Genomic DNA, 115,343 nt, shown 5'->3' on the forward strand with positions numbered 1-115,343 from the left:
GGCGAAGTTGGCCGTACACTTTGCGAAGAACTACCCCGGTTACCGACATTGCTGTGTGATTGACACGGATGAGAAGCGGATGAAAGCATTGGCTCTCACGGATGTCGGAGATGTGTGGGGGATTGGCCGACGGATTGGCGCCCGCCTCTCACGTCAAGGGGTTGTGTCAGCTCTTGATTTCATCTCCCGACCGGTTGATTGGATCAAGAATCAGCTCAACGTGACGGCTGAGCGGACATGGCGTGAACTCCGTGGCGAAGATTGCATCCCTGACGAGGAGATGGCTCCCAAGAAGAGTATCACTCGCAGCCGAAGTTTCGCTACAATGGTGAGCGACCTCCCTACTCTACGCACCCACATAGCCAATTTCGCTGCCAAGTGCGCAGAGCGACTCCGCCGACAGAATTCTGTTGCATCAATCGTCGGAGTGTTCATCGTGACAAACCGCAACCGTGAGGACCTCCCGCAATACGGCCAAATGATAGACTATCACCTGGCTAATCCATCCTCTTCGACGATAGATATTGTCGAAGGCGCGACAACGGCTCTTGACCATATATTCCGCGAAGGCTATGCCTATAAGAAAGCGGGTGTGATATTGATGGGAATCTCCAGAGGAGAAGGTTTGCAACATGATCTTTTCGAATATGACCCGGAGAAGGCGGAGCGCCGTCGCAGACTTGACGAGACATTGGACAGAATCAACCGCGTCAGGGGAAATGCTACCGTCACACTCGGTGCGCAGATATATGGAGGGGCCTCTCCCTGTAAATCATCAGCCGACATCATGCGCCACGAACACCGCTCATCCTGCCCTACTACCCGTTGGGGTGACATCATATCCCTGCATTAATTTGACCGGACTCAATTGCAGCCAAGAGGAAGATTGCTGCGATTGATAAATATTTTGTACTTTTGCATCATGATTTATCCTGAAAGAATAGAAGAAAAGATAGGTTTCAGCGGTGTGCGTTCGGAGATTGCTGCGCGCTGCCATTGCGAAGGTTCCCGCACACGCTGCGAGGAGATGGCTTTCATGTCTGATTTCAAAGCCATTCGCACAGCCCTGACTGCTGTCAATGAGATGGTGTCGGCAAACCATAGCGACGAAACCGTCCCGCTCGAAGGTGTCAACGACATCGACCGTAATCTCGCTGTCATAAAGATTCCGGGTACTTTCCTTGAAATCAAGGATCTCATAAAAGTCAGGAGGATGCTTGACTGTTTTTGTGCCGTTGCCCTGTTTTTCCAACGTCATAAGACAGACGGACGCACCCCCTACCCTGTGCTTTCCGATATTGCCGAAGAGCTTTCATATATTCCACCGTCACTTGGCATGTTGATTGACCACGCCATTGATTCCACGTCCGGACTGGTCAAGGACAATGCATCATCGGCATTGGCCGAAATCCGTTCGCGTCTTCGTGGCATGTCGGGCCGTGTCAACTCTATCCTGCGCCGTGTCCTCAGCTCCGCCATCTCGCAAGGGTGGCTTGAACCCGACACCACTCCCGCAGTGCGCGACGGCCGTCTCGTCATTCCAGTTCCACCGATGAACAAGAGGAAGATACAAGGTATCGTACATGACGAATCTGCTTCCGGAAAGACCCTTTTCATCGAACCTGCTGAGGTGGTCGAGGCCAACAACCTGACGCGCGAACTCCAACTCGAAGAGCATCGCGAAATCATCCGTATCCTCACTTCCATCGCTGACCAACTGCGTCCACATATCCAGGAAATGCTTGCGGGCGCGTCAATCATCTATCACCTTGATTTTATAAACGCCAAAGCCAATTATGCGGATGCCGTAGGGGGCACAATGCCCAATCTCCATGAGAATGAAGAAATGGAATGGTACCACGCCTGTCATCCGGTACTCAAACTCTCTCTCGAACGCCACAACCGTGAGATCGTCCCCATTGACATCCGTCTTGACTCCGGTCAACGTATCCTTGTGATTTCCGGTCCGAATGCAGGCGGTAAATCAGTATGCCTGAAGACTGTCGGGACGCTGCAATACATGCTTCAATGTGGCATCCTCCCATCAGTCTACGACAATTCTCACTTCGGAGTGTTCAAGGACATGTTTGTGGACATAGGTGATGACCAATCCTTTGAGGATGACCTCTCGACCTACAGCAGTCATCTACGGAGCATGAAATTCATGCTTCAGCGCGGCCGCAAAGGCTCACTCTTCCTTATTGATGAGATGGGGTCCGGTACGGAACCGCAGATTGGCGGTGCATTGGCGCGGGCGATTCTCGAACAGATGAATGCCAAAGAGATGTGGGGAATCGTGACCACCCACTATCAGATTCTGAAACAATTCGCGGAAGATACTCCCGGTCTCATCAACGGTTCCATGCTCTATGACCGTCATCTGATGCAACCGATGTTCAAGCTTTCACTCGGAAATCCGGGCTCTTCGTTTGCGGTTGAGATTGCCCGTAAAATAGGTCTTCCGGCTGAAATCATCTCGGCGGCGGAAGAGATAGTCGGCAAGGAATACATGAATCTCGACAATTATCTTCTCGACATCACCCGCGACAAGCGTTATTGGGAAAACAAGCGTACAGCCATCCGTCAGAAAGAGAAAAAACTTGAACAGATGCTTGCGCAGTATTCCGAAGATGCCGAACAGTTGCGGAGCAAACGACGCGACATCATTGAGGAGGCCCGTGCGGAAGCCCGGAAGATTCTTGATTCGTCCAATGCGGCCATCGAGCGAACCATTGCCGACATCAAGCAAGCCAACGCCGAGCGCGAACGCACCCTCGAAGCCCGCCGGAAACTGAAAGAAGAGCGTCTGGCCTTGGAGAAGGATGCAAGAAACCACCGTGACAACAATGCGATTCTCTCGAAAGCTCCTAAAAAGAAAAAGAACAAGGCAACTGTCGCTACCGTCGCTGCAGAGCAGACGAAGCCGGTCATTGCTCCCGGTGTAAATGTGAAACTTGACGGAGCCGGGACAGTCGGAACCGTTCTTGAAGTGTCAGGTAAGAATGCCATTGTCGCTTTCGGAAATCTTAAGACCACGGTGAAGACTGACCGTCTGAGTGTCACGAACGCACAACCGAAATCAGGAGCGAAATCCACCGTTTCCATGCAGACCATCGATTCCGGCTATGAACGTCAACTGAATTTCAAGCAGGAGATAGACCTGCGCGGAATGAGAGCTGATGAGGCGATACAGGCTGTCACTTATTTCATCGACGATGCCATCCGCTTCAGCATAGCCCGTGTGAGAATTCTCCACGGAACCGGAACCGGAGCGTTGCGGCAGGCTGTCCGTCAGCTCCTGTCAACCACTCCCGGAATCGAGTCGTTCCATGATGAGGATGTCAGATTCGGAGGGGCTGGAATCACAGTCGTAAACTTGAAATAGACTTTTTAAACTTGAAATAGACCTTTAAAGTGCAACCGTTCTTCTATCCGGATTCAACCGAGGATGAGAGCGGTTGCACTTCACATATAGTGCTATATAGGACATTTTATGTAATTTTTTACGACCTAACTAATCATACTCCCGAATTTTTGACTAAATTTGTGGAATGAATTATCCAAGGCTGCAATGCTGTCCGAGGACCTAACCAGCGGTAAAATGATTACTACTATTGACAACTACGATCTTTCTTCACGCAACACATTCGCAATGAAGGTCAAATGCGGAGCTTTTATGGAATACACGAAAGCTGACGACATCCCTTTTCTGCTTTCGACAATCCGTAAGGATGTCGAAAAATTTCATATCGGAGCCGGCAGCAACCTGCTTTTCACCCGCGATTTTCCGGGGGTGGTGCTGCACAGCGCCATAAAAGGATTCGAAATTATATGTGAGAATCCGCAAGAAGTGATCGTAAGGGTCGGTTCAGGCGAGACTATGGACGATTTCATCCGATGGGCTTGCGACCGTGAGCTTTGGGGAATTGAAAACCTCTCAGGTATTCCCGGTGAGGTTGGCGCGTCCGCTGTCCAGAATGTCGGAGCATACGGTACGGAAGCTTGCGATGCCATTGTCGCTGTCCATGCTTTTGATGAAGTGGAGCGTGAATTTGTCACATTCTCGAAAGAGGATTGCAGATATGCTTACCGCGATTCCATCTTCAAGAAATCAGATGCAAAGAAGCGCTATATAATCCATGCCGTCGACTATGCCCTGACTCCTCTTCACTCTCCCAATCTTTCTTATCCCGCGCTTAAAAAAGCGTTTGAAGGCAAAGATGTCGACTCATTGCGCCCCAATGACATCCGGGCAGCCGTAATCGCTACCCGCGACTCGAAACTGCCGAATCCGGCTGTCACTCCGAGTGCCGGAAGTTTCTTTAAAAATCCTGTGATTTCAGAAGAGCACTTCAAAGAAATCTGCGAAAAAGAGGGGTCGGATACCGCCGTACCGCACTACAAGGTTGACTCCGGTTATAAGATTCCTGCCGCATGGCTCATCGACAAATGCGGATGGAAAGGATACAAGGAAGGAAACGTTGCGGTCTGGCATCTGCAACCGCTCGTGATAGTCAATCCTGACCGTCAGGCCCTCCCGGAAGAAGTCATCGGCCTTGAAAAGAAAATAATACAGTCTGTCAACGACCGTTTTAACATAACTCTCACGCCGGAGGTTGAACACATTTGACCTCAAAAGCATTTAAATTGCATAAACACGTTTCAACTCACCATTTATTCACACTCCCGACATGAGCACTTATATTATTGAAGGCGGCCATAGGCTGAGCGGAAGCATCAGTCCTCAAGGGGCCAAAAACGAAGCGCTTGAAGTAATCTGCGCAACTCTTCTCACTTCCGAGCCGGTCACCATCCACAATGTGCCCAACATTCTGGATGTGGTCAATCTTATAAATCTGCTTAAAGCCATGCGCGTCAAGGTCGATAAGCTCAGCGATGACACTTATCGCTTCCAGGCTGACGATCTTGATGAGGACTATATATCGAGCGCCGATTTCGTGTCGCGTTGCGCCTCACTCAGAGGCTCGGTCCTTGTGGTCGGACCGCTTCTCGCCCGTCTCGGTCAAGCCTATTTTGCCAAACCCGGTGGCGACAAGATTGGGCGTCGTCGTGTGGACACCCATATCACAGGCCTTTCAAAACTTGGCGCGATGATTGCCTACAATGAAGAGCGTCAGGCATACTACCTTGTGACCGTAGACGGTCTGAAGGGGTGCTACATGCTTCTCGACGAAGCATCGGTGACAGGAACAGCGAATATCATCATGGCTGCGACTCTTGCCGAAGGCACTACCACCATATATAACGCAGCTTGTGAACCTTACGTCCAGCAACTGTGCAAGATGCTTGTCGGAATGGGCGCATCAATCGAGGGAATAGGGTCAAACCTTATCCGTATCAACGGAGTGGAAAGGCTCTCCGGTGCCGACCATACAATATTACCCGACATGATTGAAGTCGGCAGCTTCATCGGCATGGCAGCCATCACCAACAGTGAACTCACCATCAAGGATGTCAGCTATGACAACCTCGGCATAATCCCCGACTCTTTCCGCCGTCTCGGCATCAACCTCGAACGCCGAGGCGACGACATTTATATCCCTGCACAGGAACACTACGAAATCGAAACAAATCTCGATGGCTCAATCCCGACAATTGCCGACGCTCCCTGGCCCGGTCTCACACCCGACCTCCTTTCGGTCATGCTCGTGACGGCAACCCAATGTAAGGGAAGTGTGCTCATCCATCAGAAGATGTTTGAAAGCCGACTTTTCTTCGTTGACCGCCTTATCGACATGGGTGCCCAGATCATGCTCTGTGATCCGCACCGTGCAGTTGTCATCGGCCTTGACCACAAAGTTCCGCTCCGCGCCAACAAGATGCACTCCCCCGACATCCGTGCCGGTATCGCCATGCTGATCGCGGCCATGAGTGCGAAGGGTGTTTCGACCATTGATAACATTGATCAGATTGACCGTGGCTATCAGGACATCGACACCCGACTGAACTCCATCGGAGCATGTATCTACCGTCGTGACTAAAGAATCGGAATCGGAGCGGCGCGGTTCCGTCAATTCCGCGCCACTCCCTCCCGCTCATCTCTCTTGCAACTTACAGAATGGAAAAAACGTCACTGCCCTCCGACGAGAGGGTACAAATAATAAATCTCGTTCGCAAACTTTTGGCTGAAAGTTCGGATGTGGCGAAACCATCCGATTTTTCAACTGTAAAACGTGCGGTCATCAAAGCATACGGGGATGGCCATCCGGTGGCTGACCGTCATGGCTTGAACAAAGTTGTCCATACCCTCGAAACAGCTATCGCGCTTTGCGATATGGTCTCCCCTGACCGAAATATGATTATAGCGACACTGCTCTACGGCCTTTGCGTCGATGAAGTTTTGTCGCTTGAACGTGTGCGCTCGGATTGGGATGAAGATATTGAGCGTATGGTCAACGGCCTCATGAAGGTCTCCACCCTTTACGGTAAACAAGGTGTGGTGAAGACCGACAATTTCCGTCGTCTGCTCATGACTTTCGCCGAGGACATCCGTGTCATAATAATAATGATTGTAGAGCGTCTGACCCTTATGCGCGCAATCAATCATCACCCCGACGAAAAGTTTGTTACTGACACTGCTTTCGAGGCAAATTATCTCTATGCGCCCCTCGCCCACCGTCTCGGTCTATACAAGATAAAGAGCGAGCTGGAGGACATGTCACTGAAATACACTTCGCGAGAGACATATACCAAAATCGCACGGGAGCTCAACGAGACAAAAGTGGCACGCGATGCCTATATCGCCGATTTCATTGCTCCTCTTAAGGAGAAACTGGATCAGACAGGATTAAAATATGAAATCAAGGGACGCACGAAGTCCATATATTCCATCTGGAACAAGCTGCGCAAACAGCATGTGGAGCTTTCCGGAATCTACGACCTTTTTGCCATCCGTGTAATCCTCGACGTACCTCTCGAACGCGAAAAAGCCGATTGCTGGAATGTCTATTCAATCGTTGCCGACATGTACACTCCCAATCCCGCCCGAATGAAGGATTGGCTGTCTATTCCAAAAAGCAACGGCTACGAATCGCTTCACACAACAGTGAAAGGGCCCGATAACAAATGGGTGGAAGTGCAGATTCGCACCAAGCGCATGGACCTTGTGGCGGAGAAAGGTCTTGCCGCCCACTGGAAATACAAAGGTATCAAGAGCGAAGGGGATCTCGACACATGGATGAACAATATCCGTGACATTCTCGAAACTGCCGAAGGCCCAATGGAGCTGATGAAGAATTTCAAGATGGATCTCTACGACAAGGAGGTCTTTGTCTTCACTCCCCGTGGCGATCTCTATCGTCTGCCTCTCGGAGCGACCGTTCTTGATTTCGCCTTCAACATCCATTCGAAACTTGGCTGCACCTGTGTCGGCGGAAAGGTCAACGGCCGCAATCGCAAGCTAAACTACAAGCTTCATTCAGGCGATACGGTCGAGATTACCACAGCACCGGGTCAGGTCCCCAAGCAGGATTGGCTCTCCTTCGTTGTGACCTCAAAAGCGCGCAATAAAATCCGTCAGACCATCAACGAACGAGCCAACCGTTCGGCTGAACTCGGTAAGGAACTCCTCCACCGCCGTTGCAAGAACCGCAAAGTGGAATTGGAGGAGGCGACCCTTATGCGCACCATTAAAAAGATGGGCTATAAGACCGTTACCGACTTCTACAAGGCAATCGGCGATGAGATTATAGATGTCAATGATGTCATCACGCAATATGAGCTTATCGAGAATGCCGACAAGCGTGCGGAGACCGAACGCCGGAGTGCCGAAGAGTTCGAGCTGCTCGAGAGCCATGAGCGCACGGGCGGTGCATCTGACGATATTCTGATAATCGGCGATAACATCAAAGGTATCAACTACCGTCTCTCAAAATGCTGCAATCCGATTTTCGGTGATGACGTGTTCGGCTTCGTTTCCGCTGAAGGCGTTATCAAAATCCATCGTCTGGATTGCCCGAACGCTTCGCATATCCGCTACAAATATCCCTATCGTGTCATACGCACCCGCTGGTCAGGAAAAGTCGGCAGCCGCTTCGCTGCCACTCTGAGGATTGTCGGTAACGATGACATTGAAATTGTCACAAATATAACCTCTATTATCAATAAGGAGAAAGATGTCACCCTGCGCAATATATCCATTGATTCGTCAGACGGCATATTCTCCGGATTCATTGTCGTTGGCATAAGCGACACGGCCTCTCTCAACAACCTTATCAAAAAAATCAAAACCGTAAAAGGCGTAAAAGATGTCGAACGTAGTAACTGAACATAAAATCAAACTGTCGGCCCTCACCGGACTGGCACTGCTCGCTGTGTCGTGTAGCGGTAACGGTGACACAGAAAAAGCCACCGCGCTGCTCGATGAGGCGCGTCAGGCTTACGAAGCCGGAAACTTCGCAAACTCCCTTTCCCTTACCGACTCTATCAAGAATGCCTATCCCAAGGAAATCGACGTGCGTCGCGAAGCCCTTCACCTCGCGACCAAGGCGACCGAAGGATTGACACTCCAGAAACTCGAACAGGCCGATTCGCTTTCAGCCGTCCTTGCCGTGCGCGGCGATTCCCTTCAACGTCTGATTAAATTCGTCAAAAATCCGATTGAAGGTTATTACACTGCTGCGACTGCCGACCCTGCGAAATTTTTCAGCACGACAGGGCTGCAGGCTCGTGTAAGCCCCGACGGTAATTTCTACCTCATGTCATCGCTGAAAGCCAAAAGCGTGAAAAGTACTTCTATTGCTGTCAGCGCCGGAGGCGAAGAGGCCCGCACCTCGACCGTTGCTCACGACGGCGAACGCAACGACCGCTCGATGGGAGGAGAAGTGATTACCTTCATCGGCGCCGAGTGCGACAGTGTCGGCCACTTCATCAGCAATCATAGTTCAGAACCCATCACGCTGACATTCGTAGGAAACTCGACATATTCCATGCCTCTCCCCGAAAAGCAAGCCCAAGAGATTGCGCTACTTTACGACTATGCCACAACTCTGCGTCGCTTCAAGGTTGCAAGCCTTGAAAAAGAGCGGTTGAGTCGTGCTGTAGATATTGCGCGCAGTCAGGCGGCCCGCACTTTCGTGGAGAAGGATTCGATATAATTCTTTACACAAATTCTACAAAACTCAACACAGACACATGACTGAAGAAAAGAAACCCGGCAAATTTGCCTCATGGATTGACCGCACCAAGACGCGTGCGCTCACCTTATGGAACTACTATTCCGAAGGCGTTTGGGAAGACAATCGTGACACCGCGAAAGTCAATATTGTCAAGACCCTCAATCTGACCGTACGCTCTTTCATGAGCAGTGATCTTCAGTCTGCCGCCTGTGCCCTGACCTACCGCACTCTCCTTGCAATCGTCCCTGCGTTGGCACTCCTCTTCGCTATCGGACGAGGCTTCGGATTTCAGAACCTCCTGCAGTCGCAACTCTATCAGTATTTCCCTTCGCAACACAAGGCGTTGGAAATGGCGTTCTCTTTCGTGGATTCCTGTCTCGCACAGGCCTCCGAGGGAATATTTGTAGGTGTCGGTATTGTTTTCTTGCTTTGGACATTGATTTCGCTCCTCGATTCAGTTGAGACATCATTCAACAACATCTGGGGGGTGACAGTCGACCGTCCTTTCGCACGTAAAGTGACCGATTATCTTGCCATCTGCATTATTCTCCCGGTTCTGATGATATGCTCCGGAGGTCTGAGGATTTTCATGTCCACGACAATCCAGAAACTCCTCCCCTTTGACTTTATCGGGCCGGTTGTCGGTGATATTCTCGACCTTGTTTCAATCCTCTTCGGCTGCCTTTTCTTTGCCGGAGCATACGCGCTGATTCCAAACACCAAGGTCAAACTGAAAAATGCGCTCATAACGGGTGGAATTGCCGGCATCGCTTTCCAGATTCTCCAATGGCTCTTTGTTTCAGGACAGATTTATGTGTCGAAATACAATGCCATCTACGGTAGCTTCTCCTTCCTGCCCTTGATGTTGATATGGATGCAGTTCTCATGGCTCATCACCCTTGCCGGAGCATTGATATGCCATTCCTCACAGGATATTTTCCTCTTTTCCTTCGAGCGCCAGACCAACAATATCTCCGGTGCTTACCGCCGCAAGGTTTGTCTTGCTGTGCTGACGGTCATAATCAAACGCTTCAAGGATGAAGAGCCACCGTTGAATATCGCGATGCTTTCATCGCGCTTTGCCATTCCTCCAAGGCTGACCGGAATAGTGGTCAATTTCCTTCTTGATTGCAAGCTTATTGTCAAGATAATGGGCAAAGACGAGACTGAACCGGATTTTGACGCACCTTTAATTCCTGCGACAAGTCCTGACCATTACAGCCTCGGACATGTGCTGGAAGTGCTTTCCAATCACGGAGAATCATCATTCCTACCGACATTCGATGCGGAATTCAAACCGCTCCTCGACCTCTGTGACAAACTCGACATCGACTTCCGCCGTCAGGCATCATCTGTGCTTTTGGGCGAAATAAATCTCCCTCTCGTAAAAGATTGACGATTCAGGAACGAAAAACAGTTCCCAAATCCGCCAATATGTGTAACTTTGCAACAGATTTCCATACAACGAATCACTAACCGTTTATTTTTATCATGAAAGAAGTCATCTCAACCACCGCCGCTCCCGGCGCAATCGGTCCCTACAGCCAGGCTATCAAGGTCGGCAACATGCTCTATTGCTCAGGTCAGATTCCCGTAGACCCCGCAACAGGTACAGTCCCCGAAGGTATCAAGGCCCAGACTGCACAGTCTCTTGCAAATGTAAAGGCTATCCTTGCTGCTGCAGGTGCAAGCATTGAAAATGTTGTCAAGACTACAGTATTCCTTGCCGACATGAGCCTCTTTGCCGACATGAACGAGGTTTACGCCCAGAACTTCACAGAGCCCTTCCCCGCCCGTTCAGCCGTGGCTGTACGCGAGCTTCCCAAACAGGTGCTCGTGGAGATTGAAGTTATCGCGATTCTCGGCTAAGAGTCCGGCCCGATAGGGTTAATACTCAAATTTCTCACCACTCCCATTCCACCACGGAATCGGGAGTGCTTTTTTTTATGTCGACAAGGCGTTGGTTGGACGACCCGCGGAAAAGGAGATGGATATCGCGTTTAGCTTCGACAAAGGGGCCGTCGACAAGCACGTCTACATATTCCAGAAGTTCTTTCATCAAGGGATTCTCCATGACATTCTCATAGCGGAAGCCAGTATAACACCAGATGCTCTTCCCTATCCTTTTCACCTCCCGTGCGAGGGGAAGAATATCGCCGACGCTGTAGAGCGGATCGCCCCCGGTGAATGTCACGTCAAAATCATTTTCAATCACCACATCCATCACCTCCTCAACCGTCATATCACGGCCTGAACTGAAATCCCACGACTGAGGATTGTGACAACCGGGACACTCATGGGCGCATCCGGCAAAGTATATGGCTGTACGAAGTCCGGGGCCGTCAACCGACGTCCCCGGAACTATATCGAGAATTCTCATCTTGCTCAGATAAATGTATTGTGTTTACTTATGCACGATGCGGTCCTTAAGTTCGGCAAGCTTGGCATTGTTCCAGCGGTCAGTTGTGCCGACAAGGTAACCGGTGATGCGCTGCAGGCAGTCGATATTGTGGCTGTGGCAATGCGGACACTCCTCGAGGTGTTCCTGCGCATCCTCATATCCGCAGTCCATACAACGGTTGCGGTTGTGGTTCACGGAGCAGTAGCCGATGTTATGCTTATCCATGAGGTCGACAATGTCGGAGATTGCCTTGGGGTTGTGGGTTGCATCACCGTCAATTTCCACATAGAAGATGTGTCCGCCACCGGTCAGGGGATGATACGGAGCTTCAACCTTCGCCTTGTGGCAGGGTGAGCAGTGATAGTAGACCGGAACATGGTTGGAGTTGGTGTAGTAAATCTTATCTGTGATACCCGGAATCACACCGAATGTCTTGCGGTCACGCGAAGTGAATTTACCCGACAGACCTTCGGCGGGAGTGGCGAGGATGGAGAAATTGTGCTGATACTTCTCGCTGTATTCATTGACGCGGTCACGCATGTGGCCGACGATTTTCAGTCCGAGTGCCTGCGCCTCCTCACTTTCACCGTGATGCTTGCCGACAAGAGCGATGAGACATTCTGCAAGACCGATGAAACCGATGCCGAGCGTACCCTGATTGATTACACTCTCGATAGTGTCGTTGGGGCCAAGTTTCTCAGCGCCTGTCCACAGGCGCGACATCAGAAGGGGGAACTGCTTCACCATCGCTGTCTTCTGGAAGTCGAAGCGATCGCAAAGCTGACGTGCGGTGATGTCAAGCACCTCGTCAAGTTTGGTGAAGAATTTGGCGATACGGGCCTCCTTGTCCTGAATGTTCATGCACTCGATTGCAAGGCGCACGATGTTCATTGTCGAGAAACTGATGTTGCCACGACCGATGGATGTCTTTTCACCGAAACGGTTCTCAAACACTCGTGTGCGGCATCCCATTGTTGCCACCTCATAGTTATAGCGCAGAGGATCGTTGGCATCCCATTTCTCATGCTGATTGAATGTGGCATCGAGGTTCACGAAGTTGGGGAAGAAGCGGCGTGCAGTCACCTTGCAAGCCAACTGATAGAGGTCATAGTTGCGGTCCTCGGGCAGATAGCTTACGCCACGCTTCTTTTTCCAAATCTGGATGGGGAAAATTGCAGTGGCACCGTTGCCCACACCCTCGTAGGTGGAGTTGAGGAGTTCGCGGATTATGCAACGACCTTCGGCAGAAGTGTCGGTACCGTAGTTGATGGAACTGAACACAACCTGATTGCCACCGCGGGAGTGGATAGTGTTCATGTTGTGGATGAAAGCCTCCATAGCCTGATGCACACGGCTCACCGTCTGGTTGATGGCGTGATGTTTCCAGCGTTCTTCGCCTTTCAGACCGTCAAGGGGTTTCTTGACATAGTCCTCAATCTCTATATTATAAAGGTATGAAAAGTCTTCACCGTTCAAATCTTCAAGTTTCTTTACCTCCTCAATATACGACGAACGCACGAAAGGCGCGAGGTAGAAGTCGAAGGCAGGGATTGCCTGACCACCGTGCATTTCGTTTTGTGCGGTTTCAAGTGAGATGCAGCCGATGATGCTTGCCGTCTCGATTCGCTTTGCAGGGCGCGATTCGCCGTGACCTGCGATAAAGCCGTATTTCAAAATTCTATCCAAGGGATGCTGGACGCATGTGAGGCTCTTCGTGGGATAATAATCCTTGTCGTGGATGTGGAGATAGCCGTTCTGGACAGCCTCGCGGGCCTCTTCCGAGAGCAGATAGTCATCGACGAAGGGCTTTGTGGTCTCGCTGGCAAACTTCATCATCATACCTGCGGGCGAATCGGTGTTCATGTTCGCGTTCTCGCGGGTGATGTCATTGCTTTTGGCCTCGATGATTTCAAGGAACATGTCGCGGGTTTTCGCACGACGTGCAATCGAGCGCTGGTCGCGGTAAGCGATGTAGCGTTTGGCCACTTCCTTGCGGGGTGAGTTCATGAGTTCGAGTTCCACATGATCCTGAATCTCCTCGACACTCATCTGTTCACGTCCGGCCATGCCTATGCGATCGGTAATACGCGCAATGAGGGCTTCATCCTCTCCCATCTCGGTTGTGAGCATGGCTTTGCGGATGGCTGCCTTAATCTTTTCTTCATTGTAGCCGACGATTCTGCCGTCGCGTTTTACCACAGTCAGTATCATTTTTCTTGGGTAGTTTTGAGGGGTTGTATTGAATATGAATTGATTACGATTTTCTTTGCTTTTCGGTGCCTCTTTTCGAGTGCGAAAGCGTCGGCAAAGTTACATAGATTAAAACAATAATCCAACACTTTTGTTGAATTATTTTATCAATACGATTTACTTTTTGGAAAACTTTTGGAGATTCAAAATTTCATAATAAGTTGAGATTAAGCACTATAACATTTCGTTTTGGATAACTTTGGAATGTTTATAACTTTTTCAAGCTATCAAAACCGAACAACTGAGTAAGTGAATCAACACAACACTTCGGTCGATTTTCCTTTGCCACCAAGCTAAAATCTTGACTGAAAAGATTTTCTCCTTTCGCTCCATTTATCAGGCATACAGTTTCCCATCCAAGCCTGTTTCCGGGTAGAAAATCTTTCATTGGATTGTCACCCACATACATATACCTTTCCCCCTCGCCACACAGCTCCATCACCCGTTCAAACGACCATCCGGAAATCTTATCGCAACCCATCTCCTCTGAAATAAAAATCAATTCTTCCTCCATGAATCGCTCCAATCCGAGCGCACGGATTTTATGGCGCTGCGTCAGACTCCGTCCATCCGTGATAAGCCCCAACCGATGCCCTCGATTTTTCAGCGAGGCCAATGTGTAGAGCGATTGCCACGGCAGACGGATGTCGGGGAAATGATTCCTGTAGATTGGTAGCAGTTCCCCGATGGGCAGTCCGGTCGAATCGAAAGCCTCGCGTGGAGAAGGCGCAGCCAACATCGGTCCGAGAAGCTCCCGGCCATGTTTGCGCGCTATCTCCCGGTAGGCCGACCTGACAAACTCCATTTCTGCATAGAGTGTGTCGTCAAGGTCAAAAATGACTGTCATGTTTTTCCTAAGCGGAAAAAATCAGGCGAAATAATAGTCAACACAAGCGCGGGCTTCCTTGTGAGGCCCTACGATCGAAGCGGCTGCCACATGGGCAGGATGCTTGGCATAGATTTCAACATCCTTCATTTCCGGTACTACTGCGGTCAGGACCACGTCCCAATCTTCCGAGGGATTCTCATTAAGCCCAACTTCCATTGACTGGAGCACATCAATGACGGCGGGAAGTTCCATCAAGGCGCGTTTGAAACGTTCAGCCACTTCACGGCGCTCCTCCGCGCTTCCCTTTAATTTAAAGCATACGATATGTTTAACCATTGTTCTTGTTGATTTATGATGTTTTGATTGGTTTTCTGACTCCAAAATTAGCATTTTTATTTCTAATCCCACCCTGTTTTCCTTAAAATTCATCACCAGTTATAGGTCAGATTCTACATTTGACTCTACAACAGATTCGGCAAGTAAAAAATCGCAAAAACACCACGGTTCTTTCAATTATTCTGTTTAACTTTGCAATTGATAGCCACCGGGCTATCACGACATTTCGGAAAAATAAGAAGCGTTATGCTTATCTTGTGACTTGGGAACGTAGGAAATTTTCAAAACGATGCAAGAGATAGCATAGTGGTTCTCACGCTCATAGCGTGGGCTGCTATTGTTACATCTGCATCAAAGGTTTCCTACGACCATCAAGTCAAGACGTGGCATAGTTGGCTCACGTTTCTTTATAAGAACTAAAACGCCTTTGAGTCAGAGGAAAGGGAATTGCTATGAAAAGAATCTTCGTCTCAACTATGCTCACTGTATTACCTTGCAATCAGTAATCGAGCAATATCCTGACAATAAAAACATCAGTGTAAGTGGAGAGGCCAATTCCATTAAAATCGGGTCTCGTTTATGAATGAATCTAACTTCCAAGTCAACATTATCTAACTCCTAAATCAATATTATTATGAACAAGCTAAGTATAGTTATCATAGCTTTCATCAGCCTGTTGACGGTATCATGCTCTGACCATGACGACCCCAAACTGGCTCCTATCGATACGACTAAAGTCAAGATAACAGCCAATGTCTCCGAAACCCCGACCGGCCAATGGATGAATGTCACGGAAGAAATGACCATCCGCGTTTCGAATCTCGAGATGTCCGCTCCTAAAGGTGTCGTGCTGAGGAGCGTTTCATTGATTGCAAGCAGTGGCAACGTGAGGTATAGCATAGATGATAAGCCATACTCCGGTGAACCCCTCGAGTTTAAAATACCGCTTACAAATATGAGAGGTCGTCTCAATTTCACCCTCAAAGGCAACCTTATTCAGAAAAACAGTCGTGACGCTGAAATAATCATTGCCGACAACATCCAGAAAATAGTTTTTTCACAGCAACCAAAGTTTGAATGTGAAGGATGGCTGTATGTATCTGTAAAAAGCAAATCCACAACGGGAGAGGAATACAATCAAACATTTGAAGTCCGATCAAATGAAAATCTTGACATCCCCGTCCCGGCCGACAAACTCTATTGGACCCCGTCAAGCGGCACTGCCTCTGAGATTGAAATATCATTAGGCAGCGGAGGTACGGCCTGGAGCTCCAACACCACATTTGACTGCAAGATAACAAAATCGGCCATAGGTCATTCTTCGGGTGACGAATCCACATTAAAATTGACCATACCGAATAAGCCCGGCTCACTTAATGCACAGAAACTTCAATTATACGTCATCGCCTCATATTTCGGCGCATGGGAAAACGTCACCATAGACCCATATAATCTGACAAACGTTTTCAGCATCATTGAAGCCGAATAAGCATTCGCCAATGAAGCAGCCGCGCGGTCATAAGCGGCGATGGAACTATTTTCTTAGAAAAGATTTACCATGCCGGAGATGGCAACAGGCAAGCTGCGAAGCAGCGGTACGCTAATAGCCCCTCATCGAGCGGAAACGCAATGAAGCCCGCAGGGCGAAATTGCGTTCCGCGAAGGTGTGTGGGTTACCGTTAGTTACGCAGCAACGGGCATCGAAGATGTCCGACAATATCATCCCGCATAGACAAACATTGCCCCGTTCCATTATTTGAAATGGATAAATACGGCATTTCCAATCGGAGGGCACCATGATTACCCCAACATTCCTCCTCCCAACCAAATCCCGACATCAACAAATATTTTAACCGTCAACTGACAATAAATTTTAACAACGCAACGTTAGTCTGATATAAGGTAAGCAAGCTGTATCGCAAAATCATCTCTAACGGTTCGCCTATGACAAAAAATTCTACTCCTGACTCCATTCTCTCACCCTCCGCCGTAGCCTCATCGAAGCAAGGCCCTGCGAAAGCCACTCTTGCCAAAATCCGGCAATTCGCGAGAGCCTACACTTTCGTCCCCGTCAAAATCGGCGCTCTTGGCGGCATCATGGCCAATTAATTTCCGCAAAGCCATGCCTCCTCTCCCCGCCTCTTGAATCTTCCCGTTTCTTTCATTTTCCTCACCCCAACCCACACATCTGCCTCATGACTGTGTCGCTGATTCTCGCTATTGTCCTTGTGGCTATAGTGATCATTGCTCTTTACGCCCTGCGCAGCGCCTTCTCGCGCACTGAATCCCTCAACAAAGAAAATCTCCGTCTCAGCATGGAAGCTGAAAAAGCCCGTGCTGAAGCTCAAGGCACAATATCCGCCCTCAACGCATCACTCGCGGAAAGCCGACGGAATTGCGAGGAACTCACTGCCCGTCTGACCGCTACCTCCGACCATCTGTCAGCCGTCCGTGAGGAAAACTCGGCACTCTCGACACGCATCGAATTTCTCACCGGTGAAATCAAACGCCATGAAAGCGATCAGGCAAAACAGGAACAATTGCGACGCGAACAGGAGGCTCTTCTTGAAAGCCGCTTCAAAAATCTTGCCAACGACATCCTTCGTCAGAATACAGCCGACCTGAAAACCCAAAACGAGGAGCGCCTGCGCGAAATCCTCGCTCCGTTGCGCACCAACATCGACGATTTCCGAAAGACAGTAGCCGATACTTATAATAATGAAGCGCGCGAACGCTTCTCCCTCTCCGAACGCATCAAGGAACTCGTTGATCTCAACCAGTCAATTTCCCGTCAGGCCCGCGAACTCTCCGAGGCCCTCCGTGGCGACAGCAAGGTTCAAGGCGACTGGGGCGAAATGGTCCTCGAATCAATTCTTGAAAAATCCGGATTGCAAAAAGGTGTCGAATACATCACTCAGGTAACCACCGACATCGACGGCAACGCCCTGCGCAACGAGGACGGGACTTTGCTGCGTCCCGACGTTGTCGTGAAATACCCCGATGGCCGTTTCGTTGTCATTGACTCCAAAGTTTCGTTGACGGCATTTGTCGACTATGCCAACGCTGATAATGACGAGCTGCGCGACGGTGCCGCAATCCGCCATGTCCGTTCCGTCAAGAAGCACATCGACGAGCTCGCACGCAAACGCTATCAGGAATATGTCGGCGATGCCAAACTCGATTTCGTCATGATGTTCATCCCTAACGAACCGGCCTACATCGCGGCCATGCGTCTTGACCCGGGACTTTGGCAGGAAGCCTACGACCGTCAGGTGCTCATCGTTTCCCCGACCCACCTCGTTTCAGGCCTCAAACTCATTGCTCAGCTCTGGAGCCGCGACCGCCATACAAAAAATGCCATCACTATCGCTGAAGAAGCCGGAAAGATGTATGATAAGTTCGCGGATTTCACAAAGGACATGGAGAGGATTGAAAAGGCGCTCGGCACCACCCGCAAAGCCTACGACGATGCCATGACAAAACTCACTGCCGGAACAGGCAATCTCATGACCCGCGCGCTTAATCTTCAGAAACTTGGAGTGAAAGCGTCCAAACAACTCGCAGCCTCAATCCTGAAAGAAACCGAGGCCACAGCAAAAGAGGACAAGAAGACCGAGGATGACACCCCCAAGCTTCAGGAATAAAATATGATTCTTGGGCGGGACGTATGCCACGCTTTTTGTATTAAAATACTTTCAGATTTGACTCAAATCAATCCGTTCGCGTGGCCCTTTCAGATATTCGGTCGGGGTCATGCCTGTGACGGACTTGAACTGCCGTGACAGATGGGCTGCACTCGAATAGTCAACCATGTCGGCAATTTCCGATAGCGTATACTCATTATGCTGCAAAAGCTCCTTCACGCGTTCCACTTTTTGTGCGATATGATATTTTTCAAGAGTCCGCCCCTCCTTCTGTGAAAACACACGGCTCACCGTATCGTAGCTGACATTCAGATGTCGGCTCAGACATTCGGAAAGATTATGGTTGTGACCCTCTTCGCGGATATGACGGATGACGAGCAATTTCGCCTTTTCAACCAACCTTGATTCAGGATCGGTAAGCAGTTCCAGACCTATCTCTTTGAGCGCCCGACCTATCTTTTCAATTTCTTCGGCCGAGAGTTCTTCAGCAATGGTCGCCTTGCCGAGAGTCACTTCCGTATCTGAATAACCCATATCCCGGAGAAGCCGCTCGGCAGCTTCCTTGCAGTGGTGACACACCATATTTTTAATAAACAGTTCTGTCATAGTCACACGAAGTGTTATTTGGATTGGTATATTATTTCAAGTACTTCACGGCTCGTCCTGTCCACCGCGAAATTGCGCGAGGTGCGGAGATTTATCACCCACAGCACCTGACCGTTGCGAGTCAGCAATCTGACCGATCTTTTCTGCTGCAACGAATATTTTGCATCCGAGAGCAAATCGCTGACGAGTTTGCTCCCCTTCATCCCGAAAGGCTCCAGCCGGTCACCTTTGCGCCAGGATCTCAGTTCAAACTCAGGCTCTCCGTCAAGCACACGGCTGTCAAGATAAAGCGCATGAGGATTCAACCGTCGCTCCTTGCGCATAAGTTCGAATTCATCAAGGTTCAAGCGTCGTGCTGAAAACGGAGCGGAAAACAGATTGACTTTCTCGCAGAAATCATCATCTCCCGCATCATCCATAGGTATCAGTTTCCCGCGGTCGAGAAGATAGGTGATGGCCGTAGTTCTGAATGTCCGGCCCGAGACGGGACAGGCACCATTGTCGTTGATAGTGGCAAGGATATTGTCGACTTGTGTCATGTTCATGCCGACCTTAGAGAGCAGTTCAAAAAGAACCATCCTCGAATTTTTCTCCGTGGTCACAAGGCGACTGAGATTAATCGACCCGTCAGCATCCATGTACTTGCTGCGGAGCTCATCTGTATAGTCTGTATAGAGGGCATAATTGTCGCGGAGATGCGAGATGCTTGCCGCAATGGTTTCTGCGGCACCCGGAAAGATCTTCTCCAGTTCGGGTATGACAATATTTCGCAGACGGTTGCGCTTGTAGTCATTGGAGAGATTGCTTGAATCGGTCACGAATTTCACACCCTGACTGTCGAGATAGTCAATAATTTCAGCTTTTGTGGAGTCAAGGAGTGGACGGATAGTATTGACATTCCGTGGCATCATAGCCTTCAGTCCTGCAAGACCGCTGCCTCGGAGAAGATTGAGGAAGAATGTCTCCACATTGTCCTCCCTGTGATGTCCCACGGCAAGGACATGCCCTACCCCTTCACGGAGCAAGCTGTCCCACCAATCGTAGCGCAATCTACGGCAAGCCATCTCGACAGATTCGCCCGTCAATTCCCGGCTTTGTGCCACATCGAAATCCTGCATGATGAACTCAATGCCGAGTCCGGCGCAGAGGTCACGGCAGAAACGTTCGTCACGCATACTCTCCTCTCCACGCAGATGGAAATTGCAATGCGCGGCCACGCAATCATAGCCCAGTTCGCGCAACACAAGCAGCAGGGCCACGGAATCTGCTCCGCCGCTGAGACCGACAACAATCCTGTCCGTCTTCCCGACAAGATGATTGCCCTCAATGAAATCCCTTACCTTTTTACCGAAGAGGCTTGTCATGTCACGCGCGATTAATTAGATTGATGATTAGTAGGGTCGCTTCTGTGTGCGCTGATACGCCACAAAAAAATCTGCAAACGAAGCGGGAAAGTCGTTGACCATGTCCGATTCGTCTGCAAATTTAGAAAAAATAATTAATTTACGCCCCTGCTTATTGTATTATTTACACCTTGACGGCATTATTATGAATATAATTAACCTTTATTATTATAGACATAATTAACTTCATTATTTACAAGCGTTCGATTTCGTCAGCTCTCACGGTCTTTCCCTTGTAACTTTTGGGCGTTGTTTTGAACCGGTAGCGAACCGAGAACGAAATATACGATGAAGCACCCTTGACATTCTTTGTAAAGCATACATCATCCGTATCAGTAATGTATTTTTGTCGCCAACTGTTGAAAATATCGTTTGCCGCCAACGTAAACGTCCAATTGTCGATACTCTTACTTAATGTAAGAGCTGCTTGCCATGTTGGGCGACAATACTGAACTTCCACATTTCCCGACCCGAAAAGATTGAACGAAAGGTAGGCCTGAATCTTATATGGAAGGTCAAAACGGTTTCTGAGCGACAGACGGTAGAGAGGAGTGGTGTAGCTTCTTTGTGGTTCTCCATATTTTAAATCCTGAAGATACAGGATGCCTTGAAGCGTTGGATGCCAGAATTTGACATCAAGACTCTGCACGGCCACAAACTGTAGGTAATTGTAAGCAGGAAGATTGGCAAACGTGCATACATTGCTTGCAATGGTGGCATTATGGTGATATATAAGCCCGATTTTGTGCAATGCCCTCGATGCACTCGCCTGAAAGATGAACTTCCTGTAGGATATGTTCAGACCGAGGTCATGAATGAGCACCGCGCGCAGTTCCGGATTGCCGGCTTCCCAAAGCGTGGGAGTGACGTAGCTGTAGTTCCTGTCAAGAGTAGTGTATGAAGGACGATAGATATTCTGACGGTAATACAACGATGCTGTCACTGCATCCATGAAAGTGACACCGATATTGGGCAACAGATTCCGATAGTTTCGCGACAGTTCTGGATTATGGACATGATTGCGGTCATAATTTATGTCAACAGCCTCATATCTTACGCCACCATAAATCTTCCATTTCGAGGTGACGTTGTAGTCAACCGACGCGAAGACGGAAAACAGATTTTGTCTGACATCATCAGTCGCTGGATGCAACACGCCGCCGTCGTCATGGTTGGTTTCACTCATAAAGCGCTGTTTGCTGACGGTATTGGTGAAATCTGCACCGGCACTCACCTCTAAACCTGAAATAGTTTTCGTCAATTCAACTTTACCTGCGGCAATACGGCTGTATGTCCGGTTTCGGTTCGCAATCATTCTCTCCGCTTCGGTTTCATTAGTGATGGATGTCGAAACGGAGCTGCCGTTGACATAATCGCCGTCAATCCGCAGATGCAGCTTGTAGGGTAATTCGAAATCACCGTAAAGGTTGATGTAGTGGCGATAGTCTCTTGACGACAATTGGGTTTCGGAACTGATATTTTCAGGGATGAGCATGTCGGTACGGGTATCGGCATCGCTGAAAAAGCGGCCTGAAGGTTGACGGCTGAATGTGTATTTCAACCCGAAGGAGTTATTCCCATGTTCATAGCTCATTCCACCGTCAAGGACAAAGGACCGGGTCCTGTTTTTGACATGGGCGTATGTATCCGAAAAGTATTCAATATCCCCTGCCGACAGTTGCTCATTGTAGAACCGCTTCTGCTTGAATCGGCTTTCGTCGGCTTTTACATCTGCAAAAACCGTTATACCCGATTCCAATGTCCATCCACCGTTCACCGCTAAATTTTCCGACATGGCTTCCGAAGCCGACACATTTGCCTGAACCCCTCCAAACATCCCTGCCAGCCTGTCCTTTGTACGGATAAGGATTACAGCCGTTACCTCCGAACCATATCTGGCAGGAGGATTGGTGATGATTTCCACAGATGCCAATTCTTGGGACGTGAGCATAGAAAGTTCGTCACGGTTCTGCATACGACGCCCGTTTATGTAAATGATTGGATTCCCCTTCCCTATGACCGATATTTCTCCGGAAGCATCGTCGATGAGCGGCATTTGCTTTATGGCATCGACCGCACTGCCTATCTCTGAGAGAGGATTCCCTGCCATCGTGATTTTTATACCCCGTGAGGTTGATTTCACATATTTGCGCTGCGCATTGACAATGACTTCTCCCAAAGTCTGCACTTCGGGAATGGAATCAGCCGTTACGTCGCCCGAAGCCGCTACGGGCAGGCAGAGTTGAAAAAACAAGGATAATGATAGGATTGCTGAATGTTTCATTTTTGCTCGATTTTGTGATTGACGGAGCAAAATTAGGGACAACTCATTGCAGCATAACGGACAAAGGCGTGACAACTTTCCCGTGTCACGCCTTTGTCACAAATATCCTGCCATGTTTCAGGTGTGGAATATCCCTTCAAACATTCCTTGTGGCATTTTCTGCTTTATTCTGCTCTTGCGTCGCCGGAGAGCTTCATCACTCGCCGCCATAGCCGCTGACAGACATTCCTTGGAAAGTCCGACAAACGAAAAGATGCAGTAGAGGGCATCGTCGGAAGTCAGTGACGGATACATTGATTTGAGCAAAGCACAGATGTCGGCGAACTGTCCGACAACAGTATCGGTGACGGTTTTCAACTCACGGCGGTCGATGTCGTCTGCATTGCGTTCGAGATTGAGTTTTTGAAGCAATCTGTATTCCGGTTGCGCCATCAGGAATTCACGGTTGAGACGAAGTTTTTCAAGCACAGCTCCCTCTTTTTCATCACTTCCATCCTCCTCTTGTTCATCATTTTCCGAAAGCTCGGAAATCCGGAGATTAAGTTGAGATATTTTCTTTACCAATGCGAGCTGATTTTCCTTATGGCGACGACTGCGCTGAATGAACACGATTATGACAAACAGAAACACGACAAGTCCGACACCCACCACTATAATCAATCTGCGCAGTTCCCTCTCCTTTAGCAGACGCATCGAGAAATCATGCTCGACCCTGTCAACGTTTTCCGATGACGCAAGCTTCTGTATGGAATCCTGACAAAGCGAAAGACTGTCGCTGTAGGCCAGCGCCTCCTCATATCTCCCCGCATTGCGGGCGCATACATTCAGCAACGAGTATCGATAGACTTTTCCGTCAATCGAGAGCGGCGAGTGGCTCAAAGTATTCAGTATCCTTATGGCACCCTCATAATCCCCTTCCGCATTCATGAGTTGGGCACCTATCATTTTGAAATCAATGTCTATGTCATCGTTCCTTTCGGCTACAGGCGAAACACTGTCGAGAATCAACCGGGCGCCTTCATACTCGCCTCGCAGAATCGCGATTTTCCCTAAAAATAGACGTGAGCGGTTTTCAAGCAATTCATTTCCCGCACTACGGCTCAAATCCCTGCATTCCGACAGGATTTCATAGACCGAGTCCACATTGTTGACCGTCAGGGCATAATTCCACAGGCTTGTTTCAAGGCCATTCGCCTCACCCGGATTGCGGAATCCGTCAAGAGCCATCTTCATATACTCCTTAGCAACCCCTCTTTTATATGCATTGTAGTATATCAACCCGAAACAGTTCTGGATGCGGGCTTCAAGTTCTGCAGGGGCATCCGCGTCAAGCATATTACGAGTATCGAACGCCAGTTCGAGCGCACCTTCATAGTCCTTCGCCTCGACAAGACTGTTGATGCGGGCTATATTTGCCTCAACAATCTCGTCGTCAGACCTCCGGCATCCGGTAAGCATAATGCACATTGCCAAAACCGGCACGATTGTCCGCATCCATCCGGTGACTTTTCTCCTTATATTATACATTTATTATAATTGGTCTATAATCTATCGTTTATCCGTCAAATCAATCCATGATTCAACCATGCAAAGATAATGCTTTTCGTCGCAATCCAAGCCACGAATCGTACTCATCACGCATGATTGAGAAATAAATTTTCCTTATAAGCAAAGATGAATGTCGGATTTTGCTTACTTTTGCAAAACTTAGTCAATTAGTATAGTCAATTAGTAAGAGCAATGGCAAAATTCAAGTTAAAGGAAATTGCGAGACCGGCCGGATGGATTGCTTTGGGTGTCGCTGTCATTTTTCTTCTCGGAGGAAGCAGAGCATTGTATGACGACACTTTGATTGACTGGTGGAAACCGGTCAGCGCTTGTGCGCTTCTTGCCGTAATTTCATCATTGGCGATGTCACACCGTTGGAAGAAATTCACATGTTCCGACTTCGCACCCATCAACTTCACTCTCCATGCGATTGTCAGTTTCACCGTACTTATTTTTGCGTTCTTTAGTGTCAATTATTTCTTTGCCGACGACAAAGACCTGCACACGGAGAACGTGACCGTTGAGCACCGCTATCGCGAGACCCGGTACCACACAAAGCGAGTCGGGCGCCGCACCGTCGGACGTGGGACTCCATATTATGTCTATTCGATTGAAGTACGCTTCTCCAACGGCAGACTGAAAACACTTCCTGTCTCAAAGAAACGCCACGACCGCCTCCGCACCAACACAACCATCCCCCTCGAAGTAGAAACCGGGTATCTGGGCATCCCGGTTATAAAAAGTAATTATTACAGTCAGAAAAAAGAAAAATAAAGAATACGCTTAACCATGCAAATTGAGACTCCACGATTGATTTTGCGTCCGTGGCGCGAAGAGGATGCTGAGACTCTTTATAAATACGCCGGTGACCCGAGAGTAGGCACTCCTGCCGGATGGCCTCCTCACAAGTCCGTTGAAGAGAGCCGCGAGATTATCCGGACTGTGTTTTCAGCCCCCGAAGTCTATGCGGTTGTGCTGAAAGAGACGCAAGAACCGGTTGGCTGTTGCGGAATCATTCCCGGAGGTGTCCATTCGTCCCGTATTCAGGCCGACGAAGGGGAACTCGGCTACTGGATTGCCGTGCCATATTGGGGACAGGGACTGATACCCGAGGCCGTCAATGCTCTCATTAATCATGGATTCAAAGATTTGGGATTGCGCGCATTATGGATAGGGCATTACGATGATAATGCCAAATCACACCGTGTGGCTGAAAAATGCGGATTCACATACAGCCATACAGAATCCGATTCCGAAAGCGGCAAAAAAGAACATTTCATGATATTGCGCAACAATGAGGAACGATAGCGATTTCCGCCTCATGGCTGCCCCCTTGCAGGGCTTTACCGAATCCCCGTTCCGCCATTTCCATGCTGAAATTTATGGAACCGGCGCAATGAATGTCACTTACTTCTCCCCTTTCCTGCGACTTGAAAAAGGAGATGTGAGACCTCGAGATATTCGTGAGATAAGCATTCCGCTTAACGGCAACCATCAGCTTATCCCTCAAATCATTTTCAAGAACCCGGAAGAATTTACCCTGCTTGTAGATAAAATCAAATTTGCCGGTCATACATCCATTGACCTTAACATGGGTTGCCCCTTTGTCCCGCAAGTGCGCAAAGGCCGAGGTGCCGGTATGCTGTCACATCCGGACGTAATCGAGGAAATCGGAAATCTCATGACTGAAATGCCGGATATTACCTTCTCACTCAAGATGCGTCTCGGAACAAACTCACCAAAAGAATGGCAGCCGCTGGTCGACATCATCAACCGTATGCCCCTCGAACATGTGACAATCCATCCTCGGACGGCTTCGCAGCAATACGGAGGGGAACTCCACACAGACGAATTCAGCAAATTTTCAAACGCCCTTATCCACCCGGTCATTTTCAACGGCGACATCACAACTCCATCAATGATTGACAGCCTCCGTGAACGCCATCCGTCAATAAAAGGAATCATGGCAGGGCGCGGACTCCTCATGCGCCCCTCGCTGTTCAACGAATGGACGGAAAACAGGGAATGGTCCCGGGAAGAGCGCAGCGAAAAACTTCTTCAGCTCCACAATGCCATCTTCAATCACTACCGTTCGACTCTCACAGGGGGAGATGCGCAAGTCCTGTCTAAAATCAAACCTATGTGGGAATACTTCGGAGCCGACTTTGACCGCAAACCGGTCAAAAAAATCCTCAAAGCGAATTCCCTCACAAACTATACCACAGCGATTTCTTCGCTGACAAGATGATGACAATCCGGTGACAAAATGCCATTATAAAGAAAATTCGGCCTCATAAACAACTAATTTAAGTGATTAAGTGGCAGGAAAGGTCTAAATAATTGCTTGAAGGAAGCAATTAATAAGTAAATTTTGAGTAATTTTGCACAAATTTACTACTTAGCGATGAAAAACCTCATATTACGAAGCATAACAGGAATCATCTATGTCGGTCTGATTTGCGCCTCTGTCCTTTTGGGCGGCTGGCCTTTCATTGTATTTTTCGGCATCATTGCAATCCTTGCTCTTGAAGAATTCTATCATCTCACCAACGCATCAACCGGTGGAGAGAACATCACCACGCTCATCATCGATGTTGCAGGTGGCCTGATTCTGTGCGTCGGGCTCGGAAGCGTCAACACAGGCGTATTGTCGCCATTCACGATGGCCGTACTCGGCGGGACATTCTTCACAGTCTATCTCCTCTACCTGATTGTGCGACTTGTTCTCCAACTCTACAATCAGGAAGCATCTCCGCTGACTAATCTCGCGTATTCCTACATGGGTCAGATGTATATCGCACTCCCGATCGGCTTGATGTCGATGTACTACACCCTCCCCAACGGTATGCACCTCCTGCTTGCCATGTTCATCATGATATGGCTCAACGACACGGGTGCATTCTGCGTAGGCTCGATGATAGGCAAACACAAACTGTTCCCCCGAATCTCTCCCAACAAATCATGGGAAGGCTTCTTCGGTGGAGTTGTGTTCGCAATCGCATCGGCCTTCGTGTTCAAATACGGATTCCCCCAATATTTCGACAATATCTCGATAGGAGGACTTTGCGGCCTCGGTGTCGTAGTCTCAGCCTTTGCCACATGGGGCGACCTTGTTGAATCGCTCATCAAACGCACGCTCGGTGTAAAGGATTCAGGAACACTCCTTCCCGGTCACGGTGGTATCCTCGACCGTATCGACTCCTTGCTCCTCGTGGTTCCCGCCTCGCTCCTCTATCTCACCGCCCTTCGCCTTTATTTCTAATTTGTTTCCATCATACTTACATTTTTAAGCTTTTACACTAAATGAAAAAAATCTTATGCTTCGCCTTTGCCGGAGCCGGGTTGCTTGCGGCCTGTAGCCCGGGCAAAGACACTCTGGCAACCGCCGACACGAACGACGACGTAATCCTCCACGCCTGGTCATGGTCATTCGACACCATCGCTGCCAACATGAAGGACATCGCCGAAGCCGGCTATGCCTACGTCCAGACCTCACCTGCCAACACCTGCTTTGTAGGAGAGAACGGCGGCATGGCCCTTTTCTCCCAACCCGGTGACTCCGTAGCCGGAAAATGGTACTATTACTATCAGCCTACAGACTGGAAAATCGGCAACTATCTCCTCGGAAACCGTGACCAGTTCAAGGCAATGATGGACAGCGCCGCAAAATACAACGTGAAAGTAATCGTCGATGTGCTTCCAAACCACACCGCTATAGACCATACAGCCGTCCTACCCTCGCTTGACGAAGCAGTCGGTGGTCATGACAAGCTCTATCATGCCAACGGTTTCACTCCCATCAAGGATTACAATGACCGTTACGAATGTACGACCGGCGAAATGGGTGGTCTGCCTGACGTCAACACTGAGAATCCTGACTTCCAGCACTACTACATGACCTACGTCAACGATCTTCTCAGCCTTGGTGTGAAGGGTTTCCGCTATGACACGGCCAAGCATATCGGCCTCCCCTCCGATCCCCTCGACAGCCTTGCAACCCGCAACAATTTCTGGGATGTGGCAACCGGACGTGAGGAAGTGAAGGGTCTCAAACTTGCAGTTCCCGCAGACTCGCTCTTCATCTATGGTGAGGTGCTTCAGGACAAGAATGTCAAGGAAACCGAATATGCGGAATACATGGATCTCACCGCGAGTGCCTATGGTCATGCACTCCGCACCGTGCTCGACAAGGCTGATTTCTCGGCAGATTCGCTTCTCAACTGGCACCATCCTGTCGATGGAAAGCACCTTGTCACCTGGGTAGAGTCGCACGACACATACGCAAACGAGCATGAATCAGCCGGACTGACCGACGAACAGATCCGCATGGGTTGGGTGTTCCTCGCAGCACGTCAGAACGGTACTCCCCTCTTCTTCAGCCGTCCAGCCGGAAGCACCCGCGACAACTATTGGGGCAACAACCGTGTCGGAGCGCGAGGCAACGATGAGTTCAAGCATCCGGAGGTTGTGGCTGTCAACAAATTCCGTCGCGACATGAAAGGTCAGCCCGAAACCATCGCCACCGCCAACAACGGCACAGTTATCGAGGTTGCCCGTGGCAATGCCGGAGCAGCGCTGATCAACATCTCCTCCGCAGCGCAGACAGTCGAGGGACTTGACACCACTCTTGCCGACGGTGATTATCAGGACGCTGTCAACGGCACTTCATTCTCTGTCAAGGATGGCAAACTCAGCGGAACGCTCTCACCCTACACCTCATATCTTCTCTACAGCAAATAATCCGGTCAAAACCGGCAATAATTACAACCCACAAGGCGCTGATGCATAAAGCATTGGCGCCTTGTGAACTTTTAGCGGCATAAAATTGTTTGCAAAATAGTAAAAAATTATAAAATAAATCGTAAATTTGTAGGGAAACGCTAAGACACATAATTAATTGTAGAAGCTACAAATCACCCTACGCATATAACTTTTGACTAATCCAATAACTTTTGTGTAATTTAAATTCTCAACAACAATGAACACTGACACTATCGGCTTGAACGCAGGAAGCGTATGGGCCGCCCTTAACGAAGCGGAAGCACTTGGTACCAAGCAGCTCAAGAAGAATGCCAAGGTAAAGACCGAAAAGGAACTCTACGCCGCACTCGGATGGCTTGCCCGTGAAGGGAAAATCAAGTTCGAAGAGAGCGAGGATGGCAAGGAGCTTATCGTTTCCCTCGTGCAGAACATGTAAAAAGCATTTAGTCCCGCTGTCATGACTGGTAATATATTGTTCATGATGCGGAGACTTCCCATTTTCCTCCTGCCGGAAACCTCATTTTTCGGCAGGAGATTTTGATTGACAATCATTTTCACAACATCATATTCAACAACTTCATGAATCCACTTTTTTCCATTATTACTGTAACTTACAACGCCGCCTCCACTCTGCCGGCCACGTTGCGCAGTGTGGGCGAGCAGACATGCAAACTGTTTGAATATCTTGTCATAGACGGTGCTTCCCGCGACAACACCGTCGAGCTTGCGCGCAATTCGGGAATAGAGCAGATCTCAATCATCTCGGAGCCTGACAATGGCCTGTATGACGCGATGAACAAGGGCCTTGGCATAGCTAAAGGCGATTATGTGATATTCCTTAATGCCGGTGACACTTTCCATAATGCAAAGACTCTCCAACTGATTGCTGACGCTATCATGGACAATGACTACCCGGGTATCGTATATGGACAGACACAGATAGTCGATTCAGCGCGCAAGCGCATTGGTGACCGTCATCTGACGGCTCCGTCCATCCTTACACTTGACAGCTTCAAGGATGGAATGGTGGTCTGTCACCAGGCATTTGTCGTACTGAGAAAATTGGTTGACAATTTTGATACACGCTACAGATTCTCAGCAGATTACGAATGGTGCATCAGGTGTCTCCAACGTTCACACCGCAACTGCTATATTGACCGCATAATCATAGATTACCTGTCGGAAGGGGTCACTACGGCCAACCATCGTGCCTCACTCTGGGAACGCTTCAAAATCATGTCGCACTATTTCGGCTTCTTCCCGACCCTCTTCCGCCACATCGGATTCTTCATCAGAGATAGAAAAAGGAAAAGACAGGGAAAAAATAAGGTGTGATTTGCATTATCGCACCTTTTCCGTCCTTTTATGGCCTAACTTTGCTGCATGAAACACCACTCCCCACAAAACCGAACTTTTCATCCGGCAAACTCCACCCTAAATCCCCCACTCTCATGAAATCCTCTCTCCATCTCCGCCTCTCAGAATTCACATCGTCATCCCCGGCAATTCCGGTCTTTCTGCTGCTTCCCGAACCTACTTCACACGGTCCGGGTTCTTTGCCACAAAATCTTTCCACGACTTCGGGCCACCCGACGGTATCGGGCGCGATGACTCATAGTGATGGCAAAGTGCGGCCGCGAGTGCATCGGTCGCGTCAAGCTCTATGTCCAGTTTATCAGGCGATATATTCAGGATTCTTCTGAGCATCTCGCGCACTTGCTCCTTGCTTGCGGCTCCGCTGCCGGTAATTGCCATTTTTATCTTTCGCGGCTCATATTCCGTAATCGGAATGTCGCGCGACAGGGCAGCAGCCATAGCCACCCCCTGCGCACGTCCGAGTTTCAGCATCGACTGCACATTCTTCCCGAAAAACGGTGCCTCTATCGCCATCTCGTCAGGCAGGAATTGCTCTACCAGTCCAAGTACACGCTCATGGATGCGCAGCAAGCGAAGGTAGTGACTGTCGAACTTATTGAGCTTCACAACACCCAAAGCAATCAGTTCGGGCTTCTTTCCCTTGATGCCGAGAATACCGTAGCCCATCACGTTTGTGCCGGGGTCAATTCCGATAATTATTTTGTCGTGACTGTCAGCCATCACTCTCATTCTAAAGGAAGTTCTTCCATGTAAGTCGTGAAAAATACAACACCCTCGCCGAAACGGCGCTGAAGCTCACCGCGCAGTGCGGCCCCCTCCCCGTCATGCCACTTCACTGCATTCTCGGCCGTCTCAGCCTCGAAACTTACGGCATAGCTCACACAATCCTCCTGCACCTCGATGAGCAGAGCTGCGAAACGCGGTGACGACAAAAGGCCGGAAGTCGTGGCCGAGGGTATATAATCGCGACGTACCCAAGCCTTGAACTGATCGTCGAGACTTGTATGGACATGAAAACTTGTGTTAAGTATAAGCATCGTTCTATTCGTTTTTTCAATGAGGTTTATAACTGAATCATGCCACACTCTCTTCCTCCGGAATGAGAACCTTTGGACTCACACGGGTATTGGCAAGGAATCCAAAACCGACGGTGGTGATGGCGGCAAGTGTGAAGGCCAGAATCTTGTTTTCAATTCCGAAGAACTGCGGCGATACGAAGACAAAGCAAGTGACCACGAATGTCATGGCAATGGCCGGGATAAGCGCAACCCAATAGTTTGATTTCCGGCGCGCAAGCCAGACATAGATTGTCCAAAGAACCACAGCAGCCAGTGTCTGATTGGCCCAGGCGAAATAACGCCATATAATGTCGAAATTGACCAGTGTGATGGAATATCCGACAACGAAAAGCGGAATGCAGACTGCGAAACGTTTCACAATCGGACGCTGGTCAATATTGAAAATGTCGGCTACAATCAGTCTCGCTCCACGGAAAGCCGTATCGCCGGAAGTGATGGGTGCTACAACCACTCCGAGCAGGGCGAGTATGGCACCGACCTTACCGAGAGTCGTATTGGAAATCACATCGACAGCCCATGCGGCATTGCCACCGTTTGCAGCAAGCTGTTCGCCAAGTTCTGTCGGTCCGTGGAAGAAGGCCATAGCGATAGCAGCCCAGATAAGGGCTATGATGCTTTCGGAAATCATGGAACCGTAGAAGACCGAACGGCATTTCTTCTCACTCTCAATGCAACGGGCCATCAACGGTGACTGAGTGGCGTGGAAACCTGAAATTGCACCGCAGGCAATAGTAATGAAGAGCGTCGGGACAATTGGAAGTGCCTCCGGATTGAGCTGGAAATTATGAAGTGTTGTAAGTTCAGGTATCTCGTACCGGCCTGTAAGGAGCACGATGAGAAGGCCGGCTGCCATTGCAACCAATGCCACCCCGAACACTGGATAGACCTTACCGATGACCTTGTCGACCGGAAGCATGGTGGCAAGAATATAGTATGCAAGGATTATCCATACCCACACATCCTGACTGATGCCGGGAACCATGCTTGTGAGCAAGGAGGCAGGACTGAGGATAAAGACCGCTCCGACAAGAACCATGAGTACAATCGAGAATACCCTGACTACGGCACGGGCCGAAATTCCGAGATAGATACCGATTATCTCAGGCAGGCTGCGGCCATCGTGGCGCATAATCATCATACCAGACATGAAATCGTGCATCGCTCCGAAAAATATGCCTCCGAGAGTAATCCAAAGGAAAGCGACCGGACCGAAACATGCACCGAGTATGGCTCCGAAAATCGGTCCGGTACCGGCAATGTTGAGCAATTGGATAAGGAACACTCGCCAACGGGGCAGGCGGATATAATCGACACCGTCCTCCAGACGGTCGACAGGTGTTTTGCGTTCGGGGTCAACGTCGGCCAGACGTTCGAGATAACGGCCGTAAGTGAAGTATGCCGTGACCAGAAGAGCCAGGCAAATCAGAAATGTTATCATAATTTTTTAGAGGGTAGTTAGAGGGTGTTTAAAAACAAATGTTAAAACCAGAGTCCAATCTCATGAGATGGATTCCGGCATGAAAAGAGGGAGCATAGCTGTAGCTATGTGACCGATTTTCAGGACGGAAGACATCCATGAGATTGGATGCCGCCGGAGTAATATTTTTTCATTTATCCATGTGCCATTTTTATGAATTTTAATTGTTTTACTGCATGGATGTCTTTTTGGCTAAATTATTCCTAACCCTCGGTCACATAGCTACAGCTATGCTCCCTCTGGTTATGAATAATTTATCTCAAAAACACATCCACTCTGGTTTAACATTTATTATTAAACACCCTCTTAATCTACAGTATCAAAATACCAGGGATGACGAATCATCTTCACAATTCCTTCGGTTCCTTCCATCCCGACAATGCGCGAGGCTCCACGATAACAACGCTTGGAATAATCGGGGTCGTCGGCGGTCATGCGGTTCTTCTTGACAAGTCCTGAAGAATGGATATATTGACCGTCGCGGTCATATATTGCCACATGCGAGATACGCCCATCAGGAGTGTTTGAGAAAAACAGGAGGTCGCCACGCTGAAGACCGGCAAGATCCGACGGCTCTATGCGTCGGCCTATCTCTATCTGCTGACGAGCATCGCGCAATGTGAGCACACCTTGGTCAAAATATGCAACACGCACCAAGCCGGAACAATCGACGCCCTTGGTCGAACATGCGCCCCAAAGATAAGGAGCGCCGAGAAGCCAGTGGGCAGTATTCATGGCCCTGTCCATGTCAAATGGACGGTCGGCCCACTTCTCGGCCGGCAGGAAAGCATCAGCTCTCGCATAGCCCTTACGTCCGTCCGGAAGAATGACAGAGGCGAGGGTGTCGTTGATGAAACTTCCTTCAACGATTGAGGAAAGCACAAGTTCACTCACAACATCCGCGTGGCCACGGCCATCGGGCGTGGCATATACCTTTACTTCCGGAAGCGATATGGATACAAGCCGTGAGGCTTTGCGCCATGCTGACATCTCGGCATCACTCTTTTCCGCGATACTCGAAACATTCATATAGCCCTCATAGCCTTCGGGGCTTTTGATGTGAAGCCACTCTCCATCGGAATCAAGAAGCTGGAGTGGAGTGCCCATTATGGCCTGAGAAGTCATCTCAGTCGAATGTCCCTTACCGTCACGGATACATGCCACCGGAATCCGTACCTGTACCCACGGACTGCCATCGGTCGCATACAGTCCGGAGGCGCAAAGCATGGCAAGAGCCAGGACAATAAATTTTATAGATAATTTTGGAATCATTTGCACTGATAAATTTTCACAATCTGTGATTAATCATACAAAATTACAAAAATACCGTCAGAATAACAGCCGTCCGAATAATAAAATATCGCCGGACGACTGTTAAAAGTAAGTTTTTGTCACATTTTGGCTCACTTCATCCCATCAAAGAGGGTAAGTGCGTTGCGGGTTGTAATCTCAGCCAAATCAGCGGGAGATACCGAGAGAATCTCTGCCACGCGGGCAGCAGTGCGCACTATGTATGCGCTCTCATTGCGTTTTCCTCTGTAGGGCACAGGGGCAAGATACGGCGCATCCGTTTCAAGCACAATCCTGTCGGCTCCGATTTCAGGGAGGACTTCAAACAGGCGCGAATTTTTGAACGTGACAATACCGTTGATGCCAAAATAGAAATCTCCGACCTCCCTTATCGCTTTCACATCATCGACGCTTCCACCGAAACTATGGAAAACAGCCTTCGGTTTGACCGGTTTTGATTTCAGCACGTCAAGAACTTCAGCAAGTCCCTCGCGGCAATGGATGATGAGTGGCAGATTCTTTTCCACCGCCCAATCGACCTGAATGGAGAAGGCTTCAATCTGTTCCGAACGAAAAGTCTTATCCCAATAGAGGTCTATACCGACCTCTCCCACAGCAATATAATCGGCGGGATGCGCATCAAACTCCGCCTTGACAGTCGCAAGGTCGTCGCGCCACGTCTCTCCTACTTCCGTGGGATGAAGCCCCATGGCCATATAGGTCTCATCGGGAAACGAACCGTGGAGTTCACGCATCCGGCTGATGGTGGAGAGGTCAACGTTCGGGAAAATCATCTTCCCGACTTCCGCGTCAAGCGCACGGCGGACTGTCTCAATCTTTTCGGGCGCGAACTCGTCGAGATAGAGATGTGTATGGGTGTCGATCAGCATGACTGATTATTTATTGCGGGTTGCCGATTTGAGTGCAAGATCAATGAAGAAACTGCGAGCCTCGGGCATGATGTTGAGCTGGTCGAGACAGCTTATGGCAGTATCGATATATGCACGGATGAGTTCATGGATGCGGTCGGGCAGCCCGAGTCGGTCATAGACTTCGCGGACTTTCCTGATTTTCTCCTCGGGGTTCTCATTGTTGCCGATGAGGGCCTTGACTGTGCCGGTCTCGTCCTCGTTCATCGCCATGATGAAAAGCCATGTCTTCTTGTCGTTGAGAATGTCACCGCCGATAGCCTTGCCGAAGGTTTCGGGATTGCCGTAGGTGTCGAGATAGTCATCCTGCAACTGGAATGCGAGGCCGAGGTTGACACCGTAGTTGAAGAACTGCAACTGTGAATCGAAATCTGCACCTGCCATGAGAGCGCCCATTCCGCAGGCACATCCGAGAAGCACTGAGGTCTTGAGACGGATCATCTCCATGTATTCCTCTACAGTCACATCAAGGCGCTGCTCGAAATCCATGTCATACTGCTGGCCCTCGTAGATGTTCATCGCTGTACCATTGAAGAGTTCAAGCGCGGAGGGAAGATATTCTCCGGCCTTGATGGCGAGAAGCATTGTCGAGGTAGTCAGCATGGCATCACCGGAAAGTATGGCAGTCTCCATATTCCAACGCTTGTGGACAGTCGGACGGCCACGACGCACGTCGGCGTTGTCCATGACATCGTCGTGCAGAAGGGTGAAATTGTGGAACATCTCAATGGCAATTGCCTGATGTATAGCCGTCATCGGTTCGCGTCCCATCGCCTCGCAGGCGGCAAGAGTGAGCACCGGACGGAGACGTTTGCCTCCGCAATCAAGAGTGTAGCGGATAGGGTCATAAAGTCCTGCCGGCTGCACGGGCAATTTCAGATTGGCAACCGCCTGATTGACCATTTCAAGATATTCGTTGAATTCTTTCATCGGTATTTCGCTGTAAGATTAAAATTTCTTTTTCAATTACGATATATAACGATAACGTATATACCTGCAAGGAAATATGTATCGGTATTTGAACTTACAGCGGTCGGCGAAGTTACGCAGACCGCTGCAAGTATGATTTTCTGTTGTCGGTTATAGACTCCGGACCTTTGCCGGGCTTATTTACGGCGACGTTTCTTTTTGCCGTGATTTCCGGAAAGAGCCTCGTTGACCGTGACATTCTTTCCGAGGTCATCCTCGCCTGCACGGCGCAAGGTCTGTCCCTTATCGTCGAGAAGCACGAAGTCGAGCTGCTTTTTCTCCAGATCGGCACGGGCAACCTTGATGTCGACGTTGTCGCCGAGACGGTAACGGTGGTTATGGCGACGACCCACGAGACAATGGTTCTTCTCGTCAAAGTCATAGTAGTCATCCGCAAGGTCACGCATGGGGACAAGTCCTTCGCAAAGGTTGTCGTTCAGCTCGACATAAAGGCCCCATTCGGTCACGCCGGAGATGATACCGCTGTAGGTCTGTCCGATATGCTCCTGCATGTATTCGACCTGCTTGTACTTGATTGACGAACGTTCGGCAGTTGCAGCGAGCTGCTCCATTTCACTGGAGTGCTTGCACTGGTCCTCAAGTTTCTGGAGATTGACACTTCTACCACCAGCAAGATAACGCTCGAGCAGACGGTGGACCATCATGTCGGGATAACGGCGGATAGGCGATGTGAAGTGGGTATAGTAATCGAAACCGAGGCCATAGTGACCGATGTTGTCAGTCGTATAGATAGCCTTTGCCATCGAACGGATAGCGAGGGTCGAAAGATAGTTTTCCTCACCTCTGCCCTTCACTTCGGCAAGCATCTTATTGATTGAGCGGTTGATTTCGCGCGGAGTGCCCGAATCCTTTATCTTGTAGCCGAACGCGCGGGCGATTTTGGCAAGATCGGCAAGACGTGTGGCATCCGGTGCGTCGTGGACACGGTAGACGAATGCTTTGGGTTTCTTCTTGTCCTTCGGTTTGCCGACGAAGGTAGCCACGGTGCGGTTGGCAAGCAGCATAAACTCTTCGATAAGCTTGTTGGCATCCTTTGCGACCTTGAAGAACACGCCAAGGGGCTTTCCATCATCGTTGATGTGGAACTTGACTTCCGGTCGGTCGAATTCAACTGAGCCGTTCTCGTAGCGCTGACGGCGGAGTATCTTTGCGAGGTCGTTCAACTTCTGAATAGCCTCCACACAGTCACCGAGACCTGTCTCGATAACCTCCTGTGCCTCTTCGTAGGCAAAACGGCGGTTCGATTTGATGACGGTGCGCGCAATCTTCGAGCTGATGACCTTGGCCTCGTCGTCCATGTGGAAAATGACGGAGAAAGCAAGTTTCTCTTCATCGGGACGCAAGGAGCAGATACCGTTGCAAAGATGCTCGGGAAGCATCGGGACAACGCGGTCCACAAGATACACCGAAGTCGCTCGCTTCTGAGCCTCACGGTCAATTATGGTGTCGGGCTGCACATAGTGGGTGACATCCGCGATATGGACACCGATTTCATAATGACCATTGGGAAGCACACGGAATGAGAGTGCATCATCGAAGTCCTTCGCATCGACAGGGTCGATGGTGAAAGTCAGCACGTCGCGCATGTCAAGACGTTGCGCAATGACCTCTTCAGTAATCCCGGCTCCGATTTTGTCGGCTGCCTTCTCGACTGCCGCAGGATATTTGTACGGCAGACCGAATTCAGCAAGAATAGCATGAATCTCGGCATTGTTTTCGCCGCTGCGGCCAAGGATGTCGATTACCTCGCCGCTCGGATTCTTGCAATCTTCCTTCCACTCGATGATTTTCACTACCGCCTTGTCGCCGGTCTGACCACCTTTGAGTTTGGACTTGGGAATGAAAATATCGGTTGAAAGATATTTGGAATCAGTCAGAAGATAACCGAAATGACGATCGACCTTCAAGGTGCCGATGAATGTCTGGTCCTTCTTCTCAATTATCTCTATAACCTCGGCTTCCGGCTCCGCGCCACGACGATGGGCCGCGATGTTGACACGGACCTTGTCGCCATTGAGGGCGCGCATCGAATTGCGTTCGGCCACGAAAAGGGTCTCTCCGTCCGCATCGGTGATTACGGAATTCTTGCCGTTGCTTCGGCGGACGAAAACACCTGTCGCCTCATTGCCTCGCTGCGGAGATTTGTACTTGCCGGGCGCGACTTCGATAATCTCGCCGTTGAAGGCCATTTCCACGAGTTGCAGGGCAATGTTGCGCTGCTGAGTTGCAGTGGTCGCATCAATTGCGTGTGCCACCTGCTTATAATTATATGTGTTGTTTTTCTGCTGCGCGACGAACTCCTCCACCTTCTTCGCGAGGGTGGCGGCGCTTCGTGAGCCGGCAACTGCTTTCTTTGATTGAGCCATAGTATGTACGAGGTATGTAGGGATATTGATGATTATTTTATAAAATAACGCTTTTATTCTTAAAAACGTTTAAGCGTCGATGTTGGCGTAGTTGGCGTTGGCTTCAATAAAGTCACGACGGGGAGCGACATCCTCGCCCATCAGCATGGAGAAGATACGGTCGGCCTCGACGGCATCGCTGATGGTCACCTGCTTGAGCAGACGCTGTTCGGGATCCATAGTGGTGTCACGGAGCTCTTCCGCGCTCATCTCACCAAGACCTTTGTAGCGCTGCACCTTGGTCTTCTCGCCGTTGATTGCGATGAACTGCTGCACCTGGGCATCTGTCCAGCAATATTCCTCCTTCTTGCCACGGATCGAGCACTTGTAGAGCGGCGGAGTGGCGAGGTAGAGATAACCCTGCTCGATGATGGGACGCATACGGCGGAAGAAGAATGTCATGAGAAGTGTCGCGATATGGCTACCGTCGACATCGGCATCGGTCATGATAATAATCTTGTGGTAGGCAAGACGCGAAAGGTTTATTGCCATCGGGTCTTCCTCGGTGCCGATTGTCACGCGCATTGCGCGGTAGAGGCTGGTGATTTCCTGATTGTCGAGAATCTTGTGGTCCATAGCTTTCTCGACATTGAGGATTTTACCACGGAGAGGGAGGATGGCCTGGAATGTACGGTTACGACCCTGCTTGGCTGTACCGCCTGCGGAGTCACCCTCGACGAGGAAGAGTTCGCAATCTTCAGCGTGGCGCGACGAGCAGTCGGCAAGTTTTCCGGGAAGACCACCACCTGCGAGGGGCGATTTGCGCTGGATTTTCTGACGGGCGTTCATCGCGGCGTGACGGGCCTGAGCTGCAAGCACAATCTTGTCGACAATGGTACGGGCCTGACGGGGATGCTCTTCGAGATAGTAGCGGAGAGCCGCGCTGACGGCTGCCGAAACAGCACCCTGCACCTCGCCGTTGCCAAGTTTTGTCTTGGTCTGGCCTTCGAACTGAGGTTCGAGAACCTTGACGGAGATGACGGCAGTGAGGCCTTCGCGGAAGTCATCGCCAGAAACCTCCACCTTGCACTTTTCAAGGAGCTTATTGTCCTCGGCATATTTTTTAAGGGTGGTTGTCAGGCCGCGACGGAAACCGGTGAGGTGTGTACCGCCTTCAATTGTGTGGATATTGTTGACGAACGAGTAGACGTTCTCGTTGTATGTATTGTTGTAGGTCAGCGCGACTTCAACGGGAATGCCCTGACGCTCGGTGTTGAGATGGATAACATCGTTGATGAGCGATTCCTTGTTTGAGTCGAGATACTGCACGAACTCGCGGAGACCGTCGCGCGAATAGAATGTTTCGGTCTTGGGATTTCCCTCGGCATCAAGCTTGCGCATATCCGTAAGGATAAGGGTGATACCGGCGTTGAGGAAGGCAAGGTCGCGGAGACGGTTGGCAAGAGTGTCGTAGTCGTATTCGGTCACGGTAAAGATGGACGCATCGGGAAGGAATGTGACAGTAGTACCGGTGGTCTCGCTCTCCCCTATCACCTTAAGTTCGGTTGTGGGCTTGCCGCAGGAATATTCCTGCATGAACACCTTGCCCTCACGGCGCACTTCAGCGCGGAGATATGTCGAAAGAGCATTGACGCACGATACACCCACACCGTGGAGACCGCCTGACACCTTATAGGAACCCTTGTCGAACTTACCGCCTGCATGGAGAACTGTAAGCACGACCTCAAGCGCGCTCTTGTGTTCCTTCTCGTGCATGTCGACGGGGATACCGCGTCCATTGTCGACCACCGTGATGGAATTGTCCTTGTTGATGGTTACTTCAATGTGAGAGGCATACCCGGCAAGCGCTTCGTCGATAGAGTTGTCCACGACCTCATAGACGAGATGATGAAGTCCCTTGACACCGGTGTCACCGATATACATTGACGGACGTTTTCTTACTGCTTCAAGGCCTTCGAGCACCTGGATATTACTGGCGCTATACGCCGCTTCGCGTTCTTTGTCTTCTGACATAGTCTGGTTAAAATAGTTTTCTCGAAATAGTTAACGGATTGTATTCATCGCTTCTGCCGCGCCGGAGGAGAGAACGCAGCCGGGCGACGACTCGTTTGAGCAAACAAAATTACAAAAAAAATCGCACTCCGACAAATGGAATAGGCAAATAAATCCCCTCTGCCGACATGCGAACCGTTTTTAATAGGGGGCTATCAATCGTTAGCCATCACCAAGGAGAGGCGGTGTTCAAGTTCCGTGGAGCTCAATCGGGTCGTAAGCGCCCCACGGTGAGCCACAGAGATATTGCCCGTCTCTTCCGACACTACAATTGCAAAAGCATCAGTAGCCTGCGAGATGCCGAGAGCAGACCTATGGCGCAAGCCGAGCGCGCGAGGCACGTTGCGGTCATGGCTGACTGGGAGGATGCAACCCGCGCTGCGGATGCGGTCATGATCGATAATCATGGCGCCGTCGTGGAGCGGGGAATTCTTGAAAAATATGTTTTCAATCAGGCGAGAATTGATGTCGGCATCAATAATGTCGCCACTCTTTTCATACGACTCAAGGGAGATTTCCTGACGGATGACTATGAGCGCTCCGGTCTTTGTCTTTGACATGTTCATGCACGCATAGACAATAGGCAACACATATTTGCGTGTATCGGCTGAGGGGTCGCGCTTGTCGTGACGGAAAAGGTTCTTTAAGAAACGCCAGCGCTTATGGTCACCAAGCTCGACAAGGAAACGTTTTATCTGATCCTGGAAAAGGATTACGAGAACAAGGAGGCCTATGCCCATGAACTGGTCGAGGATGGACCCGAGGAGTTTCAGTTCAAGAATCTGCGAGGTCAGGACCCAGACGACGATAAAAGCCAACACACCGAAGAAAATGTTCAGCGTGCCGCTTTCCTTCATTATTTTATATAAGTAAAAGAGGAGCAGCGCCACAATGGCGATGTCGAGCGCGTCCTTTATGCCGAAATGATCCATGAGAGGGAAAGTTAGAGGGTGTTTAATCAGTTGTCAGTTCAAATAGTTTCACTGTCTGGACAGCTTCGAGCACGTCGTGGACACGAAGGAAAGCAGCTCCCTTCATCAAGGCAATAGTGTCAAGCGCTACGGTTCCCGCCAAAGCCTCGTCAGAGGGGATGCCAAGTGTGCGGGTTATCATCGATTTTCTTGAAATGCCCACGAGAATAGGACAGCCGAGCGCATCAAAGGCTTCCAGATTGCGCATCATTTCAAAATTCTGCTCAGTAGTCTTGCTGAATCCGAAGCCAGGGTCTACAATCACATCGGCAACTCCGAGAAGATGCAGTGTGCGAAGTTTTCGCGAAAGGTCGGCCACGACATCGGCAGTCACATCATTGTAATCCGTAAGGCTTTGCATCGTAGACGGCGTTCCGCGCATGTGCATCAAGATATAGGGAACACCCAATTCAGCAACTGTCTCAAACATTTTGCCATCAAGATCCCCTCCGGATATGTCATTGACAATATCAGCACCGAAATCCTCGATAGCGGCACGGGCCACATCGGCCCTGAAGGTATCAATCGAAACGGGTATTGACCGGTCAATCGCACGGAGTATCCTCATTCCCGTTTTCAGACGTTCAGTCTCCTCTTCCGGCGAGACATCGTCAGCGCCCGGACGGGAAGAGTAGGCCCCCATGTCAATGAAATCGGCACCGGCGGCAATATGCTTCTCTATTCTGCGCGCAATATCATTTTCGCTCATCGTGCGGGAACCTTCGAAAAAAGAGTCAGGGGTCACATTGACTATGCCCATCACCTGCGGACGGGTGTACTCGCGAAGCTCACCTTTTATATTTAAAGAGAATGACCGGAACATTTGCTTTGATGAATAAGAAATAATGCGCGAAATTAACAAAAATACTTATCATATCCAAACCCCTTAAACGACAATACGACCTCTCCTCCCGGAGAAGTCGTATTGTTGTCTTAGCAATAAGACTCTACAAACCTAACATAAAAACACATTTACTATTATGCAATTCTTCTCATATAACTAATGAATTCACGCTAAGATACTAACAATCTATACTAACCCTAAAACTAAAAATATGCAAATTCGTTAATCGTAGTCTTTCGTTGTGCCTTCGGTCGGAGAGATGGCTTTCGGGCCTCTTTGCATTGCAAAATTATAGCTATTCTGCGGTTTGTGCAAGAGCAGAAACGGCAAATTGAGGAAATATAAATATAGCTATATACTTAAACATCTGAAATTACATAATTTACATATTTCCAAAATAAGCAAAAATATAGAATGAATTTAGGAATTTTCAGCCGGAAACATATCGTTCCATGCCCGTTTTGTTATCAAATCCACCCCTTAAGAGACAGATTTTATACGCATGACGGCATCCTCAAATGTATCGCGGTTGATGGCTCGATTCTTCAATTTGTTGCGATATGTATAGATTGTGTAGACCGAATAGTTCAGCATCTGCGCTATGCGCGTGCTCTCCTCAATGCCAAGTCGCATGAACGCGATGATGCGGAGGTCGGTATTGAGCTTTTCGCCTTCACGCAAGACAATCTGCTCCTCAGGACGGAGAAGCTTGTTGACCTCCGTCACGAATGTAGGATAGATATGTAGGAAGGCATCGTCAAACACATCATAGAACTCCTTGGATTGCTCCTCGATGAATTTTCCCTGCTTAGTCAGTTTCAGCAAGTCGTCGACTTTGCCTGTGGTGATCTTACGGTTGACCATCTTATTGAACTGGTTCAGCTTGTCCATATAGATTGAACACAGATTAAGAAACTGTGAGATGTAGACATCCTTCGTGCTGTTGGCCTCTTCGAGCTTAACAGCCATGCGGTTCATCAGCCTGTTCTTGCGATGAAGGACATAGAGGGTAATCGCCAGTCCGACCAGCAACACCGCCATTATCGCCATGACTATATAGATTCTCACATCCGATTTCCTGAGTTCGGCCTTATGGGCGCTCTCGATTATAGGAAATATGTTCGATGACTGGAGTATCCGGAGAGGCGCATTGCACTCCACCGCTTCGGACAGCGCGGTCGAAAGATAATCGTATGCATGACTGACATCACCGTTGAGATACATCATTCGTCCCAGTTCCTGCAACGACGACACCTCCAGAGTGGCACCTTTGGTATCAGCTATCGCCGACCGCGCAAGGTAATAGATGTAGGCATTATGTTCGCCACTCGCCTTCGAAATATCAGCCAAAAAATGACAGGCGCGGGCATACAGGTTATCCTCTTCAGGAATACGGTCAAGGAGCAGCAACAAGACAGCTTTGGCCTTGGAGTATTGCTGATGCGATAGGAAGTACTCACCCTGATTGAGCATGAAGCGTGGCGTACCGTCTTCAAGAAGAGTGAGCAGTTTCGCCTGAGCTTCCTGAGACTTCTTCATGTAGGGACCGTGAATGTCCGGATAATTCACATAGTAGGAAGCGATATAGAAATACATCTGCCTGGCTGCATCGTAGTATTCCTCCAGCAATCCTTCAGGAATGGTTTCCGGATCGATAGACTCAAAACGTTTGGACGCCTCCGTTATGAACGCAAGCAACGGGAGATAGGTGGAAGTCCTAAGATTGAAACGGATACTGACAGAGTCAAGTCCAAGTTTTTCAGCAAGTTCGTAGCCTTTTGCATAGAAAGTCAGTGCGGAATCGGTATTCAGGACATTGTAACTGTCGCCAAGCTGCAGAAGACAGTCCAGACGTTCTTCATCCGATATTCCTTTCGATGAAATGATATTCTTCAGCGAATCAATCGACGAATGACGTTTGTTTATATACGTATTTCTACCGGCCAGTTCCGCGTCAAGCCGTTTCAGTATTGATTTCACTTCCTCAGAGCCGATTTCCGTCTTCGAAAAAGCCGCCGACGGACATGCAAGCATCATGATTAAGGAAACAAGCAGTAAAATATGTCTACGCATTTTACATTGCATCTGATTTAAGGTGGTATGTGAAGGAGATGAGAGGTGGAAGTGCCTTAAAGCACTTCCACATTAAGTTTTTCGTATGCGCGGTCAGCCTTGGCGCGTGCTTCCTCGACTGTATCAGCCGTAGCGAGTATCACAGCCATTCGACGGTGGCCCTTCACCTCAGGCTTGCCGAAGATGCGCATCTGCACTCCGGGCTCCTCAAGGACCTTCTCGATGTTGTCCATGACCACTTCTCGGCTGTCGCCCTCAACGACGACCGCTCTTGATGCCGAAGGTCCATAGAAACGGATTTCGGGAACAGGCAGTCCGGAAAGAGCGCGGGCATGAAGGGCGAATTCGCTCAGTTCCTGAGAAATCATGGTCACCATACCGGTATCGTGCGGACGGGGAGAAACCTCGCTGAAGATTACTTCATCACCCTTCACGAAAAGTTCCACACCGAAGATACCGTAGCCACCGAGGGCATCGGTCACTTTGCGGGCAATCTCCTGAGCCTTGGCTTTTGCTTCAGGAGTCATAGCCTGAGGCTGCCATGAATAACGGTAGTCACCATCAATCTGGATATGGCCGATAGGCTCACAGAAAGAAGTGCCGGCTACTGAGCGGACAGTCAGAAGAGTAATCTCATAGTCAAAATTAACGAAACCTTCGACAATCACACGTCCGGCACCTGCACGGCCACCTTCCTGTGCGATTTTCCATGATTTCTCAATGTCATCAACGCTTTTCACGACACTTTGTCCGTGGCCGCTCGACGACATGATAGGCTTGACAACACAGGGGATACCGACTGCTTCAACCGCAGCCTTGAACTCCTCGAAGTCAGAAGCGAAACGATAAGGTGAAGTGGTCACGCCCAGCTCCTCGGCAGCAAGACGGCGGATGCCCTCGCGGTTCATGGTGAGCCAGGCAGCCTTTGCGGTAGGAGTGACATTCAGACCCTTTTCCTCAAGTTCCACAAGAACGGGAGTGGCAATTGCCTCCACCTCAGGAATGATATGGTCAGGTTTCTCTTCTTCAATCGCCTTTTTGAGAGCTTCAGGGTCGAGCATGTTGAACACCCTGCAACTGTCGGCCACATGCATGGCCGGAGCATTGGCGTATTTGTCGCAGGCCACGACCTCAATGCCCATACGTTGCAGTTCGATCGCTACCTCTTTACCTAATTCTCCACTACCGAGAAGCATAGCCTTACGGCCACTTCCGGTCCATTTACTTCCTATTTTTGCCATCAGTAATTAATGAAAATGATTGGTTTTGACAATTCAGCGGCTTAAATCGGGAAACATAAGCACACTCACTGAAGCGCAAAATTAAGAATTTTTTTCCAAGTAACCGCAAGGGGACATGAAAATGACCTAAAATCGTCACAATTCCCATCCCCCTGCAAAGATTTAGAAGTCGCATGGGTTGAATAATTCAATATAAATAGTTAATTTTGCCCACGAATTTTCAAAAAACCACATTAATTAAGGTAAAAATGAGAAAGAATATCGTAGCAGGCAACTGGAAGATGAACACCACCCTGCCCGAAGGCATCAAACTTGCCGAGGAAGTTAACGCCGCTCTTGAAGGTGCCAACCCCAAATGCGACGTAGTTATCTGTGTTCCTTTCACACACCTCGCTTCAATCAACAACGTAATCAACAAAAACAAACTCGGTCTCGGTGCAGAAAACTGCGCAGACCATCGTTCCGGCGCTTACACCGGTGAAGTTTCAGCACCCATGGTAGCATCAACCGGTGCAACATACGTAATCCTCGGCCACTCAGAGCGCCGTCAGTATTACAACGAGACTTCAGAAACACTCCGCGAGAAAGTACGCCTCGCCCTTGACAACGGTCTCACCCCCATCTTCTGCATCGGCGAAGTTCTCGAACAGCGCGAGGACGGCAGCTACTTCGAAGTAGTGAAAGCCCAGCTCGAAGAAGGCCTCTTCAATCTCGACGCAGAGGAATTCGGCAAAATCGTCATCGCTTACGAACCCGTATGGGCAATCGGCACAGGCAAGACTGCAACCGATGACCAGGCTCAGGAAATCCACGCCTTCATCCGCAAGACAATCGCCGACAAGTATGGCGCAGAAGTTGCCGACAACACCTCAATCCTTTACGGTGGTAGCTGCAAGCCCTCAAACGCCGCACAGCTCTTCGCCAAACCCGACGTTGACGGTGGTCTCATCGGTGGCGCCGCTCTCGAAGCCGCATCCTTCATGGGCATCGTGAACGCATTCTAATCCGAGAGATAGACAAAAATACCGATCCCCGCGCGGCCTTGGCCAAAGCCGTCAAGCCAATGCGCCATCCGCGCGGGGATTTCCCAATCAATACGCCACTCTCTCCCCTACCGGAGATGAATTCTCTCCACAACAGACAACAAATCCAACCCTTTCACTCACACACCAGACTTTTTTCATGAAATCATTCGTCTTACCGCTGATGCTGCTTTCTCTTTCACCTTTGGCAAAGGCCGAAACAGAAATTGTCACCATCGTGGACCATATCACCGGCGGCAACTCCAACGTCGTAAACCAGCCTGAAAAGATGCTCAGACGACTCATGCCCGCAGCCGCTCCGGCAGAAGAGGAAAAGGAGAAAGAAGAGGTGGCCCGTCCGGTCAACGGCCGCATGGCAGGCTATCGTGTCCAGGTGTTCAGTGACAACAACGCGCGCACAGCCAAGAACGAAGCGCGTTCAAAACAGCGTGTCATATCCTCACGCTTCCCGAACTACCAGACCTACGTCATGTACACTTCGCCCTACTGGCGCCTCAAAGTCGGAGACTTCAAGACACAAAGAGAAGCCAACGCGGCCGCAGAGGAACTGCGCAAGGCATTCCCCTCCTACAGCAAGGAAATCCGCGTCGTGCGCGACCGTGTGAACGTTCATGAATAACAAATAGACGTCGATAACCGACGCAAGAGGTCAATCTAAAAAATATCAAAGTGAGAGAACTTAGCGAAGACACCATCAGGGAAATAGCAGGTCACTACGAGGCCATCATCCGCCTTCTTGGAGAAGACGTGACGCGCGAAGGGCTTGTCAAGACACCCATGCGCGCGGCAAAAGCCATGGCTTACGTCACAAGGGGATACCGTCAGGATGCCGATGAACTGATCAACGGTGCTATATTTTCACACGAAGGCTCACGCATGGTCGTGGTAAAGGACATTGAATTTTACTCACTGTGCGAACATCATATACTTCCATTTTTCGGAAAAGTATCCATCGGATACATACCAAACGGCAAAACCATAGGCCTCAGTAAGCTTGCAAGGCTCGTCGATTTCTATGCACGTCGCTTGCAGGTCCAGGAACGCATGACCGCACAGATTTGCAAAATCGTCATGGAAAAACTCGGCGCGAAGGGTGTAATCGTAGCCTGTACGGGCGAACATCTCTGCATGAAAATGCGTGGCGTCGAAAAGCAAGCCTCAGCAACCACGACCATTGAAACCGCGGGAGTGTTTGACGACTCCCCCGCCCTCAGAGACGAATTCTTCAACACACTGGCCCACTGAATGATACTATAGCCATAATAAACAAAACAATACAGAAAAAACGGAAAGGCTACGAGACAGCTAAATCGCTGTTGAAAATGCCTTTCCGTTTTTTCTTTTCTGTATTGTTTTGTTTTTTATTCCGGGTATGCTACACCGAAACGCATGGACTCATGGTCACCGTTCTAAAGCTTACCCATATCAGGCTTTATATCCTCCAGCTTCACAAGATTCGACACGATTGCATAAATCGTAAGACCGGCAGGCGTGTGGATGTGCAGTTTTGAGGCTATATTGCGCCGATGAGTCATCACTGTGTTCACCGACACATTCATTTCAGATGCGATCTCCTTATTGGACAAGCCCTTGACGATTCCGACAATAACCTCCTTCTCACGGGGACTGAGGTCTTTTCCTTTGTCATCGTCATCCTCTGTCCGGATGTTGCGCTTGACAGTCTCGATGATTGTCTCCACAGAATCGTAGATTGAGACCGTGTCATCGAACCATCGCAACTGTTCCTTAGGCATCTGCTGGAACAATACGGCTATTATCTTCACAGGAGAAGACGACGGGCTTTTGACGGCATCCCATCTCACTGCCGAGACAGGATCGACAATCAGCAAAGACGGACGTATGCGGGCCAAATCCTCAAGGTATGACTCGTTGCGCAGTTCAGCCACCGAGCAGGGCAAATCCGGAACCGAGCGGAGAATCGCTGTAATTCCGGCAGAAGCCAGAGCCGAGGGCATCATTATCGCTATGGAAACGTGGCGCATCACAAATAAATCTATTAATCCTGATTTTCCATCCGTGAAATCAACGGCACGAGTATGTCGTTTTCAATCCTTGCATGAGACTTCAAATCCTCTTCACAATTATATATGTCGGCAAGAGCGTCATACATTCTGAATGGCATTGAAGTCGAATAGTAGCGCAGGATGATATTCTTCAATTCCGACAGTTTCTCCTCGATTTCATCGTCGTGATGACGGCGGAATATGTCAATCCTGTAGTCCGACGTGCTGCCACCGGAAAGGCTTCGCACGTAGGGGAACACGACGTTTTCCTCGTAGTTGAAATGATTCTTCACGAGGGTTGTGTAGTCGTCAAAAAATTTGATTATGATGGGGTTGATGTCGTCGTGCCCTGCATCCAACGCTGAAATGAGGTTGGTGCGGATGTGAGGAAGTTTATAAGACAGATAGTAGTCATGGGAATTATGCAGAAAGTAGACCACGTCTGCCGGACTGACCCCGGGGAGGGCATTTGAATCTATCTCACCGCCAAGAAGGAAGTTGATGATAAGGAGAAAGGCATTGGTATGTATGCCTGACTCCTCACACAACTCTCCGATGGTCTTCTGACCGAATCCGAGGGGGAGGGAAAAACGGCTAAGGACAGTGAGGACGTTGTAGTCATAATCTATCAGATCGACCACACTGTCCCTTGCTGTGAAAAGTCGGTTCAGTCTCACTTCTGCTCGCTTTCAGGGGCTGTTTCGGGTTCTTCTGCAGGAGCGTCATCCTTGTCGGCAAACTCTGTGATACCGCCTTCGAGAAGCTGATTGTACCATGTGAGGAGTTTCTTGATGTCGGAAGTATAGACGCGCTCACGGTCAAAATCGGGGAGGATTTCAGCGAAATACTCGCGGACAGCCTCATCGTTGCCAATGGCCTTGATGCCGACAGGCGCTCCGTTGGCTTTCTTTTTCACGCTTTCAAGCACGGTTGTGAGGGGGATGTCGTCCTCAACAGTGTAGATTGAAATGTCGCCGAGGGAAATCACCTTGTCATGAGCGTAGGCAGGTGTACGTTTTCCGGTGGTGATAGACTCTACGATGAGCATGTTTTTACCACGGTTGACAAGACGGAAAAGGCCGGGACGGCCGGATATTGAAAGAATGGTTTTGAGCATGGTGTCGATAAGTAAATTTTAAGTTTCTTATTTTTGCAGCGACAAAGATACGAATTTTATAGGTCCCGCACAAAGTATTTGTGCATTTTGATGAATATCTTTCGCGCGTATGCTCCCCCGCTCATCTCTCATGTGGGGTATTGTTGCCGGACTGTGCCGTGGCTGCAGGGCCGGCGGTCTGCGAAGGTTTTCCGGGAGCAGGAGCCGAAGACGTGTCGCCATCGGGCGACGAGACCTGTCCGGCATAGCTGTCGGTCAGAAAGACGGTGAATATGGGGAAGAAAATCAAGCCCATAGCCGAAAGCATCACGCCCAACACGCGCCCCGTGACAGTGACAGCATGGATGGAGCATCCGGCAGTGGTAAGGCTCATGATTGACCATAGGAGCGACGACCAGTAGTCAGGGACAAGTGGATTGGCTGCGTGTTCCGACACAAAAAATGTCAGGGAACAGAAATAGACAGCGACAATAAGGACTGTCATATATGTCATCAGCATGTTCTTTGCCCAACGCGTCGATGTGGTGAAGCCCGTGACAATAGTAAACACGTAGGCGGTGCGTATCATCGGGACAAAGCGGAGGATGTATTGAACATGCTCATCAATCTTTATGTCGAAATGATGTATGATGTTGAGATACGGAATCGATATGAGCAGAAAAAGGATATGATTCACGAAATAGCGCCACCGCCTCGGCGCAAAACTCATCTCGATAAAAACATCGGCAATGAAAAACAGGCAACACCAGAACTGCACACGGAGATAGGTCTCGTCGGCCAGAAACGAGACATTGCGCAGGGTGTCGAGAGTGATTAAGGTAATGAGCAATATCGAAAGTATTATCACGCCGAAGTGCATGATCCTCATTATCCTCAGACGGTCTTTGCTTAGTGGAATTTGCTTGTACATTGAGAAGAAAACAAATAGTTGACGTTGGATTGATACAGGCTTTGCAGCATGTATCTGTTTAACACTTTTACGCCAAAGATTGTTGCGGTTTGAATTAACGATCAGTTTAAACAGCCCTCTTCAACACTATTCATGGAGATACGGAAGAGAAACGGCAATTGCATAACAGTCAACAGAATCCGCACCAGGATTGCGGATCTGCAGGGAGAACACGGAATCACGCCACAGAAACGCTCTCGATCCTGCGGAAACGCGAGAGCTGCCAGCCGACCATGATGGCGGTGACCAGTGTGGCAATCAAGTCAGAAGTCGGGAATGCGGCCCATATTCCGTCAAGACCGAACTTCGGGGGGAGCAGTAACAATAAGGGTATGAGAAAGAGTACCTGACGGGTCAACGACAGGAAAATAGAGGCTGAGGCTTTCCCGATTGACTGGAAAAGGGTGGTCGAGACAACCTGAAAGCCAACCACAGTAAATGCAAGCATGGAAATGTGGAGACATCTTGATGTCTCGGCTATGAGGCCGGGATCGGTGGTGAATGCCCGGCCGATAAGATGAGGAATTGCCAAGCCGATTATTTGACCGGTAGCCACAATGACCGTCGACACTCCCACCGCAAGCCAGTAGGTGCGTCGGAGACGGTGGATAGTACCCGCCCCGTAATTGTAGCCAATTATAGGCTGCATACCTTGGCAGATGCCGACAACCACCATAGTCATCAGGGAAGTATAGGTGGTGAATATGCCTGCGGCAGCTACAGCGGTATCGCCACCGTGAATGTACAATGTCTTGTTGATGATGACATTTATAAAACACGAAGCTGCATTGACCAGCGAAGGCGCGGCTCCGATTGAGAGCATCGGAACGACCACCCGCCAGCTCAAACGATACATTTCTTTATCGGGCAGGAAGCGGAGAGTGCTTTTCGGCTTGAAAAAATGCCACATCACAAACATGGCTGAAACCATCATCGAAATATCCGTGGCTATCGCCGCGCCTTTTATACCCCACTCGAAATAATAGATAAAAATAGGGTCGAGGACAAGATTCACGGCAGCTCCTATGAACATCGTCACCATCGCACGGACAGGATAGCCGGAAGCGCGCATGAAGTTGTTGAAGGTGAAGGCAAAGTTTGTCATGAACATGCCCGGCAGGATGTAGAGCATCAGCTCGCGGGCGTAGGGCAAGCTCACTTCACTCGCTCCAAACGCGACAAGGATGTCGTCGATGAATACTGCGAAACATGTGAGGTAACAGCATATAATTATCGAGAGCAGCACCAGAGCATTGCCAAGGACATTTTGCGCGCCCTTGAAATCTTTAGCGCCAAGCAATATGGATATTCTTGCGGAACCACCTGCACCTATGAGTATACCAAGAGCCGCCGACAGATTCATCACCGGAAAGGTTATGGCAAGACCGGCTATAGCCTCAGGGCCGACCCATTGACCGATGAATATTCTGTCAACGATATTGTAAAGAGACATGACGAGCATACCCACGACGGCGGGAAGACTGTATTTCCACAGCAGACGGCCTACAGGTGCATCGCTCAGCTCTTTAAGGTTTCTTGACTCTTTGTTCAGGGATTCCATCATCGCAAAATTACTAAATTTTGTCATGGCCACCTTATTTTTAGCAAATTTTAGCGTTTGTTTGAGAGATAAATATTAATTTTGTAGATTAAGAAGCAAGTAAACAGCTTACTATACATAATGGTTAAATTTATTTTTCTCTTAATAGCCTCAATGTGTGGTCTTTTTGCACAAGCAGGGGTAAAGGACCTCGACATGTTTTGCCTCAAAGGCCCCGTCGATTCAATCTGTATAATAATGAATGACGCAGGACTTGAATGGCAGAACGAGTTCACATTTGACGAGCACGGAATGCTTGTTGAGCTTGACGGCATGGAGGTTGAATGTACACGCGACGAACTGGGACGAATGAAAACCATCATTGTCGAAGACGTTGTGGAGGACAATGAGGATGCGTTCACAACCATAGAAATGCATCTTTTTTATGATAATGCCGGACGCGTCATCAAAGTGACCTCCATGTCGGCCGACGAGACCTGGACGCAGAATTACCGTTATCACCACAACGGCAATCTGAAGGAACGGGACTATGACAGCGTTGACAGTGACGAGATGCTCACCTACGTCTACCTCAAGTTCGACGATTACGGCAACTGGACCAAACGTCAGGAGAAACTTGCGTCAATGGACCAGACTATAACGCAGACACGAAACATCACTTATCGAAAATAATATAACTGACAAATCGCATACATAGCCATGTCAATGTTCAAGATTGTAGAGAAAGAACATTTCTCGGAAAATGTGGTAAAACTTGTAGTGGAAGCGCCCATGATAGCGCAGTCGCGCCGTCCAGGACACTTCGTCATCGTGCGCACAGGCGAAGGGGGCGAACGCATCCCCCTCACAATAGCCGACGCAGACCTTAAACGCGGGACGATAACACTCGTCATCCAGGCCATCGGTGAAAGCACCCGAAAAATCTGCGCCCTTGAACCGGGCGACTGCCTGACTGATGTAGTCGGACCACTCGGTCAGGCCACTCATATTGAAAAGGTCGGCACAGTGGTCTGCTGCGGTGGCGGCGTCGGTGTCGCCCCTCTCCTACCCATCATCAAAGCCATGAAAGAGGCCGGCAACCGCGTCGTATCAATCCTCGCGGCCCGCACATCCGAACTTATCATACTCGAAAAAGAGGTGGCAGAGTTCAGCGACGAGGTGATTTTCATGACCGACGACGGCTCTAAGGGTCAGAAAGGTCTCGTGACTGCCGGAGTCGAAGCTGTAATAGAACGCGAGAAGGTTGATCTTGTCGTAGCCATCGGTCCTGCGGTAATGATGAAATTCGTCGCACTCACCACGAAAAAGCATGATGTCCCCACTATGGTCTCACTCAACACCATCATGGTCGACGGAACCGGAATGTGTGGTGCCTGCCGTGTGACAGTCGACGGGAAGACCAAATTTGTATGTATCGACGGTCCGGAGTTCGATGCCCACAAGGTAGATTTCGACGAAATGATAATGCGTCTGAAAGCCTACAATTAAAAGAAAACATTCAAAACAACAGCATATAATTTCAGAAATGAATACCGATACCAACCGCGATGCCAAATGGCGCGAGGAACTGCGCTCGGCCCTCAGTGCGAAGGAGCGTACATCCATTCCCCGTGCGGTAATACCTCAGCTTGATCCTAAATTCCGTGTTCATTCCAACCACGAGGTGAATCAGGGCCTCTCTCAGGCACAGGCCGTGCTTGAGGCCACCCGCTGCCTTGACTGTCCTGACCCACAGTGTATCCAAGGATGCCCTGTATCAATTGCCATCCCATCCTTCATCAAGAATATCGAGCGTGGCGAAATCCTTACGGCTGCCAAGGTGCTGAAACAGACAAGCGCACTCCCGGCCGTCTGCGGACGTGTTTGCCCGCAGGAAAAGCAGTGTGAATCGCGCTGTATCTACAACAAGATGAAAAAGCCGCCGGTGGCCATCGGCTATCTCGAACGCTTTGCCGCCGACTTCGAGCGCGAGAATATCAAGGCCAACAACATCGAGCTTCGTCCGAGCGCTGTCGAAAAGAACGGCATGAACATCGCCGTTGTCGGCTCAGGTCCCGCCGGACTGTCGTTTGCCGGAGACATGATTAAGAAAGGATATAATGTGACTGTCTACGAGGCGTTGCATGAAATCGGAGGTGTGTTGAAATACGGCATACCTGAATTCCGTCTCCCTAATGTTGTTGTCGAAGCTGAAATTGACGGTCTGCGCGCCGAAGGTGTCAACTTCGTCAAGGACTGCGTCATCGGCAAGACAATATCCTACGACCAACTGCATCAACTTGGCTATGACGGTATATTCGTAGCCTCCGGAGCCGGTCTTCCCCGCTTCATGGGCATTCCCGGTGAGAATTTCATCGGCATCATGTCGGCCAATGAATACCTGACCCGAATCAATCTCATGGGTGCAGGCCGTCCCGGCGAGGACACCCCCGTGCTTAAGGGGAACCGCGTTGCCGTCATCGGTGGTGGCAATACCGCAATGGACTCCGTGCGCACCGCCCTGCGTCAAGGCTCAAAGACAGCCATGATTGTCTACCGCCGCAGTCTTGAGGAAATGCCTGCACGAGTTGAGGAGGTCCACCATGCGCAGGAAGAAGGTGTCGAATTCATGACACTTTGCAATCCTATTGAATATCTCGCCGATGAGAAAGGCAGGGTAAGGGCAATGAAGGTGCAGCGCATGGAACTTGGCGAGCCTGATGCCTCTGGACGCCGCTCGCCTGTGCCCATCGAAGGAGCGATTGAGGAAATCGAGGTCGATCTGGTGATTGTCAGTGTCGGTGTCTCCCCCAACCCGCTTATCCCCAATGCAATTCCCGAACTTGAGATTTCACGCCGAGGAACCATCGTTGTCAACGAGGAAAGTATGCGCTCTTCCATCTACGACATCTATGCCGGCGGAGATATTGTCCGTGGCGGCGCCACAGTGATTCTTGCCATGGGCGACGGACGCCGTGCAGCCGCAGCCATGGACAAGGAACTTATGAAACAAGAGAAGTAATCCCCTATTTTCAAGAATGAACGTAACCCTTCGACATATCCTATTCTCCGGCCTTGCCACCGTGGCTATGGCCGGAGCTGCCATAACTCCGGAGGAAGTGACAAAAGCTGTCAGTCTTGCGCGTGAATCGCCGAAGAACCGCGTGTTAAGCCGTAAAGCCGGTATCGCACTTCAGGAAGCCGGCAGATATAAGGATGCCATCACATATTATCTGAAAAGCGACAACTCCGGCAATCTCGGAGCTGCCGAATGCTATTTCTATCTCTACGACTATGACAAAGCTGAGGAGTATCTTGACAAATACCTCGACAAGCGAAGCAAAGTCGAAGAGGAAAAGGACAAGGATTTCTCCTACGGCGACGGCAGTGAGACCATTGACTGGACTGACAATCTGCGAAGCCGTATAGAACTCGGACGCTCAATGCTCGACCGCGTCGAGAAGATCGAGATTATCGACAGCATAAACGTGCCGTCGGACGAATTCTTCAGATTCATCAAGCTTGCCAAAAGCGCCGGAAGTCTTGGCGATGAGTCGGTGATTGATGATGTGGTGACAGAAACCGCCCTGCAGCAATTAGGAGTGACAAGCCTTTGGGCACCTGTCTACTCGAGCGAATCAGGCGACGACGTGATTTGGTACGGTTCGACTGAGAACGGCGACTCCAAAATGTTCGAGTCAATCCGTCTGACTGACGGAAGCTGGGACAAACCGAACGAATTGTTTGACTATGCCTCCATCTTCGGAAACGCAAACGGCTCGTGGGTTTCCTATCCCTTCCTTATGTCGGACGGCGTCACCCTCTATTTCGCTGCTGACGGAGAAAACTCACTCGGTGAACTCGACATATTCATCTCGCGACGTGACTCCGACGGATTCCTGCAACCATCCAACGTCGGTATGCCCTACAACTCCCCCTACAATGACTACCTCTATGCAATCGACGAGGAGAATGGTGTCGGGTGGTGGGTATCCGACAGAAATCAGTTGAATGACTCTGTGACAATCTATACTTTTATCCCTCAGGAATTGCGCGTCAACTATCCTGTCGAGACTCCGAACCTCACAGACTACGCCCGTGTAAAGTCCATCGCAATGACACAGAACGAATCGACTGACTATGAGAAAATCAAAAAGCGCATTGCATCCTCAGGAGCATCTAAACGCGGCAACGCAAAGATGAATTTTGAGTTCGCTTTGCCCGGAGGCAGAATAATCACTTCCATGTCACAGCTCTCAAATCCCCAGTCGGTGAACGCCCTCAACGAGTATCTCTCCGAGAAGGAAAACTACGATAAACTTCGCGAAGAGCTTGCCTCACTACGGCAAGCATACGCCAACCGCGACAAGTCTGTCACCGATAAGATACTTTCAGCCGAGCAGGAACTTGCAGACAAGAAACTGGAATTGCTCAGACTGAAAAACCGCGTTGTCAGACTGGAATCGCGATAATATCCTTAACCTTAATATACTAACGATTTTATGGAAGTAACCCTCATTCTGATATTGATTGCGGTTGTAATCATTATCTGTATTTTCTTCTACTACGTCCCGTTCTTCCTATGGATTTCGGCACGGGTGAGCGGAGTGAGAATCTCACTGATGCAACTGTTTCTCATGCGCATCCGTAAGGTACCCGCTTCTGTCATTGTCCGCGCCCTCATCGAGGCTCACAAGGCCGGTCTGAACGACGTGACAAGAGATGATCTTGAAGCCCATTATCTTGCCGGCGGTAACGTGGAGAAAGTTGTCCATGCCCTCGTCTCGGCATCAAAGGCCAATATCGACCTCGGTTTCAAAATGGCTACTGCCATTGACCTTGCCGGTCGCGACGTATTTCAGGCAGTGCAGATGTCTGTCAACCCGAAGGTCATCGAAACTCCGCATGTAACAGCTGTGGCCAAGGACGGCATCCAGCTTATCGCAATTGCCCGCGTGACCGTGCGCGCCAACATCCGTCAGCTCGTCGGCGGAGCCGGAGAGGACACTGTCCTCGCGCGCGTCGGTGAAGGCATCGTCTCGTCCATCGGTTCATCAGAAAGCCACAAGCAGGTGCTTGAAAATCCTGACAACATATCCAAGCTTGTGCTCCGCAAGGGTCTTGACTCCGGAACAGCCTTTGAGATTCTTTCAATCGACATCGCCGACATTGACATAGGCAAGAACATCGGCGCTGCCCTTCAGATTGACCAGGCTCAGGCTGACAAGAGTATCGCGCAGGCCAAAGCCGAAGAGCGCAGGGCTATGGCTATCGCCCTCGAGCAGGAAATGCGTGCAAAGGCACAGGAAGCACGTGCGAAAGTAATCGAAGCCGAAGCGGAACTGCCACGTGCTATGGCCCAGGCTTTCCTCACCGGCAACCTCGGTGTCATGGACTATTACCGCATGAAGAATATCGAATCGGATACAAACATGCGCCAGAACATCGCAAACCCTCCCACATCAACCAAATAAGGACTGAACAGTGAACATCAGAGAAATAGTAAACTCCACAAGAGACTATAACTTACATTCTCATACACAATTCTGTGACGGGCGCGCCGAAATGGTGCGCTTTGTCGAAGCAGCAATCGAAGCCGGGATACGTCATCTCGGCTTCACTCCCCACTCTCCCATCCCCATCGCTTCACCTTGCAATATGAAATCGGAAGCCGTCGGTGAATATATCAGCGAGTTTTCCCGACTCAAAGAAAAACATGCGGGCACAATCAATCTCTATCTGTCAATGGAAATCGACTATCTCGGGAAGCTGTGGGGCGCGAGTCATGAATATTTCAAATCCATCCCACTCGACTACCGTCTCAGCTCCATACATTTCATCCCGACTCAGGATGGAGAACTGATAGATGTCGACGGAAGTCCTGACGGCTTCATCAAGAAGATGCACAAATATTTTCATGACGACATCCATTATGTGGTCGACACCTTCTATCAACACACGCTCGACATGATTGAGGCAGGCGGATTTGACATAATTGGACATTTTGACAAAATCGGATTCAACGCATCGCGCTATCAGCCCGGAATAGAGGAAGAAGCTTGGTACAAAAAACATCTCGACAACGTCATTGACGCACTCATAGCAAGCGGAACGATTGTTGAGGTCAACACCAAGGCTTGGGAACCACCGGTTGGAAGCAGCGAAAAGGAGGCACGGGAATATGTGCCACGGCTCTTCCCTTCAGCACCAACAATCCACCGGCTCCGTGATGCGGGAGTGACACTTGCGGTAAACAGCGATGTCCACTATCCGGAGCGCATCAGTTTCGGTCGAAAAGCTGCATTTGAAATCATCGATGAAGTATAACGATTGAACGAAAACAGCATCTCAACACATCAACATTGAAAAAATGAAAACCGGAGTCCAAGCTCATGCACAAGGACTCCGGTTATTATTTTATCGTCTAAGGTTTAATAATGAGATAGAGTTTAATCACCTCACTCGCGAAGAATTGCTTTCGAGACGGATTGCTATCGGTGTCATGTAATTGGTTCCGCTATGCTCCTTGCCTTTGAGGTGACATTCCAACTGCCCTTTATCAATGGATATTGAGCCAACATGAATGGTCTTGAATCCGGATTGCTCAGGGCAAGCGGTGTAGGGAACTTCAAATTTCTTGTCAGCAATCTCGACAAGTACCGTTCCGTTGTCATCCTTGCCAACCGTATTATAGTCGAGATAGACATCACAGGTGATATTCTCAGACGAACGCAAGCTCCATGATATACTTTGTGAATTATCATGCCAATTCTTAACATGATTACGATTCACCTTCCCATCACCGAACGAGAGACCTCTGCCGTGGAGAGTGGCATCAAATGTATAGAGGACATTCGGCAGAGTTGAACTGAGCAGACGGACCGGATTGGCCGGGAGACGCTTGTCAAGCTCTATCACTACAACCGTGTTGACCGGATCGGCTTTCGACGCATCAACCTGAAGCTCATAATCATCCTTGCCAATCCTGCGGAACGATACTTTATCACTATTATCGGCAACCATGCGGGCATTCCGGATATTGCCGGACAGACCACCTATTATGATTTTTCCGTCCTGTGGGACAGTAAATATATGGGCATAGAGTGTATCACCTTTCCAAGTCGTCACGCCCCAAGGCTGCTGAGGCAAATCTGTACGCGTCGCACCATAGATGCTTTCACCATTCTTTTCCAGCCATCGGCCGACCCCTTTGAAGATTTCCACATCACGCACATCCCATTTTCCGTTGCCCATCGGCCCTACGTTCATGAGTATGTTGCCACCTTTTGATGCAGCAGAAGCCACGAGCCGGATAAAATGTGATGCAGGTTTGCGCACAGTGTCCACCTTGCTGTAACCATACGAATCATTTGTGGTCGGGATTGACTCCCACGGGCCTTTGGACGGGAAGAAGTAAGCCGCACGATCACCGGTATTGGCATAGTCACCGAGGTTTCCGTTTGCAAAACGGGCCAGACGTCCGTTTACAACTATCTTGTGACCTGAATCAGCCTCACGAATCGCTTCAAGTATGCGGATATTGAGATAGAGCGGCAATTTCGACGGAGTATCAAACCATAGAATATCAGGGTCATATTTCTTTATCAGCTCCTGAATCTGCGGGATGGACTTTTCGGCCACATACTTCTCGGCTTTCGGGAGGAAACTTTTGTATTCTGTCATCCACCAGTTGGCTGTCCCGAGAAGCTTGTCACCACCCGGATTCTCATAATCCCAGTCATTGCCGGGAGCATCAGGATGCTCCCAGTCGAAAGCATGGGAATAGTAGAACCCGAATTTTATGCCATGACGTTTTGCCGCAGCCCGTAATTCCCGAAGCGGATCTTTGCCCCATTTGGTCAGACGTATGTCGTAGGGATAGGCATCGGAAGGATACATAGCGAAGCCGTCGTGATGCTTTGCGGTGATGATGAAATATTTCATGCCTGCATCCTCTGCTGTCTGCATCCACTCCTCGGCATCGAACTCTGTCGGATTGAATGGAGCGACCACCTCCTTTTTATATTGTTCAAGGGGTATCTGCTCCTTGCGCATGAGATGTTCGGAATAACCTCCCACCTTTTTACCATGCCAATGACCACCCGGCTCGGAGTAGACACCCCAGTGGATGAAGCACCCGAACTTCGCATCGTTGTACCAGTCCATGCGCTCATCATACTCCTTCAAGGCATCTTTCCACCAACCGTTGGCTGCATTTTCAAGAGCCTCCCTATCCTGTGGCAGTTGAGTGGATGAAGGAATTTCAAATCCCTGTTCATCTCCCGAAGAAACACTCTGTCCACTCACCGGAATCACAGTACCCGAAATAATGGTGGCAACCAAAATAAACGGGCGGAATATATTGCATCGTTTCATGAGACTTTTAGATAGAGGGTGGTGTTACTTATTTTTGAGTGTCGTGATAATAATTGCTCCGTTGGCGCCTCTCACACCATAGGCATTTCCATCCTTTGAGACCTCAAGGCGCTCAATGTCCGCGATATTGATTGTGCCGTCGACATCGCTGCTATGCTCGAAAATCACTCCGTCAATCACAAATATAGGCTCGGTGTTCTGTTCAAGGGAGCTTCCACCACGAATGGAAATGTATTGACCACCCTCGGCAAAGTTTACTGTAACACCCGGAATACGTCCCCGCAGCAAATCATAAATCGATTCGGCATTAAGTTCCTGAATCTGCGCCCGTGTCAGGATGTTTGAATTGTGACCAATGCGTTTCACAGGGGTATAGGCATATCTGGTCTCATTCGTGCCGTCATGTACAAAAAACTCCTTATTCCCAAGTTTGATCGTGATATTACTCAACGAACCAATAGGAAAAACCGCTTCATGCTTCTTATTGGCTGCGATGACAAGAGTGTCGGTCGGATTGACATTTAAAATGAATTGGCCATCTGACCCTGTCACAACACTTTCTGCCGTGTTCTTACGCCAGACTTTCACCTTCTTCACCGGTTTTTCTTTCTGATTGAACACTGCCCCGATTAACTCTTCGGCATTAAGCTGGATTACGACAGCGGATAGGAGCAGGGACAGGAATATCTTTCGCATAATTATATCTTAGGAAAATTGCCGGCATGATGGACTGCCATCATGCCGGCAATGGGTTAATAAAAAGTAACGATTTAATAAAATTGACGGTTAAAAGAGCATTTCAGTATTTGATGCGTATGCATCGTCAATATACATCACGGGAACATTCTTGGCCTGGTTGCCATTAAGGTAATAGAATTCCCAGTTGTTGATGTAGAGATTGCCTTCGCAATTGTTGGCTGTGCGGACATCAGCAATAAGCCTGCTGGTGAGCGCGAGATTGCCTGCAACGTAGGCTGTCAACTGATTGTCTGAATCAACACCCATGCTTACAGTCTGATACAATTTGTTTTTGAAAGTATTGAAGGTGTCCAGCTTATGATACTCATAGTATGTGGTCTTCTTGTTGTTGGCATCAGTATACTGAACAGCGACGATAACATTGTAGTCCTCAGTGCCTTCCACGGTCTGAGTCTGGTTCATCGCATCCGATTCTGCCACGAGAGGCAAACCGTCGGTAACAGCGCCGGGATACCAGAGAAGACGGATCTGACTGATGTATTTGCCATTATTTTCAGCTGCATTACGCATGTTCCAGCGATACTCAAGCATACCGCGGCCCGATGAACCGCCTGCCGTTATCATCTGAGTGTTGGGCATATTCTTCTCAAATCCAAGTTTCATACGGGTGCTGAAGGGTGTATGCAGCTCGGTATCGTCGAAAGCACGACGCACATAGCGCTGATACTGGTCAGCCTGATTGACCTGTATCTGAAGATACTGATTGCCGTCACTATCCTTCTTAAGCGAATTTTTAGAGGTGCCCTGGAGGGTAAATGAGTGAAGGGTCTTCTCAAACTTCTCGAAGTAGTAGCTTGAAACGTACATCTTACGGGTACGGGTCTGAGTCACATCGCCGACTTTTGCGGTACAAGTGATTGTATATACTCCGGGGACATTCGGTGCTTTCCAAGTCTCCTCGTTCAAGCCCTGAGGCTGGGTGAAGCTGCCACCTTCGCAAGTCCAACTGTAGGTGGTGTGCCACAGGTCAGAAGAGTTGACACACATCCACACCTTGACCTTCTGGTTGCAATAGAATTCGTTACCGTCAGCGCTCAGAGAGTCGATTTCCAGATAATCGTCATCACCACAGGATGTAACGGCTATCAGGGCTATAAGCATGAGTATATTACGAAAGTATTTCATGTTGTACGAATGATTTAGCGGTTATCACTTTAAATTGAGTTGTGCTTTGGTAGGACGGTCAAGCCAGCTTTCAATAACATGGACGTATGAGCCGTCGGAAGAGTAGAGATTGCCGGTGCGCGGCTTGATTGAAGCCTTGTAGTGACCGTCGAAGTTATTGAAAGTCGTGTTGGGATTGCGGTCCTTGTAGATATACATATTGACCATTGCAGTGTCGGCTGAGGCGTATGTCTCATACCAAGTCGGCGAAGCCGGCAGATTGGTGTGGGTGTACTGACCTTTCACGATATGGTAAAGGAGGAATTCCTTCACCTGCTCCTTTGGATACGCTCTCATCGAAGAAGGAGCGTAAGTGGTAGGCTCTCCCGTAGTCTCGTCTACACCTCCGTCGGGAATTTGATGAGTCTGGAAGTAGCTGAGGTCAGCCGCTGTTTCCGAATTAAAAGCCGTGTTGGTCGGGAGGAGATAAGTGCAGTCACCCATTCGGTAGTAATCCTCCATTTCGGCATATTCGATAGCATCGGCAAGAACCGAGAACAGATCTGAGCGGGATACGATAAAATCGTAGGTCGACATGCCTAACTTGTTGCTGGGAATACCGGCCTCATAGTCGTATTCGTATGGGTCCTGGTAATCAAGTCCGAACATCTCGCATGAGGTCATCGCACAGCCTAATGCGATTGCAGCAACGGAGACCTGAATATATTTTGTGAATTTCATGTTTTGCTTCTGTTTTAATGATTTCATTATATTATCGTTCGGTGTAAGGCTCGTTCTGGTCACCCTTCAGAGCTGTATTCGATTCAAATTCGCGGTAGTAGATGGGCCAGTATTTAGTGCCTTCATTGCCGAATCCGGTTACAGCCACTCCGGCTTCCTCCTGACGGACACGGTAGACAGGATCCATCACTTCAACGAGCTTGCCCGTGCGCATGAGGTCAAACCATCTCTGCCCCTCTCCGAAGAATTCAAGCTGACGTTCATCAAGGATGAGATTCTCAACTGCATCCTTGTCAGAGGCATCAACATCAAGATTGGCATCTTTGACATATCCTACACGAGAGCGGATGCTGTTGACGATTGCAAGAGCTTCGTCGCCACGACCTACTTTATTGAGAGCCTCAGCGCGGAGAAGCATGATGTTGGCGAGACGCATGAACACCAGTTTGTGTTCAGCCTCTGTCGTAGTAAGCACCTTCCACTGTGATTTATAGATACCGAGAGCGGCATCAATCGCCTTTTCGGGATCCTCGGGGGAGTATTTGATACAGTTTGTGATACCACGGTCCGCAGCAGCAGTCGTCATGTTGTCATACATTGTATAGGTAATTGGCAGTCGACCGGCATTGTAATAGAGACGTACTGTATCAACCGTGTTCCAGAAACGGCCATCGGTACCCCATTCAGGATTGTCGTCCTGACAGCGGAGACGATCGACAAACTTGTCATACAGGCTCTGTGAAAGCATCCAGCCATTGTTTGTATTGCTCGCACCAAGCAGTCCCGGCCAACCGTTGTTAGCTCCATTGGAGGCATAATCCCAGTGCATCGCGAAAATCACTTCAGAAGATGCAGCCGGATTCTCGAAAATGCTCTTCCACTCCTTCTCACTTTTTGCAAGAGAGAAATCGGAGTTGTTGACAAACCATTCCGAATCCGTGATGGCATCCTCATAGCGCCCATACCACATATCAGCCTCGACTTTGAGCGAACGGACTCCGGCCATAGTCATGTAGAACTTACCTGAGCTGTTGGCAAGTGAAAAATAGGAAATCGCGGCTTCAATATCAGAATATATCTGGTCACGGACATCATCGAGCGATGCGCGGGGACAAGAAACGGTAGCAAGGTCACCGGTAAACTCAGTATCGACAAGAGGCATACGACCCCATGCGCGGGTGCCCCAGAAATACATATAGGCTCGCATTGCGTAGGCCTGTCCCATATAGGGAGCAAGCTGAGCCTCGGTCACACCGGGGATTGTCGGGTACATCTTGATAGCCGTGTTCGCGCGGGTTATCACCTGATAGAAATTCTGCCAGTTCGCACCGTTGTCGGTGGGAAGGATTGAATTCATATAGTAATTGGTGTTGGCATAGTTCTGCACCTTCTCGCAATTGTCAGAACGAATGTCGCCAAACAATGCCTGACGCTGGTTGAGCGCAGTCTGGAATGAGGTATAGATACCGGCGTTCCAATTGCTCATTTCTTCCGTGTTCTGGAAGAAGTTGCCGGGTGCGAGATCCGACACGGGCTCTTTATCGAGGAAGTCGCCACAGCTTGTGAGTGACATGGCCAGTAAGAGCGGTAAAGCTATATATTTTTTCATGATGTTGATTCTGATTGATTAGAAGTTGACATTGATACCGCAACCGAGCTCGCGGTTATGGGGATAAATCGAGCTATCCTTACCAGGGGCAAGCACGCTGCCACCGATTTCGGGGTCAAAGCCTGTGTAGTTGGTCCATGTCATCAGGTTGTTTCCGTAGAGGTAGGCCTGAATGTTGCTGAACGGGGTTTTCTTGATCCACTTCTTTTCAAGTGTGTAAGTGAAGCGAAGGCTCTGAAGACGGAGGAATGTACCGTTCTCGAGGAACTGGCTGTTGAGTGCCATTGACTGGTTGTTGGTCTTTCGGCTCTTGGTATCAAGTGCATACCAAGTTGTGATTTCACCGGGATATTTCCAACCCTGAAGGATGTATTCGGGAGATTGACGGTGAGTGTTGCCACCCCATGAGGTATAGTAACGTTTGTTGTCGTTATAGATCTTGCCACCCCAGCTCAGATAGAAGCTGAAAGAGAGGGAGAAGTTCTTGTAGGACACAGAGTTGTACCATGAAGAGAACCATTTGGGATTGGCATTGCCGAGAATCATCTGGTCGTTGGTATTGATTTCGTCATCGTAAACGCCATTTGCGTCGGGCATATTCTGCCAGATGACGTCGCCACCGCCGGCGACCACGCCATTGGCTTTTAGACGCTTGACTTCACCTTCATAGACAGTTCCATCAGGATTGCGATACTCGATGAGAGTCGGCTGACCGTTGAGACCAATAATTACGTTGTCATATTCATCACGCTCGAAGACGGGAGTCAGACGGGTATGGTAGTCCTCGGCGTAGGCATTGCTGGCATCATACTGATAAACTCCAAGATTCTTGTAGCCATACCAGAGACCTGCGGGTTTGCCCTCGGCAACATACCAGGTGCTGTTGTGTACATAGTCCTCACGAGCAAGCGATGTGATGGTGTTGTTGTTTTTCCACCATGTGAGAGTTGTTGTCCAGTTGAAATTGCGGTTGGCAACCGGGATTGCTGTAACGGAGAGTTCAACGCCCTTGTTCTCGATACCTGCGAGATTGACACGGATATTATTGTAGCCGGTTGTGTAAGGGAGGTTCTGGTCAGCGAGAAGATCAGTGGTCTTCTTTATATAGTAGTCACCAGCGAATGTCAGGCGGCCATTGAAGAAAGCAAGATCAAGACCGAGGTTAGTCGAGGTGGTCTCTTCCCATTTCAGATTGGGGTTACCATACTTGGTGCTCGGAACAATCGCACCCACGCCATTGTAGGAACCGTTGTCGGTATAGACAGTCTTTGATTCATAACGTCCGATCTTGTCATTACCGGTCTTACCCCAGCTTACACGGAGCTTGGCATCGGTGAGTGCGGGAGTTGCCCAACGCATGAAACTTTCGTCAGAGAAACGCCAGCCGGCCGATACGGAGGGGAAGGTACCCCAACGGTTGTTGGAACCGAAGCGTGATGAACCGTCGCGACGGACAACTGCAGTGAGAGTGTAACGGTTTTTGAAGCTATAGACCGCGCGACCGAAGAATGAGGCAAGTGATTCTTCCCAACCATTGGTGTAGACATTGTTGAGATTATAGACTGTGGCCATGTTCATCCAGTGGAGTGTCTCTGAGAGGTATTCACTACCAGCGATATTGCTTGTATATGCGTTTGAGGTCTCAAAGCTTGTACCAAGCACTGCAGTGAGTGAATGATCTTCACCGAAATTCTTATTGAATGTCGCAAATGCCTCACCCGAGTATTTCCATGTGTTCACTGTCTGGTCCGAACCTGAGTTCTTGCTGTTGCCGTCAAGATTCTTTGAAACGAACTGTACGTTGCGTGATGTATTGAAGTTGGCCGAGATATTTCCTTCGAGTCGCAGATATGGAGCGATTGTCCATGCCACGCTCTGATAGAAGACACCATTGTAACGGGTGGTCTCATTCTTACGCTGCTCAAGTTCAGCGATAGGATTGCGTCGGCCACCTGATGAAGAGTAAGGAATCAACTCACCGTCGGGGTACCAGATAATGAGGTTGGCATCGCGTCGCATGGCATCCTGAAGGACTGCGCCACGGATATTGTTGCGCTTGTTGTAGGAAAGTCTCACGCGGGTCGAGAGGCGGACATTCTTCCAGGGATTATAGTCAAAGTTGGCATTGGCTGTGTAAACATCATTGAACGATGTCAGCATCACACCTTCCTGACCCACATAGTTGAGAGATACACGATAAGTGTAGTTACTGTTGCCACCACTAATCTGTGCATTCATCTCGTCACGGTTAGCCGTGCGGAAAAGGAGGTCCTGATAATAATAATTGGTAGTATAGAGAAGACCGACAGAGTCAGTACGGTTGTTGAACTTCTCGAGAGTATTGGCCGGAGTGAACTTGGTCGCATCAAGGCTCAGACGGCTTTCAAATGCGTTAAGCTGCGGAAGCTTGTTGGCCACGCTCGACCATGAGTGCTGATAGCGGACACTGACGTTGGTCTTGCCTGCCTCACCAAACTTGGTGGTGATGAAGATGACACCATTGGCAGCACGCGCACCATAGATTGAAGCCGATGCGGCATCCTTCATAACGTCAATCTGCTTGATGTCGCTCGGAGAGATATTGTCAATATCATCGACAACCACTCCATCCACAACGAAGAGAGGAGACACTGCCCCATCGGAGAAGGTCGAGGCACCGCGCATGGTGACAAAACTTGACTGACCGGGAGCACCCGAAGTAGAGGTAATCTGCATACCGGGAACTGAACCCTGAAGCGCATCAAGTACGCTCGTGGCATTCTTCTGTTCGAGTCGGGTCTGGTCAATTGAGGTCATGGCACCGGTGACATGCTTTTTGTTCATCGTACCGTAACCGACAACCACCACTTCATCGAGAACCTCTGAGTTCTCGACCATTGTGACTTCAAGATCGGAACCGGTGGCCTTTACTTCGGCAGGCTTGAATCCGATTGAGGAAATCTGGAGGATACTGCCGGATTTACAATTGAGAGTAAAGTTACCGTCAATGTCTGTGGCGACTCCATCCTTGGTCCCTTTTACCATAATTGTAGCACCGATGATCGGCTCGCCGGCCTGATCAATAACTACACCCTTTTGCGTTATCATCTGTCCCCATGCGGAGGATGAAATCGCAATGAAAAAGGCAACAACAAACAGCTTCAACCATTGCTGCCATGTCTTGTGCATTGATTTTTTCATTAAACTAAGTGATATTAAATTTAGGAATTAATGTTGTTTGCTATATTTTTACCGTGTAGGTGGTTGCAACACTAAATTTCAGATAATCAACTGTTGACAACCACATTAGTGATGTGACAAAATTAGAGATTCGCTATTAAAATAATTTATAATACTGTATCAATTTGTAATAGAAAACTCTCAATCATTCAAAAATATCGTTTACGACATACATATCGCGGGAACCCTCATGCAACGACTCCTTTCCGTCAATCACAGGAGTAGTGAAAAGGAGCAATTTGAGCTCCGGACGTGCATCCGAGACGACATAGCAGCGCGAAAGACTTTTCGGAGTTTCAATCTCGGTCTCACGCTTGACAGTGAGTCCGCCGTCTGATGTGACAAACGTTGTCACGCCCTTCCCCATGGTGGAGTAGATACGGAAAGTCTCCGGCCCGAGTTTTTCGATTCCGCGCGGTTCACCCACCGCACCGAATGAGGTATGATGCCATTCATCCCCTGTCCATGTTGCCAGACGACCACCATGTTCGGAGGGATAATTATAATGGATGAGCGGAGCGCCATTGTCGCGGAAATGCACCGAAACCTGCAGTCCGGCCTGATGGCCACGCTCCGGAATCGGAGTTTCAAGTGCGAGACAATACTTGTCGGCCTCTATATTGTCGATGGTAGTACCGAGGTCACGACCTTCCACATTATACACATGGTCATCTGATAAATCCAGATAGGCATAATAGACATTGCGCCCGTAAGTGGCATGTGCATGTTTACCGGCCTTTTCACCACAGATGGTCCATGCGATATGGATACGTCCGGCGTGCTTCCCGTCGCCGGGCTGATATGACACCTGACCGTTGTAGACTTCCATCATGCTGTCAGTGACACGGGGATAGGGGTCGATGAGCATCTGCCGTGTCCACGTCTTGCCATTGTCGGTCGATTTGACAAACTGGTAAGGGCGGTCATCAGCATAACCGTTGTTCTTGCGGGTGTCGCGGTAGAAGACATAAAACACACCGTCGTCAGTCAACACAGGGGCCGGATAGGATGCCCGCTCCGCCTGAGGAATGTAGGTGTCTGTCCATTTGCCTTCGATACTGTTCGGTTCAGGCGACACAGCCATTTTCAGTGTCGAGTTGTGGCAACCATAGAACATGTAGATATGCTCATCCTTTCCACGAAGTATGGCAGGATAGTTATGCTTGTCGGCAAAGGGCGATTCAGCTACAATCTTCGTATCGCCCCACTTTCCGGAAGCATGGTCGAATGCCTTTACGGCAGGATGGCTGTGGGCGCTCATCCAGCAAACAAAAGTTTTATCGGCCTTGTCATCGTAATATCCCACCGGAATCGGGCGACGGTCAGAGCGGATATTGGTACGCTCCTCAACCAACGAGACTTTGGGAGCGATGGCTGGAGCTGTCAGCACTCCCAAACAAAACATCGCTGAAAATCCAATTATTCTATTCATGATATTTACAGATAAATGTGTTATTGCATCGTGGCCAATTCTGCCGCACACCACAGGAGGGGAGCATGTGCATGGAGATCGCCGGTGATGCGTTTGCGGTTAACATAATGATTACGGTCGTTCTTTATATTGGTACCTTCACATACGTCAAGAACCTCATCGTCTGCATTGATGCGGCTCACGAGGCCGAGCCACCCCTTGCGGGCAACCGGAGCATACTCCTTGGCTTTCAGCCAACCGTTCTTCACGCCTACAATCATGGCGTAGGTAAACATTGCTGTTCCAGATGTCTCACTCCATGTATCCTCTCCATCTATAAGCTGATGCCAGAGACCTTCCTTACCCTGATATTGTTTCAGGGTCTGCATCATGGTAAGGTAGGCCTTCATTATAGTCTTATAGTTCGGGTTGCTCTTCGGCAGGGACGAAAGAAGTTCGGCCATACCTGCAGCCATCCAGCCATTGCCTCTCGCCCAGAAAAACGGAGCGTCGGGAGAATGATAAAAAAGACCGTTGGGTCGTTGGATTTCACTAAGATACATCACCATCTCATCAGCTGCTCGGTTGATGTATTTAGCATCGCCGGTAGCTTTGTAGGCTTGCGACTGGATGGTTGTAATCATGAACATGTCGTCAATCCACACGCGTGTCTGCCATGAAAATCCCTTGTCGGCAAAAGCTTTCTGTTCGGGTTTGGCATCTGAAGGAAGTTCCCATTGAGAATCGGCATAACGCATTCCGAGTTCATAGCAACGTTTGTCGCCACGCTGCATATAAATCTCAAGAGGAACCGAACCCACCACATTATGGTCGACATGGTTCATTTTCGGAAGAAGATGCTTCTCTTCACTGAACAGAGGTTCGAAACGTTTCACCAAACCGTCGGTCAAAGTCGCATTATCGGTAACTTTGGCATACCACATCGCGCCCAACCATGCCAAGGCATCGGGATATGTGATGTAGTTCGGTGCTTTTTCCGCACGGGGATTACCAAAACGTGTGTGCGGGGTTGCAAGAAATTTCTTTGTGATTTTATCGCCGACGGTTATAGGATTTGCCTCCGACGGGAAATCGGACAGATACTTATCCTTGGCAAACATGGCAGAACCGCCGAGGAAGAATACAATCGATGCTATTACTATATTTTTGATTTTCATACCTTGATTTATTAGACTGTATCAGATTAATCATGAATCTGCGGATCTAGGTTTGTATCCGCCTCATAGACACGGAAGTCTGCAAGATCTATGCTTTCGTCCTTGATTCCGTTGACCGGGCGATCGGAAGCATCGGCCATCTTCTTACCGAAGCTGCGGTAGATACCGAATTTATTGCGGATATTCTTGGCTCCGCTGCGCCAAAGGTCAATATCGTCAAATGACTTGTCAACCAAAACCTTTCCATCGCTCACACGCTCCATCCTGATACTGAACTTTCCATTGTGGGTGTAGAGCATTTCAGTCGTCACTTCAATCCATTGGTCTTCGAAATCCGAGAAGGGAAGATTATCAATGATTGTGCCTTTGGTCGTTGCGCTGACATCTCCGGTATGTATCACCTGCAAACGCTTGTTGGAACCGTCGGCATTACAGCGGGGAGTGATGGTGATGAGTGGCGCCCCGTTATTGCCTTCCTGCGCTTTGAGCTGATGAATGTGGCAGAACGATGTGGATGGACGGAATCCCACCGGAAGTTTAAATTTCCATTTCAGACGCTGACGTTCACCCCAATTGCCATTAAGATGGAGCCACTTGTCGGATGTCTGCGATTTCATCTCGTTGCGCTGACGGTCAACAATGGACCCGCGGTCGCCGTCAAGCACATCGGCATTCGCATGGTTGAAGAAGCGGAACACATATTGCCCGATAGCCTCATCATAGACAACAGCAGCATGGACGCCATCATGGTGATCCTTCTCCGATGAATTCGGATGCTCGGAATAGTCCCAGCCAAAACCACGCATGTACTGATGTATTGCCTTATAGTCCTGTCCAACGAGTTTGGCGTCAGCCTGCATGGACCCTTTAAATTCATACGGATCTTTGTCATCGGGCGTATCAGTGCCCGGGCTGTCGGATTCTCCGGGTATTTCCGTATCCGGTTTATCCGGCTCATTTTTATCACCGTCACCGGTCGAACAGTTTGCCATCGAGCAACAGAAGGAAACAGCAATCGACGCTGTTACAAGAAATTTTTTATTCATGTTGAATTATTATGATATATGATTGAATTTTTTCAATGCTATTTATTCCCTTTATTTCCGGCTACATTAAATTTCACCACATAGCCTCCTCCGGCACGCAGACGCGCGGTCAAAGAGTCGTTTTTACGGCAGAACAATTTCTCTTTTTTCATTGATGCACCATCTCCCGGACGGTCACGATACACCTGAGCCTCATACCATTCATCATCGCTCAGGAATGAAAGAGACACAGGCATGGTGCGGGCTTCCTCTCCATTTAGAATTGCAAGATACCAGTCATCGCCACTACGACGGGCGTAGGCAGCCACCTCGCCGATTTCACTTCCAGGAAGCACTATGGTTTCATCCCATACAGCCGGGATGGATTTGAATAAATCAGCAGCCGGATTGTCGATGATTGACTGTGGATGCGCTCCGAAAAAAATTACCGAAGAATTAAACACAATTGCTGTGGCGACCTGATGACACCACGACGTGTCAAGCCGACGTTCTCCAAAAATGACAGGAGTATAATCGCCATGTCCGGCAACATATCGTGTAAAAGGCAACGTTACGTTATGTTTAGCCCAACTGAACTGATGCTTTCCGTATTCGAGTCCCTGAACACCTTCACGGCTCATTTCATTTGGCCATGTCCGCACTTCGCCGGTCGGCTTGTTACTTCCATGTATGTTAAGCATGAGCTTGTGTTCGGCAGCCTCACGCAGACAGGCTTGATACATATCTACAAACTCCTTGGATTCATGGGAAAATGCATCGAGTTTAATACCGGCAATGCCAAGGCGACTGCAGCGGTCGAAAAGTTCCTTACGTTTAGCCGGAGCGCGCAGATCCCTGCCATGACGCCATAGCCATATTCTCACACCATACCCCGCCGAGTAGTCGACAAGTTCCTTGATCTGTTCATCAGTCCAGCGATACCAGAAAGCATCTACTGTATTGTATTCATAACCTAACTCGCCGGCCAACCGTGAAAACTCTTTCATTCCTTCAACTGTCCGTTCGCCACCATCGAGCCAGCACCACACCGAACGTCCGGGCTTAATCCACTCGGTGTTCACACCTTCGGGAAAGAGTCTCTTATCCGGCGCGGGCGAAAGATTTGAAATGAGATCCGTGTTGACAAGAGCGTTAAGATCGGAGGCGATAACAACACAACGCCACGGAGTTTTAATCTCACCGGCAATGGAAGCAGCGACTGACAGACGCTTTGCCTCATCAAGAGAATAGTCATGGGCGAAGGGATAGGAAACAGGTTGGGCATGACCGAGACGTGTCACCAGTCCTCGTTTCCCATTGCTCTGCAATGACATTCCGGGATAATCACGAAGCCCGGATTCGGAAATACATAAATATCCGTTCCCATCGGGAAGTCTTACAGTCACTGGAGGCGCTACCCACTCCCCTTCCTTGATTTCACTGATGTCGCATTTTCGATGCTCACCTTCATAATGGTTATACATATCATGATACCATACATGGCTACCGGCAGGGATATTGAATTCCGTCGCTTCATCAGGCACGCGTTTCCGGCTCCTGTCACCGGCAGATATGATGCGGAATGCCACACCGTCATTATATGCACGGGCATCAACTTCTACATCCGTAGAAAGTTTCATCCGGACACCATTCGCATTATTCACCGCACTTGTGTGAAGTCCACGTGTCGGATAAGTCTCATTTATGCTGTAGGTAGAAGATGATATTACCGAACAATCATCAGTAACATTCCTGCCGTCAAGGATAAAGTTGACAGGCGACTTGACTATAGCTTGTTTTCCGGACTTGAATGCTTCAAAACAAAGATGTCCGTCATCATCACTCCAGTAATATTCAATCATGCCGTCAGGACTCTTGACAGACAGAGAGCCGGATAGCGCGGAGAACACTGTGGGAAGCAGTGCAAAAAATGTGAGGATTTGTTTTCTTAATGTATTGTCCATTGATCGGAGTTATTGTATTTTCATTCACAAAAGTATCCGATAACAGAGCAAATGCATTACATACAAATCTCAAAAAATTAAACTCCTGTCTCAATTTTACAGACAAAATCGAGACAGGAGCATCTAATATAAAATCTAACAACAATTTACGGTAAAATGCGAACCTCTAAAGGGGATTTGATACTACGGGATTTCCTCAGAAGCATTTCGTTCCAATCGGCAAGTGTCGGGACATTTCCGCGGTTCCAGCCGAAGCCCCAGTAATAGTCAAATCCGTCTGTCGGGGAATAATCGAAATGAGCCAACAGATGGCGGGCCTTACCTTCCTCCTCCACCGCGATTGACTCCGGTCGAAGCGGGAATACAGCTCCCATATACACCTCTCCATTGTCGGGACCGTTCGTGGGGTCAAGATATGACATGTATCCATCCTTAACCGAACTTTTCACCGGACCGTCGTCATGAACCACAATACCCATAACCATCGGGACTGATTTGTCAAGACCGCGATAAGTCACCTTAGTGCGGTTAAGGTTACTCCCCTTATCAAGAGTTATGATTCGATTCTCCACCACAGTCTGTCCTTGAAACGTTGCGGGACGGAATGTAAGGGATACTGTAAAACGAACCGGACCTTCATCAAGAATCTCATAATCCTTATAGCACCAGGGATAGACGATTGTATCACCATCTATAAGAGCGGTAGCACCCGCACCCAGAGTGGGCCCGACGGCATAGCAATCCATCCCGTAGCCGTTATCAATATGGTAAGAATGGGCATCACGCCATCGCTTGGCCTCCTCTGTCCTACCCTCCTTCTTCAACCTCTCCACGGCTGCCGCCGATTCTTTGTCGAAATGCAAATCATAGAGATGTTCGATCACAGGCAATGAGGTTCCACGCTTAAGATGAAGGTCATATCCGAAGCCACGTTCGCCCTTGTCCTGAAGCGCAGGGCCATAAGCACGGAATCCCGCCACATCATTTTCCCAACAGAAATCGTCGAACCTCTGCGGATACATCTTTCCTGTAGTATATGTCCCGAAGTCAAAAGCCTTGACAGGCTGCACAGCCACATTGACTTTTGACTTAGCACCTACAGACGGCTGAAAGATGAGTTTGCCATTATATGTCACCTGTGAGGGTAGCTCAGAGCCGGTTTCATCCACAACTCGCAGCGATTTCACACCAAAGCGGTCGCAAAGTTCGCCATAATCAAGCTCGACGGTCTCAACTCGGTCGAAGTCAAGCTTATTGCTTATTTCCACCTTGACTGACGGAATTTCGGCATATACTCCGAATACGCAACCTGCAAGCGTGGATAAAAACACAGATAAGGATTTCATTTTCATTACAGATTAACTTTGATTGTAGTGCCTTCGTTGACTTTCTTGGAGAGGACGCATTTATCACCCTTCATAACCCTGACATCCAGTTTATCTCCTGAAATACGGTTGACCTTGATGTCAAAGTCGGAATTGAAAGCGCGGACATGGTTGAGATTAGCATACTCCCATTCCTCCGGCAAGCGCGGAGTCATCTCGAACGACCGCAAGCCGGTGGGACGAATACCGAAAAGGCCTTCGGTAAAAATACGGCAATAGAGACCGCTTTCAGCCGAGAGATGGCGCTGATCACCTTCAGGCCATGCCTCGATCGCGTATGGGACATGGTCTCCGAGAAGACGGCGGTGGGAATAGTCTTTGAGGAAGCTTAGGCCCTTCTCTACCTCACCGGCTGCAATAGTGCCACGGAGGGCATAGAGTGTGGAGCGGTCCCAGAAGGTTTCCGTCCCGGCTTGTGTGAGAAGACCATCGGCAGTCCACAAGCGTGGGGAAAAGAGTGCATCAATGGTTCCTTTCGCACGATCATTTATTCCGACTATGAGTGGCATACAAATCCAGGAACGAAGCACATCGTTACCATCATAGTAGCGATAGCTGTCAAAGCCTTCAATCTTATAACCGAAATGGTTTTCAATTGCCTCGCGGAGGGCTTTCGCCTGACGGCCATACTCCTTGAGTTTTGCGGACGGCTTGCCGAGTTCCTTTCCAAGATAGACTGCTGAGTTCAACGCATCATAATAGAGGGTCGATGTGCAAAGGTTGGCATCTCCGGAAGGGAAACGGTTTTCAAGCTCATCGGAATTGGATGCGACAACTCCCTTATCGTTGAGCTTACGGTTACAGTATTCAAGACACCATTCAATGAGTGGCCACAGCTCTTCCGCCTCTGCCTTATTGCCACGGGCAAGAGCATAGCGGGCAGCACCGTAGGCAATCATCGCACCGTCGCCACGATCCTTGGCTCCATGCCAGAAGCTGACACCTTCCGAGATGATTGAACTTGGAATGGGGCGATATTCGTCGTTCATGTAACGTGCGAAATGCCGGAATGAATTCAGGGCCGACTGATTGCCGATTTCATAACCGAGGAAGGGGAAGAAGGGGTTGATATATTCAGCCTGATCATTAGCCCACACGGCAGCATAGTATGCCTCTCCACCGGGACCGTGCATCAGACCACCTTTGGTGTTATAGATACTCTCCGCACCACGGGTCTTGGCGAAAGCAAACATGGTGTTGAGAGTAGTGTCAGGGGTCTCAAGCACGAGATTTCCATGCCACTGGTCAATCAAAGCCCGCCGTGCAGCCCTCTCGGTTTCCGGAGAAATCCGCGAGAAGGCGGAATCACCGGCTTTACGTCCTGAGAATACGGCAAAGAAATCAAGCGATTTGCCGGGTTGAACCTCAAACATACCGTTCTTTGAAAGCGAACCTTCGATTACATAGCTTCCGTAGACACCTTTCTCCTCGGGTGTTGTGTAGCGCACGTTCCAATCCGGCACACGCATCGTCAGCACGCGGTCGGTATTGTTAGTGAATTTATATTCTTCTATGTAGTAAGCTTGATTGGTCGACGGATACATGGTTCTGGTGAGCGATACGGCATCCTTATCCTTTTTGCGACGGTAAACGGTACTGAATGTGCTGTTTACCGTCATAATACCGTCGAAATTGATGTCGCTGACCTTCTCATCAGTCAAAGTAAGATCGTCGATTGTCACCATCCCGGGGATATTGACATCAAAACGTTGTTTGAGATTGTTTTGTGTCTTGTTGGGGTTCATGCGGAGCATGGGGAACACGAGACTGCGATTGATGCGGAAGGAACTGTCGGCATTCACACCGTAGCGAAGCACAACCGAAAGTTTCATGCCGCTGAGTTCGACATGGTCCTGATGTGGCACATCATCCTTGATAGTCCAATTTATGGAACCATCATTATTGATACCCCAACGGTCTCCTGCAGCGTTTATGCAGGGAGCGAGACTTGTCAGGAACAAAGCTGCTGATATAATTCTGTATTTCATGTCTTTAAATAGATTTTAATTCCAGGACTGCACTTTCAAACTGTTTGGCCAAGGGGTTGGAGAGTCCCTCTTCCATCAATTGGCGGCCTGAAAACGTAAGGTTGTTATCAAATTTTGACTTCTCACCTTCGGGAAGGTTTAGTTCCGTAACAGTATATTTTTTGTCTGTATCCAGACCGGTGAATTTTACGGAGGGCACGTTTCCATCCTCGGTCTGATAGAGGAAAACGACAGCACTCTCCTTATCCGGAGCTACATAACTGAGGGCTGCAAGCGGTGTCTCGTAGGGAGATACAAGACGGTGGAGCTCACCTTCCATTATGAGACTGCGGATTTTGGTCTTATAAAGTCTGACACCTTCGGCAAGCTGCGCGCGCTCAGCGTCAGTCGCACGGTCAATGGCCAGGTCAATACCGAATGCACCGCTCATGGCCACGTCAATCGCAAGTTTAAGATGACGCTTACCCATGCGTGTCACATGAGCCGACATGGTTTTAGCAGGGAAGAAATGGCTGAAACCCCATTGAATTTTGATGCGGTCGAGAGGATCGGTGTTGTCGCTCGGCCAAAAGGAATGGAAATACTGCATCGAACCATAGTCGACACGGCCGGAACCACCGGAACAGAGCATGGCCATGACATCAGGATAACCGGATGCGAAACGATCCATAAGACTGTAGAGATTGTTGTTGTAGCCAATCAACAGGTGGCTCTGTCGGGAGGGTGTCAGATAGGTGGAACCGGGTTGCGTGACATATCGGTTGCAATCCCATTTGACGTATGAAATATCCTTGCTTGGCGAAAGTGTTTTGTCGATAATCTCCCACTCATAGAATTGCACTTCCGGACGCGTAAGGTCAAGGATTTCCTGATGACGTCCTAAAATAGGTTCACGTTTCTGCTGGGTAATGATCCATTCGGGATGCTCATTGTATAGACGACTGTTCGGATTGACCATTTCAGGTTCAAGCCAGATACCGAAGCCCACATTACGCTTGATTGCCTGCTTCGCAAGGTGTGCAAGACCATTGGGGAGTTTTTTTGCCGAGGGTTCCCAATCGCCCAATCCGTGCTTGTCATCGTCACGGGAATACTCACCGTTGCCAAACCAACCGTCATCAAGCAGGAAGAGCTCTGCTCCGATTTTATTGGCATCTTCAAAAAGTGCCACGAGTCGCTTCTCATCGAAATCGCAGTGTGTAGCCTCCCAGTTGTTGAGGATGATGGGGCGATCTTTTTTCGGATCGCGTATGGAATGAGAGTCGGCCCAACGGTGGAAGTTGCGGCTGGTCGCACCCTTACCCTTATCGCTGTAGGTCCAGAGGATGGCAGGAGTGGTGAATGTCTCACCACGTTCAAGATTATAGTGTGCACCGACGGGATTGATACCTGTGAGCACTCGAAGATTGTTGTTCCAATCCACCTCAAAAGCCAGTTGGAAACTTCCTGCCCATTTCAGCGATGCGGCAAAAGTTTTGCCCTCGTTTTCCCTTGCACATCCGTCACAGGAAAGCAGAAATGAGGGGATACGGAACTGATTTGCGCGTACACCGAGTTTCGAGTCAAGCACTTTGATGCCTTCCGAAAGCATTTCTTCCTTCATGGTTGCCTCATGCTTATAGCTACCGCAGAACTGTGTGAGCCAATACTCCTTTGCCTTAATGATTGGAGAAGCGGAAGCGTATTTATACAACACAACCTTTCCTCCTCGTTCATCATGACGGAGAGTGTTCCAGATTTCCATCATTGAGTTTTCCGGATAGCATCTCACATAGATGTCGACATAAAATTTATATGCCGGATCGCTCATTGAAATCACTGTCTGATTCACACCGTCTCCAATCTGCTCATTTCTGTGGCTTATATAGTTGAGATCGGTGGAGGTGTTGCCATCCGTATGGGTCGCCTGTATGGCAGCTTCCGTTATCACGCCATTGCCATAACATGGAAGAAACTCCATCTCTCTGCTCGGAAGTTTCTCCGGAACCTTAATTTCAGCTTCCGAATCCCCGAATTCGAGTTGATACAATCTGTCATCCTCTCCGACCATGAGTGTGAGCTTCATGTCGCCGGACGGGATTTCAATGATTTTCTTGGCAATCCCCTGAGCTGAGGAGCCGAAAGCTATCAATGTTAAAAATAATCCTAATAATTTTTTCATATCAGTTTTGAGTCATGAATTTCCAACTAACTTTGCCTATATTATCCGGCTTACCCTTGACAGCTTTAGAGATGGAGCCCTGCAACTTGCCGTTTTTAGCCCTTATCACCTTAATGTCACGCCAAGAGTAGTCGCCATTCTCGTAGCCGAAAGTCTCACCGTCATCATCATAGAGGCGGTAAGAGCCATCAGACTTGCCATAGTGGCGGATTTCGAGGTCAAATTTCTCGCCGGCTTTCGGTGCATGAAGACGCGGAGAGGTCATGGGTATAATCGCTCCGTCTTTCACATATACCGGTATCCGGTCAAGACCCGGAGTCACTTCTATCGTCTCTCCGTTGCCTGCATATTCTCCTGTATAGAAATCATACCAGTCACCCGCAGGGAGAATCACCTTACGCGAGGTCTCACCAACAAACATCGGAGCTACAAGCAGATATTCCCCGGCCATATATTGGTCCTTAATCTCTTTCGTGACGGCCTCCAGATAGGGATTGTCGTTAAGACTTGCCTCCTTAAGTTCATTGATGGCTGAGGCTGTGAATCCCGGTTCAAGATTCATGGCACGGAAAGGGGGAATACCGTCGAAATGATAGCGGGCAAATTCACTGTACCAATACGGCATCATTTGCATACGCAGCATTGCATATTCCCTTATCCGGTCCGAAACTTCCGGAAATGACCAGGGTTTTGTGCCGCTTGCCCACGCATTAATCATTGCCATCGGTGAGAATACGACCGACTGGAATCGGCGCAACCATTCTTCGGGAGTTGTGGAGTTGCGGACTTCAGGGGTCCACAACACTCCTGAAAAACCTGAGTTGATAAGCGCAGTGATGAAATCCTTGTGGCTATAGTAATCATTATAGATGACATACGGGAATGAGCTTCCACCTCCGTTGGAACCACGGACAAGACCGAAGGTTCTCTTGTTCATGGCATGGAAGAGATCGTTCGTGGTACGCTGCACCCACAACCCGTAGGTCTGTCGCATTTGCTCGGCAGCCACACCGGAAGGGAAGGTCGCTACATCGGGCCAAAGATACCTGTCATAGCCATCTATCTCATCAATTTTAAAACCACTCACTCCTATGTCGAGATGTTCTTTCTGAAGCTTATCCTTCCATATCTTTCGAGCGGAGGCTGTAGCAAAATCCGGAACTATACCGCACCAGACAGTGTGGGAACCGGTATGAGGATAGATTTCGTCATAAATTTTGGAATCAGGCGAAATATAGGGATTGGTCCATAAATTGATTCTGACATTCCGCTTGTCCATTTCATTTATAAAGATTACTGGGTCGGGATAACGTGTGGAGTCCCATTCGAGCGTACAGGGATAGGCACGGCTCTGCCAACCGGGTTCAAGGCCTATGAAATCGAGCGGAAAGCCATTTTTCTCAAAGTCATCCGCTTCGGCAATCACCGTCTCTGCATCATAAAGTTTCTGGGTGCGCTGAGTGAAACCCAGACCCCAACGCGGTGGCAATGTTCCGCCACCACACAAGAGATTGTAGCGACGTATGGCATCCATTGCCGTGGGACCGCCTATAACATAAATCTCCGCTCCCTCTGCAGGCACAAGAATCGAGACAGCGTCCGAATAGGGATTTGCCGTCCATGTTTTGTCCAGATTGCGATCCTTGGCTTCGGGTGCATCCGGACTATCCTTCCGCGCACCTGACCCGGCATAGACGGTGAGATAACGTGCGGAATTGATGAAGACACCATAACCGTTGCTCGAAACGTAGAACGGAACAGGCGCATGAGTGCGACCGGTGTCCTTACCACCGTAGTGATCCACATGGAGATTGAGAATCTTCCCCCGCTGATGGACAGTCTGGAAATTAAGTCCGAAACCATATAGTTGCTCGTCCCTGTCAAGAGGAATGCGTATATACGTTTTGCCATCGACTATTTCCCACTTGATGCTGTCGGCAAACGCGGGGAGCGTTGTTTCAGGCAGGCGGCTGAAGCCTTCGCTTAAAGGAGCGCATCCGGCAACCGACAGGAGGTTGTATTCCTCCGGCGTGCCTGCGTTGGTCCGCCATACACCCGGCTCAATCTGCTCCCAGGTGATTCCGGCCAATGCCGAGAGGGCGGTAAGTCCGAAAGTAAATATGCTGAATAGTTTTTTCATAAGATATGATTGGTTTACCAAAAGTGTGGCTAATAGATTCTAATATCACCGTCCTCGCAGATTATTTCCGGACGGGCATCAGGTTTTTTAAGAAGGAATTTCACATTGCGGAGCGTAAGATTGCGGACATGACGGGCCCACAGTCCGTAAGCCGGAATTGTCGGACCGAAAGTCTTCACTTCCGGATACTGGTCAATGGCTTCCGGAACTTGCACCTTAGCATCCTCGACGCTACCGTCGCCACGCAGTGTGATTGCAATGTTTTCAAGAGTAAGATTGGTTATGCAGTGTCCCGGAATACCGGTGATGAGGATTCCGGATGGAGGTGTGAGCTGTGCGGTGTCTGCAGCGGCTGCAACTACATTACGGATGGTGACATTCTCGAAGGAACCGACCGGTTGCCGGATATCCTCATTCTTTCTGAAAACATTGAGTCTTGCTCCGAGGCGCATCAACATTGGAGAGCGGACATTGTCCATGACAATATCTGAAATCTCTATATTTCTGAGATGGGCACCGTCGACACTGAAAAGTTTGATGCCGCCGTTGCGTGTGTCATAGATATAGCAATCTGAAATCTTGATGTCCTCAAAAGCAGCCATTGATTCGGTTCCAATCTTTATGCCTGCCTGATTGCTTTTCAGACGCATGTTGCTGACCCTTATATTGCTGCAGCTCATTTTTGACGAAGTTGTCTTGAAACACAATGCATCATCACCGCTTTCAATATCACAATTGCTGATGCTGACATCACTGCAGCCGTCAATATCTATGCCGTCGTTATGAGCGACTCCCTTGCTGAGGATTTTCACGCCTTCAATCGTCAGGTTACGGCATTGGAAGTAGTGTGAAGTCCAGGCTCCCGCATATTTGAGAGTGACATCTTTCACCTTCACGCCATTGCATCTGACAACTCTGAAAAGGAAGGGACGGAGTCCCCAGCGGTCCTTTTCATGACGATTATCCTCTGCGATGTGACGGGCTTTGAGAGCTGAGCCCTGACCGTCAATGACTCCCTTACCTGTCAAACCGATATTATTCGCATCAACTGCCACAAGGAGTGCCCGGCCGACTTCGATACCTAAGCCTTCAGTAAATGGATCGGGGTTGCTGTAGGCTTTGTAATCAGTCACACCGAGTATTGTCGCACCTTCCTCCAGATTGAGAGTGACATTATCCTTCAGCATGATGGTTGCCGAAAGATATGTCCCTGCAGGGACGGTAACTGTTCCCCCACCCGATGCCGTACATGCGTCAATAGCCCTCTGAATGGCTTTGGAGTCAATAGATTTACCATTGCCCTTGGCTCCGAAGGCCCGCACATTGCAGTCGGCTGCGTTGACGGACAGTGCAAATGCCAGATGCAGGATTAAAACTATGAATTTACGCATGGCCGTCATTTGTTTTCAGTCGCAAGCGACAGATAATTGATATTGTTGCCCCTGCGGCCCTGCATTTCATAGCGGAGCGTATGGCGTCCGGCAGTAAGGTGCAACGGGAAATAGAATTCCTTGGGTGTATTCTCCGATACGGTGCTGAGGAAGCCGAAATTCTCAGTTACGAGTTTGCCGTCGATATAGATAAACGCAGGCACAGGGTCCTTTCCAACATAGTTCGCCACGAGATAGTAGTCACCCGTCTTCGGAACATTTATTTCCCAAGTAGCGGTATTGCTCTGCTTGGTGCGTTCACCCGACAGAACGAGCTGTCCCTTTTCATTAAGCAGGAAAGTGCCGTCGAGTTTGGCTTTGGCCGGTTTCATCCGGGTTGTCTCCTTCAGATTGCGGACTTTGAGAGTTTGGCTAATCTCGCGTCCGTTATTGTCTATGGCAGTAAGGGCGTAATCAGTAGTCGCGTTGTTGTTAACTGTCATTGACTGACTGTTCTTGACTTTCTTGCCATTGAGATAGACTTCCGCTGCATTTGACACATTCCATCCAAGTGTCACCTTTCCCTTACCATAGATTGCAGGTGCATCGGCATAGAAATATTCTATCGCACCACGTTTGTCGTCAAGTGGCACCTGATAAAGTTCAATACCGAAACCGGTTCCAAGGTTACGGGTATATTGCTTATCTATCGGATTGTTCCAATGCTCATGTACGCCGAGACTACCCTCCGAGGCTCCAATATATTTTGTTCCCGAAGGAGGATTTGAAATATTGGCCGCTTCATGGAGGAAATTGTCAGCGTAGGCTGTGAGCGGCAGTTCGGAATTTATGAAGTCGAGAACGACCGACTCAATCGCTACTTGATCATTGGACGCAAGGAAACTCGATGTCCAACCGTTATTGAAGGGCGGATTCTTGAACTTCACGGCCTGACCATTGTGTTTGGGATTGACATACATCGCATCGACGATATAAACGAGGGTGTTGCCTCCGAAATATTTATTGGACATGAGATCGACAATACTGTTGTAGGAACCGTTCTTGCCATTGCGGTGTGCCGACCAATCACGGATTGAGAAATGGAGAGCCGAACAATTTTTGAGCGAGCCGAACTGATTCTTGCCTGTACAAGTGATGCCCGTCTGACCTGCACCATCCTTCCAGTCCTTTGTCGGGGTTGAATGGCGCTTCATAAGGGCCATGTTTATCATATAGTCCGCCTCGTAGGCCGCACGGGCAATCGCACCGGCATCCGGATTTGTGATTTCTGCCGAATAAGCAACCGCTCCGGGGACGAAACCGCCCCAATTCTGGTAGACTACATCCGGATACAGCGGTTCGACATAATTGTAGACAGCCGATATGCCTCTGCGCTGAGCATCATAGATAGTGATGTCTTTCTGAGCAACCCCCATCACATCGACAAGCTGATGGAGAAGTGCATAGACCGACTGTGGCGTGGCATCAATAATGTTGGTGCCACCATTGTCATTGAGATTAATCTTGATGGCTATCTTTTCACCGGGCTTGTAGCCGGTCTTACCTTTGCCATGCTTCTCGTTGAACACTTCAAACAATTCATTCCACGCATCCTTGATATTATCTTGATTCGTAAGGTTGATTATCACCCCCTCCATCAAATCGTTTACACGGGTCTGACTGTTGTTGTCCGCATCGGAATACAGACCTGTCCGCCCGTCCCATGCAGCCGCTTTGGAATCGTAAGCCCATGTGACGCGACCGGGATGAATTCCACGGGCAACCCCCATAGGTGTATTCGGTGCATCAATGGGAGTGAAGAGACCCATATCGCTCCCCTTGTCATCCTGCATGGCAACTGTCTGGGCATACATTTGTGATGATGGAAGTACCATGACTGTGGACATGAGTCCGCTGAGCAAGGAGAGGCGGAGACTTTTGAAAAATAGATTTTCCATGTATCGTGATTTAGTTTATTATCTGACGCAAAATTATGGAAATCGGCAACTTGGCATTTTCATTATTATTTCAAAAGCTATAAGAAATATATCCTTATACTAAAAAAGTCCCGGATAGATTCCGGGACCGATTGCTATTATCGTGCAACATGAAAGACACTACAAGGTCATGGCTTTTTCACATATATAAGTTCTATACCGGCATCCGTGCCGAGATTTCGGGTGTATTGCTTGTCGCGAGGATTATTCCAATGTTCAAGCACTCCAAGGCTCTTCAAACCTGTTCCATCCCCTTCCGGATCATAGAAGGTTTTTGAAAGAGGCGAATCAGCAAGAGCAGCCTCGACAAGATACATGTCGCAATAGTCCACATCAGGCATTGTCGGGAACTCCGATGTGAGGAAATCAATGCCTACCGCATCTATGGCCACACCATCCTGAGAAGCGAATAGTGAACATGGCCAATCACCCTTGAATGGTGTCATCTGCCATTTTCCGGAGGGTGCCCCATTGACATCCTTCGATCCGTAAAGGCCATCGATGAGGAAAAGCATTGTCTTTTCTCCGAGATCCTTGTGGCCCATGAAATCAGTGAATGTCATGAAGCGAGGCCGACCGCTACGGTCTTGATTGAAATTGTTGTGCTGGTTCTTGCGGAAATTACGATCAATATCGGTGACTCCATACCAATTTTTAGCACAAAGCGTCACTCCCTGACCTCCATGACCTTTCAGCAATGCCATGTTTATGAGATAGTCGGCATCAACAGCACAGGTCGCAAGACCTTTTGCAAGTTTACCGTTATCCATCGAATAAGGGATAGCGTCTTTCACATAAGTGGCTTTCGTGCGGCCCTCTCCCCCTTCATTGTCCATGTAGACTACGTCGGGAAATTCGGCATGGCATTTATTGTAAAGTGCATTGGTCATGAAACGGCTGGCATCAAACAGGGTGATACACTTCTGCGGAATCCCTCCCTCGTTAACCATACTGCGCAGAAGAGCGAGCACGACATGCGGAGAAGCATTGAGCTGCTCGTTATCCTCATAGACAAATGTATTGTTGAGATTGAGTTTCACAGCTATTTTCTCACCCTTTCTGTAACCTTTGCCCCCTTTTCCATGCTGCTTGTTGAAGTAGCTGAAAAGTGCGTTCCAAGCTTTCGCTGCGTTCTTTTCTCCGGTAAGGGTTATAATGGCGTTGTGTACCAGCCAGTCTGCCGCTTCCTGATTGTTGTAGTTATCCTCATACCATCTGCCCTCATCCTTATTCCATGTAGCCGCTCCGGGAGCATGGGCCCATGCCACACGTCCGGGATGTATGCCACGGGCTTTACCTATAGGGCTGTTACTTCCCCAGGCCATAATGGCTTTCTTCTCATCACATCTCTCTGTCATGACAGCAACCTTTTCATTGATACCGCGCTCGACAGTGAGATTTTCATGATTGAAATTGAGGACATCATCAAGGTATACGGCATGACGGGCATCAGGCTTTTCAGCATTGACATGACAGTTTTTGAATGTCGCGCCATCGACATGCCTGAGCCAATATCCGAACGCCGGCTGAACCTTGAGGTCACTCACGTTGTAACGCCCGACACCTATCTCCGGAGGACAGGCTGTCGCATCCTCTTCCGAGTGTCCGCCTTTGACTGTCAGGTTGACATCGGAAAATGAAATGTCCTTGATGTAACCCGTATGGAGTCCGTCAGGGAGAGTAAATGTAAGACCACCCTCAATATCCTTGCTGTCAGGGAGCTTGAATCCGGCAATTATGGCCGCCGCTTCGTTTTGCGAACCGTCATAACCTTTCCATCGCTCTCCACGGAATGAACTTCCGCCGTAGACTTCGGATACATCTACACCACTGACAGTCACATTCTCAATCCTTCCGATATTAGAATTCGTGACAAGAAGTTCCTTTCGCTCACTACCATTCTCACGGAAAGTGAACATTTCGGCATTCGCGCCCAGCACTCGCCCTCGATTGGAGATGGAAATAAAGAAAGGAGAACGTGTGCGTTTCATCACCGAACGTGTGAAGATTGGTCCGGTCTTACCACTGTTGAGATGGACGTTTCTAACACAGCCACCATCATTTGTGGAAATTGAAAATCCGGCTTTATTGGCACCAAGGACAAATATATTGTCGACATACACATCAGTGATGTCATCGGCTGTCTCCGAACCGATCTGAAAAAGATTGCAGTTGGTATCACCGATTACATTGCGCACAAGATAATTGCAGGCCGGACGGGTGTATCCAAGCGAGCAATCAGAGCCAAGCTTGACAATATCGTCAGAGCTGACTGTTGAATAGATGTTGCGGACATTGACATCATTGCAACTCATGAAGTCGTAAATATCACGGGCATTGGACCGGCTATCCTTACCGAAATATGTATCATGCATGTTCAATCCGTCGCTGCCTGTGGCGAGCAGTACGAAATGACCGGCTTGATCAATATGCAACATCGTGCCATCGTTATAGTCCCTGCCCTCAGGTGTGATATAGTACGGAACATCCTTTTCCTCATCATACCAGAGATCATGTCCATTGGCAACGCCACCGATTTCAATGTCTTTGCAGAGTTTGAACACAAACATTTTATCGCAACGGCGTCCACGCTCATTGTTCATCACCCTGTCGGAAGTGAAAAGATTTCCATTGCCGGTAATCCGGCCGGTGCCGATAATCTTAACATTCTCTATTCTTTCCCCGAAGAACATGCAGTTGCGGAAAAAGGTATGGCCGACATCCTGCTTTGTGAGATAGTTCTCGGGGTCGCTATAAGGCTTTATGTCTACAGGCGAGAGTCCGTGGCGATAGGCACGGTCGCTGAACCATGTGATCTCAGGCTCATCTCCACCCGGAATAGCAGCTATAACAGCCTTGTCACCTATATGGAGCCAGACATTGCTTTTGAGATGTACGGTGCGGACATTATAAGTACCCTCCGGGAAATATATCACACCTCCTCCAATCTCATTGGTCTTGTCAATGAGAGTATTGAGAGCTTCGGTTTCATCAGTGGTGCCATCACCCTTGACGCCGTAATCCTTGGCATTAAACTCACCGGTATAATACCATACTGTGTTGGATACCCCACGCGTGTTTCCCCTCAACATATTGAGACGGAATGCGTAAAGCCTGTCCGGATCAAGTCGTGAGACATTGAGCTGACCGTTGGCATCAGACGACATCATATTGGCAGGCAGTTTTTGCCATGTAGTCCCCTCATCGGTTGAATAAAGGACTTCAGTATCCGAATAGTCGCCACTCGGAGTCCATCCGAACGAAACCCACGAATAATCCACCACTCCGTCGTAGCTGCCCTTGCAACGTGGCAAACGGCGGAAATCAGTAATCGTATTTACAGCTTTAAGTGTCGTTTGACATTTAGGAGAAATGAGTCTTAGAGGTTCGGATGTCGTATAGGAAGTCTCAAAGACATAATCCTTAGCCTCCGGTGCCACGCAACCCTTTATCGTCAGCGTTATGTCTGAGCCGTTTTCAGGACGGAAATCAAGTCCGGAAAGATGAATCCGCGTTCCTTTTGCCCCGAGATCACTCATGGTGGCCTCTCCTACTTTGTCATACGAATAGTCGGTGCCATGCCGTCCGACGGACTGTTTTGAAAGGTTACGCAACTGCACTTCTCCACGGCCGATGATATTTACCCATACATTGTCGGGCGTAACCTTTATCCCTGCGGGAACGATGATGTCAACCTCCGACATCGGTGTACGCTGTCCGGCATAAAAATCAAGTATAACATTTTGGGAGACACCTTTGGTAATCTTTGGATTGCGCAGACTCATCTCCGCAGGGAGTGCCTGGCGTGAGATGGCCACAGGATATTTCTTACCTGACAGGACCACCCTATCTCCTTGCATGAGTTTACCATTCAGTTTTGTCGCACCTTTTATGTCAATGATTCTTGGAGCCACCCCGGCCTCGGATAGAGATTTCAGCAGGCCCTCTGCATCTGCAAGAGTGCTTGTCAATCCCTTATCCTCGGGTGTATCTACAGTATAAGCGTATGTCGAACCGTCAAATACCCAAAGGGTATCATTGGCGATATGCCAGGGGCTTCCTGCATCCATCATCAATGAAGATGCTATGAATGCAAGCGCTATTGCGGGATATTTCAGAGAATTAAAGTTCATAGGTTTTTCCTTTTTCCGTTGGCAAGTCTATGACAAAAGTTTCTTTAAGTCCGGACGGTGAAGAAGATTCCACCCCGGGATGTTTCACAAAGTCGGCGGAAGCCGGAACATACATCATCGGATTGGAATTTTCACCGGTTGCGGGTGAACCTTTGAGTTCCTTGAAAGAACGCACACGACAGTTACCGCCAAGGGTGGAAGTGATTTTAGCCTTGGTCAACTGTCCATCTTTCCAATCTATATCCACAATAAAGCCGCCACGTGCTCTGAGACCTTTCACAGAACCGCTTCGCCATGCGTCGGGAAGCGCAGGGAGAAGGAATATCTCTCCTCCATGACTTTGCATCAACATTTCAGTAATGCCTGCAGTTGCGCCGAAATTGCCATCAATCTGAAACGGCGGATGAGCATCAAAAAGATTGGCATACGTTCCGCCATGTTTGGTTGAGACCTCCGTCACATCCACATACTTCAATCCGTTCTTAAGCATCCTATAGGCATGGTTGCCATCCTCCAGACGAGCCCAGAAATTGATTTTCCAAGCCATTGACCATCCTGTGCCGCCATCGCCACGGATTTCCAGAGTGCGGAGACAAGCATCGGCAAGGTCGCGGTCGCGACGCGGGAGAATCTGCTTGCCCGGATGCAATCCGAACAGATGAGAAGCATGACGATGTTCCGGATCCTGCTCTTCAAACTCCTCGTTCCATTCAAGCAACTGCCCCTTTGAACCCTGATGATACGGATAGAGTTTGGGAAGGGTTGAAGCGATAGCATCGCAATATTCCGAATAGCCGAGTATGCGGCTTGTCTGAAGGAAGTTCGAGAAAAGGTCGCGGGCGAGGGCAATATCCATCGTCGAGGCTTTAGATAGTTCACCTTCCACTTTTTCGCCGGAAGCGTCTATGTAATGAAACCTGTTTTCAGGCGAAGTGGATGGATTCGTCACCATATATCCAGTTTCATCGTCCTGAAGCCATTGGAGCAGGAACTCAACCGCACCTTTCATGGTCGGATAGGCCACTTCCTCCAGATACTTCCGGTCACCGGTATAAGCATAGTGATCCCACAAATGCTGACAGAACCACACTCCCGCCATCGGCCAGCATGACCACCGTGGAGCGCCTTTTTTGTCAATCTCAAAACCTCCTGTCGGCGCCGTCTGAGCCCATACATCGGAATTATGATGCACACACCACCCTTTTTCCATTCCGTAGTTCACTTTGGCTGTTTCCGCTCCGTTGGCGGCAAGATCCATTACGAAATCCGAAAGCGGGGCGAAGCACTCCGTGAGATTTGTCATCTCCACAGGCCAATAGTTCATCTCCGTGTTGATATTGACTGTATAGTTCGAACCCCACGGCGGTTGGATGTGCGGATTCCAGATTCCCTGAAGGTTCGAAGGCTTACCCCCCTTGCGGGATGATGCGATGGTCAGATAACGGCCATACTGATAATAAAGCTCCACCAAGCCCAAATCTGAATCATTGACGGCGAAATTTTTCAGTCGCTCAGGAGTCGGCTTGCCTGATAAATCAGACCCGCAGCTATCATTCGAAAGTGTGAGCTGCACACGGTCAAAAAGGGTGCGGTAATCTTCAGTATGATTGGCGAGCAACTGTTCGTATGTTTTGCCAAGAGCTGCTGACAAATCCCGATTGACAGCTATCGCAGGGTCGACTCCCTCAGAGCCGGGAAGCTTGTCAACGCCATTGTAGCTCGTAGCTCCCGCGAGAATCAGGATTGCAGAATTAGCTCCCGACACTCTGAGGTCAGAACCGTCAGACACAACGTCACCGCCATCAGTTGCCACAGCCACCTTTACCTCGAAATTCATTCCTTCTTTACCGGTCTCGTCGTAAACAATCTGATTGGGGTCATCGTCACGATTGGCGACATAGACAGGAGCTTTCCCCTTTAGCGTAAGGGTGCCGTCATTTTCAGCATCAACAGTATATCTCAACTGACTTGATAACGAAACATCAAAATTAACGGCAGCCTCCTTGTCGGCCTCAACCCTAACCACCATCACCTGATCCGGGTAAGAGATGAAAGAAGTGCGGGTATAGCTTACCCCATCCACGGTGTAACGGACCGTGGATGTTGCATTGCTGATGTTGAGGTCACGGCAATAGCAGTCAATCGGCCCTTCATCGTGCATGTTCAGACGCAAATCGGCAAGAGGAAGATAACGCGCCGTATACGGCCCTTGGCAATTGGCTTTCCAAATAGCTGAGGCTTTCTTGTAATCACCGGCATTCACCGCATCCCGTACCGCTTTGAGAGATTTCGCGGCTTTGGGATTGTTCCAATTACCCGGACCACCGGACCATAATGTCTCCTCGTTCAGTTGGTACAGTTCCTCGTAGGGATTTCCAAATACCATTGCTCCGAGACGACCGTTGCCAAGAGGCAGAGCCTCCTCCCATTTTTCGGCAGGTGATGAATACCAAAGACAATAATCACCGTCGCCACACGAGCCATCATGCGAAGAGCATGATTGTAGCGAAAATGCAGCAGCTATAGCAATTGTAATAGTATTTCTGACATTCATAGCTTATTCTGTATCAAGTATGCGGAACACTTTTTCCGAATTTGAAATGAGAGTCTGTTTAGGAAGCTTGTTTTTCAGATCGAGACGTATCACAGTGACAGTCTTGTGAGGCATTACTGACGGGAGAGACACCGTCACGCCATTCTTATCTGAATTGAATTTTAATTTTTCGCCATCGGCCAGCATGACAGCTTCTTTCACTTTGAAATTACCGTCAAGACGCAATTTGCCATTTTCAGGCCAGTCGAATACACAGAGATAGAGTGATGAATTGCGGTCGTTGTCCTTTCTTACCACCTCACCCCAAGCGGGTGCGAGGCCACTGCGCAAAGTCCCGTAAATGGCCTCACCATTCACTCTCAGCCATTTTCCGGTCTCGTTAAGACATTCCACTGCCTGTTCAGGCACATCGCCAAGACCATCAGGGCCGATATTCAACAGATAATTGCCACCTCGGGCCGCAATCGTGACGAGGTTGCGGATGATTTCCGTGGATGACTTCCATTTTGTTTCCTTCTTTTTATAACCCCATGAATTACCGATATTCATACAGGTTTCCCAATAGATACCTTCAATATCCTCTGCTTTCGGCACACGTCCCTCCGGTGTCTTGTAGTCGCCGGGAAAATTCGGACGTTTCAGACGGTCGTTGACAATAATTTGTGGATACTCACTTACAAGTTTCATCATATCACCGGCCTGTTTGTCGGTGATGCGCTGAGGAGTATCAAAGAAAATCGCACCCAGATCATCTCCATAGCGGTCAAGGAGCTCCTTCATTTGCGGGAGGGCTACTGAATAGAAATAATCATTGAAGTCACGCGAATGTTGGATAGCATCCCATGCACCATCATGCTGCGCGGTATAGTTGTCTATCTCAACAGAATCAGGATTAGCCCATCCCTCACGCATCAGTTTGCGGGCAGCGTTTCCTCCGGGGTTGTTCCAGTCCTGCGACTGGGAGTAATATATGCCGAATTTAATCCCATGTCGCTTACAGGCTTGTGCCACCTCATCGACAATATCACGTTTGAAAGGGGTATAATCGACTATATTGAACCGGCTTGCATCGCTTTTGAACATCGCAAAACCATCATGATGCTTGGTTGTGAACACTATGTATCTCGCACCTGCGTTCTTGGCGAGAAGCACCATACTGTCTGCATTGAAATGAATGGGATTGAAGGTGCTTGCCATCGCACGATATTCGCGCACAGGAATCTTGCAGCGGTTCATTATCCATTCCGCACCACCCCTATTCTGGGGATAACCGTGGTATTCACCACCATATAATGCGTATGGTCCCCAATGGACAAACATTCCGAATTTGGCATCGTTCCACCATTTCATTTTCTGCTCCTGACTGTTTTCATCTGCGGCAAATGCCGGATTCAGGAAGCATATTATAGAAAGCAAGAGTGTGATAAATTTCTTCATAAAATATCCTGTTCAGGTTGTATGTATCTGTATCAATTCTTGTTCATGACCGAAAGGTCAGCATTATGCCGTGCCATGAGCTGAGCCATGTAGAGTGAACGGGGAAACACATTGGTCTCATTATGCCCTTCCCAGACACCATCGGGACGGTCGGGATGCGCACCGGCCACTTTTTTGCCTTTTGTGCCGATACTGTAGTTTTTTCCGGATGTCCACGGACTTTGGACCACAGCAGTAGCCACATGGCAGTTCCAAAGCACCTGATTGACACCTGCCCAACCGTGTCCGCTACCCATTTTGCCACGATCCTGGACATTGAGCTCTCCATCGGTCACGATATTGTCATAAAGAGTTGCAACCGCCCAACGGTGATGCGGACCAATGTCGGCATAGGTCTGCGAAGCCGTGCAGTTGTAGAACACGTTCGGGCCACACACCTGTGAGCCGGTTATATAGTCATGACGACCTTCGGTACACTGACAATTCATGAATAGATTCAACTGTCCGACATTATTGAAGCCATATCGGTTGCCTCCAGTGATAACCGATTTCGGTTCAAAATTGCGGCAGTTGTTGACAGTTATATTCTTGGAATTGCGTTCGCAACTCACAGCCGAATAGCCGAAATATCTTGCGGTGACATTCTCCACCCAACAATTTTCAGCCTTGTCAATTCGGATTCCTATCCAACCGTGTTTGTTATCCTCATAATTGTCAAATGCCGATTCAAGATGAAGATTGCAGATACCCACTTCAGATATGCGACCGTCGAATGTATATTTAAAGACCTCGCCTCCTCCGTATTTTGCCTCCATCTCCATGACCACAGGATTGTCGATATAGAGCGTATTGCCATCCACACGGGTTATGGTTCGTTCGAATGCGAGGTTATATTCGTGAGGTTGCCATTGGCGGGTGCCTTTACGTTCGACAATCTGATCCATTTTGATGTCGTGAATCCACTTTTGTGTACCCGGACGGTAGACTACCACCTTATCACCCTTCCTGAATCCGGCTCCGGATGAAACACGGAAAGAATGAGTGCCGACAGGGACAAAATCATCGGTAATTGAAACGCGGGTTCCTGCGACTTCCTCGCGCCCACCGGCACCGGAAATGCTGATGAGTGAATAGCGTTCGGGGGTGGTGGCTATCAGCCGCGTCTCGTCCGGATTACTGCCTTCACCCATAATCACTACCCCGGATGCTTTGACTTCAAGGGATTTCGACACCGGATAGGTTCCGCGCTTCAAAAGCAGGACTCCGCGATGACCTTTGGCATCAAGAGGCAACGACGATATTTTGTCGATAGCCTTCTGTATGTGCGACCAATTGTCGCCTTTCACGGCTGAAATTTCCATCGTCACTCTATGCTTCGGGATACTTGCATCCCCCTGATGGTAACCCACCAGGCTGAAATCAGGAATTATATTGCCTTTTTCATCAGGGACATACTCCAGTTTGCCACCCGCATTTATCTTTACAAGAGATGATGACCACGGTGCAGGCATCTTGGTCTGGGAATTGACAGCAAATGGCAGGGACAGCAGTGCAAGTCCGAGAAGAGCAGCTATGCTTCTGAAAGAATTTCTGTTGTTCATGCGTTTGAGTTAGAGAGATGTTTTTACTACTTTTCCATTATTTCCGCAGCCCAGAGTACTCCGGCCACAGCTTCCTTGGCATTCAGAATCTTGTCGAGAGTCACATAGTTCACAAAATCCTTCTTGATTGTGACACCGTCGCAAGCTCCGATAACGTCAAGCAATCCGTTATCATTGACCCTTACAAACGGTCTGAGACACTCATAACCACGTCGGGCCACATCCCGATACTCCTTTTCACTGAGAAGACCGAGGTCAATTCCGCGTTTGATGGAATAAGTGAACATGCCCGTGCCCGATGGGTCAATAAAGTTCAGAGGATTAGCCGGTTTATCCACAACCATGAACCAACCTCCAGTGTCGGGATCCTGATACTTCTTAAGTCCTGCGGACATCTTTTTGTAGATACCAAGTATAGCCTTGTAATCCTTGTGATCTTTCGGGAGTACCGACAGAAGCTCGGGGACTACAAGTGAATACCATCCCATACCTTCACTCCACACCTCGGGTGAAAGGCCAGTGCTCTTGTCAGCCCAATCAGCCTTTTCGGGTTCGGTTGTCCATGCGTGAAGCATCAGCCCGTCCTCTCTCTGCAAATGTCGCGCAGCGGCAATGATGTTGCGGCAAGCGGTATCCAGACAATAATCTTTCTCCCCTACATGCTCTGCATGACGGATAAGAAACATCTGCATCATGAACACACCGTCGACCCACATGTTCGGAGATTTGTTGCCGTGCCAGAACTGACCGTCACTGCTTGGATAGTCAGCAACATGGCTCAGAATCTCGAGGGCGGCCTTCTTATATTTATCCTCACCGGTGCGGCCATACAGCGTGCAAAAGCTGGCACCGGTCATAAAGTTGTCAAGATTCGTCAGGCGGTCTCCCTTGTAATTACCCTCCTCATCCACGAAATTGTCGATATACGCTTTCATGAAGTCGAGATAACGCTTGTCGCCGGTACGGAGATAGAGTCTGTCCATAGCCTCAAACATATATCCCTGGACGTATGTGTAATCCTTCCAGTAGGCTGTACGATAGTCAGGATAGCGAACCATCACCGATTCAGCCAAAGGTATGGCTATCAATTCCGGAGCCTCACCGGGAGTGTAAGGAAGACGTGCCTTAGGATCGCCCTGCGATGTGGTACGACGATATTTTGTAATCACTTCCTGTGTCACTTTTCTCGTCACATTATTCTCATCAGTCACAAAACCGGTCGTTTTGACCGATGTCTGCGCTGCTACGGAGCCGAAGCAGGATGATATGAAAAGAGCGCCGAGACCGAATATTATAGTTTTCATCGTTTTGTCAATATTAGATGGGGTTAAGGAATTTACAAGCTAACGGATTGGCCGACTATATTTTAAATCCAGAGAATGGGATTGCGGATAGGGAGATTGCGAATTACCTCTTCATTTTCAGGAAAATGGTTATTGTTTTCCCAAAGATACTGATAGCCTGCATCGCCAAATTCGAGCCAACCGAACAGCATGGCCGGATGTGCGACAGGCCATTCATCCCAATACATCACATCCTGCTGATATGGCCATGAATCCTTGTCGGCTATATAAGGACTGATAAAGTCCAATCCGAGTTTCATGTTTTTGCCATCGGCTGTTGTATAAGTCCACATATCATCGCTTTCAGTCGACAGTATATGGCACAGCGCAGCCATGGCGTCAAGGTTGAAGAGTGAGTATCCGTATGGCTTCGTGCGGTCAAGCTCAAGCGGAAAACTTCCGTCTGAAGCCATTTGTCTGACCAGAAAAAGATTCTTGAAACGGACACGACAACTGTCCATCATTTCCTCATTTCCGGTATATTTTGCAAACTCAGCGGCCTGCATTGCCCAACAGGTTCCATGATTATTGGCTGCATTTTTCTCCTTGATGCCGTAGGGATGAGTTGACATCCAGTCAAGATACTCTGCAAACCATTCCTTGGTCTTATCAGCATATTCCGCAGGAAGCACCCCGGCCTCCTCAAGTTTTATCAGCGACTGGACCACCTCGATAAGATGAATGGTGTCGATGATACCGATTCCACGTCCGGTGGCGATACCTTTGATGGCTTGAGCATAGAGCAGGTTTGGATTCATTTTCGTACTGTCATCCATGAACCATGAGTCAATGTGTTCAAGTGCGGGAGCGACATATCTTTCATCACCGGTCAGAAGATAGGCTGAGGTGAGATTGGCAACGATGCGGCTGAAACGTATCATCGCGTGGCGGTGAGCCACAAAATTGTCGGGGTTTGTCATTCCGTCCTTCTTGATATATGGCCCATCGGGATTAAGAGAGTCAGGCCACCAATAGTCACCTTCCGAATAGAAGTCATGAATGCCACCGGTACTTCTTTCGGCTATGAAATCGGTCACAGTGACCGGTTTCTCACTCATGTTGGCTTCTGCCTGCTTCAACACCTCTTCACGAAGCACATCCTTCACATAATCTCCGCGTTTCGTCTTTTCATCCTTACATCCTGCAAGCGCTACGACAAGGAACGGCAGAATCATATAGACAATCTTTTTCATAAACTTACGGATTTTTATAGGTTAATGAATTCAGTCGGCAACCCTTCCGACTTTACAGCCACGACCGAGTGACCGCCGTTGGGCTTGACCTTAATGGAAACAGCACCATTGGCAGCCTGAACTCTTGATGAGGCGCCTGCCGTTCCCATATTCTTTATCAGCTCACCGTCACCTGCAATCTCGAAACGCACGAAACGTTTGGAATCCATGCACTGCGTACCGTCCGCATCCGTAACTTTCACGGAAATAGTCACCGTTCCGTCATCTGACGATTGGGTTGTGAACGCAAGCTTGCTCTCCTCACCCCACTTCCGGGTCATATAGTTCCATTTGAGTGAATCCTCGACAATCGACTTATCAGCGGTAAAAGCTTTGGCCGTAATTTCATTGTCACCTTCATTCAGAACGACGTTCCAACGCAATCCGGCTGCAGGATAGTTACGGCTGTCGCGGTTTCTGACACCTTGGCTGATTCCGTTGACAAAGAGTTCCACTTTGGGACAATTAGAGAAGACAAGGACTTCCTTTTCGGTACCCTTTTCACCCCATCTGACCGGCTCTGAATGACCAAAGATGTGAACCATCGGCTTCTTTGTCCAATAGGATTGGAAAATATAGTATGCCTCCTTCTTGGTGAAGTCGCGCTCCACCACCCCCTTCTGATTGACGTATGGCACAGGGTTGTCAGGACGCACAGGGGTTGAGAAATCCTTGAAAGGCCAGTAGGCTGTACCCGTGAGCCACGGCATCTCCTCCTGTTCCTTGAGGTGCCAGTCAATAAGAGCGGCAAGATAGGTTTCTGACCAATCATTTTTAGTAGGTGTGACACCCTCCGTGAAACGACCAGGATGACTGTCACCGCCCCACTCGACGTGGAGAAAATGTTTCACCTTATCAAATGCCTCCTGCGAATATTTCACATAGTCATGATAGTCACCTTTATACCAACCGGCCCAGAGTGTCGGAGAGTAGACATCGACTATATCCGAACAGAATTCACAGCGTCGGATCGCCGTCTTTCGCTCAGGGTCGAGACTGTGGGCAAGGTCGTTGAGTTCACTCATGAATGAGCGGATCTCACTTTGCTCAAATGTCGGGAAATCATTGGGCCAGTCATTTTCGTTGCCGAGTCCCCAAATGATTACAGCCGGATGGTTGTAGTGCTGCTTCACCATATTGGTGAGCATACGTTTTGCCTGATTGCGGTATTTTTCACCGCCGACACCTCCACGACACCAGGGAATTTCTTCCCAGACAAGAATTCCGAGACTGTCACACATATCAAGCACGATTTCCGATTGCTGATAATGGCCGAGACGGATAAAGTTGACACCCATCTCCTTCATCATGCCCATTTCCTTCTCAATCTGATCCTGCGTCATGGCTGCGGCCACTCCGGCGTGATCCTCATGGCGATGTGTGCCGCGCAGAAGCAATCTGCGCCCGTTGAGTTTGAAAGGACCTTTTTCAACGAACTCGAAATGGCGGAAGCCAAACTTCTGAGTGGCTGTGGATTCCTGTCCGTCAGTATTCACCACCACCTCACAGGTGTAAAGCTGTGGCTTATCCACATCCCAAAGCTCCGGATTCTTCAATTCGGTGTCGATGAGCGTTGTCGTTCCGAGAGGAGTGATATTCTTAAGATGACTCTCAGCGACCACACTACCCTTGGCATCCTTAATATAAACCGTGACATCGGCGTTGCGCACATCTGCAAGATTATAGAAAGTACCTTCTGCACACACTCTGCCTGCAGTCAACTTACCTGAAAGGGATGTGTCGATTTTCAGTGAAGCGACAGACACCTTGGGCAGATACACGAGGTTGAGATAGCGATAGATACCACCGTAGATATTGAAATCGGAAATATCCGATGGAATCATCTCGTTGTCGCGGGTATTATCGCAGCGTATCGAAAGGGGCACTTTCCCTCCAAAACGCTTCGCGTCCTCACTCCCGAGGAAGTCGGCAACGGCATCAGTGATGTCGACATTCCAACTGTCATATCCTCCGACATGTTCTCCGACCTTCGTCGTGTAGACATACACCTCTGTCTTTTGTCCGGCCCCTTCAAATTCCAGCATAACGCGACCGTCGGTATATGGATTTTCAATCGAAAGTTGCGTCTTGTACCATCCCGGACCTTGGTAATAGTTGACATCCGGGTCGACACAATCTTCGGCATTGAAACAATGCGGAAGAGTGACACTATGCCAGAAAGGATATTCTTCCGGATTATCTTTCTTGACCGGTCGGACAGCCTCCCATATATTGCCAAGATCCGTGCGGACAAACATCCATCCCTCATTGAGACGGATTTTACTATCCTGCGGCACGGGGATTTTGGCATCGGCTGCAAAAGCCGATGCCATAGCCATTGTAATTGTCAAAAGTAACTTTCTCATTGCGTATCTGATGACGGTTGCAGTGATTCTTAGAGGGTGTTTAATAATAAATGTTAATCCGTGGGCGGTTTATTTTTAACACCCTCTTAAAGTATAGCTGTTCCTTCTTTTTCAAGCTTTGCCTTCTTCAGCAGAGCCTCAAGGAAGTAATAGTCGGCATATACGAGAGGATAGTCCATTTCAAAACCTGCACCGTGGCCTGACCCTGTGCTGTGGAGGAGGAGGAAGCCGTGGTCGCCGTTGAGAGTCGCACGATAGTTTGACGAGAGGCTTTCAACCATCTTGTCGGCCCACTCCTTGTATTTCGCTCCATTCTCCTTATCGTAGGTTGAAAGTTCATACAATCCACAGGCAGCCACTGCTGCAGCCGAGGCATCGCGCGGTTCGTCGGGAATATTGGGGGCGTTGTAGTCCCAATAAGGAACCATATCCTCCGGCATATTGGGGTGTTCACCTATATAGTTGGCGATAGCCTTGGCCTGTTCAAGAAATTCGGGCAGGCCTGTCTCGCGATAGCACATCGTGTAGCCGTAGAGCCCCCAAGACTGTCCGCGCGACCATGCCGATTCATCATTGTAGCCCTGATGGGTCTGCTTGATGCGGGGAGTCGCCGTGACGGTATCATAGTCGACCACATGGTAACTGCTGAAATCATCGCGGAAATGATTTTTTAAAGTGGTGAGAGCGTGGTTTGTGGCAATGTTATAATATGTGGAGTCACCGCTTTCCTTAAAGGCTGCATAAAGCAATTCGAGATTCATCATGTTGTCGATGATGACAGGATACTGCCACACATCCTTGTGGTGATCCCATGAACGGATGGCTCCGATCTTATCGTTGTAGCGTGTGGTCAATGTGGAGGCCGCTTCAAGAATTATGTCGCGGTAGGCAGGATTTTTGGTCAGACGGTAGCCGTTGCCAAAACTGCAATACACCTTGAAACCCATATCGTGCGTGCCGCCATTGGTCTTCTCCTTCTCCACAGGTGCGGTGAATTCCTCGGCCTTTTTCCGCCATGCCTCATCGCCGGTATATTCATACATATACCAAAGCTCACCTGGGAAGAATCCGCTGCACCAGTCGCGGGATGCTATGAGGCTCAATCCTCCATCCTTTGTGAACGAACGGGGAGTGAACACCCCTTTTTCAATTTGTTCGGGAGTAAGATTGGCCTTGGCGCTGTCTATGGCGGTAAACGCATAGTTGAGCTGCTTTGAAGCGAAGTCAAAACTGTCGGCAACCACATCGGCAGACTGTTTGGCGGTTGTTGTACATGCCACAATCGAGAGCGACATTGCAAGTGTGATAATAGAATTTTTCATTTGGCTATTGAGATTTAGTGTGTGTCGCATCACCAATGATAGACCGACATGGCATCATCTGTCAACCGACACCTTTTATAATATACTTCAGAAGAATTTTAACGAGGCAATCCTTGTGAGACACCGCTTGTGGAATGCACTCTTATTCTAATGCAAAATTATATCTTACAGGCAAATACGGCTATGACATTTATCTCAAAAGCTATAATTAAAATATCACGCGCCGATATTTCCGACATCAATGCAAGCCTCTTTCCATTCCGGCACCAATGATGAATACGGATGACAGGGTTGTTATGTCGTCGCGCTGAGGAAATGCGTATTTCAGTTTTTTATCGCGGTCGACAAGCATCAGATGCGGTTTCTTTTCATTCTTCCCGTGTCCTTGCCAATTGGTGAAGTATATCCCCTTTTCCGGAACATAATACATGCCACCGATAAATTTCATGGGATTGTCATCCGGGAAATCGGCATTGGAAAGTTCCCATACAATCTCTTTTCTCGGATTGAACTCAACGATGCGTGGATTCTTGTCGGCATCCGCCACAGCCACCAATGTGTTCCCGTTCGGTAGACGCATCACTGAATGGGCTCCTCCGCTGACCGGTACTTCCCATATATTCTTTCCTGCCTCATCATATTCCACCACCTTCTTACCGCCATAGTGCGCCACGAGATAGTGTCCGTTGTCAAGACGGCGTGCATTGCGGATAAACGACTTTTTCCCGTCAGTGACTCCTTCGGGAAGGATGCAAACATCCTTGACAACCTTACCGTCAGGTGCGATTTCCAAAAGACGGCCACTGTTACATTCACCGACAAAGGTATTGCCATTGGCAAGCCGCTGACAGGCAAAGATATGGCTCGGGCTTGAATAGCTGAAGACAGTGTCGTTATCCATCGTCATTTCAAGCACACCATGACCGGTGGTGAAGAGCAGGTTACCGGACGGAAGCACCCAAAGATCATTGGAGAGAGGAGCATCGTGCTGCCAAACAATCTCATCTCCATCGAAAACAAACACTTTGCCTTGAGAATAGTCTGTGCAGGCAAATCTTTCCGGCTTTCCGGCAACATCCGCGTATGACTTAAGCTCCGGATAGGCATTTTCAACGATGGTAGTAGCCCAAAGAAATGAGGAAATCACTTCCTGACCGTTCATCAATCGGGGCTTTCCGACATAATCCTCATAACTTTTCTGGATTCCAAGTCCATTATTTGCATCATAGAGGTCAATCAGTCCGTCGGTCATGCTGACAGCAGCTTTCGACAGGAGTCCGTAGTAACCTCTGATGACCGTCTCCTTGTAGTCCTTGGCAGGAATAATCCCAAGTTCAATGGCTTTTTGCAAAGCGTAGGTGAACATGCCGCTGCCAGATGTCTCGTGCCAGTTATCCGGGCGATCACCCTTATCCACTATCTGATACCATAGGCCTGTTGATTTATCCTGACAATCTTTCAAGCCTTTCATGAGCTCACGCGTAATCCTCACAAGCTCCCCATATTCCGGATGATTCTTGGGAAATATCTCCAACGCCTCGACAAGGACAAGGGCATACCAGCCCAAACCCTCGCTCCACACTTCGGGAGCATAACCGGTCGCGGGATCAGCCCAACGGGCATCCTTATCTTCATCCCAACCGTGAAGCAACAGTCCGCTGTCACCTTTGGCAAGATGTCGGTACATTCCCGTAAGCTGACGTGCCGCCTCATCGAAACAATAATCAGAATCACCTATATACTTGCCATAGTTGGTAAGGAACATCTGCCCCATGAACACACCGTCCACCCAAATCTGTCCGACCGTACGGCGTCCATGCCAGAATATCCCGTCGGATGTGCGCGGATAGTCATCGAAACTTTTGCGGATTGTCTCCGCCGCTTTACGGAAACGATCATCACCTGTAAGCCGATAGGCAGTGACCAATACGGTTCCGGCCATCATATCATCCATGCTGTTGCCACGGAAAAAGACCGGATTGCCCTCCCGGTCGACCGCTTGATTGGCCCATGAGAGGATATAGTCATTATACTTCCCGTCTCCGGAAATACGCGAAAGCTTGTCAAGCCCGACAAGGAAGTAACCTTGCGGGTAACACCATGCCTTGAACGGAATACTGAGAGCGGAGGGATAGCGGGTCATCACTGTGCGGGCAATCTCCTCCGACCATTTTTTAGCGGAAGCGGCGTGAACGCCGGATACGCCTAACAGCATAAGCACTGCGAGTATGATTTTCTTCATGTAGATATAATGATTAATTTAAAAATAAGTGTCGGAGCGATCCACTGTTTGCTCCGACACAATACAAACCTATTTTACAAATAACCTTTTAAGATATACTCCATATCGCGTTGCGAGGGGGAGTAAGAGGGCACGCCGACCTTATCAAGCAGCCTGACCACCCTCTCCTTTTCAACCTCGCCCCATGCTTCATCGAAATGCTCGGTCCCGTCGAATCCCTTAAACGGTATGACCGAATTGTCCTTGAAATTGTACTTATTATTTATAAAGAAAAATCCTTTCAAATTCTTATCGGGGTCATGAAACATTATGTTGTTTGTCGTGCCCACAATATTGTTGTTGGCAAAACGGACATTTCTTGGCGATTTGTCACCGCGGCCGGAACACAGTATGATTTTAGGGCAATCAACAAAATGGTTATACGAGAAATCCACATTCTCCACGCGGTGGTATGAAGTAAGCGGTTCTGCCTTGATGTCGGTCTGCGCTGTCGGACGCTCAAAGACACCCATACGCACCAACAGGCTTAAATCGTCAAGACGCGCCATGAAGTTGTCGTAGACGGTATGGCCCTGGTTAATGATGCGGATACCGCTGGTACCTCTTTTGTTATTTCCAATGAATGTGTTGTTTTCAATCACGTTATAGTGACCGTGACGACACACAAGACCACCGCTTGATTCAAAGAACAGATTGCCACGGAGAACATTGTGACATGATTTCACGGATATGATTTCGTTTTCCCCATCGCAGTGCAGAAACACGTTGTCCTCGACAATGGTGCGCGATTCAAGCTGCGAGGACCATGAATGACCGATTCGTATGATTTCAGCTCCGTTACCGTAGTAAGGATTGCGGTTGCCGAATACATTGTGGTCGATAATATGATTATTTATGTGTAAGTCATCGTTGAATTCAACCTGAAGCACAAGACCACCGACACGTTTATTGGCGAGATAGCAATGGTCAAGGCGGTTGTTCTCGCCATAAATCTTTATCCAGTACTCTGCCGCGGGCTTCTTTCCATCAATCAGCTTGCCGCTTTCGCTCATCTCGGGATTGTTGCAGTCGTCAATCACACAATTTGTCATACGGCAATTCGAGGCCATTTCGGTTTTTGACTTTCTGAACCCGATCATTTCTCCACCAAGGGCCCAAGCCTTGTTGAAATAGAGTCCGTCAAGCTTGATATATTCGCCGAACAAGCTGAAATGCAAAGGACCTGTGAAAACGACCTTGCCGGGATGCTCGGGCCGGATTGAAATGGTATCATCGGCAGTTCCTCTGGCAACTATATCGACACGCCCGATTGAATCATATATGCCGTCGCGCAATATCACATTGTCGCCCGGTTTCAGGGATTCAGATTTAAGCAGAGCCTTCATCTGTCCGGCCTCGGAAGGAGAAAAATAGTAGTCCTTCGCGTGAGCACCGAATGCCATTGTCATGGCAAGCAATATTGCGACTGTGGATAATGATAATTTATTCATGATACTGTTGATTTTTTCGCTGCAAAGTTATGCACTAATATCAAAACCCGCTTTAAATAACGTTTCAAATATTTTAATTTTCATATCATGATGTTTTTTATCCATCTAACAAGGTATTAGGCTGTTATAATATTTAAAGATAGTAGATATTTTATGTCTGTAATTAGTAATTTTAATAAATTTCATCTATATTTGCACCCGAATAACAACAGTTAGTAACAGTCCATGAGAAACTTTATCACATTCCTCTTTTTCTTCTGTTATATAATCTCACCAATGCAATCGAAAGCTGCGGTGACGGGCAATGAATCCGTTAAATATTCCTCCATCCAGATCGAGGACGGTCTCTCCCAGATTTCGGTTGTCGATATTTTTCAGGATTCAAAAGGCTATTTATGGTTCGCCACACGAAATGGATTGAACAGATATGACGGACGTGATTTCAAGGTGTTCCGTCATGAGAAGGGAAATCCCGGCAGTCTGAGCGACAACCACGTCACATCACTGGCCGAGGATAACAATGGCAATCTATGGATTGGCACACGCCACGGACTTTCAAAACTGGACCTTTCATCCGAGAAGGTGACCGCCTACGTCGACTCTCTCGCCTACAAAATGTTTGAGGACGGTATCCGTGCCCTTGCCCTCGATGCAAACGGACGTGTGCTCATCGCCACTCCTCACGGTCTCTTCATGGCGATAGACGACGATAAGTTCGAATCAATCCTTCCGGAAGTGAAAGGGACAATAGTGGAAGGATTGGCGGTGACAAAAGACGGTCGTATTTTCGTAGGCTCAACCACCCACGGACTCTATATCCTTAATAAGGACCACAACCCGGTCAAACATTTCGACTCCCACAACAGCTCCCTCCCGACCGATGACATCAAGGAGATTTATGAAGATTCCAAAGGCAACATCTGGCTTGCCAACTCTTCCGACGGCATGATACTTCTGGATGTGGCCACAGGTAAGAATAAGGTATTCAACTACTCAAATTCAGCACTTCCATCCAATAACATACGCTGTTTTGCCGATGATGGAGAGCAACTCTACATAGGTACCTCGGAAGGTGTCAGCAGGATGTCGCTTAAAGATTCGGACTACAAAATCGAATTCGAGACCAACAGTCTGTCCAATTTCTCGGTATATTCAATCTTGATTGACAATGCGGGCACACGTTGGGTGGGAACATATTCCGGCGGTGTCAACTTCTACAATCCAATCTCGAACCGCTTTGGCTTCCATCATCCGGTCAACCCTACCCAAAACTACATGAGTATTTTTGGCTCAATGGTGTATAATCCGGACAACAACCTCCTCTATATCGCGACCGAGGGACACGGATTGTTGGAATACGACATACGCAGCGAAAAATCGCGCTTCCACCTCATTGATAAATCTGACCATCAGCAAAGCAAAAACATCATCAAGTGCCTGACATATATTGACGGGAAAATCTGGTGTGGCACACCATCCGGCGAGATATTCATATTCAATCCGGAAACCGACACTTTCTCGCTGTATTTCAAGACCAATAAATGCACAATCTATTCCATTGAACCTGATTCTGACGGAAGTCAATGGATAGCAACCACATCAGACACCATAGGCATTGCCCGTCTCAAAGAAGGCAAAATCATTGAAAAAAGTTTCTCTGAAGCTAAAATTGCAATCCCGAGCGGTAGGGTCATAAAGAAAGTGTCCAAGGATGTATGGCTTTTCGGCACAAGCCGCCACGGCCTCATCAAATATGACCGCAATCGCGACGAAGTTTATCAGATTGGGGATGAAAGCGACCTAAAGAATGCCTACATCACATCCATCGCAAAAGATAAAAGCGGAAATTCTTATTGGATCGGAACTTTCGGAAATGGATTGTTCAACTATGTTCCGGCTACAGATAATATAACTAAGGTGAAATTGTCGGAAGATGATGTACCCGTGGAAGTGTGTCAGGTCGTTCAGGACAACAGCGGGAATTTATGGATATGCACAACTGAGGGCATCACGAGCCTTAATCCCGCATCGGGCGAACGCATGAACTATACACGCACGTCCGACATCCGTATTCAGGAATTCACAATCCACAGTGGCATTGCTCTTGAAAGCGGAGAGGTGTTCTTTTCGGGCAGCAATGGATTCATCACCTTCAATCCGGCTGAAATCAAGCGCAATGAGTATCAACCTCCAATCGTATTTACCGGCCTGTCCGTCAACAACAAGCCGATTGAGCCTAACGACTCTCACGGAATTATCGACAACAGCATTGACGACACCGGTTCCATAACGCTTGACTATAATCAGAACAATCTCTCAATCTCCTACGCAGCACTTAACTACATAAATCCCGAGCAGAATCAGTATGCATTCATGCTCGAAGGTGTGGACGACGATTGGGTCTATGTCGGCAACCGAAGGGAAGCTCATTATGCAAATCTGGCTCCCGGTGAGTACACATTCAAGGTCAAGGGTGCCAATAATGACGGCGTATGGAGCACCGATGCACGTTCCATAAAAATACGCATCACTCCTCCATTCTGGAAGACATGGTATGCCTATACCTTCTATCTTCTGGCCCTCATCGGCATATCTTTCCTGATAATGTACTATATCTTCAAGAAAAAGACACTTGAACAGTCTCTGGAATACGAGCAAATGAAACAGAAACAGGCCGAAGAGTTCCATGAATCAAAGATACGCATGTTCACCAATTTCTCGCACGAACTGCGTACTCCCCTCACACTCATCGTCTCCCCTCTGCAAGAATTGCTCAAGCGCACCGACTTCAACAGCACCGTGCGCAACAAGATTTCGCTTATCTACAATAATTCGCAGCGCTTGCAGCTTCTGGTCAACCAGCTCATGGATCTCCACAAGAACCAAGCCGGACAGATGCAGCTCAAGATAGCCAAAGACGACATTGTGCCGTTCATGCAGGAAGTGTATTCCGCATTCAACCAGATTGCGGTAGCAAACAGCATCAGCTTCAGCTATGTCTGCAGCGAAACGTCGCTGCCGGCATGGTTCGACAAGTCACTCTTTGAAAAAGTCGCCTTCAACCTCCTATCCAATGCGTTCAAATACACCAAACCGGGCGGAGTGATTGAAATGAAAGTCGAGCCGATAGCCAACGACAATCAGCTTATCCCCGGCCAGACCCATAGTCTACCCGACATTCCCCATGATGTCCGTCTTGTCCATATAGCTGTGTCTGATTCAGGCCGTGGCATTCCTGAAGACGAGCTGACAAACATATTCTCTCCATTCTATCAGGTCGACGACAACAAGTCGAAGAACATTATCGGCACAGGTATCGGCCTGAGCCTCACACGCTCGATTGTCGAACTGCACCACGGTGTGATTTGGGCTGAAAACAATCCGGAAAAGGGTGCGACTTTCCATGTGATATTCCCTATTGATAATAGTGTGTATACCGACGATGAGATTGACCACGACACGGACGAAAGAGTTGTCATGGATGTGTTCCCGCCGACAACACCGACTGCGGAATTCAAGGTTGACAAACGCTATACCGTGCTTCTCGTGGAGGACAACAAAGATGTGCGTGAATATGTGAAAGAATGTCTCGAACCATACTACAATGTGATTGAGGCCGAAGATGGACAGAGAGGCTTCGAATTGACCGCCGAACGCTATCCCGACATTGTGGTGAGCGACATCATGATGCCCGTGAAGGATGGTCTCGAACTCTGTGCGATGATTAAGAATGACATGCGTACAGGCCACATCCCCGTCATCCTTATGACGGCGCGCTCGATGGTGATGCAGATAAAGGAAGGATTCGCGTCCGGTGCGGACGACTATATCGTCAAACCGTTCAATATGGACATCCTGCTCTACCGCATCAAAAACATTCTTGCATCAAGAGAGAAACTGCGCAACCTCTACGGCAAGCAATTCTCACCGGAGGCAATGGGCATAGAGATTGTTTCCTTCAATGATAAATTCACACAAAAATTCTTCAGCATCATAGAGAAAAACATCTCCAACAGTGAGCTGAACATCGAATTCATCTGCAAGGAAATCGGTCTGAGCCGTGCGAACCTCTACCGTAAGCTCAAAGCAATCACCGAGCTGTCGCCAATGGAACTGATCCGCAACAAACGCCTTGAAGTGGCCGCCAAACTCCTGTTGGAATCCGACAGTTCGGTATCAGAAATCTCAACATACGTCGGATTCAACAGCCATGCGTATTTCACCAACTGTTTCAAGAGCACCTACGGCATGTCGCCATCAGATTTTGTGGCCAAACATAAAGCGTCAAATCAGAATTTCGAGCAGACTTTAACCGTGGAACCCGAACCTGCGGTCTCGATGTAATAGATGCCCGGCTCCTCAACGAGATATTTCCTGCCGTCAAGGTCAAGGAGTTCGCCGGTGACATAGACTGCGGCCCAATATCCGGGTGATACTTCCGGAAGATGTATCACCTGTGCCGCACTGTCGTTGCGCAGCAGTCGGACTTCCCTTGCGGCATTGAAATTTTTCGCTCTGCTTTTATCGCAATCGGGCATGACGATATATGCGTAATTGCCGTTCCGAGGCTTTGCGCCGTGCGATAGAAGCAACTCAACGACATCGCCCTCAACATCCTTCGGGCGATACATTCTCATATTGTCATGCCATTGGCCTATACGGTGCTCCGATTTTAAGGTCAGAGGAGTGTCGCCCATAGTGATATAGGCGGTATTGTCATGGAAAATCGTTTGATGACCGCTGTAGTCCTTAGCTCCATCAATCCTCACCCATCTGCCATTTTCAAGCAATTCGAGATTACCTCTTTTGAGTCGCTGGTCTATGGTTGTCGTGACTTCGGCAATGCTGTCACTATTAATCCCTGCACCTACACACACCACAAAGTCCGGGGCAAATATCCATGCCTTACGGGCAGTCAGTCCGTCGCGACAGAAATCCATGACCGACATTCCGCAGTCGCCAACATCTATACCTCCCACCATACCGCTTGAATTGCGCGATTTCGTAGCCCTTATGCTCGGCAACTCTTCTGATCCTTGATAGGAAGTGATACCCGGAATATTTCTCCAGTTCCAAAACGGGAATACGTTGAGATATTCATCACCTCTGACATAGTAGTAAGTTGCACCGTCGCCAAGATAGTAGCCTTTGACGTTATCCTCATTGACAAGTTCAGAGCCAATTATACGCGATGACGACATCTTCAATGTAGCCATCCAACCGGGGGTGCGATGCACAGTGAAATCAGATGAATAGAAATGCTTGTGACCAACGAGATCATTGCTTTCCGCAGGGTATCCAGCCAGCCCCATGTCGGAAGCGACGAAAGCGGTTGCATATCCTTTATGAATCTGGGCATTATGGAATAGCTGTCGGCCAAGCGAGTTTATGTCCATGTATCGTTTCCACACCACCCATCTATAGCCTTCGTTCATCAGCGACTCAAGAATTTCAGTCTGCCGGTCGTCAAAACGATATGATGTCCCGTCAAATAGTCTTTTGAAAAAACTCATTCCTGAGACAAACGACATGCCATAGTTGCCAAACTGCTGCTGAGGGCCATGCTGATGGAAACTCCAGTCAGGCTGTATTCCTTCACCGGCTCCAACCCTGATTTCCGATGCGATGGTGTCGCGGGCAGCCTTGATAAGCTCCACATCTTCCTGCATGATAGCCCGAATCAACACATTTCCGGCCAGCCACACTTTATTTTGCCCAGTCATCTTGAACCGTGCCGCACTCATTATTTCTATGGCACCTGCCCTTTCCTCATCGGAAAGTTCGTCGTCCAACATGATAAACGCTCCTCCGAGAGTCTTTGGCACCCCGATTTCGTTTTGCCACCAGTTGAGACACTTTGGTTTCTCCTTCAGCCAATAACCGAGCGCCTTATGGATGTCGGCCTTCAACTGAGGTGACTTATATCTTTCCGAATCCTTGGAATAATACAGCTTCGTCAGTTCAAGCACCCGTTCAGCATGGAGTTTCGGTTCCCAGCCCGATCGCTTTTTATCGGCATAATCAATGTCACTGAAACTTCCATCCTGCTTCATCAATGCAAGGTAGCCATCAATCTTCCTAAAATCGAAGGGATATTTCTGATGCAGTTCCATGACTATCTGGTCCGACATTTCAACCTCCGGTTCTATTCTCAGAAAATCATTGTAGAGAGAATCATCAGCCGAATATGAGGGTATGAGAATCTCACGGTAGTTACTCTTAAGTTTCTCGATGTCGGAAACGGCGGGGTGACCATACGCATTAGTGACCGACAGTATTAACAGCACCGGTATGAGAAATAGTTTTTTCATCATGATAAAAAGATTGATATGACTGTGGGATTGATATATCTATATGTTACTGATGCAAAATTAGATAAAAGCCTCTTCATCAACTCGCAAATTTGCGTCTTTTACTTTATAAATTATCTCAAATTAGATATAAATAAGTCTCTTATTGATTACAGGGGTTGATTCCCGACATTAAGGCTCGTAAATTTGCCGAAAAATTCACAATTCGAAAAATAACCTTACATCATGAAAAGTAAACTGCTTCTCACGACGGCTCTCATACTTCTGGGTGGATCATCCTTCGCCCACACGTTGGACAAGGATACTATCGGTTTGAATAATGTCACCGTCCACGGTCAGGCTAAAGCCACCGTCGAGCTGCTACCTCTCAGCGTGACGACCATAACAGCCACGGAAATCGAAAACAGCAGGGAGACATCAATACTCCCTGTCCTCTCCAACAAAGTCCCCGGATTGTTTGTCAGCGAGCGTGGACTGATGGGCTTCGGTGTTTCAGGTGGTGCGGCCGGCTCAGTCAACATCCGTGGTGTCGGCGGTGGAAACAAAGTTCTGTTCATGATTGACGGACAACCTCAATGGGCATCCATATTCGGACATGCACTTCCCGATACCTACACATCAGGAGACGTGGCCAAAGTCGAAGTCGTCCGAGGGCCATCCTCGCTTCTCTACGGTTCAAACGCGATGGGCGGTTCGGTCAACATCATCACCCGTCACGCAACGCAGAGCGGATTCAAAGGTTCGGCAAATGCTATGTGGGGAAGCTACGCCATGCAGAAATACGGTGTAAATCTCGGATATAAAAATGACAGGTTCAATGCCTTTGTCAATGCAACATACGAGAGTACTGACGGCACCCGTCCGCGCAGCCGGACATGGCTTGCAAGCCAGTTTGGATCTCTACAATACAAAATTTCCGGACATTGGAAAACCGGAGCCAACGTAACCATGACCGAGACATGCCCTCACAATCCGGGATCTGTCCAGGATCCTCTTATTGATATGTGGACACGCGTCACGCGCGGGACAGCAGCGGTGTTTGTCAACAATACCTACGCAGCAACCTCCGGTCAGCTCCAACTCTACACCAACTGGGGAAATCATAAGGTAAATGACGGTTATTCCGCCATAGGCACAGCGACAAACGGAGGCAAACCGCGTGACTATATCTTCCATTCCAAGGATTTCAATATGGGTATCAATCTCTATCAGAACATCAGTCCCTTTGAGGGCAATGTCACCTCCGCCGGTGTTGACTTTCAACACTGGGGAGGCAACACATGGAACACCATGATTGATGGCTCCGCTGACCAACCAGGCGTAAAAGAACACGTCAACGAGGTGTCAGGCTATCTCATGACGCAACAATCCCTGCTGAACAACATCCTCTCGCTCAACGCAGGTCTGCGATTGCAACACTCATCGCAATTCGGAAATATGCTGGTTCCGCAGGCCGGTTTCATCGTAAGAGCCATTGAGGGCAATACATTCAAATTTTCCTGGGGCAAAGGGTTCCGCAGTCCCAATCTCCGCGAACTCTATATGTATCCCCCTCACAATCCGGATCTCAAACCGGAATACCTATGGAACTACGAAGTTGAAATACGCCAGACATTTCTTAACAACCGTCTGAGCGCAGGACTTGCCCTCTTCTATATCGACGGTAAGGACATGATTCAGACAGTCAAGGAGAAAAATCCTTATACCGGCGGACAGATGCTCAACAAAAACATCGGCGATTTCCGCAATAAGGGATTCGAGATAGAGGCCAATTATTCCATCACTCCCGACCTCACCCTCTCAGCCAACTATAGCTACCTCCACACAACCGACAATGTCCTCTACGCTCCTAAAAACAAATTAGTGGTCCAGCTCTCCTACCGTCCGGGCAACTGGCAGTTTGCATTGGATTCCAATAGCGTATGGCATCTGCGCACGGGTGGTCCGGACGCTGAAAGCTATTCTCTGCTTGACGGCCTCGTCGGTTACAATTTCCAATTACAAAAAGGTTGCAGACTTAATGTTTTCACAAAAGTAGACAATATAACAGCTACCCGCTACGAAACAATCTATGGCTTCCCAATGCCAAGAGCCACTGCAATGGCAGGCTTCAACCTGACGTTCTGACAGAGGCTTATAATGGCAAAGCATAAATGAAACGCATGAAGATATGTTCCGGAACCGGCATCAATCTTCATGCGTTTCATTTATGCTTTAATTCTGCCACATCAGCAGCAGAAATCAATCATTTTCTTCCGCTTAATCAATCACCGAAAAGGGATTTCCTATCACGCTTTGCAGCAGGAGCAGCGATGGACTCGGGAACGAATTTCCAATTCGGAATCACTTCGGGGGAGATTGTTCCGCGTTTTTCAATTTCCTTTATCAGATAGAATCTCAAATCCTTGTCGGTTGCGGAAATAATGCGGGATTTGAGTTGGTCATGGGGAATACCTGCACCTTTGGTCAGCAAATCGCCACCTCCATTGCCTCGATACGAATTCACTGCAACCTTATATGTCTTTTCCGGATCAAAGGCAGAGCCATCGGCCATTGAAGTAATGGTAATCTTCTCGCCCTGAGGCTTGGTGACATCAACAGTATAGTTGATACCCGCAGCGGAATCAAAATTATATGACGGATTCAGGAGCTTTGCATAATCGCCCTTGGCTGCAGTACGGTTGCCGGAGAAAAGGAGCAGATTGTCATCTGCCGACTTCATCACATCGGTCCAAAGCGAATAGCTCATCTCAAGGTAGTCCTTGATTTCACGACCGGTCATAGCGATGGTGTAGAGCATGTTCTCATATTTATAGAGAGTAAACATGTCGCTCATGTGCAAATCGCCTTCCTTGATGACAGCGTCGAACGACAGCGGAGCCGCAAGCGAGATTTCAGCGCCCGAAATGGCAAGTTGCAAGTCATGAAGAAGCTGCATGAAAGCCGACGGACCGAAATATGCATCGCGTACTGAAAATTCTCCGGTCGAGGTGCCTATCTTGCGGCTGACAAATTCAAGAATCTCCTTGCGCTCAGGTGCAAATTCCGCCATGAATGCAGAATCCGGTTTCAGATTATTGACTGAAGTTAGTTTACCGCTGACCTTTTTACCGATAACCTTGCCGGTATCGTCAAGCGTGAAGGTCACCTCACCTTCCGCAATATGGTTGGCGTTGTTTGCAGGGTTGAGCACTACGGCATCTGAGTTGACGGGATTCTTTCCGGTAGAGTTGAAAAGAGTATGGTCATGACCCATGAAGATAATATCAAAGCCGGGAACCTGTTCAGCGACAAGCACCGACGCATTCTCCCTCCATTCGCCCGTCATCTTTGCGGAATCGTGACCGGAATGGAAGAGACCGATAAGCAAGTCAGGTTTCTCCTTCTCCATAATCTCAGGTACCCATTTCTTCGCCGACTCAACCATATCCTCAAACTCCAGCCCCTCCCATAGTGTCTCGGGAAGCCAAGCCGGAATTGCGGGAGTAAGGAGTCCGAACACGACAATCTTCACTCCGGCACGGTTGATGACAGCGTAGGGTTGCAGATACGGTTTACCTGTCTTGCGGTCAATCACATTCGCGCCGAGCAAGGGAAGACTTCCCAGATCGGAACGGTAGCGGTCATAGACGGCATGACCGGTCTCCACATCATGGTTTCCGATGGTCTGCGCATCATAGCCGATGAAATTAAGCATCCTTGCGGTCGGATGGGCCACATCGGTTTTCAAAAAATTGTAATAGTAGGCCGTCGGCTGTCCCTGAAGGATGTCGCCATTGTCAAGAAGGATGATCTTGTCGCTTCCGAGAGAATCCCGGAGTTCACGCACACGGGTGGCAACTCTTGCAAGAGAGCCGTCACCCGGTGAAAGAGTTATGAAATTGTAGGGAAAGAAATTCCCGTGGACGTCAGAAGTCGCCGCTATTTTAAGCGTCAGCTCCTCGGCCGATCCGTTGGCCGGTACGAGGAGTGATGATGCAATAGTCATTGCCAATAAATATTTTTTCAATTCTGTCTGTATTTTTAATGGTACTTAAAGGTCTTCTAAATCAAGGGTTAGGGCCGGTATATATCGCCCTCACTTTACCGACAGGGAGGGAGCCTTCGACTTTCAGCGGTATTCTCTGTCCGTCGGTCGAAATCCATCCGGAAATAGGCTCGGAACTCTCGACACCTTTTCGGGTAAAGGTGAAATTGATATAGTAAGCGGAAAATGTGCGACCGTTGAGTGAAACCGATTTCTTGCCTTTATATGTAATCCTAAGTTTCTCTTTCTTCGAACCTGAGAAAATATTGACAGCTATACTCTGACCATTTTTCATAT

84 protein-coding genes and 1 pseudogene (2 of these 85 only partly in view) are annotated in these 115,343 nt (G+C 49.0%); 30 read left to right on the forward strand and 55 right to left on the reverse strand.

Annotated features, from left to right (window positions below; translation table 11 throughout):
* From QZ310_RS00590 to QZ310_RS00625, 8 genes are all read left to right on the forward strand, one after another.
* Positions 1 to 853 carry the 3' portion of a Y-family DNA polymerase gene (locus tag QZ310_RS00590; protein WP_297069267.1) on the forward strand. It extends 434 nt beyond the left edge of the window, so 853 of the gene's 1,287 nt are visible here — the last part of the coding sequence; its start codon lies off the left edge, out of view; the stop codon is at positions 851 to 853.
* Positions 854 to 922: 69 nt separating this feature from the next.
* Positions 923 to 3,385 (forward strand): Smr/MutS family protein, encoded by a 2,463-nt coding sequence (locus tag QZ310_RS00595; RefSeq protein ID WP_297069269.1) that lies wholly within the window; start codon positions 923 to 925, stop codon positions 3,383 to 3,385.
* Positions 3,386 to 3,601: 216 nt separating this feature from the next.
* The gene (gene murB, locus QZ310_RS00600) at positions 3,602 to 4,630 is read left to right on the forward strand and encodes a UDP-N-acetylmuramate dehydrogenase (RefSeq protein WP_297069270.1); all 1,029 of its coding nucleotides are present in this window, start codon (positions 3,602 to 3,604) and stop codon (positions 4,628 to 4,630) included.
* A gap of 61 nt (positions 4,631 to 4,691) precedes the next feature.
* Entirely contained in the window at positions 4,692 to 6,002 is a 1,311-nt protein-coding gene (gene murA / locus QZ310_RS00605; protein ID WP_297069272.1) for a UDP-N-acetylglucosamine 1-carboxyvinyltransferase, read from the forward strand.
* Between the two features lie 77 nt (positions 6,003 to 6,079).
* Positions 6,080 to 8,287, forward strand: coding sequence for a RelA/SpoT family protein (locus tag QZ310_RS00610; protein WP_297069274.1), 2,208 nt, complete (start codon positions 6,080 to 6,082; stop codon positions 8,285 to 8,287).
* Positions 8,268 to 9,116, forward strand: coding sequence for a hypothetical protein (locus QZ310_RS00615; protein WP_297069275.1), 849 nt, complete (start codon positions 8,268 to 8,270; stop codon positions 9,114 to 9,116). The genes QZ310_RS00610 and QZ310_RS00615 overlap by 20 nt, the downstream gene beginning before the upstream one ends.
* Before the next feature lie 37 nt (positions 9,117 to 9,153).
* On the forward strand, positions 9,154 to 10,533 hold the full coding sequence (locus QZ310_RS00620; protein WP_297069277.1) for a YihY/virulence factor BrkB family protein: 1,380 nt from the start codon (positions 9,154 to 9,156) through the stop codon (positions 10,531 to 10,533).
* 95 nt (positions 10,534 to 10,628) lie between these two features.
* Complete coding sequence (locus tag QZ310_RS00625; RefSeq protein WP_297069279.1) at positions 10,629 to 11,006, forward strand: RidA family protein; 378 nt, start codon at positions 10,629 to 10,631, stop codon at positions 11,004 to 11,006.
* Positions 11,007 to 11,040: 34 nt separating this feature from the next.
* Here the strand turns inward: QZ310_RS00625 and nrdG are convergent, their stop codons facing one another.
* The 4 genes from nrdG to QZ310_RS00645 form a co-directional block, all read right to left on the reverse strand.
* Positions 11,041 to 11,517: an anaerobic ribonucleoside-triphosphate reductase activating protein gene (gene nrdG / locus QZ310_RS00630; RefSeq protein ID WP_297069282.1), complete on the reverse strand. Its 477-nt coding sequence runs from the start codon at positions 11,515 to 11,517 to the stop codon at positions 11,041 to 11,043.
* Positions 11,518 to 11,541: 24 nt separating this feature from the next.
* Positions 11,542 to 13,749, reverse strand: a complete 2,208-nt coding sequence (locus tag QZ310_RS00635; RefSeq protein WP_297069284.1) for an anaerobic ribonucleoside triphosphate reductase — start codon at positions 13,747 to 13,749, stop codon at positions 11,542 to 11,544.
* Between the two features lie 247 nt (positions 13,750 to 13,996).
* On the reverse strand, positions 13,997 to 14,635 hold the full coding sequence (locus QZ310_RS00640) for an HAD family hydrolase (RefSeq protein WP_297069286.1): 639 nt from the start codon (positions 14,633 to 14,635) through the stop codon (positions 13,997 to 13,999).
* Positions 14,636 to 14,656: 21 nt separating this feature from the next.
* Positions 14,657 to 14,953 carry a Dabb family protein gene (locus QZ310_RS00645; protein WP_297069289.1) on the reverse strand — a complete coding sequence of 99 codons (297 nt, stop codon included), beginning with the start codon at positions 14,951 to 14,953 and terminating at the stop codon, positions 14,657 to 14,659.
* Between the two features lie 634 nt (positions 14,954 to 15,587).
* Here QZ310_RS00645 and QZ310_RS00650 point away from each other — a divergent pair.
* From QZ310_RS00650 to rmuC, 3 genes are all read left to right on the forward strand, one after another.
* The gene (locus QZ310_RS00650; RefSeq protein ID WP_297069291.1) at positions 15,588 to 16,442 is read left to right on the forward strand and encodes a hypothetical protein; all 855 of its coding nucleotides are present in this window, start codon (positions 15,588 to 15,590) and stop codon (positions 16,440 to 16,442) included.
* A 455-nt stretch (positions 16,443 to 16,897) separates the two neighbouring features.
* Positions 16,898 to 17,062 (forward strand): hypothetical protein, encoded by a 165-nt coding sequence (locus QZ310_RS00655; RefSeq protein ID WP_297069293.1) that lies wholly within the window; start codon positions 16,898 to 16,900, stop codon positions 17,060 to 17,062.
* A gap of 92 nt (positions 17,063 to 17,154) precedes the next feature.
* On the forward strand, positions 17,155 to 18,597 hold the full coding sequence (rmuC, locus tag QZ310_RS00660; protein WP_297069294.1) for a DNA recombination protein RmuC: 1,443 nt from the start codon (positions 17,155 to 17,157) through the stop codon (positions 18,595 to 18,597).
* Positions 18,598 to 18,648: 51 nt separating this feature from the next.
* On the opposite strand, the gene QZ310_RS00665 is transcribed toward rmuC, so the two are convergent.
* The 4 genes from QZ310_RS00665 to QZ310_RS00680 all read right to left on the reverse strand — a co-directional run bounded on the left by QZ310_RS00665 (position 18,649) and on the right by QZ310_RS00680 (position 24,348).
* Positions 18,649 to 19,203: a helix-turn-helix domain-containing protein gene (locus QZ310_RS00665; protein ID WP_297069298.1), complete on the reverse strand. Its 555-nt coding sequence runs from the start codon at positions 19,201 to 19,203 to the stop codon at positions 18,649 to 18,651.
* Positions 19,204 to 19,217: 14 nt separating this feature from the next.
* Positions 19,218 to 20,567 (reverse strand): tRNA lysidine(34) synthetase TilS, encoded by a 1,350-nt coding sequence (tilS, locus tag QZ310_RS00670; protein ID WP_297069299.1) that lies wholly within the window; start codon positions 20,565 to 20,567, stop codon positions 19,218 to 19,220.
* Between the two features lie 232 nt (positions 20,568 to 20,799).
* Complete coding sequence (locus QZ310_RS00675) at positions 20,800 to 22,890, reverse strand: TonB-dependent receptor (RefSeq protein ID WP_297069301.1); 2,091 nt, start codon at positions 22,888 to 22,890, stop codon at positions 20,800 to 20,802.
* 117 nt (positions 22,891 to 23,007) lie between these two features.
* Positions 23,008 to 24,348, reverse strand: coding sequence for a hypothetical protein (locus QZ310_RS00680; RefSeq protein WP_297069303.1), 1,341 nt, complete (start codon positions 24,346 to 24,348; stop codon positions 23,008 to 23,010).
* Between the two features lie 282 nt (positions 24,349 to 24,630).
* Between QZ310_RS00680 and QZ310_RS00685 the strand changes: the two genes are divergently transcribed.
* From QZ310_RS00685 to QZ310_RS00715, 7 genes are all read left to right on the forward strand, one after another.
* Positions 24,631 to 25,212 carry a hypothetical protein gene (locus tag QZ310_RS00685; RefSeq protein ID WP_297069305.1) on the forward strand — a complete coding sequence of 194 codons (582 nt, stop codon included), beginning with the start codon at positions 24,631 to 24,633 and terminating at the stop codon, positions 25,210 to 25,212.
* Between the two features lie 15 nt (positions 25,213 to 25,227).
* Entirely contained in the window at positions 25,228 to 25,746 is a 519-nt protein-coding gene (locus QZ310_RS00690) for a GNAT family N-acetyltransferase (RefSeq protein ID WP_297069307.1), read from the forward strand.
* On the forward strand, positions 25,733 to 26,686 hold the full coding sequence (locus tag QZ310_RS00695; RefSeq protein WP_297069309.1) for a tRNA-dihydrouridine synthase family protein: 954 nt from the start codon (positions 25,733 to 25,735) through the stop codon (positions 26,684 to 26,686). The genes QZ310_RS00690 and QZ310_RS00695 overlap by 14 nt, the downstream gene beginning before the upstream one ends.
* 156 nt (positions 26,687 to 26,842) lie before the next feature.
* Positions 26,843 to 27,700: a phosphatidate cytidylyltransferase gene (locus QZ310_RS00700; RefSeq protein WP_297069311.1), complete on the forward strand. Its 858-nt coding sequence runs from the start codon at positions 26,843 to 26,845 to the stop codon at positions 27,698 to 27,700.
* 41 nt (positions 27,701 to 27,741) lie between these two features.
* Complete coding sequence (locus QZ310_RS00705) at positions 27,742 to 29,178, forward strand: alpha-amylase family glycosyl hydrolase (protein WP_297069313.1); 1,437 nt, start codon at positions 27,742 to 27,744, stop codon at positions 29,176 to 29,178.
* 238 nt (positions 29,179 to 29,416) lie between these two features.
* Positions 29,417 to 29,635, forward strand: a complete 219-nt coding sequence (locus QZ310_RS00710) for a winged helix-turn-helix domain-containing protein (RefSeq protein ID WP_297069315.1) — start codon at positions 29,417 to 29,419, stop codon at positions 29,633 to 29,635.
* A gap of 143 nt (positions 29,636 to 29,778) precedes the next feature.
* Positions 29,779 to 30,534 (forward strand): glycosyltransferase family 2 protein, encoded by a 756-nt coding sequence (locus tag QZ310_RS00715; RefSeq protein ID WP_297069316.1) that lies wholly within the window; start codon positions 29,779 to 29,781, stop codon positions 30,532 to 30,534.
* Positions 30,535 to 30,732: 198 nt separating this feature from the next.
* Here QZ310_RS00715 and ruvC read toward each other — a convergent pair whose 3' ends face one another.
* The 12 genes from ruvC to purT form a co-directional block, all read right to left on the reverse strand.
* Positions 30,733 to 31,296: a crossover junction endodeoxyribonuclease RuvC gene (gene ruvC, locus QZ310_RS00720; RefSeq protein ID WP_297069318.1), complete on the reverse strand. Its 564-nt coding sequence runs from the start codon at positions 31,294 to 31,296 to the stop codon at positions 30,733 to 30,735.
* Positions 31,297 to 31,301: 5 nt separating this feature from the next.
* Complete coding sequence (locus QZ310_RS00725) at positions 31,302 to 31,613, reverse strand: DUF4286 family protein (protein ID WP_297069320.1); 312 nt, start codon at positions 31,611 to 31,613, stop codon at positions 31,302 to 31,304.
* 37 nt (positions 31,614 to 31,650) lie between these two features.
* Positions 31,651 to 33,093: a carbon starvation CstA family protein gene (locus QZ310_RS00730; protein ID WP_297069322.1), complete on the reverse strand. Its 1,443-nt coding sequence runs from the start codon at positions 33,091 to 33,093 to the stop codon at positions 31,651 to 31,653.
* A gap of 345 nt (positions 33,094 to 33,438) precedes the next feature.
* Positions 33,439 to 34,404: a C40 family peptidase gene (locus QZ310_RS00735; protein ID WP_297069325.1), complete on the reverse strand. Its 966-nt coding sequence runs from the start codon at positions 34,402 to 34,404 to the stop codon at positions 33,439 to 33,441.
* A 131-nt stretch (positions 34,405 to 34,535) separates the two neighbouring features.
* On the reverse strand, positions 34,536 to 35,312 hold the full coding sequence (locus QZ310_RS00740) for a TatD family hydrolase (RefSeq protein ID WP_297069326.1): 777 nt from the start codon (positions 35,310 to 35,312) through the stop codon (positions 34,536 to 34,538).
* Between the two features lie 6 nt (positions 35,313 to 35,318).
* Positions 35,319 to 36,281, reverse strand: a complete 963-nt coding sequence (locus tag QZ310_RS00745; RefSeq protein WP_297069328.1) for a polyprenyl synthetase family protein — start codon at positions 36,279 to 36,281, stop codon at positions 35,319 to 35,321.
* A 176-nt stretch (positions 36,282 to 36,457) separates the two neighbouring features.
* Positions 36,458 to 38,707, reverse strand: a complete 2,250-nt coding sequence (gene rnr / locus QZ310_RS00750; protein WP_297069330.1) for a ribonuclease R — start codon at positions 38,705 to 38,707, stop codon at positions 36,458 to 36,460.
* A gap of 69 nt (positions 38,708 to 38,776) precedes the next feature.
* Positions 38,777 to 40,720 (reverse strand): DNA topoisomerase (ATP-hydrolyzing) subunit B, encoded by a 1,944-nt coding sequence (gene gyrB / locus QZ310_RS00755; protein ID WP_297069332.1) that lies wholly within the window; start codon positions 40,718 to 40,720, stop codon positions 38,777 to 38,779.
* A gap of 194 nt (positions 40,721 to 40,914) precedes the next feature.
* A complete protein-coding gene (gene cdaA, locus QZ310_RS00760) occupies positions 40,915 to 41,691 on the reverse strand; it encodes a diadenylate cyclase CdaA (protein WP_297069334.1) in 777 nt (258 codons plus the stop codon).
* Positions 41,692 to 41,713: 22 nt separating this feature from the next.
* Positions 41,714 to 42,553 (reverse strand): dihydropteroate synthase, encoded by an 840-nt coding sequence (gene folP, locus QZ310_RS00765; protein WP_297069336.1) that lies wholly within the window; start codon positions 42,551 to 42,553, stop codon positions 41,714 to 41,716.
* 501 nt (positions 42,554 to 43,054) lie between these two features.
* Positions 43,055 to 44,611 carry a DUF6377 domain-containing protein gene (locus QZ310_RS00770; RefSeq protein ID WP_297069338.1) on the reverse strand — a complete coding sequence of 519 codons (1,557 nt, stop codon included), beginning with the start codon at positions 44,609 to 44,611 and terminating at the stop codon, positions 43,055 to 43,057.
* 92 nt (positions 44,612 to 44,703) lie between these two features.
* Positions 44,704 to 45,888, reverse strand: coding sequence for a formate-dependent phosphoribosylglycinamide formyltransferase (gene purT / locus QZ310_RS00775; RefSeq protein ID WP_297069340.1), 1,185 nt, complete (start codon positions 45,886 to 45,888; stop codon positions 44,704 to 44,706).
* Between the two features lie 248 nt (positions 45,889 to 46,136).
* On the opposite strand from purT, the gene tpiA reads away from it, so the two are divergent.
* From tpiA to folE, 3 genes are all read left to right on the forward strand, one after another.
* The gene (gene tpiA / locus QZ310_RS00780; RefSeq protein ID WP_297069342.1) at positions 46,137 to 46,892 is read left to right on the forward strand and encodes a triose-phosphate isomerase; all 756 of its coding nucleotides are present in this window, start codon (positions 46,137 to 46,139) and stop codon (positions 46,890 to 46,892) included.
* A gap of 178 nt (positions 46,893 to 47,070) precedes the next feature.
* Positions 47,071 to 47,550, forward strand: coding sequence for an SPOR domain-containing protein (locus tag QZ310_RS00785; protein ID WP_297069344.1), 480 nt, complete (start codon positions 47,071 to 47,073; stop codon positions 47,548 to 47,550).
* Between the two features lie 50 nt (positions 47,551 to 47,600).
* Positions 47,601 to 48,176, forward strand: coding sequence for a GTP cyclohydrolase I FolE (gene folE, locus QZ310_RS00790; RefSeq protein WP_297069346.1), 576 nt, complete (start codon positions 47,601 to 47,603; stop codon positions 48,174 to 48,176).
* Positions 48,177 to 48,340: 164 nt separating this feature from the next.
* Here the strand turns inward: folE and QZ310_RS00795 are convergent, their stop codons facing one another.
* The 5 genes from QZ310_RS00795 to QZ310_RS00815 all read right to left on the reverse strand — a co-directional run bounded on the left by QZ310_RS00795 (position 48,341) and on the right by QZ310_RS00815 (position 52,609).
* Positions 48,341 to 48,934, reverse strand: coding sequence for a LuxR C-terminal-related transcriptional regulator (locus tag QZ310_RS00795; protein WP_297069348.1), 594 nt, complete (start codon positions 48,932 to 48,934; stop codon positions 48,341 to 48,343).
* A gap of 14 nt (positions 48,935 to 48,948) precedes the next feature.
* Positions 48,949 to 49,632, reverse strand: a complete 684-nt coding sequence (locus tag QZ310_RS00800) for a hemerythrin domain-containing protein (RefSeq protein WP_297069350.1) — start codon at positions 49,630 to 49,632, stop codon at positions 48,949 to 48,951.
* A complete protein-coding gene (locus tag QZ310_RS00805; RefSeq protein WP_297069352.1) occupies positions 49,629 to 50,072 on the reverse strand; it encodes a DUF5606 domain-containing protein in 444 nt (147 codons plus the stop codon). The genes QZ310_RS00800 and QZ310_RS00805 overlap by 4 nt, the downstream gene beginning before the upstream one ends.
* Positions 50,073 to 50,193: 121 nt before the next feature.
* Positions 50,194 to 50,982, reverse strand: coding sequence for a two pore domain potassium channel family protein (locus QZ310_RS00810; protein ID WP_297069354.1), 789 nt, complete (start codon positions 50,980 to 50,982; stop codon positions 50,194 to 50,196).
* A 217-nt stretch (positions 50,983 to 51,199) separates the two neighbouring features.
* Entirely contained in the window at positions 51,200 to 52,609 is a 1,410-nt protein-coding gene (locus tag QZ310_RS00815) for an MATE family efflux transporter (protein WP_297069356.1), read from the reverse strand.
* Positions 52,610 to 52,819: 210 nt separating this feature from the next.
* Between QZ310_RS00815 and QZ310_RS00820 the strand changes: the two genes are divergently transcribed.
* Genes QZ310_RS00820 through QZ310_RS00845 form a run of 6 tightly spaced genes read left to right on the forward strand, consistent with a single transcriptional unit; the run spans position 52,820 to position 58,888 of the window.
* Entirely contained in the window at positions 52,820 to 53,254 is a 435-nt protein-coding gene (locus tag QZ310_RS00820; RefSeq protein WP_297069358.1) for a hypothetical protein, read from the forward strand.
* A 33-nt stretch (positions 53,255 to 53,287) separates the two neighbouring features.
* Positions 53,288 to 54,070: a sulfide/dihydroorotate dehydrogenase-like FAD/NAD-binding protein gene (locus QZ310_RS00825; RefSeq protein WP_297069498.1), complete on the forward strand. Its 783-nt coding sequence runs from the start codon at positions 53,288 to 53,290 to the stop codon at positions 54,068 to 54,070.
* 37 nt (positions 54,071 to 54,107) lie between these two features.
* Entirely contained in the window at positions 54,108 to 55,583 is a 1,476-nt protein-coding gene (gltA, locus tag QZ310_RS00830; RefSeq protein WP_297069360.1) for an NADPH-dependent glutamate synthase, read from the forward strand.
* Positions 55,584 to 55,599: 16 nt separating this feature from the next.
* A complete protein-coding gene (locus tag QZ310_RS00835) occupies positions 55,600 to 57,033 on the forward strand; it encodes a hypothetical protein (RefSeq protein WP_297069362.1) in 1,434 nt (477 codons plus the stop codon).
* A 30-nt stretch (positions 57,034 to 57,063) separates the two neighbouring features.
* Positions 57,064 to 58,035 carry a flotillin-like protein FloA gene (floA, locus tag QZ310_RS00840; protein WP_297069364.1) on the forward strand — a complete coding sequence of 324 codons (972 nt, stop codon included), beginning with the start codon at positions 57,064 to 57,066 and terminating at the stop codon, positions 58,033 to 58,035.
* A gap of 10 nt (positions 58,036 to 58,045) precedes the next feature.
* A complete protein-coding gene (locus tag QZ310_RS00845; protein ID WP_297069366.1) occupies positions 58,046 to 58,888 on the forward strand; it encodes a histidinol-phosphatase HisJ family protein in 843 nt (280 codons plus the stop codon).
* Positions 58,889 to 59,014: 126 nt separating this feature from the next.
* Here QZ310_RS00845 and QZ310_RS00850 read toward each other — a convergent pair whose 3' ends face one another.
* The 26 genes from QZ310_RS00850 to QZ310_RS00975 form a co-directional block, all read right to left on the reverse strand.
* Positions 59,015 to 60,937, reverse strand: a complete 1,923-nt coding sequence (locus QZ310_RS00850; RefSeq protein WP_297069368.1) for an alpha-L-fucosidase — start codon at positions 60,935 to 60,937, stop codon at positions 59,015 to 59,017.
* Positions 60,938 to 60,961: 24 nt separating this feature from the next.
* Positions 60,962 to 61,633 (reverse strand): TonB-dependent receptor plug domain-containing protein, encoded by a 672-nt coding sequence (locus tag QZ310_RS00855; RefSeq protein ID WP_297069369.1) that lies wholly within the window; start codon positions 61,631 to 61,633, stop codon positions 60,962 to 60,964.
* Positions 61,634 to 61,723: 90 nt separating this feature from the next.
* Positions 61,724 to 62,821 (reverse strand): hypothetical protein, encoded by a 1,098-nt coding sequence (locus QZ310_RS00860; RefSeq protein ID WP_297069371.1) that lies wholly within the window; start codon positions 62,819 to 62,821, stop codon positions 61,724 to 61,726.
* A gap of 24 nt (positions 62,822 to 62,845) precedes the next feature.
* Positions 62,846 to 63,541: a fasciclin domain-containing protein gene (locus tag QZ310_RS00865; RefSeq protein WP_297069373.1), complete on the reverse strand. Its 696-nt coding sequence runs from the start codon at positions 63,539 to 63,541 to the stop codon at positions 62,846 to 62,848.
* 31 nt (positions 63,542 to 63,572) lie between these two features.
* Complete coding sequence (locus QZ310_RS00870) at positions 63,573 to 65,150, reverse strand: RagB/SusD family nutrient uptake outer membrane protein (RefSeq protein ID WP_297069375.1); 1,578 nt, start codon at positions 65,148 to 65,150, stop codon at positions 63,573 to 63,575.
* 18 nt (positions 65,151 to 65,168) lie between these two features.
* Entirely contained in the window at positions 65,169 to 68,330 is a 3,162-nt protein-coding gene (locus QZ310_RS00875) for a TonB-dependent receptor (RefSeq protein ID WP_297069377.1), read from the reverse strand.
* Between the two features lie 184 nt (positions 68,331 to 68,514).
* Positions 68,515 to 69,801: a BNR-4 repeat-containing protein gene (locus QZ310_RS00880; protein ID WP_297069379.1), complete on the reverse strand. Its 1,287-nt coding sequence runs from the start codon at positions 69,799 to 69,801 to the stop codon at positions 68,515 to 68,517.
* Positions 69,802 to 69,821: 20 nt separating this feature from the next.
* Entirely contained in the window at positions 69,822 to 70,901 is a 1,080-nt protein-coding gene (locus QZ310_RS00885; RefSeq protein ID WP_297069500.1) for a glycoside hydrolase family 88 protein, read from the reverse strand.
* Positions 70,902 to 70,984: 83 nt separating this feature from the next.
* On the reverse strand, positions 70,985 to 72,004 hold the full coding sequence (locus tag QZ310_RS00890) for a hypothetical protein (protein WP_297069381.1): 1,020 nt from the start codon (positions 72,002 to 72,004) through the stop codon (positions 70,985 to 70,987).
* A gap of 38 nt (positions 72,005 to 72,042) precedes the next feature.
* Positions 72,043 to 73,947, reverse strand: a complete 1,905-nt coding sequence (locus QZ310_RS00895) for a glycoside hydrolase family 97 protein (protein ID WP_297069383.1) — start codon at positions 73,945 to 73,947, stop codon at positions 72,043 to 72,045.
* Positions 73,948 to 74,093: 146 nt separating this feature from the next.
* Positions 74,094 to 75,293 (reverse strand): DUF4861 family protein, encoded by a 1,200-nt coding sequence (locus QZ310_RS00900; RefSeq protein WP_297069385.1) that lies wholly within the window; start codon positions 75,291 to 75,293, stop codon positions 74,094 to 74,096.
* Positions 75,294 to 75,298: 5 nt separating this feature from the next.
* Positions 75,299 to 77,320, reverse strand: a complete 2,022-nt coding sequence (locus tag QZ310_RS00905) for a hypothetical protein (RefSeq protein ID WP_297069387.1) — start codon at positions 77,318 to 77,320, stop codon at positions 75,299 to 75,301.
* A 4-nt stretch (positions 77,321 to 77,324) separates the two neighbouring features.
* On the reverse strand, positions 77,325 to 79,481 hold the full coding sequence (locus tag QZ310_RS00910; RefSeq protein ID WP_297069389.1) for an alpha-galactosidase: 2,157 nt from the start codon (positions 79,479 to 79,481) through the stop codon (positions 77,325 to 77,327).
* A gap of 1 nt (position 79,482) precedes the next feature.
* Complete coding sequence (locus QZ310_RS00915) at positions 79,483 to 81,621, reverse strand: TIM-barrel domain-containing protein (RefSeq protein ID WP_297069391.1); 2,139 nt, start codon at positions 81,619 to 81,621, stop codon at positions 79,483 to 79,485.
* A 29-nt stretch (positions 81,622 to 81,650) separates the two neighbouring features.
* Positions 81,651 to 83,012, reverse strand: coding sequence for a glycosyl hydrolase family 28 protein (locus QZ310_RS00920; RefSeq protein ID WP_297069393.1), 1,362 nt, complete (start codon positions 83,010 to 83,012; stop codon positions 81,651 to 81,653).
* A gap of 5 nt (positions 83,013 to 83,017) precedes the next feature.
* On the reverse strand, positions 83,018 to 84,949 hold the full coding sequence (locus QZ310_RS00925) for a DUF362 domain-containing protein (protein ID WP_297069395.1): 1,932 nt from the start codon (positions 84,947 to 84,949) through the stop codon (positions 83,018 to 83,020).
* Between the two features lie 167 nt (positions 84,950 to 85,116).
* Positions 85,117 to 89,121, reverse strand: coding sequence for a DUF362 domain-containing protein (locus QZ310_RS00930; RefSeq protein WP_297069397.1), 4,005 nt, complete (start codon positions 89,119 to 89,121; stop codon positions 85,117 to 85,119).
* Positions 89,111 to 91,675: a glycoside hydrolase N-terminal domain-containing protein gene (locus QZ310_RS00935; protein ID WP_297069399.1), complete on the reverse strand. Its 2,565-nt coding sequence runs from the start codon at positions 91,673 to 91,675 to the stop codon at positions 89,111 to 89,113. The genes QZ310_RS00930 and QZ310_RS00935 overlap by 11 nt, the downstream gene beginning before the upstream one ends.
* Before the next feature lie 3 nt (positions 91,676 to 91,678).
* Positions 91,679 to 93,112: an alpha-L-fucosidase gene (locus QZ310_RS00940; RefSeq protein WP_297069401.1), complete on the reverse strand. Its 1,434-nt coding sequence runs from the start codon at positions 93,110 to 93,112 to the stop codon at positions 91,679 to 91,681.
* A gap of 32 nt (positions 93,113 to 93,144) precedes the next feature.
* Positions 93,145 to 94,713, reverse strand: coding sequence for a hypothetical protein (locus tag QZ310_RS00945; protein WP_297069403.1), 1,569 nt, complete (start codon positions 94,711 to 94,713; stop codon positions 93,145 to 93,147).
* A 26-nt stretch (positions 94,714 to 94,739) separates the two neighbouring features.
* Positions 94,740 to 96,017, reverse strand: a complete 1,278-nt coding sequence (locus QZ310_RS00950) for a glycoside hydrolase family 88 protein (RefSeq protein WP_297069404.1) — start codon at positions 96,015 to 96,017, stop codon at positions 94,740 to 94,742.
* A gap of 62 nt (positions 96,018 to 96,079) precedes the next feature.
* Entirely contained in the window at positions 96,080 to 97,249 is a 1,170-nt protein-coding gene (locus QZ310_RS00955) for an alginate lyase family protein (RefSeq protein WP_297069406.1), read from the reverse strand.
* Between the two features lie 14 nt (positions 97,250 to 97,263).
* Positions 97,264 to 99,654 (reverse strand): glycoside hydrolase family 2 TIM barrel-domain containing protein, encoded by a 2,391-nt coding sequence (locus QZ310_RS00960; protein WP_297069408.1) that lies wholly within the window; start codon positions 99,652 to 99,654, stop codon positions 97,264 to 97,266.
* Positions 99,655 to 99,740: 86 nt separating this feature from the next.
* On the reverse strand, positions 99,741 to 100,976 hold the full coding sequence (locus tag QZ310_RS00965) for a glycoside hydrolase family 88 protein (protein WP_297069410.1): 1,236 nt from the start codon (positions 100,974 to 100,976) through the stop codon (positions 99,741 to 99,743).
* A 238-nt stretch (positions 100,977 to 101,214) separates the two neighbouring features.
* On the reverse strand, positions 101,215 to 103,218 hold the full coding sequence (locus QZ310_RS00970; protein ID WP_297069411.1) for a glycoside hydrolase family 88 protein: 2,004 nt from the start codon (positions 103,216 to 103,218) through the stop codon (positions 101,215 to 101,217).
* A 74-nt stretch (positions 103,219 to 103,292) separates the two neighbouring features.
* Positions 103,293 to 104,708: a polysaccharide lyase 6 family protein gene (locus tag QZ310_RS00975; RefSeq protein WP_297069414.1), complete on the reverse strand. Its 1,416-nt coding sequence runs from the start codon at positions 104,706 to 104,708 to the stop codon at positions 103,293 to 103,295.
* A gap of 276 nt (positions 104,709 to 104,984) precedes the next feature.
* Here QZ310_RS00975 and QZ310_RS13660 point away from each other — a divergent pair.
* Positions 104,985 to 105,248 (forward strand): annotated as a pseudogene (locus QZ310_RS13660) (two-component regulator propeller domain-containing protein); the annotation flags it as partial.
* Positions 105,249 to 105,798: 550 nt separating this feature from the next.
* Here the strand turns inward: QZ310_RS13660 and QZ310_RS13665 are convergent.
* On the reverse strand, positions 105,799 to 105,903 hold the full coding sequence (locus QZ310_RS13665) for a DUF2256 domain-containing protein (RefSeq protein WP_366141951.1): 105 nt from the start codon (positions 105,901 to 105,903) through the stop codon (positions 105,799 to 105,801).
* Between the two features lie 98 nt (positions 105,904 to 106,001).
* Between QZ310_RS13665 and QZ310_RS00980 the strand changes: the two genes are divergently transcribed.
* Complete coding sequence (locus tag QZ310_RS00980; protein WP_366522040.1) at positions 106,002 to 109,052, forward strand: response regulator; 3,051 nt, start codon at positions 106,002 to 106,004, stop codon at positions 109,050 to 109,052.
* Here the strand turns inward: QZ310_RS00980 and QZ310_RS00985 are convergent.
* On the reverse strand, positions 108,998 to 111,022 hold the full coding sequence (locus QZ310_RS00985; RefSeq protein ID WP_297069418.1) for a polysaccharide lyase family 8 super-sandwich domain-containing protein: 2,025 nt from the start codon (positions 111,020 to 111,022) through the stop codon (positions 108,998 to 109,000). The genes QZ310_RS00980 and QZ310_RS00985 overlap by 55 nt on opposite strands.
* Before the next feature lie 222 nt (positions 111,023 to 111,244).
* Here QZ310_RS00985 and QZ310_RS00990 point away from each other — a divergent pair, with 222 nt between their 5' ends.
* Positions 111,245 to 113,146, forward strand: a complete 1,902-nt coding sequence (locus QZ310_RS00990; RefSeq protein WP_297069420.1) for a TonB-dependent receptor — start codon at positions 111,245 to 111,247, stop codon at positions 113,144 to 113,146.
* Between the two features lie 136 nt (positions 113,147 to 113,282).
* Here the strand turns inward: QZ310_RS00990 and QZ310_RS00995 are convergent, their stop codons facing one another.
* Entirely contained in the window at positions 113,283 to 115,007 is a 1,725-nt protein-coding gene (locus tag QZ310_RS00995) for a bifunctional metallophosphatase/5'-nucleotidase (RefSeq protein WP_297069422.1), read from the reverse strand.
* 61 nt (positions 115,008 to 115,068) lie between these two features.
* Positions 115,069 to 115,343, reverse strand: partial view of a DUF3108 domain-containing protein gene (locus tag QZ310_RS01000; RefSeq protein WP_297069424.1) — the end only. 499 nt of this gene lie beyond the right edge of the window; the window shows 275 of its 774 coding nt (coding positions 500-774); its start codon lies beyond the right edge, outside the window — the gene reads right to left on this strand; its stop codon occupies positions 115,069 to 115,071.

This window comes from uncultured Duncaniella sp., from assembly GCF_910577345.1.
Classification (GTDB): domain Bacteria; phylum Bacteroidota; class Bacteroidia; order Bacteroidales; family Muribaculaceae; genus Duncaniella.

Excerpts from the sequence above, each read along its gene's own strand:
- rnr (WP_297069330.1), bottom strand. The coding sequence starts at position 38,707 with ATGGCTCAATCAAAGAAAGCAGTTGCCGGCTCACGAAGCGCCGCCACC.
- QZ310_RS00680 (WP_297069303.1), bottom strand. The coding sequence starts at position 24,348 with ATGCTTACCGGATGCCGGAGGTCTGACGACGAGATTGTTGAGGCAAAT.
- QZ310_RS00645 (WP_297069289.1), bottom strand. The coding sequence starts at position 14,953 with ATGGTTAAACATATCGTATGCTTTAAATTAAAGGGAAGCGCGGAGGAG.
- QZ310_RS00705 (WP_297069313.1), top strand. The coding sequence starts at position 27,742 with ATGAAAAAAATCTTATGCTTCGCCTTTGCCGGAGCCGGGTTGCTTGCG.
- murA (WP_297069272.1), top strand. The coding sequence starts at position 4,692 with ATGAGCACTTATATTATTGAAGGCGGCCATAGGCTGAGCGGAAGCATC.
- ruvC (WP_297069318.1), bottom strand. The coding sequence starts at position 31,296 with ATGGCTGACAGTCACGACAAAATAATTATCGGAATTGACCCCGGCACA.
- QZ310_RS00615 (WP_297069275.1), top strand. The coding sequence starts at position 8,268 with ATGTCGAACGTAGTAACTGAACATAAAATCAAACTGTCGGCCCTCACC.
- QZ310_RS00970 (WP_297069411.1), bottom strand. The coding sequence starts at position 103,218 with ATGAAGAAAATCATACTCGCAGTGCTTATGCTGTTAGGCGTATCCGGC.
- gyrB (WP_297069332.1), bottom strand. The coding sequence starts at position 40,720 with ATGTCAGAAGACAAAGAACGCGAAGCGGCGTATAGCGCCAGTAATATC.
- QZ310_RS00735 (WP_297069325.1), bottom strand. The coding sequence starts at position 34,404 with ATGATTCCAAAATTATCTATAAAATTTATTGTCCTGGCTCTTGCCATG.
- QZ310_RS00935 (WP_297069399.1), bottom strand. The coding sequence starts at position 91,675 with ATGAATGTCAGAAATACTATTACAATTGCTATAGCTGCTGCATTTTCG.
- QZ310_RS00730 (WP_297069322.1), bottom strand. The coding sequence starts at position 33,093 with ATGATAACATTTCTGATTTGCCTGGCTCTTCTGGTCACGGCATACTTC.
- QZ310_RS00915 (WP_297069391.1), bottom strand. The coding sequence starts at position 81,621 with ATGAAAAAACTATTCAGCATATTTACTTTCGGACTTACCGCCCTCTCG.
- QZ310_RS00805 (WP_297069352.1), bottom strand. The coding sequence starts at position 50,072 with ATGCTCAAAACCATTCTTTCAATATCCGGCCGTCCCGGCCTTTTCCGT.
- QZ310_RS00620 (WP_297069277.1), top strand. The coding sequence starts at position 9,154 with ATGACTGAAGAAAAGAAACCCGGCAAATTTGCCTCATGGATTGACCGC.
- QZ310_RS00890 (WP_297069381.1), bottom strand. The coding sequence starts at position 72,004 with ATGAATAAAAAATTTCTTGTAACAGCGTCGATTGCTGTTTCCTTCTGT.
- floA (WP_297069364.1), top strand. The coding sequence starts at position 57,064 with ATGGAAGTAACCCTCATTCTGATATTGATTGCGGTTGTAATCATTATC.
- QZ310_RS00985 (WP_297069418.1), bottom strand. The coding sequence starts at position 111,022 with ATGATGAAAAAACTATTTCTCATACCGGTGCTGTTAATACTGTCGGTC.
- QZ310_RS00640 (WP_297069286.1), bottom strand. The coding sequence starts at position 14,635 with ATGACAGTCATTTTTGACCTTGACGACACACTCTATGCAGAAATGGAG.
- QZ310_RS00875 (WP_297069377.1), bottom strand. The coding sequence starts at position 68,330 with ATGAAAAAATCAATGCACAAGACATGGCAGCAATGGTTGAAGCTGTTT.
- QZ310_RS00740 (WP_297069326.1), bottom strand. The coding sequence starts at position 35,312 with ATGCTGATCGACACCCATACACATCTCTATCTCGACGAGTTCGCGCCC.
- QZ310_RS00815 (WP_297069356.1), bottom strand. The coding sequence starts at position 52,609 with ATGACAAAATTTAGTAATTTTGCGATGATGGAATCCCTGAACAAAGAG.
- QZ310_RS00870 (WP_297069375.1), bottom strand. The coding sequence starts at position 65,150 with ATGAAAAAATATATAGCTTTACCGCTCTTACTGGCCATGTCACTCACA.
- QZ310_RS00795 (WP_297069348.1), bottom strand. The coding sequence starts at position 48,934 with ATGCGCCACGTTTCCATAGCGATAATGATGCCCTCGGCTCTGGCTTCT.
- murB (WP_297069270.1), top strand. The coding sequence starts at position 3,602 with ATGATTACTACTATTGACAACTACGATCTTTCTTCACGCAACACATTC.
- QZ310_RS00710 (WP_297069315.1), top strand. The coding sequence starts at position 29,417 with ATGAACACTGACACTATCGGCTTGAACGCAGGAAGCGTATGGGCCGCC.
- QZ310_RS00820 (WP_297069358.1), top strand. The coding sequence starts at position 52,820 with ATGAATGACGCAGGACTTGAATGGCAGAACGAGTTCACATTTGACGAG.
- QZ310_RS00625 (WP_297069279.1), top strand. The coding sequence starts at position 10,629 with ATGAAAGAAGTCATCTCAACCACCGCCGCTCCCGGCGCAATCGGTCCC.
- purT (WP_297069340.1), bottom strand. The coding sequence starts at position 45,888 with ATGGCAAAAATAGGAAGTAAATGGACCGGAAGTGGCCGTAAGGCTATG.
- QZ310_RS00825 (WP_297069498.1), top strand. The coding sequence starts at position 53,288 with ATGTTCAAGATTGTAGAGAAAGAACATTTCTCGGAAAATGTGGTAAAA.
- QZ310_RS00810 (WP_297069354.1), bottom strand. The coding sequence starts at position 50,982 with ATGTACAAGCAAATTCCACTAAGCAAAGACCGTCTGAGGATAATGAGG.
- QZ310_RS00905 (WP_297069387.1), bottom strand. The coding sequence starts at position 77,320 with ATGAAATACAGAATTATATCAGCAGCTTTGTTCCTGACAAGTCTCGCT.
- QZ310_RS00925 (WP_297069395.1), bottom strand. The coding sequence starts at position 84,949 with ATGGAAAATCTATTTTTCAAAAGTCTCCGCCTCTCCTTGCTCAGCGGA.
- QZ310_RS00745 (WP_297069328.1), bottom strand. The coding sequence starts at position 36,281 with ATGAAAGAATTCAACGAATATCTTGAAATGGTCAATCAGGCGGTTGCC.
- QZ310_RS00865 (WP_297069373.1), bottom strand. The coding sequence starts at position 63,541 with ATGAAATTCACAAAATATATTCAGGTCTCCGTTGCTGCAATCGCATTA.
- nrdG (WP_297069282.1), bottom strand. The coding sequence starts at position 11,517 with ATGAGAATTCTCGATATAGTTCCGGGGACGTCGGTTGACGGCCCCGGA.
- QZ310_RS00770 (WP_297069338.1), bottom strand. The coding sequence starts at position 44,611 with ATGATGCTTGCATGTCCGTCGGCGGCTTTTTCGAAGACGGAAATCGGC.
- QZ310_RS00665 (WP_297069298.1), bottom strand. The coding sequence starts at position 19,203 with ATGACAGAACTGTTTATTAAAAATATGGTGTGTCACCACTGCAAGGAA.
- QZ310_RS00635 (WP_297069284.1), bottom strand. The coding sequence starts at position 13,749 with ATGATACTGACTGTGGTAAAACGCGACGGCAGAATCGTCGGCTACAAT.
- QZ310_RS00880 (WP_297069379.1), bottom strand. The coding sequence starts at position 69,801 with ATGAATAGAATAATTGGATTTTCAGCGATGTTTTGTTTGGGAGTGCTG.
- QZ310_RS00940 (WP_297069401.1), bottom strand. The coding sequence starts at position 93,112 with ATGAAGAAATTTATCACACTCTTGCTTTCTATAATATGCTTCCTGAAT.
- QZ310_RS00955 (WP_297069406.1), bottom strand. The coding sequence starts at position 97,249 with ATGAAAAAGATTGTCTATATGATTCTGCCGTTCCTTGTCGTAGCGCTT.
- QZ310_RS00725 (WP_297069320.1), bottom strand. The coding sequence starts at position 31,613 with ATGCTTATACTTAACACAAGTTTTCATGTCCATACAAGTCTCGACGAT.
- QZ310_RS00850 (WP_297069368.1), bottom strand. The coding sequence starts at position 60,937 with ATGAAACGATGCAATATATTCCGCCCGTTTATTTTGGTTGCCACCATT.
- QZ310_RS00965 (WP_297069410.1), bottom strand. The coding sequence starts at position 100,976 with ATGAAAAATTCTATTATCACACTTGCAATGTCGCTCTCGATTGTGGCA.
- QZ310_RS00715 (WP_297069316.1), top strand. The coding sequence starts at position 29,779 with ATGAATCCACTTTTTTCCATTATTACTGTAACTTACAACGCCGCCTCC.
- tilS (WP_297069299.1), bottom strand. The coding sequence starts at position 20,567 with ATGACAAGCCTCTTCGGTAAAAAGGTAAGGGATTTCATTGAGGGCAAT.
- QZ310_RS00995 (WP_297069422.1), bottom strand. The coding sequence starts at position 115,007 with ATGACTATTGCATCATCACTCCTCGTACCGGCCAACGGATCGGCCGAG.
- QZ310_RS00595 (WP_297069269.1), top strand. The coding sequence starts at position 923 with ATGATTTATCCTGAAAGAATAGAAGAAAAGATAGGTTTCAGCGGTGTG.
- QZ310_RS00910 (WP_297069389.1), bottom strand. The coding sequence starts at position 79,481 with ATGAAAAAATTATTAGGATTATTTTTAACATTGATAGCTTTCGGCTCC.
- QZ310_RS00700 (WP_297069311.1), top strand. The coding sequence starts at position 26,843 with ATGAAAAACCTCATATTACGAAGCATAACAGGAATCATCTATGTCGGT.
- QZ310_RS13665 (WP_366141951.1), bottom strand. The coding sequence starts at position 105,903 with ATGTTCCCACCCAACGTGTGCCCGCATTGTCAATCAAGATTGAATATA.
- QZ310_RS00860 (WP_297069371.1), bottom strand. The coding sequence starts at position 62,821 with ATGAAATACTTTCGTAATATACTCATGCTTATAGCCCTGATAGCCGTT.
- QZ310_RS00675 (WP_297069301.1), bottom strand. The coding sequence starts at position 22,890 with ATGAAACATTCAGCAATCCTATCATTATCCTTGTTTTTTCAACTCTGC.
- cdaA (WP_297069334.1), bottom strand. The coding sequence starts at position 41,691 with ATGGATCATTTCGGCATAAAGGACGCGCTCGACATCGCCATTGTGGCG.
- QZ310_RS00920 (WP_297069393.1), bottom strand. The coding sequence starts at position 83,012 with ATGCGTAAATTCATAGTTTTAATCCTGCATCTGGCATTTGCACTGTCC.
- QZ310_RS00685 (WP_297069305.1), top strand. The coding sequence starts at position 24,631 with ATGGCAAAATTCAAGTTAAAGGAAATTGCGAGACCGGCCGGATGGATT.
- QZ310_RS00900 (WP_297069385.1), bottom strand. The coding sequence starts at position 75,293 with ATGAAATCCTTATCTGTGTTTTTATCCACGCTTGCAGGTTGCGTATTC.
- QZ310_RS00975 (WP_297069414.1), bottom strand. The coding sequence starts at position 104,708 with ATGAATAAATTATCATTATCCACAGTCGCAATATTGCTTGCCATGACA.
- QZ310_RS00950 (WP_297069404.1), bottom strand. The coding sequence starts at position 96,017 with ATGAAAACTATAATATTCGGTCTCGGCGCTCTTTTCATATCATCCTGC.
- QZ310_RS00690 (WP_297069307.1), top strand. The coding sequence starts at position 25,228 with ATGCAAATTGAGACTCCACGATTGATTTTGCGTCCGTGGCGCGAAGAG.
- QZ310_RS00885 (WP_297069500.1), bottom strand. The coding sequence starts at position 70,901 with ATGTTTGCCAAGGATAAGTATCTGTCCGATTTCCCGTCGGAGGCAAAT.
- QZ310_RS00610 (WP_297069274.1), top strand. The coding sequence starts at position 6,080 with ATGGAAAAAACGTCACTGCCCTCCGACGAGAGGGTACAAATAATAAAT.
- folP (WP_297069336.1), bottom strand. The coding sequence starts at position 42,553 with ATGTTCCGGTCATTCTCTTTAAATATAAAAGGTGAGCTTCGCGAGTAC.
- QZ310_RS00945 (WP_297069403.1), bottom strand. The coding sequence starts at position 94,713 with ATGAACAACAGAAATTCTTTCAGAAGCATAGCTGCTCTTCTCGGACTT.
- QZ310_RS00960 (WP_297069408.1), bottom strand. The coding sequence starts at position 99,654 with ATGAGAAAGTTACTTTTGACAATTACAATGGCTATGGCATCGGCTTTT.
- QZ310_RS00650 (WP_297069291.1), top strand. The coding sequence starts at position 15,588 with ATGAACAAGCTAAGTATAGTTATCATAGCTTTCATCAGCCTGTTGACG.
- QZ310_RS00695 (WP_297069309.1), top strand. The coding sequence starts at position 25,733 with ATGAGGAACGATAGCGATTTCCGCCTCATGGCTGCCCCCTTGCAGGGC.
- QZ310_RS00980 (WP_366522040.1), top strand. The coding sequence starts at position 106,002 with ATGGTGTATAATCCGGACAACAACCTCCTCTATATCGCGACCGAGGGA.
- tpiA (WP_297069342.1), top strand. The coding sequence starts at position 46,137 with ATGAGAAAGAATATCGTAGCAGGCAACTGGAAGATGAACACCACCCTG.
- QZ310_RS00785 (WP_297069344.1), top strand. The coding sequence starts at position 47,071 with ATGAAATCATTCGTCTTACCGCTGATGCTGCTTTCTCTTTCACCTTTG.
- QZ310_RS00895 (WP_297069383.1), bottom strand. The coding sequence starts at position 73,947 with ATGGACAATACATTAAGAAAACAAATCCTCACATTTTTTGCACTGCTT.
- gltA (WP_297069360.1), top strand. The coding sequence starts at position 54,108 with ATGAATACCGATACCAACCGCGATGCCAAATGGCGCGAGGAACTGCGC.
- QZ310_RS00655 (WP_297069293.1), top strand. The coding sequence starts at position 16,898 with ATGACAAAAAATTCTACTCCTGACTCCATTCTCTCACCCTCCGCCGTA.
- QZ310_RS00835 (WP_297069362.1), top strand. The coding sequence starts at position 55,600 with ATGAACGTAACCCTTCGACATATCCTATTCTCCGGCCTTGCCACCGTG.
- QZ310_RS00990 (WP_297069420.1), top strand. The coding sequence starts at position 111,245 with ATGAAAAGTAAACTGCTTCTCACGACGGCTCTCATACTTCTGGGTGGA.
- QZ310_RS00930 (WP_297069397.1), bottom strand. The coding sequence starts at position 89,121 with ATGAACTTTAATTCTCTGAAATATCCCGCAATAGCGCTTGCATTCATA.
- QZ310_RS00855 (WP_297069369.1), bottom strand. The coding sequence starts at position 61,633 with ATGCGAAAGATATTCCTGTCCCTGCTCCTATCCGCTGTCGTAATCCAG.